The sequence below is a fragment of the Epilithonimonas lactis genome (assembly GCF_900110605.1).
In the GTDB taxonomy this organism is placed as follows: Bacteria; Bacteroidota; Bacteroidia; order Flavobacteriales; family Weeksellaceae; genus Epilithonimonas; species Epilithonimonas lactis.
This window is the reverse complement of record NZ_FOFI01000004.1, coordinates 57,672-173,014: the sequence shown is the minus strand read 5'-3', so window position 1 is coordinate 173,014 and position 115,343 is coordinate 57,672. Positions and strand designations below refer to the sequence as shown.

The following is a 115,343-nucleotide window of genomic DNA, read 5'->3' as shown; positions in this document are numbered from 1 at the left end:
AAGATGGAACGGTAAAGAAGATCCAACAAACGAAAACCATTGGCCGAAATCCCAGAAACTTTACCATCAGCCCAAACAACAAATTGGTACTGATCGCGAATCAGGACACCAACCGAATCAATATTTTTACCCGTGATCTAAAAACCGGATTGCTCACAGCAACTGGAAAATCTATTCCGGTTTGCAGTCCTGTGAATGTCATATTTTATGAAAAAGGCAAATAGCTTTCACATTAAAACAATATTCAAAACAAAAAACAGTTACTAATAGTTAATGCTTGATGAAATCGATGCTTGATAAAAAATTTATTCTCTCTTTTTTCCTAATATTTGTCACCAGTTTGCTTTTTTCGCAGACTGACAAAGAAAACGAAATCGAAAACGTCGTGATCCAAGGCGTAAAAAAATATAAGAACAAAAAGGAAAATCCTGCTTACGCCATTATGCGTGAGGTTTGGAAAAAGAAAAAATCCAACGGATTGCTTCTCCACAAAGATTACAAATACAAAACCTACGAAAAGATAGATTTCCGCCTGGATAATATCGACAGCGCTTTCACAAAGAAAAGAGCTTTCAAAGGAATGGACTCCATCATCTTCAAATACAATGATTCTTCAGAAATCGCTGGCAAAGCGGTTTTACCGGTTTTCATCACCGAAAGCATTTTCGAAACGTACGGAAAAAACGACCCGAAAAAAGAGCGTAAAGACCTTTTGGCGACACGACTTTCTGGATTGAAGAACAATCAGATTGTTTCCAAAACGATCCAGAATATGTACAAGGACATCAATATTTATGATAACACGATCAATTATCTGAATATTGGCTTTGTAAGTCCTGTTTCCACAGATGGTTTCGGCGTATTTGATTATAATATCACAGACACGATCGAGGTCAATACCGTGAGAAGTTACGAGATCAGATTCACGCCAAAAAACCCTGAGGCTCTTGCGCTGAAAGGCAGACTTTACATTTCGATGGACAAGTACAATGTGATGAAAGTGGAAATGGAAACCAACAAAAAAATTAACATCAATTTCGTTAAGAAAATTGCAACAGACCTTGAGTTTGACAATCCGGACGATTCCACATTCATCCCAACAAGAAATGAAACGACGATCAATCTTGTTACAAATGATAAAGACAAAGCGAAATCCATCATAGCCAGACGCGTCGCCAACTATTCTGACTACGAATTTGACAAAGGCATCACCGATGATTTTCTAAACAAAATCGTCATTCCCGAAGACGAAATGGTAGCAAAGGACGAAAACTACTGGCAGACCAACAGAACCGAAGCATTGACAGAAAGTGACCAGAACATCTATAAAATGTATGATGAACTTGCTGATAATCCAAAGTACAAAAAGATCGTGAAGATTGTCGAGATTGGTAATTCCGGATATTTTCACATCGGCAACGGCATTGACATCGGAAATATTTTCCAGTCCTTTGGTTACAATGATATCGAAGGTGTAAGACTGAGAGGCGGTTTCAGAACGTATCACGGTAAAAATGATATGTGGAGAATCCAAGGTTACACGGCTTACGGTTTCCGTGATCAAAAATGGAAATTCGGTGGTGAGGCCAAATATATGTTCAATAAGGAAAACCGATTTATGATCGGTGCGGGCTACAGAAAAGATGTTTTGCAACTTGGGGTTCAGTTGACGACGGATGAGGGAATTATGACCAGGTCATTCGCTTCTTCTTCGGTTCTGAACAGCGGCGAAACGACCTCTATGAGTTCCGTGAATCAGACCAATATTTTTACAAGCATCGAACCTTGGAAAAACTTTCAGGTGAGATTGGATGCAACCACTCAGAATATAAAATCGGCAGATTCTAATTTGTTTAACATCAATTATTATAGAGGCGGTGTTTTGAGAACAGACCTCAATGATACAAGATTCACCACAACATTGATTTTCAGACCCGGAATCAAATTCTCAACATATGGCGTTGATAGGTACGAAATGACAGCTTTGGCGACCAATCCATCATTAATTTTAAAATATACAAAAGGTATGGGTGGCGTTTTCAATTCTGATTATAATTACAACAAACTACAGTTCTATTATTATCAGCCGGTGATATTAGGAAACTGGGGACGCTTGTTTGCCAATGTAGAAGTTGGTAAAAACTTCGATGCTCTTCCACTCGCTTTGCAAAATGTAATGCCTGCCAACCAATCTTACGGTTTGGTGAGAGGTGTTTTTTCTTTGATGAATTATTACGAGTTCGTGGCAGATTCCTACGCCGTGATGTTTTTGGAACATCACTTCAATGGAAAAATCTTGTCTCAGATTCCATTGATTAAAAAACTAAAACTACGTGAAGTTGCCTTTTTCCGCTCAGGAATTGGAAGTTTGAAACCAGAAACTATTTCTATGAATGCAGGAAATCTGAACCTTAGCGCTCCAAACAAACCTTATTACGAATATGGTTTCGGAATTGAGAATATTGGTTGGGGGAATTTCAGATTGTTGAGATTGGATTTCAACTGGAGAGGAAATTATCTTAATCATAATACTTCTGCGACTTCCGAGGTTAGAAAATTTGGTGTTCAGTTTGGTTTTCAGGCGAATTTTTAATGACTTGGATTCTTTCAATTTTCCTAAAAAACAGGAAATATTTGACCAATGAAATTGATTATATTAGTTTCCATTTTAATTGCAAATATTTAGTAGAATAATCATCTTTAAGTACGTAAAAACCTCAATTTGATTAGAAAACATTGGTTCTAGTATAAATTACATAAATTTAATTTACATATTTCTTATAACTTTTGTATATTAGCATTACTGTGATGTTTGTAAAATATCTACGTAAATAAAATATTATATAACCAATTAAAATTAAGAACCATGTTTAAAAACTATGAACTTTCAAAAAATCCTTTAGATTTTGTTTATGCCGCAATTTGGCTTATCGCTTTCACTGGATTTGCAATCTATATAGCATCTGGAGAGATGTTCAAAGTACAACCAAACGGGAAAATTCATATTGTAGCAATTCTCATCGGTTGGATCGTAGAATATATCGGATTGATCGGTACTGCGGCTTTATTTTTTCTAGCTGGCCTCTATAAAACTTTCACAGTAGCTTTCGACAAAAAAGAAAACGCCAATTAATATTTTTTCATGTCTGTCAATTATTTGATTCTAGCCTTTTCTTCCATCTTTTTAGCTGGGACTATATTTTATTACAGAATATGTCAAAAAAGAGGAACAGAATTCCGGTATAAGCCCATTACACTTTTAGTGGTTTTTATTTTATTTTGTCTATCATTGTATGGGATCATTGTAGGGAAATCTTACAATGAGATTCTACCATTCATCCGTTAGATCAAATTGTTTTTTAACGAATTTGATTGATAGTAGAAGATCGTAATCTGCAAATCATAATTCCAATCCATTACTGGCATAACTTCTGGTAATGGATAGTTACTTAATAAATAAAAATGACAATTAAAAGACTATCCTTCCTGTTTATAGTTCTGATCTATAATACAGTTTTTTCACAGCGAGAATTTGTTTTCTTCGGTTCTTACAATTGGGACAAAGGTTCCGAAGCGGTTTATGTTTATGAGCTAGACACAGAAAGTGGAAAATTGACCAAAGTAGCTTCATCGTCGGATGTCATCAATCCAGGCTACATCACAGTTTCCAATGATGGAAAATATGTTTACGCCTCATCCGACGCCAAAATGCCAAGCGGAACAGTAAGTGCTTTCGCTTTTGATGCGGACAAAAAAACTTTAACATTCCTGAATCAACAAAAAACTGGTGGTGAAAATCCTGTTTATGTGAATGTTGATAAAAGTGGAAAATGGCTCATTAATGCGACCTACAACATTCCAACGATTTCAGTTTTTCCAATTCTTGACAATGGAAAAATCGATTCGATAGCGCAACATTTTACATTCACAGAAGGAAGCGGTGTCGACCCAAAAAGACAGGACAAAGCGCACACGCATTCTGCAGTTTTCTCGCCAGATTACAAGACTGTGCTCATTGCAGATTTGGGCGCTGACAAAATTTTACAATATCCATTTGATGCCACTCAGAAACAACCTTTGATAGACAGTCAGAGTACATTTATCAACACAAAACCTGGAAGCGGACCAAGACATATCACGTTCAGCAAAGACGGTAAATTGGCCTACTCGATTGAAGAATTGGCTGGAATGATTTCGGTTTACGATTTCTCGGAAAACAAACTGAAAGAAATCCAGAGAGTTGCGACGCACACAGACAAAATCAAAGAAGGTTTTGAAAGTTCCGATGTTCATATTTCGCCAGACGGAAAATTCCTTTACGCCAGCAACAGAGGCAAAGAAAATAATATTGCGATTTTTAAAATCAAGGAAGATGGAACTTTGGAATCTATCGGATATCAATCTGTGAAAGGAAAACATCCAAGAACTTTTGCGATAGATGAAACTGGGAAATTCATTATTGTGACGAATGTTAACTCTCAAAACGTAACGGTTTTCAAAAGAAATCTGGAAACCGGATTGTTGAAAAAAGTGGGGAAACCAGTTGCTATTAAAAACGTGACTTGTGTGAAGACGAAGATGTATTAATTGCTTCCATCAAAACTGTAAATATCTCCAGATTTATTTTTACATTCTCTGAAAAATTCTTTTGGCAAACCATTTTTCAGATTAATTTTAGATGCAACGTTTTTATCACAGTTCGAATCAAAATTTCTAAAAATCAAAATTCCATTGTGCAGCTCAGTTGGTAAATCAAGAGTAACAGACACATTATAGTTTCCTAGATATTGATTTTTTTCATTAAAGATTAATATTCTGTTCGTAGCTCTTTTTGACAATCCCCAGACCCAAACCGAGTTCATAAATTTGTAAATTTTCCTATCATGAGTTTTTACTTTGCCTAAATATTTTAAATGAGTTTCTGTTCCACCTTTCTCATTCCAATTTCCAAAAATAAATTCTTTACCAATGATATTTTTACGCAGTACTTTTAATCTAATGTTTTGGTCATTGATTTGTGTTTTCCATAATGCTGGAATTAAAATTAGTAGTAGAAGTAAGTTTCTCAATTTGATAAAGATTATAAGACTTTAGCACGAAATTTTTATGTCTTTAAAAATACTTATAAATTACCTTATCTTTGCAAAAAATCGGAATTGGACGTTAGAGCAAAAAAACACCTTGGTCAGCATTTTCTTACAGACCAGAATATCGCACGTGACATTGTAGATTCGCTTTCTTTAGAAGGTTACAAAAAAGTTTTGGAAGTGGGACCAGGAATGGGCGTTCTCACAAAATTCCTTCTTGAAAAGGACGTTGAAACCTACGTTGCCGAAATCGATAACGAGTCCATCGATTATCTTAAAAAACATTATCCAAAATTAGAAGAACAGCATTTCGTTGGCGACTTTTTGAAAACTGATATTCCAGCGGTTTTTGGTGGCGAAGAACTGGCAGTGATTGGGAATTTTCCATATAATATTTCATCTCAGATTTTATTTAAAATCATTGACAATTTCCAGTATGTTCCCGAAATGAGCGGAATGTTCCAGAAGGAAGTTGCCGAGCGAACTTCCGGCGTTCCAAGGACGAAAGATTACGGAATTTTGTCGGTTTTGGTTCAGGCTTATTATGATGTGGAATATCTTTTCACGGTTCACGAAAATGTGTTCAATCCGCCACCAAAAGTAAAATCGGGCGTTATCCGAATGAAGCGAAATCTAAAACCTGGATTGGAAGGAAATGAAGTTCTCTTCAAACAAATCGTGAAAGCTGGATTTGGACAAAGACGGAAGAAAATGAGCAATTCTTTGAAAGTTTTGGGAATTCCTGAAGCTATGAGTTCTCATCGTTTTCTTGATATTCGCGCAGAGGAATTGTCTGTAGCAGATTTTATTGATTTTACGAATGAATGGAAGTCGAGTTTGGGAGTTTGAGAGTTTTAGAGTTTTAGAGTTTTAGAGTTTTAGAGTTTTAGAGTTTTATCGGAAACTGTAATTCAGACACAATGTTGTCATTCCGTAGGAATCTCGACAGTTAGGTTTATATTCCTACGGAATGACAAACTTTATGGTTATTTATTTTTCTAGATAATTTTAATCTTTATTTTGAAAATTCCTACTTCCGACAAATCCCATAGCCCCGATTGCAACGGCATCCTTTTTTGTTTTTATGCAAATCCTAATTTGGATGACAAAACATTCTAAAAACAAAAAAGATATAGTGGAAAGCGGGATTAGCTCCAAATAATTACATTTAAAATCCTTATTTTTGTGCTATGGAAAAAGTGGTATTGGTAAATCCGAACGATGATGTTTTGGGGCAAATGGAAAAAATGCAGGCGCACGAAAATGGGCTTTTGCATCGTGCATTTTCTGTGTTTCTTTTCAATGACCAAGGCGAAATGCTTTTACAGAAACGCGCCAACCAAAAATACCACTCGCCAAACCAATGGACGAACGCTTGTTGCTCGCATCCTCGCCTGAACGAATCTTATCTGGACGGTGCCAAAAGACGCACGAAAGAGGAATTGGGAATCGATTGTGAGTTGACGGAAAAATTCCATTTTATCTACAAAGCGGATGTAGGCGAAGGACTTTGGGAACACGAGTTGGATCATGTTTTTACAGGAAATTTCTCGGGAGAATTTGCTTTGAATTTGGATGAAGTTTCTGAGATCCGCTATGTTTCTATCCAAGACCTTGAAAAGGAAATTACTGAGAATCCTGAGCATTTTACGGAGTGGTTCAAGATCATTTGGGCGGAATATCGCAACCAGTTGAATTAATCCCGAAAATATTACTTAACTTTATTATCAAATCTTAAAATTATGAAGGCTTTGGTAATTGGCGCAACTGGCGCAACGGGGAAAGATCTTGTGGATCAACTTTCGCATGACCCGGAATTTGAGCAGATCGATATTTTTGTTCGACGCCGTTCTGATTTTCATAATGAAAAAATTACCGCACACATCGTAGACTTTGACCGACCGGAAGAATGGAAACATCTCGTGAAAGGTGATGTGGCGTTTGCCTGTCTGGGAACGACTTTGAAGTCTGCAGGAAGCAAGGACAATCAGTGGAAAATCGATTACGACTATCAATATAATTTTGCGAAAGCGGCGAAGGAAAATCAAGTGGAGGATTTTGTTTTGGTGTCTTCTTATGGCGCAAGTCCTGATTCTAAAATTTTCTATTCGCGTATGAAAGGCGAACTTGAGGAAGCCATCAAGAATCTGAAATTCGAGAAAACGACCTTCTTCAAACCGGGAATGTTGGAACGCAAAAACTCTGACAGAAGTGGCGAGGTTTTCGGATTGAAAGCTTTGAAATTTGTCAACAAATTGGGACTTTTCAAAAGTCAACAGCCTTTGCCAACGTCGGTTCTGGCGAAAGCGATGATAAATGCTTCGAAGATCAAATCCAAGAGTTTTTCGGAAGTGAGTTTGCACAGTATTTTCAGTTTTGCTGAGAAATGCAAATAAAAAAAAACCAATCGTAATGATTGGTTTTGATTGTATTAATGCGTTCTTTCTTTCAAATACTTCTGCCATTCCCAAGTGGTTCTGAGCGATTCTTCCAAAGTGGTTTCGGATTTCCAGCCTAATTCTTTTTCGGCCTTGTCTGCATTGGCGTAAGCGATTGTGATATCACCTTCCCTTCTTGGACAGATCTGATACGGAATGGCTACATCATTTGCTAATTCGAAAGCTTTCACCACTTCTAAAACTGATGAGCCCTTTCCTGTTCCAAGATTATAAATATCAAGAACGGTTTCTTCTTGAGAATTCAATAATTTTTTGAGGGCGGCAACGTGCGCTTTTGCCAGATCCAAAACATAGATGTAATCACGAACCGCAGTTCCATCTTCTGTTGGATAATCGTCCCCCCAAATGCTCAATTTTTCTCTGATTCCAGCTGCCGTTTGAGTCACGTAAGGAACGAGATTATTTGGAATTCCAGAGGGTAATTCACCCAACAAAGCTGAGGGATGCGCACCAATTGGATTGAAATATCGTAATAAAGTAACTCTTTTCTGATAAGCTTTTGAGAAATCTTTTAGGATCTCCTCGCCCATTTGTTTGGTTTTTCCGTAGGAAGATTCTGGTTCTTTCAAAGGTGTATTTTCATCGATCGGCATTTCGTCCGCTTGACCATAAACGGTACAGGAAGAACTGAAAATGAAGTTCGAAATATTTCTTTTTCTGAACTCCTGAAGGATATTGATCAAAGAGAAAAGATTGTTCTCATAATAATCCAACGGCTTCTCCATGCTCTCTCCCACTGCTTTGAAGGCCGCAAAGTTGATACAACCTTCGATGTTATGCGCCTCAAAAACCTGAGTCAATAATTCTTTTCTGGTCAGATCGAACGGATAGAAAATTGGACGTTTGCCAGTGATTTCCTCGATATTATTAAGAATAAATTTTTCCGAATTTGAAAGATCATCCACAATGATGACTTCAAAATTATTGTTGATCAATTCTACAACTGTGTGTGAACCGATGTAGCCGAGGCCACCTGTTACAAGTATTGACATTAATTAAAATTTGTATTTTTTTTGTTTTTTTTATTTACTTAAGGAAAAACTCCAAAACAGAATCCGTAATATATTTCAATTGCTCCTCATCCAATTCTGTGTGCATTGGTAGAGAAATCACTTCATCCAACAATTTATCGGTATTGATGAAATCTGCCGGATCACTTTCCTGGAAGTAAGCTTTTTGTTTTCTAAGCGCCACAGGATAATAGATCATTGCAGGAATTTCTTTTTCGGTAAGATATTGCTGTAACTCGTTGCGTTTTCCATTGGTAATTCTCAATGTGTATTGATGAAAAACGTGTGTTGAATATTCCGCTCTTTTTGGAGTAAGGATATTTTCGTTTCCAGAAAAAGCTTCGTCATAATAATCCGCTGCTTTTCGTCTAGCCTCGTTGTAAGAATCAAGGTTTGGCAATTTCTTTCTTAAAACCGCCGCCTGAATACTGTCCAGTCTAGAATTGACACCGACTTCGTCATGGTAATATCGTTCGTACATGCCATGATTCACGATTCCTCTTAGTCTGTGCGCCAACTCATCATCATTGGTGAAAATTGCGCCGCCGTCGCCGTAGCATCCAAGATTTTTGGAAGGGAAAAATGACGTTGTTCCAATTGTTCCCATTGTTCCGGATTTCTTTTCGGTTCCGTCTGAGAAAATAAAATCTGCACCGATTGCCTGCGCATTATCTTCGATGACATATAGGTTGTGTTCTTTTGCGATTTTCAGGATTTCTTCCATGTTTCCACATTGTCCAAAAATATGAACTGGAATGATTGCTTTTGTTTTTGGCGTGATTGCTTTTTTGATCGCTTCCGTATCGATTGTGAACGTGTTGTAATCAACATCAACTAAAACTGATTTTAATTTTAATAGATGAATCACTTCTACAGTTGCAGCAAATGTAAAATCTGCTGTGATGACTTCATCACCCTCTTTTAGGTCCAAAGCCATCAATGCAATTTGAAGCGCGTCTGTCCCATTGGCACAAGGGATCACGTGTTTTACATCCAAATAACTTTCCAGATCGGCCTGGAAAGATTTGACTTCCGGACCATTTATAAAAGCCGCAGAATCCATTACATTGAGAACTGCATTGTCAACTTCACTTTTTATTTTATAATACTGGCTTTGTAGATCGACCATTTGGATTTTCTTCATAATCAAATATTTATTTTTAAAGGCATCTGAAACGACATTCAATATTGGTATTGATATTTATTGAAAACGATTTCAAATGCAAAAACATTATTTTGTAAATTTACATTTATTTATCAGTTTAAAAAATCCAAATTACCAAAACGTGAGAAAAATCTTTACAATTTTGTCGGTCAGTTTTTCTTTGATAGCAACGGCCCAAACCGAACTGGTTTTTATTTTCTTCAAAGATAAACCCAACAAGGCAGCCTTCTATTCTAACCCACTTTCGGAACTGACCCAGAAATCGCTCGACAGACGAACTAATCTTGGGATTTCGCTTGTGGACCAGGATGCGCCGATTGAACAAAGCTACATTGCTAATATTCAGAATCTTGGATTTGAGGTCACCGATTACTCCAAATGGTTGAATGGCGTGGCCGTGAATGCAACTTCCGCTCAGATCCAGACTTTATCACAACAAAGCTATGTGGATCACGTGGAAAGTTTTGTTAGAAATCCAAATGGTGGAAAAAGAAATGAGAAAATTGAAAAATTCAAAGAATTTGACCAAACAATTTCCAGTCGGGATATATTGACCACTTTCAATTATGGGCAGGGATTGGCACAGATCAATCAGGTCAATATCAGGGCGCTTCATGTAGCAGGATTTACCGGAACAGGCATGACGATCGCCGTAATCGATACTGGATTTCCGACTGTCAATACCGGAACGGCATTCAAGCGACTTAGGGATAATGGAAAGATCAAAGGCGGCTATAATTTCATCAGTAAAAACACAGACATCTACAACACTTCTCTGAACACGCATGGCTCCATTTGTCTTGGAACAATTGGCGGATATATTGACAATCAGTTTGTTGGTACTGCGCCAGATGCAGATTTTTATCTTTATGCCACAGAAGATGGTGGAAATGAGATTCCTGAAGAGCAACTCTATTGGATAGAAGCTGCCGAAGAAGCAGATAGAAAAGGTGTAGATGTGATCACAACGTCACTTGGATATTATCAATTTGATGACAGCCGATATGATTACACTTACGCTGATATGAACGGAACAACGTCTTTCATCGCACGAGGTGCACAGATCGCGACGGAAAAAGGGATTTTTGTGACCTTTGCAGCAGGAAACGAAGGCAACAATGATTGGCATTACATCATCACACCAGCAGATAATGAGAAAGTTTTCAGTATTGGTGCGGTAGATTCCCAAGGTGCTGCAGCTTCTTTTTCTTCATACGGTCCAAACGCATCTGGTGTTATAAAGCCTGACGCAAGTGCACGAGGATTAGCAACTGCTACCGTTTATGGTGACAATGTAACGCAAGCCAGTGGAACATCGCTTTCAAATCCGCTTGCCGCAGGTGGTGTTGCGTGTCTTTTGCAATCTTTACCAAGTACAACTTCCAGAGAGGAGATCAAAAACAGATTAAGACAGAATGCCTCTTTATATCCAAATACATCACCCCAAAGAGGTTATGGCATTCTAAATTTTTATAAAACATATGAAACGCTTTCATCAGGAGAAATTAAGAAAACTCAAGTAAAGATATATCCAAATCCAGTGAGAGATGTGATCAACATTTCTTTAGACAAATCAATACAATCGGTAGAGATCTTTGATTTTTTAGGAAGGCTTATCAGAACTGAGACCAAGAATAACATCAATGTTTCTCAGCTTTCAAAAGGCAATTATATTTTAAAAATCAAAACTGGCAATCAGGAAATCATAGAAAAATTCATCAAAGAATAATAACAAAGAGCTGTTTTTTAGCTCCTATTTTGAAATACTGTATAAAATTCTGCATGACAAGAATCAAAAAAAACCACTGAATGCTCAGTGGTTTTCTTTATTGAAATGATATGATTTTTATTGATAGAAACTAGTAATAAACTGATATTAAAAATTTTTTTTTTGAATAGTCGAATAATTAAAGGTGTTGACGATATAGCTCAATTTTCTTATTAATCGGAAACTTTATAAATAATATTAGATCCGGAAGAATTAGAAAGCAATCCCAAACCAAGATTCACCAAGCCACCTTTATTGTAAACGAATCTGATCTTATCACCAGCTTGGAGCTGATAGACGGAATCGATATTTTCAAAATAGTAGTTTCCGACCAGAGCGATACCTATAGCATTCAAATTTCTGGAATCTATCAAAACAGAATTACCAGTTGTAGGCGTTCGGAGAATACCAATTTGAGCATTGGTCGCTATTGAAAGAGATAGAGCTGTATTATTTTTGAAATGGTAGCTGATAAAGTATTTTCCGGCACTTGGCACAGTGTAATAGAAGTCGGCTGTAGTCGTGGTGTAATTCGTGGAGTTGATTTCCACATTTTCGAACTTAACAATATTCCAGGAATTATTAAATAAGCCGACGTCTAAGCTTAATAATGATAGGCCAGCACTTGAACTGGCTTTGGAAACCGTCCCATTATTGGAACTGCTGAATAAGGAAGGACTCACATTGGTCACTTCAAAACTACCTTCGTTTATCGCCAAGATCTTGTAGCCAGGCAAGGTAGGTGTCTCTGGAATCACACGAATTTTCACATTTCCGTTGACGTCCAGTGTAGCCTGCGGATTTGTTGTATTAATCCCTACTTGGGAAAAAAACAGAAGAGGAGAAAAAACACTAATTTTTAATAAAAAAACAATTGAATTTTTCATAAGTCCTTTTTTTATATGGTTAAAAATTTATCTATTCGTATTCAAGCAGCATAACTAAGTATTTTTGAAGATTATTTAAAATATCTATTATTATTTTTTAAAATTAAGAAAATTAATTCAATATCAATGCCAAATACTCAACATTTTTTCCAAAATTTATTATTTTGAAAATACAAAAAAAGCCCCTACTAAATGTAGAGGCCTATGGATATTGGAAAATCTGATGCAATCATTTATTTTCTATATTCCAAAATATCAGCAGGTTGGCAATCCAAAGCTTCGCAAATAGCTTCCAATGTAGAAAATCGCACAGCTTTCGCTTTTCCCGTTTTCAAAATGGAAAGATTAGATAGCGTAAGGTCTACTTTTTCGGATAGCTCGTTCAATGACATTTTTCGTTTGGCCATCATCACGTCCAGGTTTACGATTATCGGCATAGCTTAGATGGTTAGGTCGTTTTCGTTCTGTAACTCGATTCCTCTTTTGAAGATTTGAGCGATGACATAGATGATTCCGGCAAGAAAAATAAACTCTGAAGATGAGTTCACAAACTCCCCGATGTCTGGTAAAAACAATCCTTTCTTAAGCAATCTCTCGGCATAGTTTTGTGTAATGATACTCAAAATCCCAATCTCAAAAGCGGTGTAACTTATTCGCGCAATCAATTGGGAAACCACTTCTGTAAAGGGATTTTCGATATTTATTTTTTCAAATAACCGTGTTGTCAGAAAAAACAGGTAAGCCTGCAATCCGGAAACAAAAATCAAGAGTGACATTAGAGAAAGATATTCAGTAGGATTATTTTTGGCCAAATCAGAAAGATTGATGATCGAATAAGAATCCCTCAAACTATCTGGACTCATAAACAAACCGAAAATCAAATTAAATATCAAAGTGCCGGTCTTGATGCACAAACCGATGAATGCAATCCAAGCAAGGACATTCAGAATCGAAAGAATTGTTTTTGTTTTCATTTGTAATTATTTTAACAATACAAATATCAAAAAATATTTATTGATAAACAATAAATATTAATCATTTTTCATTAAATAAAATTTAAATCTAATCTATTGGTTTTGAAAAGTATTTAATTTCCGTAATTTTGAAATATGAACAATTCTCCACTTGCCGAAATCCTACGTCCAAAAACTTTGGATGATGTTTTGGGACAAGAACATCTCACTGGAAAATCCGGAACCATCAAAAGAATGATGGACAACGACACGCTTAATTCTCTCATTTTTTGGGGACCGCCGGGAACAGGGAAAACAACTCTGGCTGAAATCATATCAGAAAGTTCAGGACGAAAATTCTACAAATTATCAGCCGTTTCTGCAGGCGTGAAGGACGTTCGTGATATCATCGACGAAGCTAAAAAGCAAAACCTCTTTTCCGGAAGAAGTCCAATTCTATTCATTGATGAGATTCACAGATTCAACAAATCTCAACAGGATTCATTACTTCACGCAGTGGAAAAAGGTTGGATAACTTTGATTGGCGCAACTACGGAAAATCCAAGTTTCGAAGTGGTTTCCGCTTTACTTTCCAGAACTCAGGTTTACATTTTGAAAGCTTTGACGTTTGAAAAGTTAGAAGAACTCGCTGATATTGCGGTTTCAAAATATAATGAGCTTAACCAAACCAAATTCTTCCTCGAGGAAAAAGAAGCCTTCATCCAATATTCCGGAGGTGACGCAAGAAAGTTGATTAACTCAATAGAATTGGTTCTGAATCAATTCAAATCCGCCAAGAAAAATAAAATTTCCAACAAAGATGTACTTTCTGTTCTTCAGGAAAATATGGCCTTGTACGACAAAAATGGTGAACAACATTACGACATCATCTCAGCATTCATCAAATCGATGCGTGGCTCCGACCCAAACGGCGCCGTATATTGGCTCGCCAGAATGTTGGTTGGTGGCGAAGATATCAAATTCATTGCAAGAAGAATGATGATTTTGGCTGCAGAGGATATTGGCTTAGCAAATCCGAACGCATTAGTGATGGCAAACACTTGTTTTCAAGCCATCAATGTCATCGGAAATCCAGAAGCAAGAATTATTTTGAGCGAAACTGCCGTTTATCTCGCGGTTTCCCCGAAAAGCAATTCAACTTACAATGCTATCAATGAAGCAATGGCTTTTGTGAAGAAAACCGGAAACCTGCCAGTTCCACTTCACCTCAGAAATGCGCCGACCAAGCTGATGAAAAATCTGGATTATGGAAAAGATTATCAGTACGCACATTCCTACGAAGGCAATTTTGTGGATTTAGAATTTCTCCCAGGCGAAATTACTGGAACCACTTTCTACAATCCTGCCAACAACTCAACGGAGAAAAAAATCCGCGAACAGCTGAAGGATAAATGGAAAGACAAATATGACCTTTGAGTTAAATATTCCTAATTTTTACATTAAGCCGATTAATTCAAATTCCTTTTAATATCTTTGCGCAAGACAGAAAACTATGGAACATTTCGAAAGCTGGAAAGACCTACTCAACCCCGAATTTTACATTAAAATGGGAGGTTTTTGGCTTATTTTATTTATCATTTTCGCAGAGACAGGACTTTTTGTAGGTTTCTTTTTGCCGGGCGACAGTTTACTCTTTATATCAGGGATTTACGCCGTTAAAATCATCGACACCACTTTCGGAACTACAGGTTCAGATTTTCTGGACACAACGATTCTAGCGACCGCCGTTGCAGTTGCAGCCATCATCGGAAACGAGATTGGCTATTGGTTTGGTTACAAAAGTGGACCGTTGTTGTACGAGCGAAAAGACACTTTCCTATTCAAGAAAAAATACCTTTTCAAGGCACACGATTTCTTCGAAGACCACGGAACTGTGGCTGTTATCCTGGCGAGATTTTTACCAATCGTGAGAACATTTGCACCAATCGTTGCGGGAATTGTTAAAATGGACAAGAAGAAATTCTTCTACTACAACATCATCGGCGCGTTTGCGTGGTCATTCACAATGATTTTTGCAGGACATTATCTGGACAAATTATTTATGGACCAGTTCGGCATCGATTTGAAGAAAAAATTAGAAATCATCGTTTTGGTCATCGTTTTGGTCACAACTTTGCCTATCATTATCAAGTTCTTTTTCACTAAGGATAAAGAAAGACCAACGAAAATTGATTAATCAACATTGAAATATCAGCAAAACATATAAAACCGGAGTTACTTTCCGGTTTTTTGCATTTAAATATTTGGGCAGCTTTATCCGCCTTCCACTCCCAATCTTTTTTGCTCGACGATTTGACATTAAATAGAACGAGAGTACACGCAAAAAAGGATTTCCGTTCAAGTCGGGCTGCGGGTTTCGGTACAAAAGAACGTTTGACATTAAATTAAATCTTAAATAAAAATAAGAAATGAAAGTATTTGTAAACAAAAGAATTCCGGACAATGGGATTCAGATTTTGAAAGACGGAAATTTAGATATCATTTTCCCGGAAACAGAAAATCCAACCCACGAAGAATGGCTGGAAAGCTGCCAACAAGCAGACATCATCCTAAGTGTCGGCGGAAAGAACAAATATGACAAAGAATTCTTCGACGCCTGCCCTAATGTAAAAGCAATCGCCCTATTCTCCGTAGGCTTCGACCAAGTAGATATCGAAGAAGCAACTAAACGAAAAATCGCAGTTGGAAACACGCCAGACGTTTTGAGCCGCGCTACTTCCGACGTCGCATTTCTACTGATGCAAATGGTTTCCAGAAAAGTAAACTACAACACGGCAAAAGTAAAATCCGGCAACTGGAAAGAATTCGACCCACTTGAAGAACTCGGTCAGGAACTTTACGAAAAAACTTTAGGCGTTTTAGGACTTGGAAGAATAGGTTTTGAAATGGCTGAAAAATGTAAAGCCGCTTTCGGAATGAACATCACCTACCACAACAGAAGCCACAACGAAGAAGCTGAAAAAGAACTCGATGCAAAATATGTTTCTTTTGACGAATTGGTGGAAAACTCGGACATCATCAGCATTCACGCCAATTTCACACCAGAACAAGCTGACCTTTTTAACACATCAGTTTTCGAAAAAATGAAAGAGAATCTGATTTTTATAAACACCGCAAGAGGTGGTTTCCACAATGAAAAAGATTTGTTTGAAGCTTTGATTTCAGGAAAAATCTGGGGCGCAGGTCTTGATGTTACCAATCCGGAACCGATGCAGAAAGACAGTCCATTGTTAGGACTTCCAAACGTTTGTGTTCTGCCTCACATTGGTTCTGCAACTTTGGAAGCCAGAAGCGGAATGGCAAGATTGGCGGCAGAGAACGTAGTTGCATTTTCCAAAGGCGAAAAAATGCCGACTTGCGTGAATCTTGAAGTTTACGAAGATTAAATTTCATCAAAATAAATCTGTCAAAAGCAAAGCTTGGAATCATATTTGTCTATCTTCAATCAACCAAAAAATAAATATTATGACACCAGAAGATAACATCGAAAAAAATTTGGAAGATTTGGATTACAATCCAGGTGAGGACATTTTCAACAGAGAAGAGCATATTCCGATTGACGGCGACGGAAATCCAATCAGAAATCCAAGTCAGGTGAACGACGAAATGCCATTCGGACTAGACGTTCCGGGCGCTGAAGATGATGACAACTTCGACCAGGTTACCAATCAACTTCCGGACGAAGAAAACAATTATTACAGCACGAGCGACAATGAAGATGACCACGAAGAAGAAAACGACGACATCGTAGAATAAACAACAAAGCTTACCAAATCGGTAAGCTTTTATTTTTTAATTTAAGTCTCTAAATATTCTGGAAGGCTTTTTATTTTCGTCAATAGCTACCAGAGTAAAATCGCCTGAAACTGCTTTTTCACGCGTATCATTGTACATTTCTTCCACGAAAATCTCTACATTTACTTTCACGCTCGTGTTCCCGACGTATTTTATTCGACCAACAAGTTCAACAATTGTATCAGCTGGAATTGGTTTTTTGAAATCAATTCTGTCACAACTTACGGTCACAAAAGACTTTCTTGCAAATCTAGTTGCCGTCATAAAAGCCACTTCATCCATCATTTCCATTACTTTCCCGCCAAACATCGTGTTATGATGATTGGTTGTATTCGGGAAAACCACTTTGAAAACACGCGTTTCCGATTGCTGGATTTTATCTTCGTAATTCATTTCTTGATAGCTATATAATTGTGTACTGGAATCGTTTTCTGAAGGTGCAAATATAAGTTATAGAAATTGTTCTAAGAAATTTCATAAATTAGATTCTAATAAACCCTAATCCTAAAATTAATTAAATGAAGTTTAAAATTCACCTCCTCTGGAGGGGCGACTAAAATTCGAAGAATTTTTGACGGGGTGGTCACTCAAAAAACACAAACAAATGAATGAAGTCCTAACCCAAATCCACGGAGTTCCCATCCGCAGGAACTTCGTTGAACACCTACCCTACAATTCTCACCTCAAAAAGCTTTTACCCGGAAAAAGAAAAGCTGGAATCCTAAGTGAAGTTCTTTTCTGGAAGCAAGTTCGAGCAAGAACATTTCATAACATAGATTTTGACAGACAAAGAATTATTGGAAACTATATCGTCGATTTTTATGTTAAAACGCTCGGATTAATTATCGAAATCGATGGTTCAAGTCACGATGAGAAAGAAGTTTATGATGGAATCATACAAACTTATCTGGAATCTTTGAATTTGAAAATATTCAGAGTTACAGATTTTGATATAAAGAATAATTTGGCTTTGGTAATGAAAGAATTGGAAAATTACATCATCGAAAATTACGGATGTTAAATTCCCCTCCTCTGGAGGGGTGGATTCGACCAAAGGGAGAAGACGGGGTGGTTCAGCACAATTGACCACCCCCGAAATCTGAAATTTACAATTTCAAATTTCTCTCCTCCAGAGGAGGGGAATTTTTTCTTATTTCATTACAATATATTTTTCAAATTGAATATCTTTAAAACTTTGAAAATCGAAACTTCAATATGAGAAAAGTTTTTACAAAATATCTGTTTTTCGTATTCCTCTTTCCAATTTTATTATTAATTATACTTTATTCTTTTTCAACGGAAAGTGTAATTGGAACTTACGGTGTCAATAGAAGGATAAACTTTGGAGGCATTGATATTGATGGTATTTTGAAAAACCCTATTTACAACTCTTCTGTATTCATTTTTACATATCCAATATATCTATTAGGCTATTTTATTATTTTTATACTTCGAAGATTTACAGATTTCATTTATTCATTAACACATTTCACTATATTTATTGCAAACTACTTTTTGCTCAGTATCGATGCAGAAAGTAGAGTTCTAATTCTATTAACAATCATTGGTTTTGTATTTTTCATTTTAAATATCTTTAAAACGATAAAAAATCCATCAACTATCAACAAACAACCATCAACGATATAATGACTTTCCAACAGCAAATCCAACAAGGAATTCCCAACCAACTTCCTCAGCCAAAACCATACGAAACCCACATCAACCACGCTCCGAAACGTAAAGAAATCCTGTCAGACGAAGAAAGAAAACTCGCTCTGAAAAACGCTTTGCGCTATTTCGAACCTAAATTCCATGCAGAATTGTTATCGGAATTCAGGGAAGAACTGGAAAAATATGGCAGAATTTATATGTACCGCTTCCGTCCCGATTACGAGATGAAAGCAAGAGATATTGCCGAATATCCCGGAAAATCTGAGCAGGCAAAAGCGATTATGCTGATGATTCAGAACAATCTCGATTATGCCGTGGCGCAACATCCGCACGAACTCATTACTTATGGTGGAAATGGTGCGGTGTTCAGCAACTGGGCGCAGTATCTTCTGACAATGAAATATCTATCTGAGATGACAGACGGACAGACGTTGACAATGTATTCCGGTCATCCGATGGGATTGTTTCCTTCGCACAAAGATGCGCCGAGAGTGGTGGTGACCAACGGAATGATGATTCCAAATTACTCCAAGCCGGATGACTGGGAAAAATTCAATGCGCTGGGTGTTTCGCAGTACGGACAAATGACCGCCGGATCTTATATGTACATCGGTCCGCAGGGAATTGTGCACGGAACAACGATTACCGTTTTGAATGCTTTCAGAAAAATCAATAAAGAACCGAAAGGCGGACTATTCGTAACTTCAGGTTTGGGCGGAATGTCCGGCGCTCAGCCAAAAGCCGGAAATATTGCAGGGTGCATTACGGTGATTGCGGAAGTGAATCCCAAGATTACCAAAATCCGTCACGAACAGAAATGGGTGAATGAAATTCACGAAAATCTGGATGAACTGGTGGCGAGAGTTAGAAAAGCTCAGGAAAATCAGGAAACGGTTTCTCTGGCTTACCTTGGAAACATCGTTGATATTTGGGAGAAATTTGATAAAGAAAATTTAAGAATCGATATCGGTTCAGACCAGACTTCACTTCACAATCCGTGGGCGGGTGGTTATTATCCGGTTGGACAGACCTTTGAGGAATCGAATACGATGATGGCAGAAAACCCTGAACTGTTCAAAGAAAAAGTTCAGGAAACCTTGAGAAGACACGCTTCCGCCATCAACAGACATACTGCGAAAGGAACCTATTTTTTCGATTACGGAAATGCCTTTTTACTCGAAGCTTCCAGAGCCGGAGCTGATGTAATGTCAGAAAACCCTACGATTGGTAGAGAGTTCAAATACCCAAGCTACGTTCAGGATATTATGGGACCGATGTGTTTTGATTACGGTTTCGGGCCGTTCCGTTGGGTTTGCACCAGCGGAAAACCGGAAGATCTGCAGAAAACGGATGATATTGCGTGTGCGGTTTTAGAGGCTATGATTAAAACGTCGCCGGAAGAAATCCAGCAACAGATGAAAGACAATATCACGTGGATCAAAGGTGCTCAGGAAAACAATCTGGTCGTTGGTTCGCAGGCGAGAATTCTATACGCCGATGCAGAAGGCAGAATGAAAATCGCTGAAGCCTTCAACAAGGCCATTGCCAACGGAGAAATCGGAGCTGTGGTTTTGGGAAGAGACCATCACGATGTTTCGGGGACGGATTCGCCGTACAGAGAAACTTCCAATATTTATGACGGCTCAAGATTTACGGCAGATATGGCGATTCACAATGTGATTGGCGACAGTTTCCGTGGGGCAACCTGGGTGAGCATCCACAACGGTGGAGGCGTTGGCTGGGGAGAAGTGATCAACGGTGGTTTCGGGATGTTGCTCGATGGTAGCGATGATTCCGACAGAAGATTAAAATCAATGCTTTTCTGGGACGTCAACAACGGAATTTCGCGAAGAAGCTGGGCAAGAAATGAAGGTGCCGTTTTTGCGATTAAAAGAGCAATGGAAGCTGAACCGAATTTGAAGGTGACGTTGCCGAATTTTGTGGATGATAATTTATTTTAATCAAAAAGAATGCAGACCAAAAAACTCTTACTATTCTTTTTAGGAATAGCTTTATTAATACTAATAATAGGATTTGCAAGGAGTTCGCGAACAGCTTTCTTTTCTTTTGGCTTAGGACCTGGTGTGCAGGATTTCACTAAAGATTTAACAGGAGGTTACAATCTTTATAGGAATTCCGCGCACGAAGTTTTCATAGCTCCAAGTAATGGATGGAACAATGAAATTGCAATAATTCCCTCTAAAGTTATTAAAGTAAATACTTACCAAGAATTTATCATTGCAGAAAGACAAGGCTTGAAAAAGCGAAATCCGAATGATAGTTTGGATGGCTATGAAATTCCTGATGAAAAAGTGAAAGATTATTGGATTTTGAATACCGATAAAAACTATGTTTTAAAGAATTTAAAATTAAATGATTTCAAAAAGAAGATAGAATCACTAACAATTCCTAGAGAGATAAAACTAGTTGATATCTATGACTACTGAAGTGAATCTATAAAAATTTCAAACAACAATTAAAAAACCCCTTCAGTTTGAACCGAAAGAGTTTTGTTTAATAAGAACTGCTAATGCTCTATTTGAACTAATCACCGCAGCCCGGCCTGAATGGAGCTCATTTTTTGTGGCTGGATTAGCCTGGCAAAAATAGCGGGAATGGAGGACGGAAATAGCTGCCCAAATCATTCAAATATTAATAAGCAGCCGTAAAACGTTGTTTCACAAAATTGTTTTGCTCCAATTCGTCTACCAAGGCCACAGCCACATCTTCCACAGAAAGGATGCTTCTGCCGTCCGCGTCAAAAACTGGATTTTCCAAAGCCGTTCTGTATGTTCCTTTTCTCACGCCAGCTGTTCCTGGGTGCATTTCGATTGCTGGAGAGAAAAATGTCCAATCTAAAATTTCATTCTTTTTGATCTCGTTCAGATAATCTCTGGCTGCCGTTGCGCCTGGTTTGATGTCTGTAGGGAAATCCGGACCGTCCACCAATTGGTTTCCATCGATGAACAGACTTCCTGCGCCACCAACGGTAATGAATCTCTTCACGCCTGACTCCTCCACAGCTTTCTCGATGTTTTTGCTACCGTTTAGAAAGTCGTTGTAAAGATTTGGATTCGTCCAACCTGCGTTGAAGGTGTTGATCACCGCATCATTGCCTTCCAAAACTTTCGCCAATTCTTCCACATTGTTTACATCTGCGCTGATAGCACTCACGTTGTCCTTCTCCTCCACTTTCGAACTGTCTCTTGCGATGGCGTTTACCACGTAACCTCTGGTTGATAGTTCGTTTACGACTTGTTTTCCTACGAAGCCTGTTGCTCCGATCACTGCTACTTTTTTGCTCATAATTTTATATATTAATTATTAAATGAATTGTAATGTATTTTGTTACATTTTATATTAAATTTTTTTAATCGAATTGATCCATAAAATCCGATAACTTTTTGTTCTTCAAAAATTCGAAAACCAGATCATCGGTCTCAGAAAATAAGACATTCAGATTTTTATTGATGTCCTTCCCTACGCTGCAAAGCGGATTAGGATTTTGATTTTTCTTACCGAGAACTTCGGAATTTTTTATGGCTTGATAGATCTCTGCAACATTGACTTCTTCAGGATTTTTACTAATCCTTACGCCTCCGTCTTTCCCTTGTCGGCTTTCCACAAGACCAGATTTTTTCAGATTACCCAATTCTTTACGTATGACCACAGGATTCACGTTAATGCTTCCTGCCAACCAATCAGACGTCAGCCATTCCTGCGGATCTTTCGCGAGAAGGGTCATGATATGGATGGCGGTTGCAAATCTTGTGTTGTTCATAATGGTGCAAATTTATAAATAATATTAAATGTAACAAAAATAGTTACAGTTAAATTTTTCTTAACTATAATTATCATTTGATTTTTAATTCGTCTCAATTTCTACAATCTTTTTTCCCACTTCTCCAAAGTATTGATTCAAAATAGATTCATACACTTTATAACCATCATCCACATTGGTAAAGATCACAAGACCTTGTTTGGTTTTGGGTAAAATAAAAGCAATCGTGTTGACACCATTATCCGAACCACCATGAGACAAAGCGATATCGTTATTTCTCAGGTCATAGATCTCAAAACCGAGTCCGAAATATTTGTTCTTTTTGGTTTCAACCTGTTTGGTTTTCATCGCTTCAAAGACTTCTTTGGAAAGTAGATCATTGTTCATAATGGCAACTAAGAATTTACTATAATCCTCCACCGAAGTCACCAAATCATCTGCGGCACTTGCGGTTTTATTCTTTACAACATCATATGGTTTTCCTTCTTTATCATAACCGACCACAATTTTATCGGCCATCTTTTTTTCATTCCAAATGTAACTTGTGTCGCTCATTCCAATTGGTTGGAAAACATATTCTTTTGCCAATTCTTCCAGACTTTTATTAAACTTCTTTTCAACCGCTTTCCTTAAATATTCAAAACCTTCACCCGAATATTGATATTTCGTTCCAGGTTCAAATTCAAAATTGAGTTTGTTGTTCTTATTCATCCAACGCCAATTTGGTAAACCGGTTTGATGACTCAAAACCAATCTTGCAGTCAACTTTTTATTTCGAGGATCATTCGCGATATCTGGATCTGTAAAATACTTGTAAAGCGGTTCATCCAGACTCCATTTTCCGAGACTTATTAAGCGTAAAACCGTCATTGCGGTCACAGGTTTTGTTAATGACGCTACATTGAAAAGTGAATTGTAGGAAGCTGAAGTTTTATCATTTAATTTTCCGTAAACTTTTATTTGGGTTAATTTTCCATCTTCGATGACGCCTAAACCTAAAGTTGGAATGTGGTTGTCTTTGATTAATTTTTCGAGATCGTCTGCCAATTTTGTTTGACTTGGATTGCCGTGGTCGTAGCTGAGAACGTCACTCATCAACCAATTTCCGTTTTTTTTCGTCCAGACTGACGTGAATTTTGCTTGTCCGCCTAAAACATCATCTTTACCTTTTTCACGGATAAAAAACTGATGTTCTCCGGTTTGAATCGCGCCGTACAATTCGCCATTATTATACAAAGGAAAAACTTCCAGACTATTTTCTATCACTTTGCGAATCGGCTTTTGGTTTGGATTTCCGCAGATGTTTTGTTTCGTTCTTTCCATAAACAATTTCTTGTCTTGGAAACCGCCGTTATCGTGATAGAATTTCAGATTTTCGTCAATCGTTTTTTCCAGATAAGCGATGTCGCAATTATTAAAACCACGTTCGAAAAACAGGCTGTCTTGTTTCTTGAGTTCTAAAAATAATGGGGAATTTTTATCAATTTGAGCTTGTAGATTTCCCAGAGAAAAGAAGAGAATGAAAATGCTAAAGTAGAACCTTGTTGTCATTGAAATTATTTTTGACAAAGATTCAGAATTTGTAGAATTAAATTAAAAAAAACAACCCGACAAAAACCCGACAATCGCCGTTTATTCTTATATAATATTGAAATTCAGCTTATAGCGAAGACCTTGTCTCTTATCAATTTCATAAGTATTTCTTAGAATAATGAAAACGTTTGCGAGTGTTAAGCCGACCATCGTTATCATTACAGATGCAGAACCGAGTTTTAAGAAAGCAACAATTAAAAAAATGATTGGCGAAACAATGGCTAAAAATATTTGAAGCGATATGATTTCTTTGGCGACTTGGGATTTCTCTTTAGTAAAAATCATAATCAACAAAGGTGGTAGAAAATTAGCAATCGGAAACCAAGCAAAAGGAAGTGAAGAAAGGTTGATGATTTTTATCAAAGTTGAATTGACAATTTCAACTTCTTCTACCATTGAAATTTGTTTTTTAGTTTCAAATTCATTAATTAAAATAGGTTCTTCAATTTTAATTTCTTCAGTTTGAATAATTGGAATTAATAATTCTTTTTCAGAAATGTCAAGTGTTGAAGCCAAAGTTTTCAACGTATAACCTTTTGGTTCCGTTCCGGCTTCGATTCGTTGAATAGTTCGTACGGAAATCCCAGACTTTTCCGCCAATTCTTCCTGCGTGAGATTCCTTCCTTCCCGTATCTTCTTTAATTCTGACATCTATTAAAATAAACAAAAGCAAATTTAATATTTCATTTATTAATTATAAGAAAACCTCTCTAAAAATAGAAAGGTTTAAAGTTTTATTTGATGAAATCCTTATTTCTTAGAAATCGCTCTGGATATCACAATTTTCTGAATTTCAGATGTTCCTTCGTAGATCTGAGTGATCTTCGCATCACGCATCATTCTTTCCACATGATATTCTTTCACATAGCCGTAACCGCCGTGGATTTGAACGGCTTCTATCGTCGTGTCCATCGCTACTTGAGATGCGTACAATTTTGCCATAGCGCCACTTTCTGAGATGTCTTTGCCCTCGTCTTTTTCAGCTGCCGCTTTGTAGATCAACATTCTCGCTGCCATAATATTCACATGCATATCTGCCAGTTTGAAAGCAATTGCCTGATGATTGATAATCTCTGTACCGAAAGATCTTCTTTCCTTAGCATATTTAAGTGACAATTCGTAAGCGCCGGCAGCAATTCCCAAAGCCTGAGAAGCAATCCCGATTCTACCGCCATTAAGGACCGCCATTGCAAACGCAAATCCGAAACCGTCTTCACCAATTCTGTTTTCCTTAGGCACTTTCACATCTGTGAACATCAAAGAATGTGTGTCACTTCCTCTGATCCCTAATTTATCTTCTTTCTTCCCAACCTGGAAACCTTCCCAGCCTCTTTCTACGATGAAAGCGTTGATGCCTTTATGTTTTTTCTCTGGATCCGTTTGTGCGATCACAACATAATAAGTTGCGTTTCCGCCATTAGTGATCCAGTTTTTGGTTCCGTTCAACAAATAGTGATCACCTTTGTCTTCCGCGGTGGTTGACTGCGACGTTGCATCAGAACCTGCTTCTGGCTCGGATAATGCAAAGGCACCAATCACTTCACCACTTGCTAGCGGCACTAGATATTTCATTTTTTGTTCTTCGCTGGCAAATTTTTCGATTCCTGCACACACCAAAGAGTTGTTGACCGACATTACCACTGCAGCAGACGCATCAATCTTGGCAATCTCTTCCATTGCTAAAACGTAAGAAATGCTATCCAAACCAGCACCACCATATTTCGGGTCCACCATCATCCCCAAAAATCCCATCTCGCCCATCTTTTTCACGGCATCGTAAGGAAATTTCTGCTCGTTATCTCTTTCGATGACGCCTTGCAAAAGTTCTGCGTGAGCAAAATCCCTTGCGGCCTGTTGTATCATTTGTTGCTCTTCTGTAAGATTGAAATCCATAAGTCTTTTTATTATATTTTTCGTTCGTAAATATAAACTTTTTGGCAAAAAATCAAAGGAAAATGCGGGATTTTGTTATCTGAGAAAAAAAAATTATATTTACGATAATGTAAACTCAATTTTAATTTAATATTAACAACGATATTTTATGAACGTTAAAAGAATATTTGATTTTTCTGCGCTGGCGTTGGAAAAATTCCCCAAAGAAGACTGCCTGGTGACCAAGAAAAATGGCAATTGGATGAAAACTTCTACGATGGAATTCGTGAATCAAGGGAATAAAATATCCCGTGGACTTTTAAAATTGGGCATCAAACCTGGCGATAAAATTGGACTTATCACAGCAAACAACAGAACGGAATGGGCGATAATGGATCTTGGGATCTCTCAAATCGGTGTGGTCACGGTTCCAGTTTACCCAACGATCTCTGAAGAAGATTATATTTACATCTTCAACAATTCCGAGATCAAATATTGTTTTGTTTCTGACAAAGATCTCTATAAAAAACTGACGAATGCAAAAGCACAGATTCCTTCCCTAGTTGGTGTCTTTACATTTGATGATGTAGATGGTGCACCGAGCTGGAATGAGATTATGGACCTTGGCGAAAATGATCTTACACAAGATGAAGTTGATGATCTTGCGAAGGCCATCAATCCTGAGGATGTTGCAACTATTATTTACACTTCTGGAACTACAGGGAAACCAAAAGGTGTTCCTTTGACACATAATAACTTGGTTTCCAACGTCATTGCAAGTAATCCAAGAGTTCCAAAAGATAAAAGCCTGGACTATAAAGATTTGAAAGCTTTAAGCTTCCTTCCAATCTGTCACGTTTTCGAAAGGATGATCTTCTACATTTATATGAGCAACGGGATCTCACTTTATTTTGCTGAAAGCATCGAAAAGATCGGCGAAAATGTGAAGGAAGTGAAACCACAATATATGACAGTCGTTCCAAGATTGGTGGAAAAAGTTTACGATTCTATTTATAACAAAGGAACTGCTTCTGGTGGCATAAAATCAAAGATCTTTCTTTGGTCACTGGGCATTGCTGAAAAATACGAAATTGGCCAGCCAAAAACCTTTATGCACACTATTGCCGACAAATTGGTCTTCAAAAAGTGGAGAGAAGGTCTGGGTGGAAATTTAATCACTTTGGTTTCCGGATCTGCCGCATTGTCAAAAAGATTGAACGTGATGTTCCACGCTGCTGGAATCCCCATTTTGGAAGGTTATGGATTGACGGAAACTTCACCTGTGATCTCCGTTAATAGTTTTGGAAAAGTGAAAGCCGGATCCGTCGGAATCCATTTAGAAAATCTGAAAGTGAGAATCGAGTCAGACGGCGAAATCGTGGTAAAAGGACCTTCTGTGTTCGAAGGCTACTACCAAGATGAGGAAAAAACCAAAGAAGCTTTTACCAGTGATGGTTACTTCAAAACTGGTGACATCGGAATGTTGGACGAAGATAATTTCTTGTTCATCACAGATCGAAAAAAGGAAATGTTCAAAACGTCTGGTGGAAAATTCATAGCGCCTCAGGTGATAGAAAATTTGGCCAAAGCTTCGAAGTTCATCGAGCAGATCATGGTCGTTGGTGATGGTGAGAAAATGCCGTGTGCATTGGTACAACCCGACTTTGCTTATGCCAAAAACTGGGCAGATCTTCATAATGTGAAAGTGGCTGAATCTCACAAAGCAATTGCAGCAGATCCTGCAATCAAATCGAGAATAGAACAAGAAATTGAGAAAATAAATCAACATCTTGGCAAGTGGGAACAAATCAAGAAAATAGAATTGACACCTAAAATCTGGACCATAGACGACGGTCTTCTCACGCCGACGCTTAAGCTCAAAAGAAAAGCGATCAAGTCAGAATTCCAAGATCTCTACGACAGAATGTACAAATAATGGAAAGCTATCCTTTGGATAGCTTTTTTTATACAATAATTAACAGTCGTAATATTTGGAAATAATTATATTTGCTAAGAACGTAAGTTATAAAACTATGGAAGTAAAAAGGATTTTCGACATTCCTCACTATTCGAAAGCCAATTTCGAGAAAGATGATTTTGTCTGTGACAAAAGAAATGGGAAATGGGAAAAAGTGTCAACGGATCAATATATCGATATTACCAATCAGCTTTCCAGAGCTCTTCTGAAATATGGCTTGAAAAAAGGTGATAAAATAGCGCTCATTACTTCTACCAATCGTGTAGAATGGTGTTTTTTTGATCAGGCTGCATTACAAGTTGGATTGGTTACGGTTCCAATTTATCCATCAATATCAAGTGAGGATTGTGTGTACAATCTTGAAAATTCTGATTCCAAGGTTTGTATTGTTTCCGATGAAAAATTGTTCGAGAAAATCAATTCGATCAAGGACCAACTTCCTGATCTAAAAGAAATTTTCACTTTTGATGATGTTTCTGGCGCAAAAAATTGGAAAGAACTCTTTGACCTAGGAAAAGAAAATGACAATCAAAAAGAAGTTGATGATATCAAAGATTCGATTTCTGAGGATGAATTGGCTTCCATCATTTATACTTCCGGAACAACTGGAAGACCAAAAGGTGTGATGCTGACTCACAAAAATATCGTTTCCGATGTTCTAGGATGTGAAGACAGAGTGCCACATAAAGATTCGAAAAACAGAGCTTTGAGTTTTCTTCCGCTGTGTCACGTTTACGAACGAATGATTCTCTACCTGTTCACGACCAACGGAATTTCTATTTATTTTGCCGAAAGCAATGAGAAGTTGAGTGAAAATCTGAAAGAAGTGAAACCTCAATATTTGACAGTCGTTCCAAGAATGATCGAAAAGGTTTTTGATGCGATCAACAAGAGAGGAACAGAATCCGGCGGAATTAAAGCTAAAATATTCCTGTGGTCACTTAAGGTTGCAGAGAAATATAAATTGGGAAGTTCAAAATCCTTGTCACATATCATTGCGGACAAATTGGTCTTCAGCAAATGGAGAGAAGGTTTGGGTGGAAATCTGATCACATTGGTCTCTGGTTCTGCAGCATTATCCAAAAGACTGAACACGATGTTTCACGCCGCAGGAATTCCGATCCTGGAAGGTTATGGCTTGACGGAAACTTCGCCAGTGATTGCGGTCAACAGTTTTGGTCATACCAAGATCGGCTCCGTGGGAAGACCGATTGAAAACATCGAGGTGAAGATCCAGGAAGATGGTGAGATCACGGTGAAAGGTCCGACTGTCACGCAAGGTTACTACAAAGATGAGGAGAAAACCAAGGAAGCCTTTACGGACGACGGTTATTTTAAAACTGGTGATATCGGAATGTTGGATGAGGATAATTTCCTTTTCATCACAGACAGAAAGAAAGAAATGTTCAAAACATCGGGCGGAAAATATGTCGCGCCGCAAGTAATTGAAAATTTGGCAAAAGCTTCACAATTCATCGAGCAAATAATGGTGGTTGGTGATGGCGAAAAAATGCCGACCGCGCTTGTTCAACCGGATTTCGAATATGCAAAAAGTTGGGCTTCTAAGAATAAGATCAATATCGGAACTTCACCTGAAGAGATTGCAAATTCCAAAGAACTGAAAGATGAGATCCAAAAAGAACTTGAAAAAATAAATGCACATCTCGGCAAGTGGGAACAAGTCAAAAAAATCGAGTTGACGCCAGAAGTCTGGACCGAAAACAATGGTTTGCTCACTCCTACTTTGAAGTTGAAAAGAAAAGTGGTGAAAGAGCGTTTCAATGATCTGTATGAGAAACTTTATGATAGGTAATCACCACCGAATTGGAATGACACATTGCAGCCCGACTTGAGTGGAAATCCTTTTTTGCTGTGGGAAAAGCTTAGGCAAAAAGATTGGGAACGGAAGGCGGAAATAGCTGCCCAAATATTTAAATAAATGAACATAACCCGAACAGAATTAATAAAGATCTGCGACAGATTTCTGGAAGACAAGATCAGCAAAGAGGAGATGATCCATTTTGCAACTTCCGTGATGTTTGATGACGAGGACAAGTACGAATGTGATGACGAAATAGTCGAGGAAATCCTGGCTCAGTGGGACAACGTCCATACGCAGCATAAGATCAACAAACTTAGCATCCAGTTCCTGAGAAACACATTATCGGAACTTAATTGATAAAAAAAACGCTTCGAAGTTCGAAGCGTTTTTCTTTATTTTTTCTCTGCCAATTTACTCCAAAGATGAAGAATGTAAACGACAATGATTCCCAATATCCCAGCTGAGATAGAAAATATGAATTTCGTATTCTCATCGTCCATAAATCCTGCTTGCCAATCCAGCGCATAAAGACTAACTGCAATTGAGAAGATAAAAACGGCCAAGAATACTTTATAAAATGTTTTCATTCTGATGAAATTTTAAAAATGAATATAGTTCTGAAATAGCTGTGCAAAGTTAGCGGTAAATAATTTAATAGAGATCGCCAAGAGGATAATTCCGAAAACTTTTTGCAAAACCTGAAGTGATCCTTCTCCCAATTTTTTCTCTATCCAAGGTGCTAATCTCAAAACAGCATAGACCAAAATCGTGTTGAGCACAATCCCGCAGATAATGTTGATATCGTGATATTCTGCTCTCAATGACAATGTTGTGGTCAACGTTCCTGCGCCTGCGATCAAAGGAAAAGCGATAGGAACAATAGATGCAGCTTGCGGTTGGTTCGTTTTATGAATCTCTATCCCCAGGATCATTTCTATTGCGATGATGAAAATAACGAAAGCACCTGCAATTGCAAATGAATTGACATCTACACCAATGAATTTCAAAATATTATTCCCGATGAAAAGAAACGAGATCATCAGTAATCCGGCAACAATCGCTGCCTTCTCCGACTCTATCTTCCCGAATTTTTGACGAAGCGAAACGATAATTGGTACTGAACCCAAAATATCAATAACAGCGAACAAAACCATAAAAGCGGTCATCGTTTCCTTGATCGAAAATTCTTCTAAAAACTCCATAACTTAAATTTTAAAGATTTCGCAAAAATATGAAATATTTTTGAAAATTTGCTAAAGTTTTTTGTAGACTTCTTCTATTTCGTTCAAAAGCTCGGTTTGGTTGTCTTTGGTAGAATAAGGCGAATATTTTTCGATATTAATTTTGGTAATCAGTTGGTTATATTTTTCGACTGCACCTTGTCCAAAATTATTTTTTAAATAATCTTTAAAATCGGATGAATATCTGGTCTTGCAATATTGATCTGCATCTGTTCTCAGATCTTCAAAACCTTGGAAAAACTGTGAAGTTTCGCCGTCGTCGATGGTTCTTTGAAGATAATTGAAATGAGAATCTACATCGAATGAAACATTGTTTTTCAAGATCGCCTCGGTTTCCGCAATATTGACAATTGGTCGTGATGCGATTTTCTTCTTTTCAACGTCTAATTTCTTTTTGTCTTTGATCTTTTTATTAAAATAAAGGAACAGCATTGCACCACTTCCTACAATGAAAAGATTACCGAAGATCACCATCCAGCTGATCTCCTTATGTTCTTTCACCTTCAGTTTTTGAGTGCTCAAAACAGGCGAATCCACCTTTTCCAAAACATTGTTGGTGTACTCGTTTACCTTTTGCAAAGTTGTTTTGGCGTTGGCGATATCTTGTGCATTTACGGTGTTTAAGGCTAGAAACTTAGAACCCAACTCCACATATTTTTCTTCTTTTGGATCAAAGTAGGAAAAATCTTCCGTCGCAATTCTCAAGTCGCCTCTTTTCTTTGGGATGATGACGTATTGTGCTTCCACATTCCCTTCGATCCCATTCACTGTCGCAATCGAATTATTAATGATCTTCGGTTCAAAGACCTCATAATCTGGAGAAGGTAAAATCTTTGGAACAATGGCTGGCGAAAGATTTCCGTTGCCAGAAAGTTTCACAGAAATATTGAAGGCTTTGTTGATCTCAAAATTCTCTTTGCCTTTGTCGATCATTTCGATCTTCACATCGTATTTTCCAACAGCGTTATTGAAATTTTCAGGCGCACCTTCCGGCAATCTTTTTACATTAAGTTTGGCTTTATTGGAAACCAAAACATTTTTATGATTGGTAAACGGAACTTCCATCGGCGGAACTTCCATCACACCAGAAACTTTTGGGATGATGACAAACATTCCAACTATCTGCGCAGAATAATCATTCTCAGAATCCTCTATTGATTCATCGAAGTTGGCGATGGATCTTATGGCAAGGTTTCTCGCAGGTTCGAATTTCGCAGGCTCCAGATGGCGGAAGTTTGAAACATTTCTTGAAAACGCTTTCAGTACAACCACAGCTGGCTCATTTTTATAAACCTCCCTTTCTTCCAGCTGCATGTTGAGATACATGTTCTTTGCTGGATTGTTGGTCGCCAATGGTTTTTTCTCAGCCTCTTTTACAAAAATATCAATCGGCTCGGTCTTGTACATTTTTCCGTTGATCTTTACCAAAGCGGAACCAATTTTCACATTTCCTGTTTGTCTTGGATTTAATATAAATTGATAGACCATTTGGTTAATCCTAATCTTTTTCACGGGATCAATCAATGTGTTTTGTTCAGAAGAAATGGCATATTCGAATTTGGTCAGATCAGGAAGCTTGACTGGCGTTTCCTGGATCAGGTCCTCACCAAAGATCTCCAAGACTACCGTGAAGGTTATTGGCGCATTCACACGGGTTTCCTGCGTATTGACCTCAGAGTAAAGATTTACCTGAGCAAAGGAAAACGCCGATGCTAATAGGAATAATATGTATAAATTTTTCTTTATCATTTACCAATCTTTCTCCTTGCTTTGCGGCATAGAGTTAGATTTTTTGTTTAAAATTCGTCTGGCAGTTTCTTTCTCTCTGTTCTCGATGTCTTTCAGGATTTGTCTTTCTGCTTCTTTTGGAATATTATTTTCTTCTTTTTTCGGCTGGTTAGGTTTGCCTTGGTCCTTCCCTTTCTGGTCATCACCTTTGCCGTCTTGTTGATTCTTTTTTTGATTGCCTTTATCAGAATCATCTTTGTTCTTTTGGTCCTGATCGCCGCCTTTTCCTTTGTTCTGCTTTTGTTCTTGCTGATCCTTTTTCTCTTTGTCCTTCAGCATGGCGATCTCATAGTTTTTACGGATGGCTTCGTTATATGGATCCTGTTTCAGGGCTTGTTTGTAATAGTCGGCTGCTTTCTCTGGATTATTGGACTGGATGGAAACATTTCCCATGTTGTAGAGCGCTGCCGCTTTTTCGTACTTGCTCTTGGTGTATTTGGCCGCTTTCTCATATTCTGCGGTGGCTTCCTCATACTTTTTACTTTTATAGAGCGCGTTGCCAAGATTGTAATGAGCTGTATAATTGCTGTTCTTCTCTGCGATCGCTTCCAGATATTTGCTGGATGAAGCATCATATTCTTTCGCATCGAATTTCTTATTACCTTCGTAAACCAATGCGTTGTAACTCTTCTGCGCAAGAACGAATTGCGAAGAGATCACGACAAAAATCAGAGCTAGAGTAAACTTAAAATTCATTGATACAAAATTATCCGTTTTAATGTTAAAATCAACACCTTAAAAGTTAAAGTTGGGTTAAAAATGAAGCTTAAAAAAGCCTTTATTGAAGGTGGTTTTTAACAGATTAGTTTGCGATTTAACATAATAAAACCACTTAAAATTTTCTCAGTGGTTATTAATATCAAAATCTAACAGAGTATATCATGTTAAATTCAACTTTAATTTAATTATTATAATTATTTAAAATACAAATATTTAAACCTTTTTAAATAAAGTCAATTCTACCAATCTTTTTTCTTAAGGATCCAATAACTTCCAGCGATGAACAAAACTGACCAAATCAAACATGATACAACACTTGACCACGGATATTCAAACTTGAATTGCATTCCGAACATTTCTGCCATTTTGGTTCTGATCAACGGATTCGGAGTTAGCTTTGACATACTTTCCAAAGGTAGAAAATCTGTAAGATAAGTTTTGTTAATAGTCATTGATGCTTTATCATTTGGGTCGAAGTTTTTCATCATCGTGAACTTCTCGATTCCCGACAAGATACCTTCGCCAAACCACACCATGAAAAATCCAAGAAAGACAAAAATCGATTTCCTGAATAGAATTGATAAAAACATTAAAAATGAAAAGAAGGTGAATAGCTTCAAGAAATAGTTGAAAATAAAATAGATCTCTTTGAAGATCAAATCGCTCTCCTGAGTTGCCGAATAACTTTTACCTAAAATAAATCCGATAATGAAAACCAGCAAAGTTGAAAATCCGGTGAAAACCAAAATGGTCAGAAGCTTTGAGAATATGAATTCTTCCCTACTCAATCCATCGATGAGATTCTGCTTGAACATTCTGTTGCTAAATTCCTGACAAATCGAGAAAACAATGATACAGCCAAGGAAGATTTTCAATAATCCAACAATGTAAGTTGTGAAGTTCCAAACGCCTGGAAAGTTGTACATGCCTTGTTCCTTCAAATTGATCTTCATCCCAAGGATGTCAAAATCTACCAATCCGATAAACAGCAATCCAATCAAAACGATGAAATAGAGAAGTGCAAATATTTTGAACGGCCTGTAATTCAGATTTTTGAGATATTCTAATTTTAATAATCGTATCATGAGTTGGATTGTTTTACAAGTTCTAGGAATTGAGTTTCGAGACTTTCTTTTTTCTTTGTAAGATGCGAAAGGAAGACGCCTTTTTCGAATAGTTTCTTATTAAGTTCTGAAGCTGAGATATCTTCTGAAATCTGCGCAATGACGATTTGGTCTTTTTCTTTCACGCTGGAGAAAAGATTCAATCCATTCAATGCGGAAATCAATAAAGTTTTATCATCTGATCTCAACTCAAAGAAACCTTTGGTGTTGCTCATTGCATCGACCGAACCGGAATAGATCGCTGTTCCGTGCTTCAGAACGATCACGTGGCTACAGATCTTCTCGATCTCATCCAAAAGATGACTTGCCACAATGATCGTTGTCCCTGACTTCGCAATCGAATTAATGATATCTCTGATCTGGATGATGCCTTCTGGGTCCAAACCATTTGTTGGCTCATCTAGGATCAATACTTCTGGATTTGCCAATAGCGCCGATGCAATTGCCAAACGCTGCTTCATTCCCAAAGAATAAGTCGAAAAAGCATCTTTTTTTCTTGCTAAGAGATTAACGGTTTCCAAAACCTTGTCGATTCGACTATTTGGAGCACCTTTGATCGTTGCAACGATTTCAAGATTTTTCTCAGCGCTCAGATAAGGGTAGAAATTGGGCTGTTCTATGATCGCACCAATTCGTTTCAAAGTATCGGTATCGGTTCCATCTTTCCCAAACCATTTCCAGCTGCCAGAAGTTGGATTGATGGTCGAAAGCAACATCCCAAATGTGGTAGACTTACCGCTTCCATTGGGTCCCAAAAGACCATAGACATTCCCTTTCTCCACATCGAAGGAAATATTGTTGACCGCGATCTGCTTGAATCGCTTGGTCAGATTTTTAACTTCCAGAATTTTTTCCATAGAAATATTTATATAAAAGTCTTGATATTAGAACAATTGTTACTTTGATTTTGTATAGTTTTTGTTAAATTAAATGCAAACATCGAAAACATGCTTCAAAACATCACCGAGTTTTCCAAAAAACTAGACATTTCCGAAGAGAGCCTCAAACAGTTTATTCAGGATTTTGACCTCGAAATATCAGCCTGCCTCTCTCCGAATCTTAATATTACACAAAATTTCGAAACTTTTGCCACAGAAAATCAGGAATTTCTAAAAAAATATGACAATGATCTGCGAGAAGAAAAAAGCGTTGCGCAAATTGCCGATAAAATAGATCAGCCTGCAGAAAAAGTGGAGGAGATCATTAAGAATAAAGTTCCTAATATCTATGACAATGGCCTTTATAGATCTTCTGTCTCAACATTTGGGATCGATCATCAACTTGGTGGGAATTATCAGTTTATTTATAATTATTTTGGCGACAAGACCAAACTGACCCAGCGTGATTTTGTGGGCTATAGAGATCTGTTCTTCTACATTTATGATATGCTGGAACCATTCATCAATCCAGAACAATCGAAGAATTGGGGAATCCAAAAGGCAGCAGGAATCATCGTCTACGGCCCACCAGGAAGCGGCAAGATCTTTTGGGCAAAAAAAATTGCGGAAATGATTGACTTCGAGTTTTTTGAGATCCAGAAATCTCGGCTAAAATCAACAAATCCAAATGATGAGAACGCGACATTTGACAGCTATCTCTCTGGAATGTTAAAGAAAAACAAGATCATTCTTTTTCTTGAAAATTTTGATGAGATCATGACGCAAAGAACAGGAAATCAAATCATTGACAATGACAATGAGGCAGTTAAAGATTGCATCTTCCATAATATTGAAAAATTCGAAAAGGAAAATATACTGATGATCGGTTCTGCAAAAGAGCTTGCTGGCATAGAGCCTGAAATTATCGCGCCCGGAAGATTCGATGTTTTGATCCCGATATTTCCACCAAACTTACACGAGCGTTCGGAAATGTTGCTTTACAATATGACGAAGAACTTGAGCGATGACGCGACCTTATTAAAAATATTAAAAGTAAATAAAGCAGACCAGATTCCATTTTGGATAGAAACTGCTGAGAAAATGAAGGTCTTCTCCAACACTATGATTGTCGACTTCACCCAAGCTTTGAAGAAAAGAATTAGGAGCTCCTATCTGAAAAATAAGACGGAGAATATCACCATCAATCCAGGAATTCTGGAAGCTTCATTCAAAGAATCTGCATCCAAACTGACGAATGATTATCTCAACAATGTTCAGCAATTTGTCCTCGAAGCCACAAACAATTCTTATGACCGTTTTGCAAATCGGATCGAAGCGCTGAAAAAAGAACTTTTAACCTACAAGGCGAAAGAAAAAATAACCAGACCAATCGGATTCAATACTGATGAAGCATAAAAAAAGCCCGAACAATCGGGCTTTATCTTATTAATCCAAATTTTAACCTTTTATAAATTTGTATCTTCTATTTTCTTCGAAACAGCCATAGAAGTTACCAGATCATTCAGTAGCGAACTTGCTGCTGTAGGTGAATTAGGTAACAATACCAAATTCGAACGGTTGTTGGCTCCGATAGAATGCAAAGTGTCATAATGCTGAGTCACAACGATCAAGGCTGAAGCCTCGTGCGCGCTGATACCCGCAGCATTTAGCATTTTTACAGATTCTTCCAGACCTTTGGCTATCTCTCTTCTTTGATCCGCAATCCCTTGTCCTTGTAATTTTTTGGATTCTGCTTCTGCTTTTGCAACGGCTACAATTCTGATCCTTTGTGCTTCAGATTCATATTCGGCTGCGGTTTTTTCACGTTCTGCAGCGTTGATCCTGTTCATGGCGTGTTTTACCTGATCATCAGGATCGATGTCTGTGACCAAAGCTTTGATAATATCGTAACCATAACTTTGCATCGCTTCTTGCAATTCTGCCTTCACAGCGACAGCAATATCATCTTTTTTAAGGAAAACATCATCTAATTTTAGTTTTGGCACCTCTGCTCGCACCACATCAAAAACGTAGGACGTGATCTGGTCATGTGGACTTTCCAATCTGTAGTAAGCATCTGCAACTTGGTTTCTGATGACCTGGAACTGGACAGATATTTTCATTTTGACAAAAACATTATCCAAAGTTTTGGTGTCTATCAAAACATCCAATTGTTGTATTCTCAGATTCATTCTTTTTGAGATCTGATCGATGAATGGAATCTTCAGATGCAATCCCGCATGTCTTGCAGAATGGAATTTACCCAAACGCTCCACCAGCGCTGCCGTCTCTTGTTTCACGGTAAAGAATGAAGCAAAAAGCGTGATCAAACCAAAGAATACGATTATTCCTATATATATCATAATTTGTAAATTTTCCTAAAGATAGTATTTTTATACACGAGTACCAAGCGTAGGAGCGGATTAATGAATCGTTAAATATTAAAAGTATTAGTTCGATATTTCACATTTAAAATTCAATATTCATAACATTTTATTAAATTTGTTAGAATAATAAATCTAATATGAATAAAAAACTACTATTTGCCGTCGCAGGATTGCTCACGAATTCTCTTTTGCTAGCTCAGAATGTATCTGTTTTCAATGATGTTCCATTCTACAGCATGTATCATTATTTAGGTGAAGGACAGACCATGCCACCTGAGGCCTTTTCTCAAATTCCAGCTGGAGCCATCCGACTTCACGCCTATGAGCAGGACATCATTTCCAGAAAACTGACTGAAACCGAGATCGCATCTATTGGAAGCAGTGTCAACATGAATATCACGTTGAAAGCAGCTTGTGATAATTATGACAGAATTGCTGGAGTAAACCTGGTCCTTGTTCCAAAAGGAAGCACGACCTACACTTTCGATCAGGCTGACATCAAAAGGATTGAGATAGGCCGATTCATTACGCCTTTTATGAATAAAAATGCGGCAATCACAGAAGTACCTTACACTTATAAAGTTGATAACATTTCTAATATTCTGCATGATTCTGCCTTGTCCTCAACTTATGATTTTTGGATCGAGTTCCGTGCAGATGGTTACTCAGCAGCTGCCAACACTCAAGTTGCTGGCTGTGCGGACAGAACCGATGTCTTCCGCGGAAATCTGGAATTTGTCACTAGTGGAAGCGTAACTCCCACTCAAAACTTCCTTCTCCCTCTATCCTACCGCAAGGACCTGAATAACTACAATGCAACAGACGTTCCTGGACAAACGACTAGAATTGTGACATTTAATTTAGATCAACCTGTAGCGAATGCAAGTCTGCATCTGATCACGTCAAATCACGGATCTAACACTGGCGGAGAGGAATATGTTAAGAGAGAACATTATGTTTATATCGATGATCAATTGGTGAATCAATATATTCCTGGTGGGAAGAACTGTGAAGATTACAGAAAATACAATACTCAAAGCAATGGAATCTATGGAACTTCTGCCAAAACATTGAGAGGTTGGATATCATGGAATAACTGGTGTCCTGGCGATGTGATCCCAAATAGAAATATCAATCTGGGAAATCTTTCTGCAGGCACACACACCATTAAAATTGATGTTCCTACAGCAATCTTCACCGGACAGCAAGGCTATTTCCCAATTTCAATGTATATCCAAAATCAAAGCAATGGAGAAGTGATCTGTGCAACGCCTTACGACCTGAAAATCACCAACCAATTGGATACTACAGTGAGTACAGAATGGAAAGAATCTGGAAGTACCAATCAGTGGCAAACACTTTGGGGAAGAAGAAATGTTTTCACTGCAGCAGGACAAGAGGTTTACCGCGACATAGAGAATGAACCGAAGGACTCCAGAAGCGGTCTCAATGTGAACTGGATCTACGAAATCTACGCCAAATCCAAATGTACAAATGACCAAAGCAGTACTTGGTATGGACCACTCTACTCCAGCCAGATCAGATTAGCAACGGATGAGTCATCATCATCAAAACTATCCATCTATCCAAATCCTGCAAAAGATCTTGTAAACATCGATACAAGCTCAAAAGTATCCAAGGTGACCATCTTTAGCATCGATGGAAAACAATTACTGGAAGATTCTTCTACAAAGATCAATGTTTCAAAATTGCAAAGTGGTGTCTATCTAATGAAAATAGATTTTGCTGATGGAAAATCATCAACACAGAAAATTGTGAAGCAATAACCAAACACTTATCAATAAACTAAAAAGAGCAACATAGATATTATGTTGCTCTTTTGTTATGACTAGCTAATGTTTAAAATGGCTGCAGGACAGTCACCGTCATTGTGGATTGTGACATATCTTGATTCATGAATGTGGCATCTACAGGTGTTCCCACTCCTAGATTGACAAGACCATTACCAGAACCTAGATTTCGATTGCTGCAAGCCGCAGAGACCGTGTAAACGCCAGGGTCCAACTTGTCCAATGTGACGTTCAGGTTGAAGATCTTGTAAGAGCCACTAACACCTCGTACAACCTCAGACCTTACTGCTTTCAATTCTTCTGGTCCAGTTCCTTTTTTGACAAATATCCCACAAGCAAAACTCCCTGAGTAATTCCCACTGGGATTGTTCCTTGCAATCTGTGCATTGGTCTGAAAAGACAGTACAGCTTTCGCCTTTTTCGTAGTGTCTGTAATGCTGAAAGTGTCTGTATTGCCAGTTAATTTGACCCAATTTGCAGTTGTGGTATTGGTGGACGTTGTGAATCCCGAATTTAAAACATAAGGATTTGTAGATCCAGTTGCCGAAAACTTGACCCCGGTCCTATCAGTGGTTGTGTTGAGATAAGTGTAGGTCAAACTCCCTGCACCATCCGCAACTTTGATCGTCTTATATTCATCAGACAGTTGTGTGGTCCCGGTCACGCTCAAGATCTGACCTTCCGTGCCTGCTGAGCCTTTCACGACATCGGTTCCATTAAGTCGCAGTTCTTTTCTTACATTAAGTCCACCATTGACATCTAATGTCTTTTCTGGTGTCAAAGTCTTTATCCCAACTTGAGAATAACATAATGAACTGGCAACGACTAATATATAGGTATAAATTGTTTTCATAGGATCTAGAATATATCGGTAAAGTTTTGTGGAACTTCATAAACATCAACTTTCAGAGAAGCCTGTGTCATGAAATTATTTAAGTTGTTAACAGCGGTTGTAGATGGTACTCCAATTCCCAAAACAACATTATTGTCGGTTGTATATCTCGTACAAGCAACACGTACAGTATGTTGGCCTTTCGCAAGATTGGATGCTCCACCAATTTGGTTGTGGGTCAAAAATGTACTTTCAGCTGTTGTGGAAGTGAATAATGTATTGAGTCTCGCACTCTGCAACTTATTATCTATAAAAATTCCACAAGCATACATTTGATTAGACCCCAAAGTAGTGGTATTATTTTGTTGAACCACAGTTTCGAACTGTAAATAAACCTTGCTTTCCGAGCTATTGACGACAAACGGATTTGCAAGACCGGTGATCTCTTTGAAGCCTTTGTTATTGATCAGATTTGTAATATCCGCGCCCTTCACAAGATCGGTACTGATCGTAGCCGGAGAAGTGGCGGTGCCTAAAGAAACGCCTTGACCTGAATTGCTAGAAGCTGTATTGAAATCCCTAAAGGAATCATTGAATATCAAATAGTATTTGTACTGCTCATAATCGGGTACCTTCAAAGCTTTCCATGTGGGAGAAACGCCTGGACCTCGGGAAACCAGCACCTGACCAGTTTTACCAGGCGACAGGATATTATCATTATCCAAAAAAAGTTTTCCCTTCTTGTTAAAATCTCCATTGACATCTAAGGCAGCTTGAGGCTTTTCCGTCATCACTCCAACTTGACCGTGCAAAGTAGAAGCTATTAAAAATAATATTAAATTGATAGTTGTTTTCATGTTACGGTGCAAAAGTGATTAGTTGAGTAATATCGATCTTGAAAAAAGACTTCAGTGCAAAACTGTTGGAACTTGTATTAGCAACAGTCACAACACCAGACTGGTAAGTTGGAAGATTGGAACCGATGACAAAATAGTTGTTGACATTGGTCGTTTCAATTTTTCTGCACGCCACATCCATGGTGTAAACGCCTATGGGAACGTTTAGCTCATTGTAATTCAAGGTGAACATGTATTGGGTCGGCGTATTGGCGTACGCTGCAGTGATTTTGTCTGGTCTCAGTGCAACCAATTTGTTATCCTTGAAGATCCCGCATAAGAATTTTACATTGCCTCCTGCGGTAGACGACACGATTTCCACGCCGGTCTGCACTTGATAGACCAATTTGTTTTCGGCAAATTTCAATTCTAATTGTGTTGACAGATTGGGTATTTTTGTCCACTTGCTGTCGATCGCACTTCCGATGGAACTTGTATTGACACCGTCACCAGCTACGCCAGCGGAAAAGTTTGTGATGCCTACTTCGGATTCATTAAGATAAGTGTTCGTCAACTTATAAGTACCATCCTCTACGAATGGTGCTTTTACATACTTCCAGGTTGGCGGCAGGCCTTCGCCTTGAGAAACCAGGACCTGATTCGTTTCACCAGGATTACCTTTTGCCAGATCTGTTCCACCTACACTTAATTCGTTACGCAGCGCAACATCCCCATTGACATCTAATGTCGAATTGGGTTTATTTGTTCCGATACCTACTTGAGAAAAAAATTGTTGGGAATAAACGAGACAGCTTAATAGGAAAAAGCTCCCTATACATTTTTGCATATTGATCATTATTTGTGTTTGAGAGCAAAACTAAACAATGATTTTTTAAGTAAAAATTGCATTAATCCTAAACATAAACAAATTGATTTACAATTATTTAAATAATATAAGATTACGAACTGTGATTTTAAAACAATAAATAATTACATTGAAGAATTACATTAATAAACCATCAGAAAAAAAATTTTAAAATGGTGAGAAATTTAACATTCATGACATAATAGGTCGAAAATTTAACTTCTGACAAGAAATAGTTTATCTTTAGATAATTTTCAAAAACAAAGATTGTATGGTCAAAAATTTTGGTTTACTAATATCACTCACATTACTATTATCCTGCAAAACGCACGTCAACTCCAAACCCGAATTCTCCGACCTTGGCGAGAAAAACCAAATAGAAATAAAGAAAGTCCATAATTTCAGATTTTTAGGTGGATTGCAAAACTCACAATCCAAAGTACTGAAAGACAGCCTGATCTACAGAAGTGGAAACTTGCATCAATTGAAGTCAAAAAGCTTCGATGATCTTGAAAAATTAAACATCAAAAAAGTGATCGATCTAAGAACGAAACAAGAGATCAAAAAGGAAACCGATCATTTACCGAACAACATCATCTATAAAAATTATCCAGCCTTCGAAGATAAAAATGATGAGATGGCGAGTGCGAAAAAGCTAGCTCTGAAGGGAAAAATAAGCAAAGAAGATGCGGATAGAAGAATGCTGAGATTCTACACAGATTACATCACGGAAAATCCAGAGGTCATCAAACAAATTATCCATGAGATCCTGGATTCTGACCAACCTGTACTCTACCATTGTACCGCTGGCAAAGACCGAACGGGAATGATCACCGCATTGATCCTTAAGATCCTGAAGTTTGATGATAAGGTGATCTTTGAAGAATATCTTTTATCAAATGACCTTCGGGAAAATGTGATCAACAAAAGATTGGGTCTTGCCAATACGTTTCATTTCGTTTATCCAAAACTGGACATTGGTGTGGTGGAAAAAACAAGCTGGATAGAACGCCGATATCTCCAGACCGCTTTTGATGAGATCCACAAAAAATATGGTTCGATGGAAAATTACATCCATCAAGCTTTAGGAATCTCTGAAGAACAAAGGGAAATCTACATCCGTAAGTTTTTGAAATAAAAAAGCAATTCAAAATCTGAATTGCTTTTTTATATTATTGATTGTTTGGTTTATTTAATTAATGAGTTCCAAACTTAGTTATTTGAGAATCTAATCACCTTGATCTACAAATGCCAGTTCGTCTGGGTTCTTCACCGGATACTTTTCTGTAAAACAACCGAAACAATGGTCTGGTGAACCTAAAATACTGATCAAATTATCAACGCTTAGGAATTCTAAACTGTCAACATCCAGATATTTTCTGAGTTCTTCTTTATTCATATTGGCCGAGATCAGATCATCTTTTGTTGGTGTATCAATTCCGAGAAAACACGGCGCAATAATTGGCGGAGACACACTTCGGAAGTGGATTTCCTTCACACCTGCGTTTTTCAAGATTTTCACCAAACGTTTGGAAGTTGTTCCACGAACGATAGAATCATCGATGATCACAACTCTTTTTCCTTTGATCTCAGAAACAATTGGATTCAGTTTTAGGTTGACCAAATGTTCCCTCATTTCCTGTGAAGGGATAATGAACGAACGTCCAATATATCTGTTCTTGATCAAAACTGGACGGAATGGAATACCCGAAGCCTTGGAAAAACCAATCGCTGCAGGAACGCCAGAGTCTGGAACACCAATCACAATATCTGCATCCACAGGCGCTTGCTCCCAAATTTTCATTCCGGATTTTTCACGCACTTCATGAACGTTGATTCCTTCCAATGTAGAATCTGGTCTTGCAAAATAAATATACTCGAAAGCACAGATTTTATTGACACAATCGTCTTTCACGATGTAAGATTGCAGACCTTTCTCATTATCACTCGTATAAATGATCTCGCCTGGCAAAACATCACGCACGTATTGCGCTCCTACTCCATCCAAAGCACAACTCTCTGAAGCTACAACGAAGGTATTTTCATCAATCGCACCCAAAACCAAAGGCCTGATCCCATTGAAATCTCGGAAAGCGAAAAACTTGTTTCTTGTAATTCCAACTACGGAATAAGCACCTTCGATTTTTTCCATCGTCGCTTTGATGGCACCACGAAGTCCAAGGTCCAGATTTTTTTGAATTAATCTTAAGATAACCTCGGTGTCAGAAGTCGCACGGAAAACCACGCCTTCATCTTCTAATTCTTTCCTAAGTTGCTTGGCATTGGTCAAATTCCCATTGTGAGCGATGGAAAGGATGATCTGGTCATACTCATTCTTTGCAAAGAACGGTTGAAAATTATATTTCTTTTTATCTCCCGCAGTTGTATATCTGGTGTGACCGATAACGGTGCTTCCCATATACTGCTGAGGATCTTCTATCGATTTGAAAACGTCCAAAACCAGACCTTCATCTTTCACAGAATGGATCTTCCCGTTGTTCCCTACAGCTATCCCACAAGCTTCCTGGCCACGGTGCTGCAAAGCAAAAAGTCCGAACTGTGACAACGAAAAGGTGTCTTGATTCTCTGTAGAATGCAATCCAAAAACGCCACATTCCTCTTCCATTTTATCAAAAGGATAATGAGCTTCCTTTTCTTCTTTGGAAAGATGCTTGGTTTCTTCGAATTCCTGATAGCGGTTTTGGAAAGCATATTTCGGTAATGTGCTATATTCTTGAAATTCTAAATCCATTGATTTGGTTTTTGGATTATTTAGCTAAAGCGGTTTGTAGTCTGTCGTAGATCTCAACGTAAGCTTCTGTGATTTCACCCAGATCTCTTCTGAATCTATCTTTATCCAGCTTTTTCATCGTGTCCTTGTCCCAAAGTCTGCAAGTATCTGGAGAGATCTCATCTGCCAAAACAATTTTGCCATCTGAGGTTTTTCCCAACTCGATCTTGAAATCTACAAGGATCACATTGGCTTTGTCAAACAGGTCGATCAAAAGTTGGTTGATCTTATCTGTCAAAGCGTACATTTCGTTTAGTTCATCATAAGTGGCTGCACCAAGGAAAACTGCGTGATGATCGTTGATTAACGGATCTCCAAGGTCGTCTCTTTTGAAACAAAGATCAAAAATAGTGACTGGCGATTTAAGTCCTTCTTCCACGCCCAATCTCTGAGCCATACTTCCAGCAACATAGTTACGAACGACCATTTCCAAAGGAATGATGTCCACTTTTTTTACCAGCTGCTCTCTGTCATCCAGTTTTGCGATGAAGTGCGTTGGAATTCCCTTTTCTGCAAGATATCCGAAAATAAGTGTAGAAATTGCATTGTTCAATTCGCCTTTTCTATCGAACTGTCCACGCTTCTGTGCATTGAAGGCTGTAGCATCATCTTTGTAACGTACAACAACTTCGTCAGGCTTGTCTGTAGCAAAAACCTGTTTAGCCTTACCTTCGTAAAGCATTTCTTTCTTTTGACTCATAATGACTTTCATTTTTTCAAACAGAATTCGCTTTCACGACGATTTCCGTTCAAACTTTTTTACTGATTAGATTTACGCACAAATTTACGAATTTTTTACATAAAATTAATACCACAGGATAAGAAGGTCATCAAATAAAAAAAAGCCAATTTTTAAAGGCTTTTTAAATCATATTTTGAGAAAATCCAATTCTATCTTTTGATGAATTTTATAGATCTTCCGTCGATGTTCAAGATATAAGTATTTGGAAACAATGAGCTAACGTTGATCGATTTCTTATTAATAAATGGATCATTAATATTTTTTATTAATTTTCCAGACAGGTCATATATTTTAGCTGATTTAACTTTACCCACATCACCATTGATGTTGAGGACATCCGCCACTGGATTTGGATAAATACTGATCTCATTAATTTTATTTTTAACATCATTCACCACCAATGTTCCAAGATTCAAACAATAATCTGATGCGTAAGCGGTCCATTCCGCACTATCGAAAGTTGATGTTGGATTGATGACATTTGCATTTCTGTAAAGGGATTTGTTTGCGTTCGTATTGTCAACGCCTTTGCTTCCTACCGCGTCAATTGTAGTTGACTTATAAGATAATTCTACATAATTTGCTCCTGTGAAAGTAAGAGCTGGAGCGTTACTAACAAATTTTGCATTCGAAACATCAAAACAACTGAAGTTCGCATTTGGGTTGATGACCACAAAACTTTGGTTATCTTCTATCTTTCCTTCCAATTCCGTTGGTTCTCCAAAAAAATAATTGCTAATTTTCAATTGGATTCCCAACTTGTATTTTTCCAGATCAATAGCGTGACCAGTTCTGTTGGCAATCTCAAAAGCTTTGTTGTTGCCCGTTCCTTCGAGATATTTAACGATTTGAAGGTCTCTCGCAAAAACATCGGTTGCTAAAGTTGTAACATTCAAAGTATTGCTTTGCGGACTTTCCAGATAAGAATTATCGTAGGCTTTAACAGTGAAATTATAGCTCGTTCCTGGAGTCAAATGGTCAATCGAAACTGAATTGGTCTTTGAAGTCGCCACCAAAACATTATCCTGATATATTCTATAACCAATAACATCAGATTCTGAATTAGCTTGCCAAGTCAAGTTCACAAAATAAGCAGAATTTCTCGCTAATAAAAGTGAAGAAGGTGCTGCCGGCACCACATTATTCGAAGTTTGATTCCAGATAGTGCTTACCCATTCCGGATGATCAACAAATGGATTCCTATTTTTTTGAATATTGAAAACCGAATTATTCCTATCAATCTCTCTTTGCGAAACCGGATCTTGCTGATGCCAATCAAGAAGCATCGCGATGTACCAATTTTCGTAAGCTTTCTCTTCACTTCCGTCCAAAGGATTTTGGTCTTTTGTTGGGTCGTTCGCATTGGTGGTGAAATTGAAGTTTCCTAATTTCCCTTCATATCGAACGGCAAAATACAAAAGAGACCTTGCAACATCGCCTTTGAACTCATCAACGGGCTCATAAACTCTGCCTGTGTAAGTCGCATTAGGCGTTCCGTTTAAAGCTTGTTTTGATCCGTTGGTAAAATTGTAATATACCGTTGAACCTGCTTTTCCATAAGGATAATTGCTTCTCAACTGGTTGATCCTCGCGTCGGTCGGAATTACGAAAAACAAATCGGAATACATCGGATAGGCATTATTGAAGGAACTTTGCGGCATCATATGCTCACGATTCCATCCAAGTCCTTCTGCATTTGCACTTCCAATAATGTTGTTTAGTGTATAATGATACGCAGTTGTCCCAGTCGGATTATTTGAATAGATATCTAATAAATAAGTTGTGTTATCTGCACCATAATCATAATACTTATCAAGATCTGTCTGTCCATATAATGTTTTCAAATCATCATAATGATAATTGAATGTCTTCGTAGAGATAATATTGTGAAGCTTGGTCTTCAAAGCATAACCTGACAAATCTTCTGTCCCAGAGTAATATTCCGCCGGAGCCTGAGCAAGGCTAAAAATTGGGAATGCAGATAATATAAATAAGTACTTTTTCAACATAATTCAGATTTAAAAACGGTCATAAAAATATTAATTTTTTAGAAGATATCTTTTATTATTTTGAATTTGAGTATTAATAATGATTTACATTGAAGCACTAAACAAAAAAATCCCCTACGAAAGGGGATTTCTATGATTTACATAAACTTGTTTATTCTCCAGCAATAATATTATGAAGCGAAAGTTTCAAACTTTCCAACTGTTCTTTTTTGCTGTCTAATTTTTCGTAAGTGTCTTTCAATAGAGGATTATCACGCGTTGCAGTACCAAAGAATGACAAGTTGTTCTCAAGCTGCACAATCTCTGATTCCAGATCGGCAACCTGATTTTTGATCTTTCTCGCTTTGTCTGTCAACTGGCTTTCAGAAAGGTTTTCCTCTTTCAGATCGAACTCATTGATCTTGTTGAGTTTCAACTTCTCTCTAAGTGTTTTGTTGAATTCCGTATTGATGGACAATTTATCCTTCGGAACTTTACCAATCGCATTCCAAGCGTTTTTGATAGTCTCGATTTTCTCCACAGAACCTTCCTCGTCTGTCAAAGCTTTGAGGTCTTCAAGAAGTGCCTTTTTGCTTTTGTAATTTTCCTTCCAGTTATCGCCCGTTGCGTTATTTTTCTCTCTGTAATTTTTGAAGAATGTATTGCAGGCATCACGGAAATCGTCCCAAACTTTGTTCGCTTGGCTCCTTGGAACGTGACCGATGGTTTTCCAGTCTTCCTGCAGTTTTTTGAAAAGTGGCACCACAATATCCCAATCTTCAGAATTCATATTGTCCTGAGCGGTTTTTATCAGGCCTTGTTTTGCTTCAAGATTATGAATTTGTGAACCTTTCAGATTTTTATAGAAATCATTTTTTCCGGTGTTGAACTCTCTCAAAACCACTTTGAAATCTGTCCAGTTCTGATTGGAAACTTTCTTCGGAACTGGTCCCAATTTAAGGAACTCGGTACGAAGGTCTTCTACTCTCTTTATCGCTTGTTGCCAATAAGTATGGTTGATGGATTCTGGCTTTGCAAGTGTTTTTAGTTCCTCGATGATCTTGGTTTTCTTCTCGAGATTTTCCAATTGCTCAGATTCGATCACGGCGATCAACTCAGATTTTCTTTCGTGGATCTTGTTGGAAACTTCTTTGAACTCCTCCCAGGTTTTCTCACGGAATTCCTCTGCAACAGGTTCGGCTTCTTCTTTCCAAAGCTTGTGAAGATATTGCAATTCATTCAAGGCTTTTTGAACTACTTTTTCGTCAAGCAATTCTTTGGCTCTTGAGATGATGTGTTGTCTTTTTTCCAGATTGTGGGCAAATTCCTGATGAAGGAATTCTTTATTTAGATCCAACATCTCATTGAACATTTTCAGATGGTGGAAATAATTGTTGTTAAGGTTTTTAAACTCGGATTTGGTCACTTGTCCTGCATTTCCCCAAGCTTCTTTGATCTCTCTTATCGATTTGAAAAGATTGACGCCAGGTTCAGAATTTGTATAAAGATTTTTAAGTCTCTCTATAATGCCCAATCTTTCGTCCAGATTTTTTTGATGGTCGGCTTCCTGAGATTTATGGAATTTGTCCTGTTTTTCTCTGAAGATGTTGACCAAGGCAGATAGTTTTGAAGCTTGCGGATGATGGAATTCAAAATGCTCTTCTGCATTGCCTTGCTCCAAGAATTCGTGTTTTTTATCTTCAACCTCGTCTGCCACTTTATGATTCGCGTGATCTCTTAGGGCATTGAATTTTTTCGAGAAAGAATGCGCATCATCTTTATTGACGATACTTTCCATCTCGTCCAAAGTTTCCTTCAAAGAAAGATTGGAGTAATTTTCTTCTACAGTCTCGATTTCCTGATGTTCAGCTTCCGGTTCAGCCTCAATCTCCGTTTTTTCCTCTACAGTAACTTCTTCTATGGATTCGGGTTCAGCAGATTCTGGTTTTTCATTTTCGGAAACTACTTCTGGCGTCACTTCTTCTACTGATTGATTTTCAGCAGACTCGACTTCAGAATTTGGTTTTTCGATTTCAGGATTTTCGTTTTCAATACTCATAACAAAGCGAATTAATTGGCGATAACAACTTTTAAATGCACTAAATTAAATGTTTTTTGTAGAAAACACCAAATAACATTACTAATTTTCCAAAAAATATTAAATAATTCACAATGTCGTCAATTTGATTTTCCAAAAGTCAGTTTTACTTGACAAAGGCTTTCTAATGTTGTATCTTTGCCATTCGAACATATTTTAATACAATAAAATCCGTAAATTTTATGAAGACATCCGATTTTAATTTTGATCTGCCAGAAGAATTACTAGCCGAACACCCATCAGAAAACCGTGACGAAGCTAGATTGATGGTTCTTGACAGAAAGACAGAAACTATTACACACCGTCTTTTCAAAGACGTTATAGAATATTTTGATGAGAAAGATCTTTTCATTTTCAACAATACAAAGGTTTTCCCAGCAAGATTATTTGGGAACAAAGAAAAAACAGGAGCTAAGATCGAAGTTTTCTTATTAAGAGAATTGGACCGTGAAACACGCGTTTGGGATGTTTTGGTAGATCCAGCTAGAAAGATCAGAATCGGGAACAAATTGTTCTTTACAGAGGACGAATCTCTTGTAGCAGAAGTGATCGACAACACAACATCAAGAGGAAGAACACTTAGATTCTTATTTGATGGTTCTTACGAGGAATTCCGTGCAAAATTGACAGAACTCGGTGAAACGCCACTTCCAAAATATATCAAAAGAGATGTAGAACCAGAAGATGCTGACAGATATCAGACGATCTACGCAAAAATCGAAGGTGCTGTAGCGGCACCAACAGCTGGTCTTCACTTCTCAAAACATTTGATGAAAAGATTGGAGATCAAAGGAATCGATTTCGCTGAGATCACGCTTCACGTTGGTCTAGGAACTTTCAACCCGATTGAGGTTGAGGATCTTTCCAAACACAAAATGGAATCTGAAGAAGCCATCATCGATGAGAAAAATGCTGCCATTATCAACAAAGCTGTTGAAGAAGGACGCAGAGTTTGTGCCGTTGGGACAACTACAATGAGAGCTTTGGAAACGTCTGTTTCTTCTAACAAAAAGATCTCGGCTTACAGAGGTTGGACCAACAAGTTCATTTATCCGCCACACGATTTCGGTGTTGCCAATGCAATGATCACCAACTTCCACACACCAAAATCTACGTTGATCATGATGATCGCTGCTTTCTCCAACAAAGATTTCATCATGAGAGCTTATGAGGAAGCGATCAAAGAGAGATACAAATTCTATTCTTACGGAGACGCGATGCTGATCCTTTAAGAATCTTGATTTTAAATATAAATGCGCAGCTTTTTGGTTGCGCATTTTTTTATGTCTTATATTTTATTTAATTTCATCGTATGAAAGTATTTTCCTTCTTAGCCTTACTATCGATCACATTTTCTTGTTCTCAAACGCAGGAAAATTTTTCTACCATCGCCTCATTACCAAAAAAAATAAAAGAAGCATCTGCTGCAGAAATCTCAAAAGCGTCGCCCTTGATCTGGACCATTGAGGATAATCACAACCACAATATTCTTTTCGGGTTCAATGAAAAAGGTGAATTGGTAAAACAGATCACTATCACAAATGTTGAAAATAATGATTGGGAAGATCTCACCTCTGATGACGAAGGAAACATTTACATCGGCGATTTTGGAAATAATGATAACGACCGACAAAATCTTGCCATCTATAAAATCAATGCAGCAGACTTGAATAAGGACGAAGCAAAAGCACAGTTCATCGTTGAATTTTATTATCCTGAGCAGACGGAATTTCCACCAAAGAAAAAAGATAGGATCTTTGATGTAGAATCGTTCTTTATTTTTAAAAACAAATTCTATCTGTTCACAAAAAACAGAAGTTCAAAATTTGATGGAACGACCGTCCTTTACGAAGTTGAAAATAACCCACTTCAGAAACTACCAGCTAAGAAACTTGGAAGTTTTGTGACTTGCGACCAGTTCAATCATTGTGCGGTGACGAGCGCCGACATCAGTCCAGACAAGGATAAAGTTGCAATCTTGAGTTCCGATAAAGTTTGGATTTTCACCAATTGGAAAGGTGACAATTTCTTTTCCGGAGATGTCGAAAAAATTGAGCTGAATCACCACACCCAGAAGGAAGGCCTTTGTTTCAAAGATGAAAATACAATCCTGATGACAGATGAAGGTGATAAGAAAATTACGGGAAATCTCTATCAGTTGAAGCTGAAATAACAGTCCATTTAACTTGATTTTATAAATAGAAATGAGAAAAAAATTATTGGCATCGATATTTTTCATTTTAAATTTGAGTTTCATTTTTGCTCAAACTAAAGATGAAATTTATCAATTGATCAATGAAATTTCAGTTAAGAATTCGGTTGATATTATCAAAACCAATGAGGCAGAAAAAATAATTGCTTCCAACAAAAAATCGCTACCGATACTTGCTAACCTTTTCACTGATAACACTTTGACAAAAGTCAAATCCGATTGTTTAAAAAGAAATTTGACAAAAGGAGAACTTGCAATCATCATCGCTGACAAAATTGAAGGAATGCCATATTTTCAATTGACCAGCGTTCAGAATTGCACTTTAGAATTCTGCAAAAACAATCCCAATCTGATTGAATATTATTTTCCCTTCATTCAAAAAGATAATAAAAAATCATTTACCAAAAAATATATTGACTGGTTAAAAGTAACCGAACGCAAATCTAAAAAATAAAGAATTGATCTACATCTTAAAGGAATAAAGCAACATATCCGTAAGAACTTCCTGTCTTTTTCTGTAGTCATTTCTCAGTAAACCTTCCAATTCAAAACCACAGAATTCTGCCACTTTTTTGCTGGCAATATTGTCTGGTGCAATTTTCATAAAGATACGGATCATCTCTTTTTCATTGATACAGAAATCGCGGAAGGCTTTCAAAGCATCGTAAGCATATTTATGCCCAGAAAAATCACTGAAGATGAAATAGGCCAACTCTCCTTTTGGTACGCTCCAATCGATCTCTCGGACAGAAATATGACCAATCAATTCATCGGAATCTTTTAGAAAAATCCCAAAGTAAAAACCTTCATTATTCTGAAAACTCTGAATTTTCTTTTTGAAGTAAAACTCGGTTTCTTCGAGAGTTTTGGTAACACTTAAAGTTCTGGAAAAATAATCTTCGAGGTAAGCTCTATCATTCTGAAATTTAACATAAAACTCCTCGGCAAAATCAAACGAATATGGTTTTAGAATAAGACGTTCAGTTTCTATCATCACCTTAGTTTAAAAAGTTCCGCCAATTCCAATAACCAATCTTCCACCGTCGGACGATGTAAAATAGGAGACATTTGCAGAGATTGCATCCACGGCATTTAGCCAAAATCCACCACCGTATGAGTTGTGCCATTTGTTGGAATGCTCATTCGGCACCCAAACCCTTCCAACATCAAATCCACCAAAAAATCCATACGTCAAAGGTAGGATCGAGTTCTTGATTTTCCCCACTTCATATCTCAGATCAGAACTTTGATAGAAGGAATTTTTCCCATAAAAACGGTTGAAACGAAAGCCACGCAAATCTGTATTTCCACCTAAGGTTGACATTTGATAGAACTCATAATCGTTTCCTAGAAGCCATTTTGCCTTGGCATAAGATGACCAAACTAATTTCTGGTCTTGCGTCAAATAATGGAGAAAACCAAGTCCGGTTTCGAATGATGTAAACTGTCTGTCCGTATTTTGAAGATTGATATTGTAAACCGCTCTCACATCGAATTTCATTCCCAACTTTGGATTCGCTTTGTTGTCGTAATTTTCATAAATGAAAGAAACATCGGCACCTCCAAATTGTTTTGCATTGAAAACATCTTCGTTCACAACGCCAGGCAAAGAAATATAACGGTCGGCCGTTTTGGCAATCTCAAGGATCTCATATTTCAGCTTTGCGGAGAAAGTTGCTGCGTTTTTGTTCCAGTTAATGGAAGGAGAAAACGCAAATTCACGCGCTCTTACATTATTAAAACGCGTTCCAAACTCATTTTTTGGATTAATGGTCTCATTTCCGATTCCATAGAAATTTCGGATGTAATGCGAACTGGTCACTCTCGTGTCCAGACCATAGAACCAGCCGCCTGTCAGCGTAGGAAACAAGCCTTGGTAAGCGAACTCATAACCTTCAGTTCCGGTGAAATAATTCGCTAAGAAATGGTGTTTCTGGGAATATGGTTTTTTGATAAAATCATTCACCGTATAATCTGCATTGAAACCAATTGCCAAAGCATCATCCGGATTGAAATTGAAATTCATATACGTGGTAAAAACGTTGTACTTCGGATTTCGATAATTGTATTGGTTGATGTCGTAATCATCGGTCAACTTTACTCTTGCACTGCCTTTATTCTCAAAATCATTCTTCTTGCTTTTGTAGTCGTAGATCTTCACTTTTTTGGAATTTGAGACCGAATATTTGTCATTGTCCAAACCACCCAAAAGTTCAATCCTGATGCTTGTTTTGTTGTTGCCTTGCACTACAAATTCGTCATCATCATCCAACCCGTAAAGCAAAATCTCTTTGGTAACTTCGCCAGGATAGATCTTGGATGAAGCCAATTCCTCGCCGGATTTTTTCAATCTGAAGATCTTGATTTCCGTTTGATCGTTTGGCAATCTTGTGATGACAAATTTGTCTTTTTTATCGGTTCCTGTAAGAATCACCTTTTCCTGCAAGACCTTATAATATTGTGATGCGTATTTCTGAAGGTCACTTTTTCTGATCAATAATTTCTGGATGAGATCTTCCGAAACCTGGTCCTGAATTTCCTTCGGTAAATTTTCAAAAGCCTTGCGAATATCATTTTCAGTTAAATTATTTTGAATGAATTCCGCTTCTTTCAACCAATCTTTCTGAATTGAATTCTTAGCAAAAACCAGATCCAACGGATAAGGCTCACGGTTAAACCATTTCACGCTTTCTATCTCTTTGTCAAAGGTTTGCATATGTTTCAGTTCCGGAAATTCCATTAAGATTTCTGTGATGAAACCGTCATATTTTGCAAACGCTTGATCTCTGTCTTTCGGAATTGGGCTGTAGATCACGTTTCCATTTTCTTTTCTCGCTTCAAATTTCCATTGGTCGTGATGTCTGTCCCAATCGCCGATCAGCATATCGAACAAACGTGCTTTGATCCAAGCCTTTTCATCGATCTTATATTTCTCGTCTTTCACAAGATTCAGGATCACTTCATCTGTTCCAACAACTTTGTTCGGGTTCTCCTCCGTTTCCATCGGTCGGTCCTCCAGATAATACAATTCGTCTCCGAAAGTCTCATTGAAGTTCTTTAAGGTTTTCTGTTTCGGAATATAAAAAAGTTGCGGCGTTGTGTGACGGATTCCCAGTTTGTCCGACATTTCTCCGATGACCAAAGGTGTGTACGGATGTGAGGTCGTGTAGAAATCCAAAAGGAATTTGTCCGCATAACTTCCTGAAAAATCATCGATCACATATTGATTTTTAAAAGCCACTGACTGCAAAAATCGAACGCCACTTTTTTTCAAAGCTCGAATGACGTTTCGTTTCCGGCTTTGGTTTCCAGTCGCAAAGATTTGGTTTGATGACCACCTCCTGCTCTATCGGTTTTCACACCGCCAAAAAGTGTGTCCAAGGCAAGATTTCTAACATTGATCTTCTTGGAGTAATATTCTCTGTAATGCTTTCCCCAAAGGAATTCGTAAAATTTGCTTTTCTTCGTCATCGCAGAATCGTAAATTGATGATTCTGAGTATTCAGAGAAATTTTTAGGATAATCTTTGGGAATCTTTTCTTCTTTTCCTAGAACTGTTTTTCTAAACAATAATTCAGATCTTTTGGAATCGAGGTTGTAGAAACTCACTTCCGCATTCCCTGATTTTGAGATCTTCAGTTCGGCATAGCCATTTTTGCCGAAAGAAAAGTCATTGCGGCCAGTCGCTTTTGCAGCCTCAGTTTTGGAGCCTGCTCCGCTGATGATCTGGCGAATATCGTTTTGTTCGATGTATTGCAAATTGTGATCATGACCAGAAACCACCACCACATTTTTGCGTCCGCTAATCAAAGTTTTGATCCTGTCTGCCAAATTTTTGTAATTCTGATTGGAAATATCCTGATGCGTGATTCCGCCGGTTGCTCTAGTCAAATTGATGATTGAACCTAAAACTGGCAATGGAAATCTGTCCTCCAAAGGAAATATTTGTTTCTCCCAGGAATATTTGCCGCCGTGAGAACCGTGGGTGATCAATGGATGGTGTGTGGCAACCACAATAGTTTTATTTTGATTCTTGTTGAGTTGGTCTTCAAATTCAGTGTAGAAATCCTCTCTGGTTTTGAGGTCGCACTTTTCGTTTATGCCTGGATTCTTGCTCCAGTCTGCCAAAACCCATTCTGTATCGATGAGAATTAATGTCAGTTTTTTGTTGATCTTTCTCGTTTCAATTGGACAACCGTTGCGAGGTGAAAATGCAGATTTATCATTGAGTTTTTCTGTAACATACTCTTCTTCGCGTTTCAAACCTTTGATTCCGTTGTTGTACCAGTCGTGGTTTCCGGGAATAAAGATTGTTTTTCCTGCAAAATCATTGGCCAAGGAAATCTGATTGTCGAGTTTTTTCTCTGCTAAATTTCTATTCTGATCGTCTTTTTTTGGCATTCCAACTGGATAGATATTATCACCTAGGAAAATGAGTGTACTATTTTCGGAAGCTTTGGAAAGTGAATCTTTTAAGACATTCATATTTTGGAAAGCCTCGTCTTGATCTAGATTTCCCGCGTCGCCAACCAAATAGAAGGTATGGATGATGCTGTCTTTTATACTGGAATTGACATCAAAGGATCTCACATTTTTGCCATAATCTGCTTTCTGAACAGCGCAGGAAATGGCTGTGAGCGCGATTAGAATTAGAAGATAAATCTGATATATTTGTTTCATGTTTTTTTGATTGATGTGGAAATTAGACGCAAAGTTCGTGAAGTTTGTACTCATCTTCAAAATATGAGAGATCTTCCTTTTTTGCGAAGCGCAGCCCGGCCTGAGTGGAGCTCATTTTTTTTGCTGGTACAACCTATCTTGGAAATGAAAAGTGTGTGCAAAAAAATAGCGGGAACGGAGGACGGATTAAGCTGCCCTAAAATTATTCAATATAATCTTAATTAAATATCAAACTATAACAATATTTAACAAAATTAAAATTAGTAAGCTGTCAATACTTTCTTAAATTTGTTTTCAAATTGCTTTTATGGACATTTTGAAAATCTCGGAAGATCACGTTAAAAATTTATTCAAAGATAGATTATCTTCTGTTTATACTTATCATAATCTTGACCATACAATACAGGTTGTAGATAAGATCAAAATCCTGGCTCGAGAGGAACATGTAAATGCTGAAGATACGGAAGATCTGCTTTTGGCAGGTTGGTTCCACGATCTTGGCTACATAGACGACAGCGAAAATCACGAGGAAGAAAGCCGAAAAATGGCCGAGGAATTCTTGAGAGAACATCAATTGGACGAAGCCAGAATTGCAAAGATCGGCAAACTTATTTTGGCAACTGATAAGTTCTATAAACCTACTGATCATCTTGAAAATATCATCAAGGATGCGGACCTTTATCATTTGGCGTCTGATGACTATTTCAATGTTTGTGAAAACCTAAGACAGGAGATCAAAGAGGTGCATCATCAGAAGTTCAGTAAATTACAGTGGGCAGAACTGAACACGGCTTTTTTCGCCAAGCATCAATTTTACACCAAATTTGCGCAGGAAAACTGGCAACCCATCAAGCAGAAAAATACCGAGAAGATCTTTGATAAGATCAAAAATCTAAAAGAAGATAAAAAGGAAAAATCCAGTCAGGACAAGGACAAAGCGCTTCTGAATAGGAAGAAACTCGAAAAGCTGGAATCTCCCGAAAGAGGCATTGAAACGATGTTTCGTGTGACGCTGAATAATCACACCAAGCTGAGCCAAATTGCTGATAGCAAAGCGAATATCCTGCTTTCTGTCAACGCAATCATCATTTCTGTCGCATTGTCCACCTTGATCCCAAAATTGGACGGACCGAGTAATTCTCACCTGATCATCCCGACCTTCGTCATGATCATGTCGAGTGTGGCTTGTATTATTTTGGCTATCATGTCCACAAGACCGAAAGTGTCCAGCGGAACGTTTACCAGAAAGGAAATTGAGGAGAAAAAAGTAAACCTATTGTTCTTTGGAAACTTCTACAAAATGCCGATGGAAGAATATCTCTGGGCAATGAAGGAAATGATGGCCGACCGACAATACCTTTATGACACGATGATCAAAGATCTCTATTATCTGGGAATTGTATTGAACAGAAAATATAAATTATTGAGATTGACTTACACGGTTTTCACAATCGGGATCATTGCTTCTGTGATTGCTTTTGTGGTGGCTTTTCGGAATGTGACGATGTAAGTTTTAATAGATAATACTAATTAATAATATTTAGTTGCTATGAATCTATCATTATTTTACATTGGAGGAGGAATTCTACTAATCACATTTTTTATTACAGTCGCTAAGTCAATAGCTAAATCTTTCAAGAAAAAAAAATATTTGCAGTTAATTATATCCTTTTTCACACTTGGAATAGGAATTTATGGAATAACTATAATTGATTCCAACGATACTAATTTATTTTTTTATTTTTCAGTTTGTATATTATCAATCATAACATCTCTATTGCTCTTATTGACAAATTATGAAGGTCCAAAGAATTATTCATTTGAGCCAAAAGAAGATATACCTGATATTAAAAAATCGATTATTCTAATTTTAATTTCAATCTTATTATACATTTTAGGCATTTTACACTTAACTAATAAATTCATTGAAATTTTTCTATTAGCACTATTTTTTCTTTTTTATATAAAAGGAATATATGGGGTAATTTTAAATTTTAATAAAAAAAAATAAATTTATTGAAAAATTTATACGTTATTATTTTTAATACTTTCTATAAATTCATAATCAACTTCCTCCGCTTCATAATTCACGCCAACTCTCAAAGCTTTCAAACCGTTGATTCCCTGAAGGTCTTCAACTTCCAATTCTTCAATATTTGATTCCAGAATCTTCTGGTCTTGAAGGATTTTTATCAATTTGATATAGTCTTGTCTTTCTTTTTCCTGAGAAAAAATAATGCTGATCTTTCCAGGCTGCGTAATTCTTTCCGTTGAATTTTTAATCGTTGATTTGTCGATGCGTTTTTTGATCATTTCGTAGCGTGCATTGTAGCTTCCATCCACATCGAAACGTTTTTCATCCATTCGGAATCTGATGCTGATCGGCGTGCTGTAGACCAAAATCAGAGACGAAACATCCAAAGAAAATTCCAGGTTTTTTCGGAATTGGTGGTACTGCAACTCACTTTCGCAAAGGACGCGCAATTGCCATAATCTTAAATTTTTCAGAAATACAGGATCGTAGGTCAATGCAGGCGCAATAGATGATCCAATGTACATGTTGTGCTCTACGCCATCCGTTTTGAATCGCTCATAGTAGAACGGAAAACGAACCTGTTGCTCTTCCTGACGTTTGTCCAGAATATCCGCCAGATTTTTGTTGATGGAAGATAAACTCTCATCAAACTTTCTACGGAAATCATAGACCATATTGGTTCTCGGATCCAAATTTTTGAAGTAATCTGTTACCAATTGGTTGTAGTCGATATTTTGAAGTTTTATCGACTCAAACAAAGGATGGATCTCAGAAAGAATAAAGGATTGAACAATATTTTCCGTGTCGGCTTTGATATCTGTTTTGAGTAGTTCCTGATAATATTTTAGTTTATCCTGATAAACCTCCAGCTCGTTTTCTGAACCGAATTTTGATATTAATTCCGAGATTAAACCCAACTGGATCTCCAAATCTTGTTTGATGACCAAATTTCTGGAAACCGAAGAATTTCGAACATCGGTCTGTCCAAAAAGTGGCGTTAGATTTTGAAAACTGATATTTCGGTAAGGCAGGTCAAATTCTTCATTATAAAATCCGATATGACGTTCCGCCTCTTGTCGGAATTTCCAATAGACACTTGGATGGATGGATGTATATTCACGCTGAATAATGGCCTCGATTCTCGTTTCGATTCCAGTGTAAAGCCTGTCCATCGTATCTACCAGATATGGCATTACGATTTCCATTTTGTTCGCATTGATGCTGTTCAGTGCTTTCTTTTTTGAGACCAATTCCACAATTCCAAGGATCTTCTTGTCTTTAATGATCGGTGCAAAAATCGCACTTTTGATTCCGGCGTCATACAGTTGTCTCGCCATCTGGCTATCCGGATATTCCTGAAAACTTCTGTCTACATCGGAAACACTGAAGTATTTTTTCGATTCTACGAGCGTGTTGAAGTTTTTCTCACAAAGCATTTCATTCTTACAATCTCTCGGACCCGAGGTCAGGATAAAACTATCCATGATGCCATTGATCGGACTTCTCACGAATTTATTATCCTCGAGGTCTATCGCTGTGTAACCAACTTCTAGGTCGGCCACCTGAAATATCGAACGGAAAATGGTATTGAGTTCACTTTTCAGATTTTTATCATCCTCCAGATTGATCAGCTTGCTTTTGAGATTTGAGATCGCATTTTCTGTCGTGGCATCAAAGAAACTGATGATCGCAAAACCCTTGAGTTCCCAACTTTCGAGCGGGAATTTTTCTTTCCAAAGCTCATGATCTTCAAAATTGTCCAGTAGTTCCACAATTTCGTCGTCTGTCAATCTCTTGACATTTTCCAGTGGATTGATGTCTATGAAATCCACATTGTTCAAAAAACGGTAGTGGTTCACGATCCCTTCTTCATTGGGAATATCAAAAATAAATGGTTGCACAAAATTGAGATCTACTTTGTAATAATTGCGTAAGATGATACAGCAACTGATCACATAAAAACGGTGCGGATCCATATCCTTGATGATCATATCGAAGTCAGAACCAGCTTTATCAATGATATTTTGGAAACGCTCTGTGGGATTGAAAAAGAAATTATAAAAAGGAAAACCAATGGCCTTGATCTCGTTCTTTGTAAGCATCTGAGGAAAAAGATCTTTCAAAAGTTCCTTCATCAAGATCTCATTTTCCACAAAAAAATCGAGATTGGTAATGCCATCTCTCAACTCAGGAAATTCTTTTACTTTTTCGAGAATATTTTTATGAGAAATTGCGTAGTCTGCATTTTGAAACGCTTCCGATTCCATTTTCTGGATCAGTTTTTCAAAAGATAATTTTAGTTTGAAAGGGCTATCGTAAAAGGCTTGGAATTCCATGGGGTAAAAATCAATGCAAATGTAAGAATTATGAATATATTAATAAAGTCGATTCAAAATTAAAAATACTCTATTCTACTTAAACAATTAATCAGTTTAACATTGTAACAATTTGTCAGTGAATCAAATAACTTAAAAATAAAAATGGAAATTGCTGCATAATTCCGAATTATTACATTTATCTATTGCTACATTGTTATATTTTTAAATTGTTGTATTAAACGTATCTTTGCAAAAAATTTCAGAACATTGAAGGACATCAGAACACTTAACCTAGATCAGATCAAAGACTATTTCGGAACGATTGGCGAAAAACCTTTCCGTGCGAAACAAGTTTACGATTGGCTTTGGAGCAAGAACATGCATTCCTTCGATGAGATGACGAATCTTTCCAAAGATCTGCGTGAAAATCTGACGCGCGATTTTTTCATCAATCCTATTTCTGTCGATCTGCTACAGAAATCAACAGACGGAACTATTAAAAATGGCGTAAAACTTCATGATGGACTGATGGTGGAATCTGTTTTGATCCCAACAGAATCCAGAAGTACAGCCTGCGTGTCTTCACAGGTCGGGTGTTCTTTGAATTGTGAATTCTGTGCAACGGCGAAACTTAAGAGAATGCGAAATCTGGAAGTTGCAGAAATCGTAGATCAAGTCGCATTGATCGACCGCCAAAGCAAGGAATATTTTGACAGACCATTGACAAACATTGTGTTTATGGGAATGGGCGAACCGATGATGAATTACAAAAATGTTGTCGAGGCCATTCACAAGATCACGAAACCAGAAGGTCTGGGAATGTCGCCACGAAGAATCACCGTTTCCACATCCGGAATCCCGAAGATGATAAAAATGTTGGCTGATGAAGAGATTAAAGTAAAATTAGCGCTTTCTCTACATTCCGCAATTGAGCACAAAAGAAATGACATTATGCCATTTTCCGAGAAATTTCCTCTGACGGATATTATGGATGCGCTTCAATATTGGTATCAGAAAACGGGTTCACCAATCACTTTTGAATATTGCGTTTGGAAGGGCATCAACGATGGTGACGAAGATATCAAAGCCTTGATCAGATATTGTCGACAAGTTCCGAGCAAAGTCAACCTGATCCAATACAATCCGATTGGGGAAGGGAAATTTGACCACAGAAGTATTGCTGCGGAAGAAAAATACGTTCGTGAACTGGAAAAAGCAGGCATCACCATTATGGTCAGAAAAAGCCGTGGTGGCGATATTGACGCGGCTTGTGGACAATTGGCGAACAAATCTGCGGAGTAGTTTCCTTAACAAAATTTTAATCCATCAAATTTCCTCTTCAAAAAATCAATTCTTATTTTTACGAAATATGAAAAGGATTTTCTTATTCTTAATTGTTCTGCTGAGTTTTCAAATCTCCGCACAAAAAACGCAAAAACTAAAACTTAAAAAATACAAAAGCGCTATTCTGAGCGATTCGTTGAGAGAAAGCTCTGGACTGACGGAACTTGACGGTAGAATATTTTCTTTCAACGACAGCGGGAATACGAGTGAAATTTTTGAGATAAAGTCAGGAAGTTCGTATATCGAAAAAACGTTTCAAACTGGACTGAAAAACATTGACTGGGAAGCGATTACGAACAATGGCGAGAATTTTTATATCGGGGAATTTGGGAACAATCTTGGGACGAGGAAGGATTTGAAAGTTTACAAAGTGCCTTTCAAGAATGACTCCATAATTATTGATTCCATCAAGGTAATTCCGTTTTATTATCCCGAACAAGAAGATTTTGCGCCGAAGAATATCAACAATAATTTTGATGCGGAAGCGATGATTTTCCTGGATGGGAATATTCATATTTTCACGAAGGAATGGATCACGAATACAGTTTCTCATTACATCATCAACCCAAATCTATCTGAAAATCAACCAGCTCAGAAATTGGAAAGTTTTGACACTGGATTTGTGGTGACGGATGCGTCGTTTTATGATAACAAATTGTACGTTGTCGGTTACACGAAGAAAGCGAGGGTTTTTCTAATGATCTTCGAGAAGGATGAGAATGGAAATCTGTTCTTTAATAAGCCATTGAAAAAGTTTGCTTTGGGAAGAGCTTTCAACATTGGACAGATCGAGGGAATCACGGCGACGGAAAACGGAATCTATATTTCTGGCGAAAGATTCGATATAAAAATCAAAAAAGTGCCTCAAAGTCTTTATTTTATTCCTTTTAAAGATTTAGAATAATTATATTTGTAGAATAATAAATCGATGTTAGAAATTAGTGATTAGACATTGTACTAATACTTTCTTCTTCAGTTTTTATTACTAATTTTTGGGTCAATCGATAGACAAATCGTCAACATAGCCCCGATTGCAGTGGAAATCCTTTTTTGGCTAAGGCTGAGCGATGGAAAAAAAGATTGCAACGGAAAGCGGGTTGGAAAGGTGAAAAAAAATGCAATCGTCTTGCTCCAAAAAAATATAATCTCTAAAGGCAAAAAGTGGCGAATACTGTAGAACAAATCAAGGCTCCGATCTCTGAGGAAATGAAACTTTTCGAGCAGAAGTTTTACGAATCTATGAAAAGTAATGTTGCTCTATTGGACAAGGTCACGCGTTTCATCGTCACGACAAAAGGGAAACAGATGCGCCCGATGTTTGTGTTCCTCTGCGCAAAATTGGTAGGCGACGTGAACGAAAAAACGTTCCGTGGCGCAAGTATGATCGAGCTGATCCACACGGCGACATTGGTGCACGATGATGTTGTGGATGAGAGTTTCAAGCGTCGGAATTTCTTTTCCATCAATGCGCTTTGGAAGAATAAAATTGCGGTTTTGGTGGGCGATTATCTGCTTTCGAAATCGGTTTTGCTTTCTACGGACAACAAGGATTTTGATTTGCTTTCTGTCATTGCAAGAACCATCCGCGAGATGTCGGAAGGTGAATTGCTTCAATTGGAGAAAGCGCGAAAACTGGATATTACGGAGGATGTTTACTACGAGATCATTCGTCAGAAAACGGCGACTTTGATTGCGGCGTGTTGTGAAGTTGGTGTTCTCTCCAACAATGTGGACGAAGCGACTGCGAAAAAAATGCAGGAATTTGGGACCTACACGGGAATGGCTTTCCAGATCAAGGATGACCTTTTTGATTATCAGACCAGCAACATCATTGGAAAACCGGTTGGGATCGATATCAAGGAACAGAAGATGACCTTACCGTTGATCTACACTTTGAAGAACGCAAGTCCTGAGAATTACAAAAAATATTTCGCAACCATAAAGCGTTATAACAACGATTCCAAAAAAGTACGTGAGCTTGTGGAATTCGTAAAATCTTCTGGCGGAATGGATTACGCCATCCAAACGATGAAAGATTATCAGCAAAAAGCATTGGCAATCTTAGCAGAATTTCCTGATAATGAAGCGAAAGAATCGTTGAAGTTGATGTTGGACTACGTGATCAGCAGAAAGTTGTAAAGCAAGTCGTTAATTCATTACGAGTCAGTTATCAAAATTAATTTTTGACGTTATTTTTTAAGATTGAAATCATTATTTTTGATGGTGTTTTCATTATATTTGTCTAAGTTTTTACCCTTTTATGAACTCTCCCGATCACATCCTTCCTGAGCAGTTACTTAGTATACTTTTCAAATCACCCAATGCAACCGCTGTTTATACTGGCGAAGATATCAAGATCATCAGTGCCAACGAAGCGATGCTGAACTTTTGGGGGAAAGATAGAAAGGTGGTAGGCAAAAACTTTACTGAGGCACTACCCGAACTTTCCGGCCAACCATTTTTTGATATTTTGCAGCAAGTTTGGTGCTCTGGAGAGACTTATCTTGCAAAAGACCATCCAGCGGTAATAGAGATCGATGGCGTTTTTAACCACTACTATTTCGATTTCGAATACAAAGCCATTTTGGGTGAGAATGGAAAAACAGCTTACATCCTTCATACCGCTTTCGAAGTGTCTGATAGAATGGCAGCCAAAATGCTCATCAATGAAAAATCAATTGCTGAAGAAAAACTGACAAGGGATTTTGGAGAACTGAATGAGGAATATAAAATCACCAATGAAGAGCTACTATCCATCAATTCGAAACTGGAAAATGCGAACAAGGAATTGGTGAAATTTAAAAATAAGCTAGAGGAACTCAATCATACTTTGGTGGAGAGCGAGAACCGCTTCAGATCATTGGTAGAAAATGCTCCTGTAGCAATGGCCTCGCTGAAAGGAAATAATTTTGAAATCGATATTGCGAACGACGCAATTCTGGAAATCTGGGGAAAAGACAGAAAGGTCATAGGAATTCCGCTAGGCACTGCCCTACCCGAGATCAAAGATCAGAACTTCCTGAATATTCTTACAGATGTTTATAAATCTGGAAAACCTTACTACGGAAAAGAACACAAGACCATACTTTTAGTCAATAATATCCCTACTGAGCGCTATCTCAATTTTGTTTACAAACCAATCAGCAATGCGGATGGGAAGAGCAAAGGAATCCTGATAGTGGCCACAGATGTGACCGACCAGGTGACCTCCAGAGATACTGTGAATGAAATCAATACCAGACTGCAGATCGCGCTGGATGCCAGCAGCCTGGGATCAACAGAAGTTGAAATAGCAACTGGGACCATGCAAAGTACCGACCAGTTCAAACGCAACTTCGGATTTTTACCAGCAGAGGAATTTAAATACTCTGACCTTTTCGAAGCCATGTTACCAGAACATCGTGACCGAGTGAAAGGCCTTGTACAAGAGGCAATGAGAACCAACGGCATCTACAAGACAGAATATCCCATCATGTGGAGAGACGGCTCTGTACACTGGATCGAAGCCCACGGTCGACCGAGATATGATGAGAACGGAAAAGCTGACCGAATGGTGGGAATGACAGCCGACATCACTGAAAAGAAACTGTTCGAACAACGAAAAGATGACTTCCTGAGCATCGCAAGCCATGAGCTGAAAACGCCGCTTACCATCATCAAAGCTTCTATCCAATTGTTGGACAGATTGAAAAACGACAGCTTCACAGAAACGCATATCAAACTCATCAACCAATCATCAAAAAGCGTTGAGGCCATGGTTGCATTGATAGACGACCTTCTGAATATGAGCAGGATGAATGAAGATCAACTGACATTGGAAAAGAAAAAATTCAATCTTTACGATATGCTTTCCAAGAGCTGTGACCACATACGCATGGAAGGCAAATATGACATCCTGGTACAGGGAGACAAAGATCTGGATATCTATGCCGATGAGAACAGGATCGATCAGGTTGTGATCAATTTTGTGAACAACGCCGTGAAATACGCTTCACAATCCAAAGAGATCAAGATCAACATAGAAGCTTCTGAAGATGAAGTGAGGGTTTCCGTAAAGGATCAAGGTAATGGTATCAATGCCAATATCTTACCACACTTGTTCGACCGCTATTACCGTGCGGATCATTCTGGTAAATCCTATTCTGGACTTGGGTTGGGACTTTACATTTGTTCCGAGATCATCAAGAAGCATAACGGAAAAATAGGCGCAGAAAGTACCATGGGAGAAGGAAGCACGTTTTGGTTCACACTTCCCGCAAATCGACTTAACATCGATGCATCTGTCAGTAGCTACAATTAAGATAGTCTAAATCAGTAATTTATTTTTTTGGTTTGATGAGATACAATCCGGCATTCTTTATGATCGGCTCCACGACCTCTGTGCTATCATTCATGTAACCACCGACGTTCAGATCATACAGTAAAAAGGCAATCTTGGACCTCGTTCTGAACTTTTTAGGTAATTCGTAAATGGAAAGGTCGTTTTGAACCTTCTCGTCTCCACTTCTTTTGAGCGCTTTTTCGGTGAAATACAAATTTTCATTGTTGTATGTCAATTCAAAGAAGCCTTTGAGCATGAAGGATGGTGACACCCATTTTGGCAGACTGAAAACATTTCCGCTGGAGTAATAGTCTTCTTTTTTATAAGAAAGTAATTTAAACTCATTATCCGTTTGATAATCCTCTTTTCTCTCTTTTAAGATCTGCGTGAAGTACGTATCGAGATATTTGTCGCTTATGGCTTCCCATCCCAATTTGCTGATGGAGAAGATGCCGTTTTTTGCGTCCTTCAAAACAGTCAATCGCTTGTCTCCCAACTTAGCCGGAAAACCGAGATAATCAATCTGTCCAATCGTATCATTCTCAATATCATTGCTGCCCTGATGTGAAAAACGAAAATCATCTCTCTGAGAAAACATCAAAATCCACTGATCTTTGATCTTGAAATACATTGGAAAACAATCGTCCTCACGACCGACATTTCTATTATTATCATAGATCACCAATTCTGCATTCCGATAATGACTTTCAAAGATGGATTTGAAATCTTTATCATTGAGCTCATGATCTGAGTTAATGATCTCCGAAAATTTTTTATAAATTAATTTTTTACCTGAGTAATCATAGATGCCATTTTTCGCAAAGACGAACGGAACAAAATTTGAAAAATCAAATACAGAAGTGTACTTTTCGTGGCTAAGATCATTAGAAATGATCACATTTCCGAATGCATCATATTTCGTAAGACCTTGCCCATTTGCCAAATAAAATTCGTTTTTCAAATGATCATACAAGATGGGAAAACTACCTTTGGCAGGCACGATCTCATAATTTTTGGACTGAGGTTTTTCTACTAATGTTTTGAAATGTTGATAAGAAGACGGACGGAAAACATCTGCCGTAGTTAGATTTATCGTTGTGCACCTGTCGACAAACAATAGGATAATAATCGCAGAAACAGAAAGGATGATCGTGGCTTTTTTCATCTGTTACTACTTATGCCACCAATTTTTTTCTTCAATTGATCCTTCTCATACATCTTCTTCAAACCGTTTGCATTGACTATCACAAAAGCTGTGATGCAAAGATACATTGCGAAATAGACCATCAACATTTTGAGTCCTGCAACGTCCATGAACATGAGTAAGATCTGCGAAGCAAAACCGAAGAGCCAGCCAACCATCATAATCACGACGACAGAAAAACCAAATATTCCCAATTCCTGTGCAGGTGAGTAGACTCCGGCTTTCTTGAAAATCCAAAGCGGAATCAGGAGAAGCATCAAAGCAAAAGGATGAAACGCCGCAAATGCTACCAAATAGCCCGGCTTAGCTTCCACAGCGTGAAGAATGTCTATGATATTAAAAGGCAACTCCATCGTATTTTTTTTCTTGTTCAGAGATCTGCAAAATTTGTTTCTTTTCGTAAAGTAATATTTTTGCTAAGATGAAATTCGGAAATTCCTGGATCCCAATATTGTACATGGTCACACTTTCATTATAGAACTCTCTGCGGTCTGCAATCGCATCTTCAATCTGAGAAACGCGACCCTGAAGTAATTGGAAATTCTGGCTCGTCTTGATGTCGGGATAATTTTCTGCCACAGCAAATATCGATTTCAACTGAGTCTGCATATGGTTGGACAATTCAATCTTTTCCTCATTGGAAGTTGCATTGAGGAAGTTGGTTCTCAGTTCGGTCAGTTTCGTCAACATGGATTCCTCAAACCTCATGGATTCCTTTACCACTTTGATGAGATTCGGGATTTCGTCTGCTCTTTGTTTCAAAAGAACATCAATGTTCCCAAAGGATTTATCGACATTATTCCTCAGCATGATCAATCTGTTGTAGGTCGAAACCACCACATTTAAAAGTCCTAGAACGACCAATCCTAAAATGACGTAAGCAAAAATCTGTAACATAGTTTTATTTTCTTTTGGTTAAAATTTTATTCCGTGGGTTGCGTCACTTCCAAACTGTCTGCTTCGTAATAATTTTCCGCTGGTTCTGCAACTTTGTTTTCGTAGCTGTCATAGACATTATCATAAAAATCATCAATAGACTTCACTGGTTTAGAATTCTGAAAAGGCAGGTCCAAGTTGATCTTTCCAAATTCTATCGTATTATTTCTCAAATTGACAGGCGTCAGGAAAATAAGCGCGATCAGAATGACCCAAAAATAGACGAAATACCCTGCAGACTGCAGAATAGGACGCATCGTATTGTAGCTTTCCACGCTGCTGACTGGAGAGATCCCGAAGACATCTTTGATCTCCTCTTTCATAAAGACAGGTTCATTATTTTCCTTCAAACCAGCCTTTCCGATGAGTAAGACCTCCATATTTTCTGTAAGAAGATATTGCGTGTATCGCTTCATCGAAGATTGATAACGTTCGTCGATCTCAAAATCAATGAACTCGATCTCCTCAGACTTTACTATCATCTGTCCGCTGGCATCCTGGATATAGAAAGGTTTGCAAACAGTTTCCGAAGATTCCAAAGTGTAGGAATCATCGCCATCTTTGTCCGTGGTCACGCGTTCTACCGTGTGCAGAAATCCAATGCACTTTTTGCTTCCAATGCGTGAGATCATTGGTTCTATAGTTTTCACTTTACCAGAAATCTCTGCCAATCCCATTGCTACGGAACGGATATTTGCAGTTGGCAAAGTACGCTGGAACTTGTAAAAGCGTTTTTTATTATTTGATTTTAATGACGTTAGAAATGGTAAAATGATGAAGACGATGATGATAAAATATGGCACACCTAATGACAAGACCAAGCCAAAGAATATCAATCCGGACAATGTCAAAAGAATCTTTTTCCATACTGGAAGTGCTGGTATTCCACTTCTAATTCTGATAGCATCTTCCTCCTTGGAGCTTTGGATGCCACTTCTGATCGAAGAGACTATCATCCCAATAATTCCGAGAACGAAGACCGACAGAAAAAGAACAATTGCGACCAAGGCTGCCAACCTACTGTCATAAAGCGAGCAAAGCCAAATTGATAAAGGATTGAGGACAAAGAATAACCATTTTGGCTTTAAGTTAATCTCGTAAAGTCCCATGAGGATGACGGTGTGGAAAATGGCGACGAAAACACTCATGACCATCAGCATGATCAAAAGTCCTTTATCAACTTCCAGGGTATTGTAGAATTGGGCAAATTCATCCATAGGCAACTAATCGATTTTCAAACTTTGTCTTGACCAAAATACTAAAATTAAAGACATAAAATGAACTTTTCTTTCATAAATGTCGTACAAACATTTTCAATATTCTAAGATTTTATCAAAATCTCAAATAATAATTTAATTTCACAGTTAAAGTATGATTGATGTTAAACTTAAAGATTCTTATGAAATATTGAATTGTTTTTAATCAATACAGCTAATAAACATTAAGCAAACCGCCATCCAGAGGAATACTCGTCCCAGTAAGATAAGATGCGTAATCCGATGCCAAAAACGCCACCAAATGTCCATATTCTTCTGGTTTGCCAAGACGTTTCATTGGGATTTTATTCTCTTTAGCTTTTAGGATCTCAGCTTTAGAAATATTGTTTTGCTCAGATTCTACAGCAATTAATTTTTGAATCCTTTCGGTATCAAAATTCCCTGTTAGAATGTTATTAATCGTTACTTGATGCTGAGCCACTTCATTGGACAAGGATTTTGACCAGGCTAAAACAGCAGAACGGGTAGCGTTGGAAAGCACTAAGTTCGGAATTGGTTCTTTCACAGAAAGTGACGAAACATTGATAATCCGTCCCCATTTGTTCTCAATCATCCTCGGCAAGGCCAAAGCTGTGGTTTCGAAAACGGTTTTGAAAAGAAGGTCAAAAGCAGTTTGGAAATCTTCCACATTTTGATCAAGCGCAGTGCCAGCTTCCGGACCGTTGGTATTGTTGACCAAAATATCAACGGTATTGTTTTTAAAATAATCAGCAATAATTATTTTAAAACTTTCAAAATCAGAAAAATCGCCAACGAGATATTGGTGCTTTTGATTTTCATTGATGACCGGAAGTGCGGCCAATGAGTTTTTAAGTTTTTCTTCATTCCTAGACATCAACGTTACGTTGGCGCCACATTTTGCCAGTTCAGTCGCAATTCCCGCTCCGATTCCCGAAGTTGCTGCGCCTACCAAGGCGTTTTTATGAGTAAGGTCAATATTCATTAAATATATATTTTGATTTGGAGATAGACGGATTCGAAATAAATTTACAAAAGACAATTAAAACTTGTTAAAAAATTAAATATCTAATTGCCTTTAAACTAGTGCGAATTACTTATCATGATTTGCATTTACAATCATTCGCAAAGGTTGGTCTTTGGTAAAGTAGGCATTCATCCAATTAAAGAATGTCGTGATCTTATTTCTAAGATTGATCAACGAAAATAAGTGCACGAAAACCCAAATCAACCACGCAAAAAATCCATTGAAATGTTTGAAAGGTCCAGAGGTAAGGTCTGCCACCGCCCTATTTCTACTGATGATCGCCATCGAACCCTTGTCATTGTAAACGAAAGATTTTTGTGTAATTCCTTTTGCTTTTGCATTCAGATTTTTTGAAAGTAAAGTCGCCTGCTGAATGGCAACTTGGGCCAGTTGCGGATGACCGTCAGGAAACGCTGGGTCCGCGGTCATCAGACTTGTGTCGCCCAGTGCATAAATATTTTCTGTACCCTGAACTTTGTTGTAAGCATCCACAATCAATCGTTTTCCTTTACCATAGGTGGATTCTGGGATTCCTTTGAAAACTAGCGCTGTAACGCCGGCTGTCCACAGCAGGTTTTTTGTTTCAATTTGAGTTCCATCGGCAATGTAGACCACATCATCCACATAATCTTTAACCAGTTGTCCCAGTTTTATGTTGATTCCCATTTTTTGCAAAGATTGTGTTGCGTACTCCTGAGAAGCCTTGCTCATCGGTGCTAAAACTGTTGGCAGACCATCAATCAAATGAATATCGAATGCAACATTATTCAGCTCGGGATAATCTTTGAGGAGGATATTTTGTTTGAGTTCACTCAGCATTCCCGCAATCTCTACGCCTGTAGGACCTCCACCTGCAACAACAAAAGTTGTAAGTCTTTTTCTTTCTTGCAGGTCGTTTGTTCTGGATGCTTCCTCCAGCCTATCCAACACTGTATTTTTCAGATGGATGGCATCGTCGATGGTTTTCATCGGCAAAGCATTTTTTCGGATATTTTCGTTTCCAAAATAATTACTTACCGTTCCAGTGGCGATAATCAATTTCGAATAGGTCAATTCGCCATTATTCAAAATGATTTTATTTTCTTCTGGTTTGATTTCCAAAAGCTCTCCCATTCTGAACAAAAAATTAGGATGATTCCTAAAGAATTTCCTAAAAGGATAACTGATGTTCGAAACATCCAAAAACCCTGTGGCAACTTGATAGAGCAAGGGCGGAAAGAAGTTGTAATTATTTTTATCAATCAAAATAATATTGGATTGATAGCCAGATTTTAGAAGTTTTTCGGCGATTTCTATTCCGGCAAAGCCGCCGCCTATGATGATGGTATTTTCTGTATAAGGTTTCATATTAAATGATTAAGGTGTAGAAACAAATTTGCTTTTGCTATGCAAAAATGCAACCGTTACTTACTCAAATTGATATGATTTTAGACACTTTCTAATCGTCCAAATACAATTGATTTTCTATGAGGTAAAATCCTTTGAAGTAATCTGGGATTTGGGGATTTTATCATAGAAATTTTTCATTCGATTCAGTCCATCAGCTAAATTTGATTTTGTACAGCCGATATTGATCCTCAAAAATCCTTCGCCTGCTTTGCCGTACATTGTTCCTGAATTGACCCACAGTTTCTCGTCTTCCAATAAAATTTTTGACAAATCATCAGAAGTTTTATTCAATGACTTACAGTCTAACCAGACCAGATAGGTTCCTTCTAAAGGAAGAACTTTGATTTCCGGAAGATTTTCTTTGATGAATTCTAAGAGATACTGATAATTTTCACCGAGATAAATTTTCAATTCGTCTAACCAATTATTTCCGTTTTGGTAAGCAGCAATCAATGCGGTGGCAGCAAGAGGATTTGGGTAACTCGTCTCCTGAATTTCAAAAGTTTTATGAATCTTATTTAAAATTTCGACGTTTTGAGAAATGACATAAGAAATCGGCAAACCCGCTAGATTAAATGTCTTACAGGGCGAACCGCAAGTCACAGATTCCAAGTCGTAATTTTCAGCGACGGATGCGAAAGGAATATGTTGGTGACCTTGATAAACCAAGTCAGCATGGATTTCGTCTGACACCACCATCACTTTATGTTTAGCGCAAATTTCCGCTATCTTTTCCAGTTCATTTCTATTCCAGACTCTGCCTACAGGATTATGTGGATTACACAGTAGCAGAACTTTTGCCTTCGAATCGGATGCTTTGAATTCCAAATCGTCGAAATCAATTTTGTAAGTTCCGTTATTGTATAGAAGATTATTTTCGACCACACCAAATTCACAGTTTTCGAAGAAATTATAAAAATGGTTATAGACAGGCGGCTGAATAATGATATTTTCATCACGCTTCACATATGTCCTCAAAATCGCGGAAAGTGTGGGAATCATTCCCGGACCAGGAAGAATCCAATCTTTTTTGATACTAAACTGATGAATCTCTTTCCACCAATGGATAATGGCGTCGAAAAAATTGGCTGGCACAAGACCGTAACCAAAAACACCTTGAGACACTTTTTCCACAATTGCTTCTGTAATTTCCGGTGCAGTTTTGAAGTCCATATCTGCGACCCACATTGGTAAAACGTCGTCCTTTGCCAAATCCCACTTTACCGAATCGGTTCCGCGTCTGCTGACGATTTCATCAAAATTGTATTTTTCAGTCATTTAAATTCTATTTTGAATCCAGGTATTTTTTAAGGTCAGAAATGCTTTTTACTTTCAATTCCTCTGCCTGTTTTTTCCGCATCATCAGGGCATAAGAATTATTAAAACCAAGCGGTTCCAACCATTGAATTCCATACTGTTTTCTGAATTCTGAATCTACAAATTTATACGTTTTATCGGCACTTTGCGAAACGTTTTGGATGGATTTTGGTGATGGTTTTAATAAAACTAAAAGTCCCGTTCCTGTATATTCAGGGTAAAAATCGATGGCATCGTTCATCAGAGCATCGAAACAGATTTTCGTTCCGCCCAATCCGGTTTTGGTTTCCACTTTATAATTAGTGTAACCTTCAATCAGCATTTTATACATTTCTGTGAGAATGTACTGCTCGCCGAAAATCTTTGAACCAATTCGAACTGTTCCCGAATTTCCGTTTCTGGAAGGTCTGTACAGTTTATTTTTCATTAAAAAATCCTTGGCAATTTTTTCAGGCGTTTGGTTAAGATAATCCGAACGGTAATTCAAATCGGTCATTATTGAATCGTTGAATTTTCCTGCAACTAAGTTCAGAGTTTTTTCCAGTTCAGGAAATTTATCCAATGTTTTCGTCTTGATAATCGGTGCCGCAAAATACGGTGGAAAAATCTTTTTATCGTCTTCCAAAACATACAAATCGAACGCTTTGATTCTTCCGTCTGTGGAATATCCACTAATTAAATCCAATTCATTTTCGAAAGCAGCTTTGTACATCACTGCATCATTCACAACCTTAGGATTGACATTCAAACCATACACAGAACGCAAACCTAAATCTCCGTCCTGTCTTCCCATAAATTCTGGTGTAAAGCCTGCTTTTAACTTATTTTTATCTGAGATGGAATTCATTAAATATACAACTCCAAATACCAATAAAACTGCAGGAATGATGTATTTTAATTTCTTTAAAAACTGATAGCCGGATTTCTGCAAAACAGCAATCGTCTGGTCGAGCAAAATCGCCAATAATGCTGCAGGAATGGCACCTGCCAATATCATATTGCTGTTGTTTAAAGAAATTCCGCCGAAGATAAATTCACCCAAACCACCGGCCGCAACAAATGAAGCCAAGGTCGCCACACCAACATTAATAACTGCAGCGGTGCGAATTCCAGCAATAATTACAGGCATTGCCAATGGAAGTTCAACTTTGAAAAGCATTTGCTTCCGGTTCATTCCCATAGCTTTTGCCGCTTCGATGACTGTTGGATTAACTCCTGTAATTCCGGTGAAAGTATTTCTGATAATCGGTAAAAGTGCATAAATCAGCAAAGCAACGATGGCCGGAGTTGCCCCAATTCCAAAAGCGGGAATCATAAAACCTAATAAAGCGATACTTGGAATCGTCTGTAAAATCCCGGCAAAACCAAGAACAGGATTTGATAATTTTCTTTTTCGGGCAATCAAAATTCCCAGTGGTAAACCGACAATGATTGCTAAAACTAATGACAAAAACGTCAATCCCAAATGTTGTACAACCTGAGTCAGTAATTTTTCGTGCTGCTCGATGACGAACTGCCAAAGACTTTGCTGTGTCATACAATTTGTAATTTTCGGTAGTCGTTGAATGCTTTAATCAAAATTTCGTAAGCATCTGTGTTTTTATGGTCAGAACTTAATTTCTGTAAAGCATTCCAAACACTCGTCTCTTCTGTAAACTGAAATTCACCGATGATGATTTCTGAATCGATAAAAGATTTGACATTATTCAAACTTGCGACTTTGTACTCCAATAAAAGTCTGTTTTCGGCAAAAAAATCCTTTACAAAATCATTTTTGGGACGATACAATATTTCTTGTGGAGTTCCGGTCTGAATAATTTTTCCCTTATCCATTAAACAAATTCTTTGTCCCAGTTCAAAAGCTTCCTGAACGTCGTGCGTGACAAGAATAATGGTTTTATTTTTAAGTTCTTCCAGCGATTTGAATTCCGAATGAATATCAGCCTTTGTAATATTATCTAAAGCTCCGAAAGGTTCGTCCATCAACAGAATTGGTGAATTGGCAATCAGAGCACGGGCAATTCCCACTCTCTGCTGTTGGCCACCACTTAATTCATTCGGAAGACGGGAAAGTACATCTTCAGGGAGATGAAGTTTGTGCAGGAGTTCTTCGGTTGTGTTTTGAATTTTTTGCGTGTCCCATTTTAATAATTCCGGAACAACGGCGATGTTTTGCTTAATCGTATAATGCGGAAACAATCCGGAATGCTGCATCACAAAACCGATTCCCATTCTCAGCTCTTCCACTTTCCGGTCACGGATATTTTTTCCGTCAATCAAAATATTTCCCGAATCTGCTTCTATCAGACGGTTAATCATTTTCAAAGTGGTCGTTTTTCCACAACCACTCGTTCCCAGAAGCACCAATATCTCTTTATCATTGGCCTGAAAAGAAATATTATCCACTGCTGGTTTTCCGTTGAAAATTTTTGAAACCGATTCTACTGTAATCATAAGCAGTTATTGAGCTAGCCTGATTCCGGTAAACTGCCACTTTAAGCCAGTCTGAAAGAAATTGCGGTATGTATTTCTGCTGTGTCCGCTTGGCGTTGCATCTGAAGCGCCACGCAAAACCATTTGATTGACCATAAATTTACCATTATACTCTCCTACTGCGCCGGCTTCTTTTTTAAATCCTGGATAAGGCAAATAGGCAGAGTTCGTCCACTCCCAACGGCTTCCCCACTCAAAATGATTGGAGGCAACTTCCCACTCAGCTTCGGTTGGTAGGCGCATTCCTTTCCAGGAGGCGAAGGCTGAAGCTTCGTAAAAGTTGATGTGACAAACGGCATCATTTAAATCTAATTCCTGAAGTCCATTTAAAGTGTAATTCATCCATTGACCGTCAATCAAGTGCCAGTACAGAGGAGATTTTGCTTCATTCTGTTTCACCCAATCCCATCCTTCGGCGTGCCAATGTCTGAAATCTTTATAGCATCCTGCTTCCATAAATTCTAAATATTCTCGGTTGGAAACTAAGCGGTCAGCAATTTCAAAATTATTAAGATACACTTTATGTCTTCCCAGTTCATTATCAAAACTGAAACCTTCTCCCTGAAAACCGATTTCATAAACACCTTCATCAAAGTGAATCATTTCGATATTGTCAGAGTGTTCTTTCTTCGAAATATCCTTATTTTTGTAAGCAGGAAAAAGTGGATTGTGGCCTAAAATATATTTAATATCTGTTAACAACAATTCCTGATGCTGTTGCTCGTGATTAAGACCAAGTTCGAGTAAAGGTTTGATTTCTTCTGTTAAATATTCGCTTTGGAGGAATGCATCCATTTGCTCATCAACATATTTTCTGTACTGATAAATGTCAGAAACGGAAGGACGACTCAGATTTCCTCTGTCGGTACGGATAACTCTTGCGCCAATCGTTTCATAATAGCTGTTGAAAACAAAATTATACTGAGCATCAAAAACCTGATAACCGGGAAAATTGGGTTCCAAAATGAAAGTCTCGAAAAACCAGGTCGTGTGACCCAAATGCCATTTCGGTGGACTTACATCGACGATTGGCTGAACCACGTAATCCTCAATTTCCAGAGGCTCGCAGATTTTTGTAGAATGCTGACGAATTTCCGAATATTTCTCTGCCCAATCAGTTTTAGAATTTGATTTTGTAAGAACGGAATTTTGTTTCATAGGAGTTTATTTTAAAATTAAAGAACTTGCCAAATGGAATCTACAAACCAATTTTTGGAATCGGTAATCTCATCAATGATATGAAATTTGGAATCCCGTGCGAGTTTGCTGATGTCATCCTGAGAAAATTTTTGCGAGATTTCCATATCAATCAATTCATTTTCTTCGAAGCGAAAAATCTGGTTTCCGATGTGAACATTTTGTTCCGTCAAACTTACAAGATAACTTTTGCAAGCGCCTGAAATCGGGTCGTAGGTTTGGTAATGCTGAAAATTCAGAACATCGAAATCCGCTTCCAGTTCGCGGTTCATTCTGATGAGAAGATTAAGATTGAACGATGACGTGATTCCTGCTTCATCATTGTAGGCATCGAGAATGGTTTGTGGATTTTTCTTCAAATCGAAACCAATCAGGAGAATGTCGCCACGATTGAGTTTTCTTCTAAGTTCTCTACAAAAATGATAGGATTCTCCCATATCCATATTTCCGATATTGCCACCAAGAAATAAGACCACTTTTCGTCTTTGTGAGATGGTCATCGCCTTGTCGAGCATATCAAAATAATCGCCTTCCAAAGTGATGACATCCAACTCGGGCAAATCTCTGCTGAATTTTTCATTTAGTTCATCCAGAATATGTCCAGAGATATCGATTGGCATATAAGTAAAGTCGATATTTTTTTTGGTCAAATGTTCTAGCAGATAACTGGATTTCATCGCATCACCAGCTCCCAATTCTATCAAGTCGAAAGGCTCATCATCTATCAAAATACTTTTTGCTAGCAACTCAGTTTTATTTTTAAAAATATCTAGCTCGCAATTGGTGAGATAGTAGTCGGACATATTCATAATCTGTTGAAAAAGCCTGTCGCCTGCCTCGTCGTAAAAATATTTTGAATGTAATTTTTTTGGACTGCTGCTCAAGCCTTCCAGAACGTCCGCTAGAAAAGTTTCCTTGGAGTCGTTTTGCGTCTGAAACTCTGTTTCCACCTGTGAATTCATAAATATCGTTTTTTGGTTTTTAGAGAACTACAACTATCTTGCCGCCGGCAGAATTGACTTCTATAAAAGTATTCTGCATCGATGTTTTGAGTACGCAGCTGAATGTTATTCATGAATGAAAATCCTCAAAAAATTCATCGCTTGTTCAGTGTTATTTAACTTGCGCGGTAGCTAATCGTCTCAGCATGCCTTTGAAAATAATACCGTGAAAAGGCAAAACAGAAAACCAGTACAATCGTCCCCACACGCCTTTCGGTCGGAAAACGGCCTTTTGCCACAACTTTCCTCTATACAATTTGAACATCAGCCACGCTTCTCCAGGTAGTTTCATCTCAGCAAAAAGAATCAGTTTTCCCTCTTCCCGATTCGCATAGATGACGCGCCAAAAGTCCAAGGCATCGCCTTCATGAAGTTGTGATGGATGCGTTCTTCCCCTTCTCAGGCCAGGTCCGCCAACCAAGACATCCAGAAAACCTCGCACTTTCCAAAGACTCTGTCCGTACCAGCCGTTTTTTCCGCCGAGACTGAAAACTCTGTCCAGGCACTTTTCCCTGTCGTCATATTTTAAACTCCTTGTATCTTTGAAGCAACCAAAATGGGGAACCTCAATGAATTCCTTCAGCGAAGAATCATTTCTGCTGCTGATGAAACTGTCTTTCCAGCTAGAGCGGATCTCGTTGGCCTGTATCTTCGCTAAGGTTCTTTGCAACGCCTCTTCGTACGAAAATGGGTGTACGCCTGTTATTTTTTTGATCTCGGAGAGACTTTCCTTATTACAGACGACCTCTATCTTCATGCTTCCTACAAGGGAGCTGGCCAAACTGTATGTTGTAGATGTGATAAAATATAGCCAATACGAAGATAACTTGGGCGTCATGATCGGTAACGTGATTATCGTTCTTTTCAGACCGCGGACTTTGGCAAAGCCTAGTAATATCTCTTTGTAGGTCAGGACGTCATCGCATCCGATATCAAAATTTTTATTGTAAGCTTCTTTTTTGAACAGGGTAAAATTCAGGAAATCAAGGACGTTCGCAATCCCAATTGGTTGACATTTTGTATCGAGCCATCTTGGCGTGATCATGATTGGTAATTTCTCCACAAGATCACGGATAATCTCAAAGGAGGCACTTCCAGAACCGATGATGATCCCTGCTCTCAGAACTGTGGTGGGAACGGAGCATTTCTGCAAGATCTTTTCCACCTGGAATCTGGAGTTGAGATGTTTGGATAATTCCTTTTGATTCACAAGTCCGGATAAATAAATGATGTGTTCACAATCGGACCTTTCCATTGCAGAGACAAAATTCTCAGCACAGATCCTTTCGGCTTCTTCATAATCCGCGCTTGTACTCATAGAATGCATGAGATAATAGGCGCCTGAGATGTCATCTGGAATATTTTTCAAAGTTTCCTCCTTCAGAAAGTCAACCTCTATGACCTCTATCATTTCATCTTTGATGCCAGATGGTTTTGAGAATCTGCTGACATCGCGGCTACAGCAAATGACCTTATAGCCTTGCTCCGTGATCACACTGATCATTCTCTTGCCGATGTAACCTGTTGCTCCTGTGAGTAGAATCTTTTTCATTGTTAATAATTTGAACACATCACGTTATACAATTTATATACCTTTTAAAAATCATTAGTAAAATAATATACCATTTTTCAATAAATTAAATTTAAAACTTAAAACATCATCACCAGATCTCAAATAGATTTCTAATCCAACTTCAGAATCGATTTGTAGAATGATTGGCGCTGATCATGAATTGAAAAAAACTAAAATGATATCTTTACCTGAAAATTAAACTATGCAAACCGATTTTTTCATCGATCTCTTACAGCAGGTCAAAGAATTTGAAAGTTCCGATTCATACAAACCCAATGCGGATCTGGAAGATTTTCGCGTTTGGATGAATGATAAAAAATATAAAGATGAAAGCCCTACAAAGCTATTCAGAAACGAGAATCATCAGGTTTCATATACAGAAAACGAAATCTGCAAACAAGTGCTTTTGCTTGCACGATATTCCAAATTATTGATCAGAAAAGGTTTGGCAGATTTCCCCGAATTGGCAAATGAAGAATTCACGTATCTCTACAGATTAAAAGACGAACCTTTTCTTAACAAGATCCAACTCATCGAAAGAAATGGCCACGAGAAACAAACCGGAACCCAAATTATCAAAAGACTTTTGGAAGCAGGATTTTTGGAAGAGAAAAATGATGAAGATGACAAACGAAGCAAACGCGTCAACCTCACAAAGAAAGGTGAAGAGATCTTTCATGGATCTGTTTCAAAAGTTGACCAAACCTCAAAAATATTATCTGGAAAACTGAGTGATGATGAAAAAAATGAGCTTCTAAAACTGTTGAAAAAGCTTAATGAATTTCATGCCCACATCTACTCGGAATATAAAAATTCTGACATTGATAAGATAAATGATATTCTTGATTAACAGCCACGACGAAGGCAAATTTAATTCTTAACCGGCAACCGGATTTTGAAAATGCTTCCAACGTGCAACTCAGATCTGACCTGTAAAATACCTTTATGAATTTCGATTATTCTTTTGACAATGGACAGTCCTATGCCATTTCCCTTATTGTAATTTTTGTTGTTTCCTCGGTAAAACAGGTCAAAGATATTCGATTGATCATCTTCTGAAATGCCTATTCCGTGGTCTATAAAACGAATTTCCAAAGCATTTTTTTGAACCTCGATCTCGACATTACAAAACTGATCTGGAGAATATTTACAAGCATTTTCCATCAGATTAAAAAAGGCGATTTGAAGTAAATATGGATTTCCGTGAAAATCATAATTGCTTTCGTCCTTGTCCGCAAGTTCATCCATGTAATTGATTCCAACCCTGTATTGATGGTTCTTTTGTAGTAATGCCACCTTCGCATCTGCCAAGATCTCATCCAACCTTACATCCGTAAAACTGATCTGCGAGACGTCATAACTTGCGCGTGCAAAATCTAAAAGTGCCGATGACAATTGTGACGCGTGATTGGCGTCCTGCAAAGCATTATCGATGGAAAGTTTGTAATCGTCCAACGTGGTATTCAGTTCCTTGGCCAGTTCAAGTTCTGCAATTAAAGTTGAAAGTGGCGTTCGGAATTCATGGGAAATGGTTGTGACAAACTGTTTGTGATTATTAAATGATTTTTCTAAACGGTTGAAGGTCGAATTGAAAGTTTCTGCCAATTCATAGATCTCATCTTTTGCTTTCGGAACAATCAATCTTTTGTTCAGATTATGCTCAGAGATATCGCGGATCTGGAGAATAATGTCTTTTAAAGGCTTCAAAGTGTAATATGAAAACAGAAAACCAATAATAAAAATGATGAGGATCGAAATGAAATAGATAACGATAATATCCTTTTTAAATTCCTTAATATGAGCAATTCCGGTAACGTCGACTGCGCTGCCGATGATGTAAAAGTCCTTTTCATCAGACCTGTATTTGAAAGCCATATATTGGCGTTCTCTTCTGTGCCAGGTGATCTGATTTTTATTAGACCTGATCAACTGATCCAAATAATGTTGATTTTTGGAAGAAGGTTTGATGTCTGTAAAAAGCAGTTCTTTTTTGCTGTTGTAAACACTGATGTCCGCTTCGTTCAGCATTTTTTTGTTGCGCTCGTGGAGTTCTTTAATCTTGGAATTGTTGATCTTTGCATCGAAGATAAATTCTGAGCGCCAAATGATCTTGTAGCCCAATCGGTCATTGAACTCGTCTTCCCTATTCTTCTCGGAAACAAAATACAAGACGTAAGCAAAAACAAAAAGGATCCCGGCAGTCAGCAATGCATAGCTGAGCGCAGTTCTGGTAGCGATTCTCATATCTGATCAGTAAAAATAAAACCAACGCCAGGTTTTGTGTGAATCAATTTTGCATCAAAATCCTTATCGATCTTCTTTCTGAGATATGCGATGTAAACATCGATATAGTTGGTTCCAGTATCGAAGTGATTTCCCCAGACATTCTCTGCGATCTCGTCGCGGGTGAGGATCCTTTCGGCGTTGCTCATTAGAAAAACCAAAAGCTTAAACTCCTTTGGCGTGAGATTGATCTCTTTCTCATCTCGGAAAACGCGGTTGGTATTTTTATCAACTTTTAGATCTTGATATTCGATGTGATCCGAGAGTTCACTTTTCTGTGATGAATTAGATTTTCTCAACAAGATCGCTTTGATCCTGGCGTAGAGTTCTCTGATCTCGAATGGCTTCACCATGTAATCATCTGCGCCGGCATCAAAACCTTCAATCTTTTCATCGATCGTTCCGAGTGCGGTCAGCATAATGATGGGAAGTTCCGGATTTTTTTTCTTGATCAATTTACTCAATTCGATTCCGTTCATTTTGGGAAGCATAATATCTGTGATCACAAGCTCGAACACTATTTTATCGACCATTACCAAAGCATCTTCTGCATCTTCCGAAATATAAATCTGATAACCCTGACTTTCCAAACCTCTTTTCAAAAGTGCGGAAACACGGGCGTTATCTTCAATAATTAAAACTTTCATAACAAAATCGTTATAGGACAAACTTCAAAATCTCTAATATTATTTAGCTCATTATCATCGTCCTTTAAATTCTCTGCAAAGGTATCTCATATTTTTATTCTTAATGAATTTCTAAAAATTTTCTAATGGTTTTCTAACGACGATCCGAGATTTCCGAAAGTAATTTTGCCCCCGTTGAAATCAACAAAAGAGGACAATCCATATTATGAACAAAAAATCTTTTAAAGCCGGGCTGGCCCTACTTACCATATTGGGAATGTCAGCTAAAATGGAGGCTCAGAAAAAAAATGACTTTAATAATCCAGGACTCACCCATTATCTGAACGACGAACATACGCGCTATGTTTCCTTCAGTGGCTATGCGGAATTATGGGCGAGATACACGCAACTGAATCCAGGAAGTCTCATCAACGACCAGGCAAAATCTGACGTTTCCGATCTGTCTCTTAGAAGAGTGAGAGTGAAAATGACCTACAAACCAACAGAAAAACTAATGTTCGTTTTACAGGCCGGAACCACCAACGTAAATATGAATGCGAAAGCCAGCAATTACATAGACCTTCTGGATGCTTATGCGGAATATGCTTTTAATGATAAAATTGCGGTCGGCGCCGGACGTTCCACTTGGAGAGGATTATCAAGATTTACGACTGGACCTTTGAATACTTTGCTGTACGATTTGCCTGCTTACGCCACTTCAAACGCTGGCGCAACAGATTACACCGTGAGAGAATTAAGTGTTTATGCGAAAGGTCAATTAGGAAGATTCGATTACCGATTGGTGGTCGCCGATCCTTACACAATGGCGACCGCGGAACCAAAAGTGAATGTTGCGACCTTCAGTAAAAACTCGCCAGGAAAAGATTTCTCAGGTTATTTCCGATATGCTTTTTTGGATAAAGAAAACATCACAACACCTTTCAATTCCGGAACTTATGGAGGCAAAAAGAATGTCCTGAGTTTGGGAGCTGGTTTCGATTACATTCATAATGCAACTTGGCACAAGGACTTTGATAACAATGTTCAGAGTGATGATATGCAGAATTACGCGGTCGATTTGTTCTATGATGCGCCAATAAACAAAGACAAAGGAACCTCGATAAGTGCTTATGGAATGGCGATGTACAATGATTATGGACCAAACTATGTTCGTTACGTTGGAACCAATAATCCCGCAACTTCCGTGAATGCTACACAAGCGAGTCTCAATGGTGCCGGAAATGCAATGCCTGTAATTGGAACTGGAAATACCTATTACGTACAAGTTGGCGGCACACTTCCCTACTTTAATAAAGATAAAAAGAACCTGCAACTTCAGCCAGCGGTTGGGATGCAATTATCAAACTTGAAAGGCCTTCAGGACAACGCAATCGTGTATGACGCAGGAATCTCATTACTAATGAACGGAATGTCTTCCCGATTGACCTTCGATGCACAGAACCGGCCAATTTTCGCAGGAGATGCCTTAAACAAAGGTGTTGTTTCTGACAGACAATGGCAGTTTGTCCTCAAATACCGAATTGATTTTAATTAAAAAAATAAATAAAATGGAAAGAAGAAAATTCTTGTTCCGGTCTGTACAGGCTTCTGCCCTGCTGCTTTTATCAGGAACGATGTTCGCATCAGTTTTACCAAATATCAATCCCATAAAACCAAAAAAAGTGTACGCTCACAATTTGTTCTTTTGGCTCAGAAAAGACCTTTCTACTGCAGAAGTAAAAGACTTCGAAAACTTCTTCGAAGGTCTGAAAAAACTTCCTTATCAAAAAAATCTTCAATACGGAAAACCGGCAGGCTCCAGCCCAAGAACAGTTCTAGACAGCACCTACAGTTACAATTGTGCAATGCAATTTGAGACTTTGGAAGAACTGGAAGCTTACGGTAAACTTCCTGAACATCTGGCTTTAGTTCAAAAATACAAACCGTTTTTTGAAAAAATGTTGGTTTATGATACTGTTTACAATTAATAAAGAATTATATTTAAAATGAAAAAATTCATCAAAGGAATATGCCTCGCATTGGCATTAAGCTCATTCGTAATGAAAGCACAGGACAAAGAAAACAAAAACCTCAGCATCAAGGTCAATAAGGAAGAATCGAAAGAATATATTCCTGCGGTGAGGCTCATCAACAATCCCGATGGTTCTTGTACTTTCGAGAAAGGGAGAATTCCTACTTTGAAACATCTGAACACCACTACTTTCTGGATGAGCAACAAGACGGAAGATTGGGAAAAGAATGCGCATCCTGCTCCGAGAAGGCAATATGTAATCACATTGAAGGGAAATATCAGATTCAAGGTGACAGATGGTTCCACCTTCATCATCAAACCAGGAACTGTCCTATTAGCAGAAGATTTGAAGGGAAAAGGCCACAGTTGGGATATGGTGAGAAGCAAGGCTTGGGAACGACTTTACATTCCGATTGCGGAGAATGCTGATGATTTTTTTGTTGCAGATAACGACCACGATTGATCTTAAATAAATTGAATATTTAAATTTTTACAATAGAAACAACGCCACTATGATCCAGTGGCGTTGTTTGATTTTAAATTGAGATCCAACTACAAAGCAATACTGGTTTTGGTGGATTGTCTGACTGTAATTTTCACCTCATCGAATGTTGGAGCAGAAAGTTTGGGTCTGAAATTTTTAGAAAAACCAAATCCCTCGGTTGGATAGCCGACTAGATTCCGGTCGCATTTTCCATTGTTGTTGACATCCTGATACACGGCAACAGCATATTCTCCAACAGGAATATTTTTGAAAGTATAGCTCACTTTATTTCCCGTGACTTTGATTTTACCATTGGCGAAAGCTGCATTTTCCTTCAAGAAACCGACTTTCTTATTGTAAAGACCGAGATACAATGAGCCTTTGTCTGGCACGAGATCAGAAACCTCCACCGTAAAATGGTGTTGTGCGAAAAACGTGGTATTGACTGTGATTATAAGCATCACCACGATTATTTTTTGTAACATAAATTCTATTTTTTTTGGTTAATGATAAGTTGGTTCAAGTTTTTTCTTTTCGATTTTATTAAAGAAATATTCTATTTCGTCTACATTTCCAGTTCTGTAAGCCTTGTAAGGTTCGGACTGTGCAAGCAACCAACGTTTGATTGGAGTACGGAAAAGGATGGTCATCTTCTTCTGCAAAGGATGAACCGCTTTTTTGACCAGCTCGAAATGATCTTCTAAATTTTGCCGGCGAAAATGGATGATCGATTCCAACTCATCACCGTCTGACATGATACCGCAATGAAAATTCTTCTCTGCAAACGCTTTTTCTGGAAAATCCGCGTCGCCAAGTCCAAATGCATCAAACATCCTCATCAAAAAAGAACGGTAAGAGATAACACACGCTTCACCTCCACCAAGATTGAAAATGCGATTTCGAAGTTGACCTTCAAAAGCGATTGCATTGGCAAAGGCACGTCCCGTATCTTGTGGTGTACAGATTTCCATCGGCGTATCAAGTGGCATGTGGAACATCAGTTTAGAGATCTTGTGATTTCCCATGATTGCGGCCAATCGGAATATCGTCCAAGACAATTTTGAGTCCTGAATAGCTTTTTCACACAAGATCTTGGTCTCACCATATTGGTCACCAGGACTTGGTTTCAAAGCATCATGGACAGAAATCTTAGGATTTTTGACACGGTCACCATACACAGAAATACTGGAGCTGAACAGCAAATGACATTTGGGTGAATTTTTCTCCAAGGCGTGAATAAAATTTTCCGTTCCTTGAACATTCACGCGATAGGCCAATTCGGGATTTATGTCTGCAAGTGGCGGAATGATTGCTGCCAAATGAATCGCTACATCCTTGTTTTGACTTACCTTTTCCAGATCCGTAGCAATGCTGACATCACCATAAACAATTTCAACGCGCTCACGCAAAGGCGCTAATTTTTTAACAGACTTTGAAGTCTTGACATCGAAAACTGTAATTTCATAAGTGGGATCTTTCATCAGATGCTTCAAAGTTTCGAAACCCACTGTTCCGGATGCACCTGTGAGAAGGATTCTTTTTTTAGTTTTAACTATCGTCTTTTCCATTTTAAATATTTTAATTGATTGGTTTATTACGTTTAGAAGCATTAGAATAATCTTTACATTTGTAGAACACATTGTTCGTTATCTAACATAATGCTTCATTCAAATCACATCGTAAAGCTATTCACAGTGAATTGAATTAATGAATCAAACCGACAAGATCTGTTCGATACGCATCGAAAGTGGTTGATTTTGTAGCGTAACTAAAAAAAATTAAGATGGAATTAAGAAAAGACCGAAGGGTGCAATACACCAAAAAACTGTTGCGAGAGGCTCTATTTGATCTGTTGAAGGACAAAGAATTAAGTCAGATCTCCATCACAGAACTTTGCAAAACAGCCGATGTGAATCGAAATTCATTCTATCGGCATTACAACATTCCAATGGATATCTTGCTGGAGCTGGAGGAGGAAGTCTTTGAGAAATTAAGCGCTGTTTTACGACAAAGCTACAAAATGGATGAAGTGATACTGCTCAGCTGCAAATTATTGGAAAATGACAAAGAGATGAGCAAAATCGTTTTCACAAAAGGTGACGGAAGTGGCATCCTGTCTCGCATCCTGACAAGCGTTCGAAATCATTTCCCGGTGGAAGACCAGATCGAGTTGACACCAGAAACAAAACCATTTGTAGAAATGGCCTATGAATTTGGTGAAAAAGGAAGCATTGCCGTGATCAAAAATTGGGTCGAAAGTGACTTTGTTCTGCCAGCAGAAAGTGTCGCACAAATGATCAGTTATCTGGTCAACAAATTGAACAAATTATAAGTTAATTATATATAAAAAGATTACAAATCTTCTCTTCGAATTATCTGATCCTATTACTTATTCATCTCACTGATGCTGAAGGCAAAATAATTATATGGAAGATCAGAATGGACGCCATCTTTTGAACGAATGGTTCCGAAGTTTCGATCATATTTCCACTGACTCCAATCAAAATTGCCAGGATCGGATATTTGAAGAGCGATGTAAAGTCCTTTCGCAATTTTCAGATGTGATGGCGTTTTCCCGAAGTAAAGTCCCATCTTAGGAGCCGTGATCTCTCTATTCCTATTGCGACTTGCGATCAATTTTGTAATTCCTGTGGCATATTCGGTCAAGACGGGAAGAATTGGATTGATGGAATTGATCAGTGTGATCCCATTTTTCACCACGCCATTCTCCAGCGCTTCCAGCAGTTTGTCATCATTATCATTCGAAACATTCACCATCTCGACATCAAATTGCAACAGCTGATTTCCCGTCGTAAGTCCTACGAAAATTGGATATCCCGAAATCGGAGCGCGCTGTCCTTCTTCTATCGCAAAAGTCTGATTGAAGCTAAAAGCCTGTTCTGAACTTTCGTTGACATAATTTTTTGCACTGAATTTGAAAAGCACCCGATGTTTTCCCTTGCCTGGATAATCGTAGGCTCTCAAATAATCCAAACTAATTGTGACCTGACTGTTTTTCAGGGATTCGTCAGCACTGATGCTGCGTGCTTCATATATCGACAGGTTTTGGTCAGAGGAATCATTTTCGGGAACAAAACCAAAGGCGTACGAAGAATGTTCCCAAGCTTTGGGCTCGCGGTTCCAGGGCCATTGTACAGAATCGAGGTTGGAATTCTCGTTGTTCTTTATAATATCATTTGCTACCTCATCCAGATTCATTGACTGGTAAAGTGTTACAGCTTCCAAAGCGTTTAATTCTGAAAAATTTTTCATAGGTTTTTCTTTTGCAATTAGTTGATTATAATATTTGTCGGTCGATATCAGGAAAAGGACAGATAGGAATCTTTCACCCATTTTTCATCATTTGCAATTTGCGACCATCCATCTTCCTGCTGATAGATGAAAACCTCGGTTCCTTTGGTCAGGGAACTGATCTTCTCAAAATTGGTTCCTGGTCCTGATCGGACGTTCAAAGTGTTCGAATTCACTACCGATTTCTTCACGTCTTTGGTATTGGCAGCCGAAACCCAATGTTGCGAAGACGATGATATTTTGTACCATTTATCTTTCTCTTCATAGACTCTCAAAACAGCACCAAATACAACTGTACCGCGCTCTTTCACAATTTCATTGGATGAAGCTGGACCTGACCTGACATTAAGAATATTAGATGTCACACTCACATATTTGATCATCTTTTCATTGCCAATTGTTACAGATAGATCTTTTAAACGTGAAGATATAAGTGGAATGAAATATATTTCACAATCTTCGACTTTATTACCACCAAAAAAATGAGTTCCCGGACAAGACTTATTATTGCCGGAACCATTATTTCTTACACCTGTTGCCAAGTTGAACCAATGGTGGTAAACGATCCTATTAGTATCCGCAACCAAACTGAATTTTCTACAAAGATGCGCGGTCACTTCTATGATCGAATCCTTTTGTTCAACGGTCATCACATCTGCTCCTGAATCAAAATTTCCAATATTTTCGATACAGAAAGCATTGGCATTGTTCCCGTAGATACAGGCTGGTGAAGTTTCAAAATTTCGACCTGTCACGATCGAGCCATCGGGAAAGATGGAAATATGTTGCCCAATGTCCACCCATCCATTCAGATTGACGTGGGTATTTTTCATGCCTTTCTGCAATTCGAAGTGGTTATTTCCTTTGAAATGAATATAAGATGGAATGTACGTATGGTGTTGCTGTATTGATAGAATTGTACGAGCGATCTTCAATTTGGATATATAATTACCAAATTCTTCGCGTGTCATCATTGTAAAGCCATACTTTGTTTCCATGTTCTATTTTAAAAGTTTATATTTAAAAAGTTCTTCGATAATGATGTTGATAATTTTGTTGCTGAGCGTCGTGGCGATAAAACGATTTCCCACCGACCTCATAAACGTGTAACCAAGGAATTTCCAGACTCTCACTTTAAAGTCCTTGATGAAAACAAGTTCGTTTCGCTTTTTGATGATAGGAATCGTCGCATTATCTTCTTTTTTTCGCAGATGGTCATAAGTGATATCCACAATTGACTTGAGCCTTTTATTAAGGATTTTTTCCAGCGGCACGAGATCCTTTTGATAATCAATGGATGGAAATGTGAGACCTTTGGTATTTGACTCATTGATGTAAGGATAAAAACGCGTATTGCGGTCCATGATTTGTTTTGATTCAATCCTAAAATCCGGGATAATGGGAATCATTGTTTTGTTGGTCTTATTATCACTGAAAGCATATTTTTCTTTCAAAGGCTCCGACCATTCTGATATTGATGGATGCAGTTCCGCTTCCAAATGAAAATAATAGCGCAGGAAACTCTGACAATTCTTGCGGCCAAGCATGTAGTCGTGCACGCGGAAATCTTTGTTGATAAATCCCGCAAATCCTGACAACGCGCCGCAAGCGATGGTGTTGGGAAGAAGTTCCTTTTTCTCGTTGTAACGCGTTGGCCAGATCATATTCTTGTCGGTACTGTCATCAAACATATCGGTGATGTCATTTTCCTTGAAAGAAGCCTGTTGGCGCAAAGTGGACACAAGTTTTGGAATGGTTTTGAAAAGGTCATCATCCGCCTCCTTCTTTTCCAAACCTTTGGGTAAAATATAGCTTGGAAACGGATCGACCATGATCATTTTATAATTCTTATTGAATTCCTTTCCGATGACCCTGAGTGCTTCTGCGATCGGTTCATTGTTCGTAAGGCCGCCATCTACCGCGGTAAAGTTGTAGAAATCGTCAATCCTGGGAACAAATTTGAATTCATTGCCAAATATCCTTTTGAGGTTTCCGATAATGTAATCTTTGGGTATCTTCTCAAAAGAAACGCTTTTTAATCCCAAAGGGAACGCACCGCTCGCCCTGGCACATTTTAGAAAGAATCTGATGGAATCCTCGTCGTTCAGGTCAAGGTTTAATTTTGAGGTATCACTGTCTTGTTTATTGTTTTGGAAGTAGGCAAATCCTTTGTGGTAAGACATCGTATGGGCCACCTTATTGTTGTCCGAATCATAATAGAGATCTATCGGAATTCCCTTGAGATTGCTTAAAGTCAATAGGACATCAAGATTCGGATTGATGAAATCTGGCAGCACATTGATCTCTATCGACTGTGATTTTAACACAATCTTATCAATCAGCTGATCCATAAATTGGACATTCAAAAGAGACTCCAGCTTGCCATTTTCCAGGTCGCCAGCAGAAAGTAGATATTGGGAGATATCCTCGCTGTCATTCAATCCGAAATTGACCCAAGTATCAAAAAGAATATTATCTCTTGCCTCTGCCGAATATGGATCTGTAACTTCCTTCAAAGCACCTTTTGCAAGACCAATGAGCGATACGGCTGCAGCAATACTTCCCGCAGAAGCACCGGTAAAAATATCAATCACCACATTGGGTTTCGGTACATTCACAGGATCTTCCTTATGTTTTTCTTCCCACAAAAGCAAGGTGCTGAAGAGATAATCCAGCACGCCAGCAGTGTAAGCGCCAGCCGTTACTGCACCAGCCAGCACAAGACCGATGTGGATCTTTTCACCCTTTATTTCTATCGAAAGGTTTTCCATTGCGTTTAAAAATTGAAAAGTTTTCTTTCAAGCATTATTCACTGACTTAAAGTTAATATATTTATTTCATAACCAATCTATCTTAAAAATTATTGTAATGTTAATTTAATCTGATTATTTTTCCATTAATTTTAATCATTCTGATATAGACTTGGAGAAAGCAAAAATTTAGATAATTAATATTTAGTAAAGTTAGTATTTTTTGTATCAAATTTATTTATATTTGTTGATACAATTTATACCAATGTCAAAATTATCAGATAACATCAGAGATCTAAGAGTAAAACAAGAAATTTCGCAGCAAAAAATTGCCGATGCCTTGCTAATCACAAGAGGCCGATATGCAAAATATGAGGATGGCACTTCCGAACCACCGATCGAGATATTGCTAAGACTTTCGAGATATTTTGGGCTCAGCATCGACCTTCTCGTATCGGTAGACATCAGGAAATATCCAACGGAAGAAATGCTCAATCTTCCTAACAATCGAACTTTGATTCCTATCAGTGTGGACAATCTTGGCAACAATCAGATAGAGATCATTCCTCAGAAAGCTTCCATGGGCTACCTGAATGGCTATGCAGATCCAGAATACATCGAAAGTTTGCAGACGATTTCTTTGCCTTTTCTTCGCAATGGGAAATTTCGGGCGTTCCCGGCCCAAGGAGATTCTATGCCGCCGTACAAAGATGGAACCTACATTGTTGGAAAATATATTGAAGACCTTTCCGAATTGAAGACGGACAAAACCTACATCTTCATCACCACCAATGATGGAGTCACTTACAAACGATTTCAGTTCCATGAGGCTAATGGGATCTGTGTCAAATCTGACAACAGTTTTTATGAACCTTACAAGATCCCGTTAGCGGAGATCAAGGAGATCTGGGAATTTGCCTGTAGCATTTCCACTCAGGAGTACGAGCCGGAAGAATTCTCGCAACACAACATCCAAAACCTCTTTATAGATATTAAAAAAGATATCAAAAATATCAATGCTATCATTTCGGATAAAAATTAAAGTTTTGCTTTTTGGCTAGTAAATTCAGACAATATCTTCATAATTTAATATCTTTACAAAAGTGATAATAGAGTATCGCAAATAAAAAGCATTGAGAAATTATGCAATCAGTAATCATCATTCCAAAAAATGAAATTCTAAAACGATATGTTCAGTACTTCTTGTTCTTCAAAAAAGATGACAGATACTCTTTAAATTATACCACTTTCCCGAACAGCAATTTATGCCTTGCAATTTATAAGGCAAATGATATTTCGTACGACAACAAAAACAATCTTTGTAAGATCACAGCTGGAAGTAGTTTCAAAAGTCGAATTTATGGCTTTCACAAAATGCCTTTCTATGTTGATATTGATTCCGTATTGGATCAGATCTGCATTATTTTTCAACCTTCGGCTTTGAGGGCTTTCACCAACGAATCATATGAAAATCTGATGACCTCGGAATTCGTTTTTGAGGAATTATTTTCTTCCGATCAACAGGTTTTGGAAAGAATATTTGAGACCGATGAATTTTCAAAGAGGGCTGAGAAATTAGAGTGTTTACTTCTGGAAAATTTGCAGAACGACATTCCGGAAAAGCTAAAGGAAGCGATGATGCTCATCAATCAAAAAAATATTTTTAGCATTGATTCACTTTCCAAAAACCTTAAAATAAGTGAGGCTACCCTATTCCGATTATTCAAAAATAATCTGGGACAAAATCCGAAGTCCTATCTCAAGACATTGCGATTCAGAAATGTTTTGAATGATATCATTAAACCTCAAAGATCACTGACCAATTTGGCCTATCAAAATCAATATTATGACCAGGCTCATTTTATCAATGACTTTAAAACGCTTGCCGGATTTTCACCAAAACAGTTGGTAGGTAAGATCTCCGTCAATCAAAAAGATCTGACGTGGATCTATAACAATGATCAAAAGTGAATGATTTTTACAATTTTTGAAATTCGGAAATGGTTTTCTTTGTGGGAAAATTATATTAAATGAAAATCCAGATATTTTTACTCTTTGTCCTTTCATCATTCTTCGGTTTCATCAATGCGCAAACCAACTGCAATTGTAATGACGCACTTCAAAATATTATACTCAAAATCGAAAGTGAGTATCCAGGCTTCGCTGTCAAAACCAAAGATAAATTGCTATATAACAGCTTTAAAGAGAATACGACGAAATCTGCCATTGAAAATAAAAATCCGTCAGAATGTCTAGCTATATTGAAAAGCTACACAGACTTTTTCAAGGATAGACACATTTGGGTGCTTCCGAACGAAAATGGATCCCAGCAAAGCATCAATACAAAAACGCTTAAGAATCCGACCCCAAAACAAGCAAACATCAATCTCAAGAAATTTAAAAATCGCGCTAGTAAAATCACCAACGAAATAGAGGGAATTTGGAAAGATGAAAATTACGAGATTGGCATCGAAAAACTGAATGAAAGAGAATATGTAGGCTTTATCATCAATGCAGATTCAAATTTCTGGAAGACCAAAGAGGTTAAGTTTAGATTGTTCACAGATGGAACTTATGAATATTATATGCAGGATCGTTCTTTACAAAAAGGAAAATACACGATCCATGATGGTGGACTCTTGTACTTTGATACGATCAGGTCGGCTTTCACCAGACAAACACCTGCGGCAAGCTTAACACAATCCGAAATTGAAGATAAGATCAATGAAATGAATGGTTTTTTCATCAAACGATTGACGCCAAGAACCACGATTGTAAAAATGCAGTATTTCAGCTACATGTTTGTTGAGAACATCGAAAAAATGATTGAAAAGAATAAAGCACTTTTAGAAAGTTCTGATTTTTTGATCATTGATGTAAGGGACAATGGTGGAGGAACTGACAATGGTTATCAAAAGATATTACCTTACATCGTGACAGGTCCCAGCAGAAGTGTCGGCGTAGAATATCTTGCCTCTCCTACTTTAATTAGTACGACTGAAAAATATTTGCAAGGTCTGAAAAAAGATGCTGAAAAGAACAAAGCCCAAATAGAAGACCTTGAAAACAGGATCAGACAACTGAAAGCCAATCCGGGAAAATATGTGAATTACGATGAAAAGAAGGTACGCATAGAATCAATGGTTCCATCTGTCAAGAGTCCTTCCCAAATCGTTGTTTTAGCGAATGACCATACAGCCAGCGCCGCAGAGAATTTCCTCCTTTTGGCAAAGCAAAGCAAGAAAACAAAAATCATTGGAATCCCGTCCTCAGGCGTTCTTGATTATGCGAATGCCATGTTTTTCGAATATGGTTGTGATAATTACAAATTGCTTATGCCAACATACAATTCTTTTCGACTACCAGATTATCCTATTGATAATATAGGCGTACAGCCGGATATCTACCTCGATGAAAGTGTAAAGGATTGGACACAATTTGCAGTTGACTATCTTGAAGGCCAATAGATTGATCATTATGACAAAATGTGTTAATACCACTTGAATATTATCTTTCAATTTTCTTTATCTTAATAATTACTTCGAGCATAAGAGTGGTTCAAGGTTTGATAATTGTTCAGATTAAAAATTACAGAATGGAAAAAAGGCCGCATTTCAAAGCTACGATCACCTATTTTGCAACAGAAGATGGAGGCATCATCACACCCGTGTCTTCGTGTTTCAGAGCCATCATCAGATTTCCATATGATAACAAAGAACTGATAGCCAACCAGACATTCTTAGAATTTGAACTCGTTTTTCCTGGAGATACGATAAACGCCGATGTTTTTTTGTTAGAGGCCGATGAAACCTTAGAAAAAATATACATCGGATTGGATTTCGAGCTACTTATCAATTCAAATACGATTGCCAGTGGCGTGATCACGGCTATTTATCTCTAATTTATTCAGTTATTATTCTAATGTTTAATACGATGCTTATTAACATTAATCAAGACAAAAATCTACTATGCAGACTCAACCAACAATAGCGCTTCTATCGCCAGGAGACATGGGCACGCAGATATCAAAGTCCTTGATCAAAAACGAATTCAAAGTGATCACTGCTGGAGACGGCAGATCTCAAAAAACGCTTGATAATATTAGGAATACAGGCATTAAAAACACAGGTTCTTTGGAGAATACGGTTGACAAGGCAGATATCATCCTTTCGCTCACCAGTCCAGAGGCAAGTTTGGAAATGGCAGAAAAGATTTCTTTTTGTCTTCAGAATTCTAATAAAAAAACCTTGTACGTTGACCTCAATTCCAACACGCCAGATGTGGCTTTGGCAATAGAAAAACTTTTTGCTTCGATTGATATCACTTTCATCAATGGCGCAGTAATGGGTGCTTCAAAAGATATTCCAGAGACGGCCGTTTTCGTGTTAAGTGGAATCCATAGAAAGCGATTCAGTGATCTTTTTGGTCATATTTTCAAAATAAAAGATGCTGGAGAAAAGACAGAGGCTGCATCGGCATACAAGCTACTTTTCTCGATGGTCAACAAAGGAATGAATGCGCTATTTTTTGAAACGATGACCGCTGCTTGTCATTTCGGCATTCTGGATGAGCTGAATGACAGTCTTCAGGACTTCCTTCCGGGAACCTATCAGGATCTAATGAAGACCACACCGACCTATCCACAACATCTTTTCCGAAGAATCGACGAGATGAAAGGCCTCAGCCAGATGCTGGAAAATGAATCACTTCCCAGTGTGATAGGCTCTGGCATTGCCAAAACTTTCGAGACCGTTTATCAATCAAAAATCTTCGAAGGTGAAGAGCCAAAAAATGTCATCGAAACATTTCAGAATTTTAAAAAATTAAAATGAAATAGATTTCGACATTGAGTTTTTTTCAAAATTAAAAAGGCTGAAAAAATTTAAGGCACTTGGTTTGTTAAGCCAAACTTATGAGCGATCAAAAACCGAGTTATCTTAATTTCAGGTCTGAAGATTATTTCTGGAAACCCGATATTGATTATCGTGCGCATCCTGAAATGTACAAGGTTGGAAAGGGCGAACAGGGCGTTTTGATCTGTAAACCTTACAAAGGAGAAATTGGAAAATACTGGCGTTTCAAAAATGCAGAAATTGCGAAAGAAAGTTCGGAGAAGATTTATTCTCTATTTGAAGACTATCTCGCAAAGGACGAATTTGTGGGCGCAGACATGGCGAGAAAATATCTTCAGATGGGTTTTACGAGAGCCAGAAGGTATTATAATTACAAAGGTGGTAAAAAGTACGATGCAGAAAATAATCATGAATTATTACAACGTGGCACTGGTAATCCTGAGAAAGCAAAAGCTGCAGATATCTTTTATAAAAAATGGAAACTGGCAGAAGAAAATGAGACCTACTCCCAGCTAAAAATCGATTGGAAAAAGAAGTTTGGATAGATACTATTCTAAGAAGATCCACTTCAAACTTTTGTACGTCGTTTAATATTAATAATAAAAATTATGTTGAAAAAAGGAGATATGGTCAAATGGAAATTTCGCTATGGCGAAACCCAAGGCATCATTACAAAGATCCATATGAAAGATTTTGTTTTCATGGATCGGCAACGAAGAGCCTCTGAAGAAAATCCCCAATATGAGGTCATGAGTGAGAAAACTGGAAAATCAGCCGTTCACAAATCGGCAGCTTTAAAAAAAATTTAGACGAAAATATTAGCAATTAATATCTTCTGTGCATTGTTCGATTTCCTTCATATTTGTTTCAGAATAAATATTGATTTATCTTTACTCACTATTTGCGGTGCTATGATTGAGAATACCTTTGGCAAGAACATTGTGCCTGAAAATGATGCGAAACGCCTTGATGCACTGCATCGTTACAGGATTACAGATACACCATCAGAAGAGTGTTTCGACGGTATCGCCAGACTGGCAACACAGATCTTCAATGTTCCGATTTCACTATTGTCGTTGGTTGATGCGGAATCTGTTTTCTTCAAAGCCAACATTGGAATGGGAAAAGCGAAAGAAGCCAATCGTGGGAAAAGTCTTTGCGCTCTCGCCGTTCTAGACAAGGAAGTCACCGTTTTCGAGGACGCTTTGAAGGAACCTTGCCTGATGGCCAATCCCAATGTCATCGGTGATTTCGGACTGCGATTTTACGCCGGAGCTCCATTGGTCACCCATGATGGATTCCTGATCGGCACTTTATGCATTATCGACCAAAAACCACGAGAATTCACCAAAGCCGACAGATCGATCCTTGAAGGTCTTGCTAAAGTGGCAATGGACCAGATAGAATTGAGAAGATCCGCGCTGGATACCATCGATGAATTGAAAAATTCCAATACCCAATTGACCAAAACGCGACAAGACTTAGAAGCTGCTGTTCAAAATCTGGCAGAGTTCAATGTGGAAATGGAAGCGACGAATGAACAGCTTAATTTGGCCAATGAAGAACTGAACATTTCCTACGACCTTACAAATACATTAAATAAAGACCTTCAAAACAGCGAATTGCGACTTCAGTCCTTTATCAGCAAAGCACCTGTAGCTTTTGGGATTTTGTCTGGCAAAGAATTGGTCATAGAGGTCGCGAATGACATGATCCTCAATATTTGGGGAAAATCCAAGGACGTGATCGGAAAACCTATTACGCAAGCATTGCCTGAATTGAAAGAGCAACCGTATTTTTCTTTGCTGGAGCAGGTTTACATCTCAGGGAAAACCTATCTGGGAGACACAGCTCTCGTAAAGTTGGAATCTGATGGCATTCTAGATGACCACTATTACGACTTCATCTACGAACCGCTGAAAAATGAAAACGAAGAAACAGTTGCCATCATTGTAATTGCCAATGAGGTGACAGAGCGTATCAACAAAAGATTGGCGTTGGAAGACCTCAATCAGCAACTTCAGATTGCACTTCGCGCAGGTGAGTTGGGTACTTACAATCTTGACCTTGTGACCGGCGAGATCACCAGCTCGTCCCAATGCAAAGCGAATTATGGGCTTACCAATGAGCATCCATTTGGTTTTGATGAATTAATGACGATCATCCTTCCAGAATACAGGGATGATTTGAAAGAAAAAATAAATCAGTCCATAGAAAATCGCTCATCCTTCACTGCAGAGTATCTTGTGAGATGGCCAGATGAGTCCTTGCATTGGATAAGTGCCTCTGGCCAACCGAGTTTTAATGACGAAGGCACTGCTACCAATATGATCGGCGTCACCGTGGATATTACCAAACGTAAAAATTACGAGACCCAGAAAGATGATTTTCTTGGCATCGCCAGCCACGAGCTGAAAACACCTATTACCAGCCTCAAAGCAACACTACAACTACTTCAGCGATTGCGTGACCAACCAACGCACGAGATGATCCCAAGATTGATAGACCAATCGGCCAACAGCCTGGAAAAACTTAATAAACTGGTAGATGACCTACTGAATATCCATCGTGTGACCGGCGGACACCTCGACCTTTCTAAGGAATGGTTCACTGTTTCTGAAATGCTTACAAGTTGCTGCGACCACGTCCGAATCGATGGCAAACATGACCTCGTCATCAAAGGTGACCTCAATGCAAAGATGTATGCAGATGAGCATAGGATTGACCAAGTGGTCGTTAATTTCGTGAATAATGCAGTCAAATATGCGCCACATTCCAAGACCATAGATCTGATCGTAGAACAATTGAAAGACTGCGTAAAAATAACAGTAAAAGATTATGGAGAAGGCATCGATGCTGCAACGCAACCCTACATTTTCGACCGCTATTACAGAGCTAGTCATAAAGGAAAAGGTTATTCTGGTTTAGGTTTGGGATTGTACATCTCAGCTGAGATCATCAAAAAACATGGTGGCGAGATTGGTGTAGATAGCGAGCTAGGCGAAGGAAGCAGATTCTGGTTTACCATTCCAAATTAAGTAGTAAAATTAAGTTTAACAGATTTAATGATATTATAAATTTAATAATACGCTTTAAGGGCATAATTTTGGTTGATCCTATTCAACCAAACAAATGTGAAAAATCTACCTTTCACAAAATAATATCACATTAAAAAAGAGAATATTGGAACCAAATATTAACAGCCAAACGATAAATAATAATTTAAGCAATAATATTTATCTACAAGCGCTTAATTCAGCAAGATCTGGTATTATCATCACAGACAATCAACAGCCGGACAATCCGATCATCTACTGTAATACAGCATTTGAAAACATTACTGGCTATTCTCACAACGAGATCATTGGACACAACTGTCGTTTTTTGCAATCTCAAGACCGTTCTCAGCCAGCAAGGCAGATCATCAAAGATGCTGTAAAGAATGGTGAAGAATGTGTACTGGAAATCAGAAACTATAAAAAGAATGGCTCTTTATTCTGGAATGAATTGACCATTTCCCCTGTAAAAGATATCGACGGAACAGTGACGCATTTCATTGGTGTTCAGAATGATATCACAGACCGCAAAAGACACGAGAACGAAATGCGCGAGGAGAAAGCTTCTGTGGAAAAGAAAATCGTTGAACGCACCAAGGAACTTCATGACAATGAGGCATTTCTCTCAAGTATTATTCAAACAGTGAGAGAAAGCCTATTGGTTTTAGATGCTGACTACAAAGTCTTGAGTGCCAACACACACTTTCTAAATTCCTTCAAAGTAACCACTGAAGATACCATTGGAAAAATACTTTTTGAATTGGGAAATCACCAATGGGATATCGAAGCTTTGAAAGTCCTTTTGACCAAAATATTACCGACCAATAATCCTGTCATTGATTTTGAAGTGGAACACGATTTCCCTTACATCGGCAAAAAGATCATGTTGGTGAATGCCTATCGTGTCGAGTTTGAAGGACAATATAAAGACCGCATCCTCATTGCGATCGAGGACATTACAGACAAAAAAGAGGTAGACCGCCGCAAAGACGACTTTCTATCCATCGCAAGCCATGAGCTGAAAACACCGTTGACGACCATCAAAGGATTTATCCAACTTCTGGAGAGAATGGTTCCGAAGGATTCCTCAGAGAAATTTGTATCAACTCTCGGAAAAGTTTCTATTTATGTAGATCGCCTCAACAATCTGATATCCGAACTTTTGGACACTTCAAAAATACAATCTGGCAATATTGAGATCCATAAAGATCCCTTTGATATTGATAAATTGGTGCATGATACGGTAGAAAATCTTGCATTAGCGACACCAGAATACAAGATCAGTATCAACAGCGATACAAAGGCAATCATCCTTGGCGATGAGCTGCAGATATCTCAAGTCATTACCAATCTCGTTTCGAATGCCATCAAATATTCTCCCGGAACTGACAAGGTCGATGTCTACTGCAATAGGGTCGGAAATTTCGTCAAAGTATCAATAACTGATTACGGGATGGGAATCAGCCAGCAAGACCAGACCAAGATCTTCGAGAGATTCTTCCGAGCGAGAGATATTCAGAAAAAATTCCCTGGGATGGGAATAGGCCTTTACATTTGTCATGAGATCATTGCCAATCACAACGGAACACTTTGGGTAGAAAGTGAGATCGGCGCAGGTTCAACATTCAATTTCACATTACCGATTATGCAAAGCTAAAAATGGAAAATAAAAAAATAATGATCTGCGATGATGATGCAGGAATACTGGAAGTATTGGAAATGATGCTCGATATAGAAGGCTACACGGTTTTTACCGAAAGCAACAGTACCAATCTTATGAAAGGCATTAACGAAAACAAACCCGACCTTTTGTTGATGGACCTTTGGATGCCAGTCTTGTCAGGTGACCAATTGCTGAGAACCATCAGAAGCACAAAAGAACTTGAGGATCTTCCCGTGATCATTCTTTCGGCAAGTGTGGACGGAAATGAGATCGCAGACAATGCTGGCGCAAATGGATTTATTGCAAAGCCTTTTGACATGGATGCCGTGTCGATACAGATCCAGAACATTCTACAAAATACTTAGTGATTTTCATTAATGAAATCCGCGATTCATTATTCCATCATAATAAGATTTATTCGATAACGGCAGTTTTGACCTGCACCGTGTGCGCAGAAAAGTAGCCTAGCGCGCCATTGCTGATATTGCTTGGTGGATTTGTAGGTGTCACGCCGCCGCCCGATCCACCACCAGACAGCTGAAGTAATGCTGAATAGAAAGTATAGACCTTATCATCGATACATTGCATCTCTACTGTGATCGTATCTCCTACTTTCACTTTTATATTATCATCTTCATCATCATTCGGAAGTAATAATGGGCGTTGGTTGGGCAATCCATTATTGACATTATCAGAAAATTCTGCGAAGTTCTTGGTAGAATGGTCATTGACGTAATAGCTGAAAAGATATCGGTTTCCCAAAGTCTGAGGATCTGTGAAAATTGGCAAAAGCGTGTAGCTCAACTCTCCGGCAACCAGAAAAGAATCTTGTGCTAAACCTTCAAAAGTAACAGTTTCCGGCATTGTACTTTCTGAAATGTATTCTTTTCCTTCCGCCAGTATCTTCAAAGTATAGGTTCGTCCCGATTGTCCCTGGAATGTGTAAGTTTGATAAAATCCATTTCCTATATATTCCAACACTTCTGTTTGACCCAGATCATCGCTCAAAGTTACTTGCGCGTCCTCTATTGGTGGATATTGATTGGCCTGGGTAAAAGCCACCGACTTTGTGATCCTCACGTAATATGGACCGGCTTGATCTGTGATATTTCCTTCGATAACGATCTTTCCGCTTTGATCTTCCAGATCTAGATCGATTTCCTTTTCACAAGAAACGATCAGAAAAAAGGTTAATAGGATCAATAATATGTTTTTCATAATTAGAATTTGAAATTATAAGTGATGTTGGGAACCCAACGGAAAAGTGAGGTCTGCATGGCTCGCGTTGTTCCTGGTCGATCCGGATTATCTTCAAAATTGATGATATAGGCATTTTCCCTTCCATAAATATTATAGATCCCAAATGACCAGGAACCTTTGAAGCGTTTTTTGGAAGTTGGCTCGTAGGTCGCGCTCACGTCCATTCTGTGGTAAGCGGGCATTCTGTCAGCATTTCGGTTGCTGTATTGGAAAATGGTCTGTCCATTCAGTTCATATTTTCCAGTTGGGAAAGTGACCGCATTTCCTGTGCTGTAGAGGAACAGTCCCGAGAAAGACCATTTTGGATTCAGCTCGTAGGTAGCAACCACGGAAAGGTCGTGGGTTTTGTCCACTCGGGCATTGTACCAATCGTTGTCATTGATGCCGTTTATTTTTCTTTCTGCTTTTGATAAGGTGTAAGAGATCCAGCCTGTCAGTTTTCCGCTTTTCTTTTTGGCAATCAGTTCTAGTCCGTACGCTCTACCCTTTCCGAACAGAAGTTCACTTTCTACATCGGCAGCAGTGTCAAAGGTAATTTGCGCTCCATTTTTATAATCGATTTGATTCTGCATTGATTTGTAGTAGATCTCTGCATTCAGTTCGTAATTATTGTTGTTAAAATTCCTGCTGTAGCCTGCGCTGATCTGGTCAGATATCTCAGGCTTCACAGTGTAGCTGCTGCCAATCCATTGGTCTGTGGGATTACCACTTCCGCTGGTGCTGAGCAAATGTAGATTCTGTGTATTTCTAGAGTAGCCACCTTTCACGCTGCTCACTTCATTGATCCTATAATTGGCGGTGATCCTCGGTTCGAGATTGACATACGTCTTCCCGAATTTTCCTTTTTCTAAAAATTCTGAGCCGATGATCATTCCGTTTTCGTAAGTGTTGTAGGTATCGCCACCCAAAACACTGAACATTGAAAGTCGCAAACCATAGTTGATTGTCAACTTTTCTGTTGCTTTGAAATCAACATTGATGTACAATGCATTTTCCCAAGAGTATCTCGGGTTTCGTGGAAAACTGCTGATGCTGGTTCCAGATGCACTGCTTGGCGAGATCGTGTGATAGATCGATTGCAAACCAAATCGCACAGAATGTTTGTTGCCTGCAAACCAAGTGAAATCCTGTTTCAGGTTCCAGTCCTCAATTTGAGAATCGAGTCCGAAAGTATTGTCATTACTGGTGAGACTGACATTGTAGTTATAATTGCTATAAATGAAAGATGTATTGGAAAACAACTTGCTATTGATGATGCTGTTCCAGCGAAGTGTCGCTGTTGTGTTTCCCCAATCGGTCGCAAACGTATCACCTAGACCCAGAACATCTCTACCAAAATAACCTGATAAGTACAACCGGTTGTTGTCATTGATCTGATAATTGGCCTTTAAATTCAGATCATAAAAATAAAGTTTGCTGTCTCTGAAATCATCGGTGGTCTTCAGAAAAATATCGGCATAAGTTCTCCTGCCAGAAACGATGAAAGACGACCGCTCTTTTTGGATCGGACCTTCAACGCTCAATCGACTGCTGATCAAGCCTATTCCGCCAGCCACGTTGTAGTCTTTGTTATTCCCATCTTTCATTTTGACATCCAAAACAGAAGACAATCGACCTCCGTATTGCGCTGGACTATTTCCTTTGATAATGCTCGCATCTTTGAGCGCATCACTATTGAACGTGCTAAAAAAACCAAGCAAGTGAGAAGCATTGTAAACCGGCGCCTCGTCCAGAAGGATCAAATTCTGATCCGTAGCGCCACCTCTTACGCTGAAACCACTACTTCCTTCACCATTGCTTTTAATGCCTGGCAAAAGCTGGATCGTTTTCATCACATCTTTTTCGCCAAACAGAACAGGAAGTTTTTCAATTTGTTTAATGCTCAACGTTTCTGTTCCCATTTGTGCAGATGAGAGATTCTTATCTTTCTTCACCGCTGAGATCACGACCTCATCGATATTGGTGGTCGTCTCCTTTTCTTCCTGACTCAACTGAATATTGACCTTGATATCTTCTTCAACATTAATGATCTGTTGGAAATCTCTGAAACCTGGATTGGAGATCATCAATGTATAAGAACCTTTCGGAAGCGAAAGCGAGTAAAATCCGTACTCGTTGGCATTAATGGAAATGGATGGATCTTCTGCCACTTTCACAGCCACACCGATGAGCAATTCGCCGTTTCTCTGATCTTTGATGGTACCGCTGACCGAAAAATTCTGTTGGGCAAAAACAACGGTGCTAAAACAAATCGCCGCAATGGAAGCTGCAATTTTAAAGGAGGATATCTGCATTGAGGTGTATTACGCAGTAAAGATAAAGTTTTCGAACCTGAAATCTAAAGTGACAATAAAATTTAAAAGAAAATTAAAACCAATAAGACCAATAAAAATGGTAAAGATATGGAGCATTAATATTAAAAATCTTTATTTACGATATTATCTTAGGTCAAGGTAGAAAGAATCTAACTCAACTACATTTGTTAAAGAATTAAGACAACAAAATATTACAACAAATTAATCACACTAAAAAATTAAATTATGAGCACACTAAAATTAAAAGACGGAACAGAGATCTTCTACAAAGATCAAGGCGAAGGACCAACTTTGATGTTTCACCACGGATGGCCTTTATCATCAGACGATTGGGATTCACAGGTAATTTTCTTCCTGCAAAGAGGTTACAGAGTCGTGACACACGACAGAAGAGGTCATGGTCGTTCCAGCCAAGATATCTACAATCACACCATTGAACAATACGCTTCTGACGCAGCGGAATTGGTAGAATTTCTAGACCTAAAAGATGTTGTCCACATCGGTCATTCCACAGGCGGTGGCGAAGTGATCCGTTATGTAAATAAATATGCTAACGGAAGAGCGAAAAAAGCGGGTTTAATCAGCGCAGTTCCGCCAATTATGGTAGCAAGTGATGAAAATCCTGATGGAGTTCCAATGTCGGTTTTTGATGGTATCAGAGAGCAGACTTTGAACAACAGACAACAGTTTTATATAGATTTGACAATACCTTTCTACGGCTACAACAGAGAAGGTGCAGATGTGAAAGAAGGCGTACAAAGAAACTGGTGGAGACAGGGAATTATGGGTGGAATCGTGGCACATTATGACGGGATCAGAGCGTTTTCTGAGACTGATTTTACAGAAGATTTGAAAAATGTTGATATTCCGGTTTTGGTACTTCACGGTGAAGATGACCAGATTGTGCCTTATCAAAATGCGGCGTTGAAATCAATTAAATTGTTGAAAAACGGAACCATAAAAACATATCCAGGTTTCCCTCACGGAATGCCGACTACGGAAGCAGCGACAATCAACAAAGATCTTTTGGATTTTATTGAAGCTTAGTTCTATTAAATCTTATCAACTTACATTAATCTAAAAACCCTTATGAATGATCTGCATAGGGGTTTTCAGTATGATGTAATGAAGGTTTCAAAATATTTACAGTACTGTAAATTGCCAATCTGTTGCCTAATCCACCAAGATCAATTATTATTGTTCTCAGATTATAAAATTACAGAATTTCTAAATCAACAAAATGATCAACCTTTACAGAAAAACAGCTTTGATAGAAGGTGTTTCTTATCTGATCCTGCTCTTCATCGCCATGCCAATGAAATACTTTTTCGACATTCCGGAGGCTGTGAAATATTTTGGTTGGATCCACGGCATCTTATTCCTCGTATTTTTTGTCTTTCTGATATTGGCGTGGATCAAATATCGCTGGAGCATTTTTCGTATTGCGCTTTATCTAATTGCCTCGGTCCTTCCCTTCGTTCCTTTTATTCTGGACAAGAAGTTAGAAAAAGAATATCCACAGTAAAACATTACATCATCCCATTTTTTTGTCTAATGTTTTGATGAGACGTTTTTGTGATGAGTTACAATCCATTTGCTTTGTCGAATTGGTCTAAGGCAAGACTTAAAAGATGCTCTTTCTCGTAGACTTTCTCGTACAGAGATTTTTTCTGTTTCGCTAATTCAATAAGTTGATCTTGAGCCAACTTCAGATCTATATCGTTTGATTGACCGATGATTTCCTGCTGCTCTATTTCCTTTCGTTCAAAGAAGTGAAGGTCTTTCAAAGCTCGATAATAATCTATTGCTGAAATTTGAAGTGTTTCCCCTTCTGGAATGCCATCAGTAGAAAGCAATTCAATACTGTCGATAAGCTTGTCAAATTCAGTGGCCTGCTGATCAATAGCCGCCGAGGCACCTTTGAAATCACCTTTTGCCAAAAAGTTCATTTTTTTGTTTCCAGTTCCATCTTTTCCAAGAATGATGCGAAATGCTACGCGTTCCTTTTGGATAATGCTTTCCCTAAATTCAGCGGTCTTAGGAGACTTACAGGAATTCAGGACTACAAATAAAAATGCCAGTAGAAAAATTCTCAACTTCATAGCGATATTGTTTTATGATTGTCAAAATTAAATTATGGAAATCATTCGACATGGAATATTAAATAAGGATTTATTGTCTTCAATATATAGCTAAACTTTTTTTTATCAAAGAAGTAGGCAAACGATTTTTACCTTTCAAAATAAATAGAGACGCATAACTATTACACGTCTCTATTTTAAATTTATAAAATAATTTCGGAAATTGAAAAATTAACCACTTCCTCATCAGCTTATTTTTTGATCACCTTAAAAGCTTTCGGAGAATCTTCGATGGTCAACATGTAAACGCCACTAGGCAAATTCGCAATATTAATGCTACCATTACTGAAGCGGCCTTGTTTTACAATTCCTCCTGCTGCGTTGAAGATCACAAATGCAGAATCACGCCCAATGTTGTTTTTTGAAACAAGGTTCATAACATCTTTTACAGGATTCGGATAAATTTGAAGATCAGCATTGTTTTGATCCTTTATTGTGATCACCGTATTAAGCGTTGTTTCTTCTGAATTTTCTGTATAAGGCAGATCCGCCATATATCTTTCTGTATCCTTTACACATCTTACGCCCATCGCAGCTTGCGGATAAAATCCGGTTCCTGATGCCAATTTTCCTCCAAATCCAGATGTACTGCTGATATTGAGCCCGATTGCATATCCCGTGTAGAAATCAGCAGGCGAACTCGTCCAAAGTCCGGTCTGATATCTGTAATTGTCGGCATTTGGATAGTCGCTTCTGGCATTTTTCCAGTCGTTCCCACCCAGAATTCCACGTATTCCTGTCGTTGGAATATTACCAATATCATATTTCGATCCAGGAAAACTGAAAACCCATCCGGACCTACTGGTAGGCGCTGTAGTCTCTGTTGTGATGGAAAGTGTGTAGCCTGGATATTGTCTCGCATTTACAGCATTGTTCACAGAGCTTCCCGTGAGATCTGCAATTGTGCTTTGAACGATACCGTAATTAGCAAAAGTCCCGGAAGTATTGTAACCATTATAGAACCAAGGTGATGAGCCTTTTGCATACGAACCATTGTTGCCCGCAGCAAAAAGGTTGGCATTCGCAGTATCTGGCACTCTCCAACCTCCCGGGCAAGGGTCATAAACTGATTTTTCTGTGGCATGTCCCCATCTGTCTTGCGCCAGTCCATTTTCATCGGATATCCAATCTTTTACCTGTTGTGATTTGATGAAAAGAGTTCCGGCATCTTCCATTCCTAGCTCATTGCCAGTTTTGGATCTGAATAGGAATTGCATTGGATTCTCAGTGCTATATTTTATGACTTTTCTAATCTTTTCGTTCTTAGGATCTGAATTAGCGATTCCTGCAGCTGACCTGTAAACGTTCCACTCTCTTGAATATCCGGTATTATCTGTGGAAGAAAAGAGTGCGTCAGTAACAGGATTTGACACACCTAAAATAACATTGTTATTAGCATCTATACCAATCTGTCTATAAACATTATAAGTCGCAGCCACTTGCACACTATTCGCGTGAGCAGAGATGTATTGGGTTCCACCAGGATTGTGGAATGTTGGCAAAGGATCTTTCCTTCCCCATTGATAATGAAGACCTCCAGACTGTTGGATTTGAGTTTTGGACTTCAATTCTGTCGCAAGATCTGGTCTCAACAATTCAGATGGCAACTCATGCAAAGCGCCGAGATTCCTATCCATAAAAGTAGTTGTAAGAGGTGTTCCTCCTTTTGCAGGATGTACAATCTGCTCGTTCGTAGTTGGGATGATTCCGCCATTCTCAATAGATTCGGTGGTATAGGTAATTTGATTTTCCTCAGACAGCGGATTTGTAACCGGCGCCCAAATGTGCCAGCTCCACAAAACCTTATCAGGATTTGTCACTCCCCAAACACCGCTATTACCCTTATGGAAGGCTACTACAGCATTCCCTTTTTTCTTCGCAGCGATTGTCACCTTCATTTGCTGATTTGGATAGGTCCCAACAATTTGAATTTTTTTGATCAAACTTTGGTTATCGGTCCATACCACACTTCCCGTTTCGACATTTCCCGAAGGAAGTTGATTATTTTCAGAAAGGTAGAGTTTGTGCATAGCATAAGCTTTTTTAAGACTGATGACCAACTCTCTGTCTTGTGACAGATTATCATTTTCATCACCTGTCATGACCACAAAACTATTAGACTCCTTTGTCCATGCTTTATAATCTGTTGCGTCAACATCTGTGGACAAAACATATTCCGTGTTGTAAAATTCAGGTAATTGTGCCATGTTTGGGTCTTTCATACATCTTACCGCTCCCAAACCATTTGTTTTGAAGGTTTGATTGACGTAGATCCCGTTCCAACCGGTGGTGGAAACGTCTGCTCTTGTAGGATCATTGCGGATAATGGTACCTCTCGCACCACCGATGCCGTAAGTGGCATTAAGCAAAATGCCATCAGAGGCTTGATCTTGATAAACAACTTGTGCAGGATTTCCACCATTTGCAGCATAAAAGATATAATTTCCCGTGGTTGGCATCAATCCTATTTTTCTATTATCAGTTCTATTGAAGTCTATTCCTCTGCCAGGATAAACTTTCACACCGATCAGCGCCGCATTGATGGAATTAGGCAAAACCTGACTGTAAGCGACATTCGTGTCATCATTGAATCCACTGTTTTTTCTTCCTAATGGATTGAGGTTGTTATTGACAGTAGTTCTTCCATAGTGAGAAGGAACTCGCCACCCATTTGGGCAAGGATCATATTCAGATTTTATCTCATACGACTTACTATCCACCGCTAATGAAATGATATTACTCGATGCATTGCTATGAAGACCTTTTCTGTTGTCAGACCATAGATCCCAAGTTTCTATTAGATCCGCATTGGAATTGTTGCTTTTATATTGCTGGTTGGAAAACCAAGTTCCATCGTTTGTACCATGCGTAATGATGTCAATCGGATTATTGATGGAATATCTGATATTTCCATTAATGTTATTCGTACCAGTATCATTTCCTCTTTGTTTTACAGATATTGGAGCGGACTGCAAAGTTGCATAGGCATGTCTTCTGCTTCCGACATCGCCAGTCACTTCATAGAATGAGCCGTCTTTGTATTCCAATGGCGGTACTGGATCTTTCCTTCCCCATTGGTACATCATGCCTCCAGACTTGTGCCAGTCGTGACCAAGAAAGCTGGCGTTGGTTGCGCCAAGATTCCGATCCATATATTTTGGCGTGAAAGTCTGGTTCTGAATATCAGTTTCAAAACCTTGTCCATAAAGTGCGCCGTCCTCAGGATTGTCCGTCACCCAAACATGCCAGGTCCAATAGATCACGCCATCGACCTCGAATGCGATGCTGGCATTACCTTCACCTTTGGTTTTATCAATTATAATTTTAATTTTGGCGCTCTCACCTGCTCCCTCAATAGAAGTGGAACTGATCAAGCCATTCACATCTTCCCAAAACACCGTGGCAGCCTGCTGACCATTTTGATCGATCGGCGTATAGGAACCAGCGTCGTTCTGCATATATCTCCCTTTTTGCCACATTTGATAGGCTTTTGCAATAGGAATGTAAAGTCCGTCAGTTTTCGTACCATCTGGCAAAAGACCATCAACATAAAAGATATAGCTATTGGGAGCATGCGTATGATCTTCGACCAACTGTTGATAATTATTTTTATCACTGGGGGTCATCATCTCTTCTGTTCTCAAAGTTAAGTTAGCATCATTTATGTTCGATGAGGAATCATTGGATGCTACTTTTGAGACCGTGTTTTGTCCATATAATAACACAGTACAGAAAAACAAGGATAAACTATATATCTTAAGCATTTTACTTTATTTAACAAACATATTACAATTAACATGCTAATATATCAACAATAAAACATTATCTATAATAATATTAATAAAATTTTACATTAACTCTTTTGTAAGCATTAAAAAGACTTTTCCATATCTTTGTCACATCTATGATTACCAGAGAAAATTTGTCCGATAAAGAGTTCAGTCAGGAGATGATCATCCAGGCACTTGTCGCATCTCCTGCACCAACAGCGATATATTCCGGGGAAGATGTGATCATCCGTTTTGCTAACGAAGGCATGCTGGCCCTCTGGGGCAAAGATGAATCCGTGATTGGAAAACCATTGCTGGAGGCAATTCCCGAATTGGAAGGACAGCCCTTTCTAGAATTGTTGCAGGAAGTTTGGCGTTCTGGCAAAACTTATTCTGTGTATGAAGCACCTGCAAAATTGATTAAGGACGGCGTGGAAACGCTGGACTATTTCGATTATGAATATAAGGCACTTGTCGACTCTAATAATAAAACATGGTGCATACTCAACACGGCACTTGAGGTGACATCTCGCCGAGAATTCCTGCAACAGATCAAGGAGAAAGAATTAAAGGAAAACGCGCTCAACGAGGAGATGGCCGCAACGCTTGAAGAACTGACATCGACCAACGAAGAACTCAACAGGTCGATGCAGCAACTTGACCAAAGCAGGGAATATATCCGAACGATCATAGAGCAAGCACCAGTTGGAATTGGGATGTTAAAAGGTCCGGACCATATCATCGAGATTGCCAATCCAGCCATTCTTACAATTTGGGGTCGTAATGAATCCGAAGTTATCGGTCGTCCACATGAAAATGCAAGACCAGAGTTGAAAGGCCAACCGGTCAATAAATGGCTGAAAGAAGTCTACCAAAGCGGAAAAGCTAAGATAAATACAGAATTCACGGTCAACTTACGCCACAATGATGGATTGAGAGAAGCCATCGTGAATTCCATATATCAACCAATTTTTGCGGAAAATGGTGAGATCTCGGGTGTTCTTGTCATCATCGAGGAGATCACCGAACAAGTTCTGGCGCGCCGAAAGAATGAAAATGACCAGCAGATGTTGGCCCTAGCCATAGACGCGGGTGAGCTTGCAACTTTCTATTATCAACCCGCAACCAACTTGTTTTCCGGGAATAATCTATTGAAAAGTTGGTTCGGATTGTCGTCGGAAGAAAATCTAGACTTGTCCGTTGCATTGGCGGCCATCTTACCAGAGGATCAGGACCGCGTCACTATAGCTATCACCAATTCGCTTTCCAAAGATTCCGATGGTCACTATTCCATCGAATATAGGATCCAGAATAAAATAGACAAAAAGATCCGTCTACTACAGGCCAGCGGAAGGGTTTTCTATGATAAAGAAGGCAATCCAATAAGCCTCAATGGTACGCTGCGGGATATCACAAGACAGAAAAAGGAGGAGGAACGAAAGGATGATTTCATGGGAATGGTCAGCCACGAGCTCAAAACACCACTGACGTCGCTGAAGGCATATATCCAGATCTTGCAACGTTTGGAAACCAGCGGGCAAGACTCCAAACAGCAAAACATATTGGAAAAATGTTTGAAGCAGGCGGATTACATGAATAGCATGATCAACGGTTTTCTGAATGTATCAAGACTTGACTCTGGACAATTGCACATCGAAAAAAGAGCTTTTGACTTTCAGACGCTATTCTCAGAGATCGAGGACGAAGTACTTTCAGCCAACGATACGCGTCATTTTATCTTTAAAGCAGCTGGACAAACTCAGATTCACGCGGATCGCGAAAAGATATCGCAAGTCCTTCATAATCTCATCGGAAATGCAATCAAATATTCGCCACCTGGGACCATGATCACAGTAGAATATCTTAAAGTTGATGAAAGCACTTTGAAGATCAATGTTCATGACCAAGGAATAGGCATATCCGAAAATGACCAACATCGCATCTTCGACCGTTATTACAGGGTGAAGGATATGAAAAGTAGGTCTATCTCCGGATTTGGCATTGGACTTTATCTTTCTAAAGAAATTATTGAACTTCATAACGGTACCATCCAGGTGAATAGTTCCAAAGAAGAAGGAACCACGTTCTCAGTGATCATTCCGATTGATTAACTAAATAGAATAATAATCAAAGGCGGAAAATAAAATATTTCATTATAAATTTATCGATCAAAGAAAGAACCTTTTCCAGTCAAAAATTCAATGGTGGAATCACTGCGGTTGGTACCGATCAATTTGTCGTTTTTAATTTTAAATGATTTAAAATCTTCTAAGCCATCAATCAATATCTGATTGCCATTGATTTGATAAGTATAGTTTTTTTCATTAATAATGCGAAGGCTAGAGGCCACTCGTAGATTCGTTACTGTCACATGGTCATGATCAAACTTTAATTGCAAGAGCATATAAACATAGTATGCGCCATTGCTGGTCAATGCGCACGACTGGCTCAACTGCCCAACATAGGTTTTACCTTCTACTCTATTTTTCGGAGAATTTTGGATTTCTTTTTTTGGTAAATTTTTAAGACTTGTTTGGACAGCATCTACCTTTTGTACGGTTGTGGCCGTATCGCTCACTTTTTTAATGACTTTTTGTTTTCCAGCTTCGCCGCATGAAAAAACAAACAGAACAGAGATAATAAGCTGTACTTTTATTCTTAATAGAGAATTGTTCATAAGCAATATTAATTTTAGTTTAAATTACTATTCATCAGCCACTTATTCCAAACACCATTAGTTAGATTATAAAAGATTCAAATCATCTTTCGTACCATTTCAACTATCACTCGCTGTTACAACAAAATGATAGATTGTAATATTTTTTAATCAGATTTTAAAGTTACTATTAATTTTTTGCTAGCCTAATAGGTTCAAGCATTATAAAATCGACCGAAAAGCATAATGTTTTCACAAATAGGATTCTGGACGTAGCGCAGGCATCAATCTTGTAAAATATTCAGTACACTAAATCATTATCATTATGAACAACGACAAAACAATTTCAGTACTCAATGACCTGCTGAATATCACAAATGACAGAATTGCAGGATTTGCCAAAGTTGCAGACAAAGTATGGGATAACTATTCCGAACTAAGACCAGCCTACGACGATATGGTTGCCGAAAGTTGGGATATGAAGCAAGACCTGATTGATCTCATCACAGCCAAAGGTGGTGATCCTGACAACACGACGAGTGTTTCAGGCGCGTTCCACAGAGCTTGGATCGACGTGAAGAATACCTTCACAAAAGACAAAGATGAATCAACATTGGAGAATGTGGTGTTCGGAGAAAAGGCAGCAATAGACGCTTACGACAATGCGTTGGAAAGTGGCGATTTATGCCCAGAAAGTACGACGCTGGTTTTGGATCAGCTTCATCATCTGAAAGCTTCATATGCAAAATTTGAAACTTTGGAAAGCATCAGCTAGGCATTTTAATTAGCATTAAAATCAAGAAAGGAGATAAAATAATCAATTATTCTATCTCCTTTTTTTGTATTTAAGTTTGCTGTGATGTTACCATCTAAAACTTATGGAATGCTTTTTTGATTCCCTCGATTCTCAAATTTCTTTTTCAAAAACAAGACAACCTTTCGGAATGCATGGAAGATTAGCAAACCCAATAGCCAGCCGCAAAAAATACCAACCAACAAACCAGCAAACAAAGCAACTTCTACGGTCCACCAATCATTCGCCGAGTTGAGCACCCAAAAGAAAATGACAGAGATCACCGACGTTCCCAAAGAGCATAATAGGATGAAAAATGTTTTAAAACCTTTGCTGGCCGATCTCTGTTGAAATCCTACGAGAACAGAAGCAGAGATCAATCCGCCGCTGATCAGGAAAAACAAAATTGTGGAGACGATGATCACAACCGCGACCCCAATAATTAAAGCAAAAAATGCAAATGCAGCGCCCATTAAAAGTACTGTGGTCATCAACTCATCTTCATCGTGGTTGAAATCGATAGCGCAGAAAGAAAGAGCAGAAAGTCCATTTAAAATCTTTAAAATATACTGTAAGATAAAAAGCTGTGTCATATCTAAAAATTGAAAAATATTATTATTCATCATTTGCTTGGATTTTAAGGCAGAAGACTTTTTAATTCTTCTCATTCAAATATATTTAAAATAACAGTACCTTTTCATTTGTCGTTCGTCATTCGTGTTTTTTTTTTTGGTTTTAAACAATCAGGGAATTTTCTAAATGACTTTTTAAGACATTAAAACAAAATAAGTTGCATAAAATCACTTTAAAGAGAATTAGTGGTTCTTTAATTGCTAAGTCTAAGTATGAGAAAAATTATTTTGGTAGAAGACGATCAGGCCATTAGAGAGTTTTTGGTGATCTTCTTAGAATCGGAAAATTATGCGGTCAGTTCATTTTCGACGGTCAATGGATTTTTAAATCGCAACCAGAATGATATTCCCGACCTATATCTATTCGATGTCATGCTGCCGGATGGCTCTGGCATCAATCTTTGTAGAGACATCAAAAGTAGTACGCCCAATCTTGGGATTCCCGTGATCATCATGAGTGCCCATGCTCATC

At 38.2% G+C, this 115,343-nt stretch carries 105 protein-coding genes (2 of these 105 cut by a window edge); 50 read left to right on the top strand and 55 right to left on the bottom strand.

The features are described 5' to 3' along the window. From BMW39_RS14640 to BMW39_RS14620, 4 genes are all read left to right on the top strand, one after another. A protein-coding gene (locus tag BMW39_RS14640; protein ID WP_034974558.1) for a lactonase family protein crosses the window boundary here: on the top strand, nucleotides 1-224 show its 3' portion. Its footprint begins 889 nt before the window's first position; the window shows 224 of its 1,113 coding nt (coding positions 890-1,113); its start codon lies off the left edge, out of view; the stop codon is at nucleotides 222-224. Between the two features lie 65 nt (nucleotides 225-289). After that, nucleotides 290-2,593 carry a DUF5686 family protein gene (locus tag BMW39_RS14635; RefSeq protein WP_034974865.1) on the top strand — a complete coding sequence of 768 codons (2,304 nt, stop codon included), beginning with the start codon at nucleotides 290-292 and terminating at the stop codon, nucleotides 2,591-2,593. A 273-nt stretch (nucleotides 2,594-2,866) separates the two neighbouring features. After that, nucleotides 2,867-3,133, top strand: a complete 267-nt coding sequence (locus BMW39_RS14630; RefSeq protein ID WP_034974557.1) for a hypothetical protein — start codon at nucleotides 2,867-2,869, stop codon at nucleotides 3,131-3,133. A gap of 329 nt (nucleotides 3,134-3,462) precedes the next feature. Beyond that, nucleotides 3,463-4,587: a lactonase family protein gene (locus tag BMW39_RS14620; RefSeq protein ID WP_034974556.1), complete on the top strand. Its 1,125-nt coding sequence runs from the start codon at nucleotides 3,463-3,465 to the stop codon at nucleotides 4,585-4,587. Here BMW39_RS14620 and BMW39_RS14615 read toward each other — a convergent pair. Continuing rightward, complete coding sequence (locus BMW39_RS14615) at nucleotides 4,584-5,069, bottom strand: hypothetical protein (RefSeq protein WP_034974555.1); 486 nt, start codon at nucleotides 5,067-5,069, stop codon at nucleotides 4,584-4,586. The genes BMW39_RS14620 and BMW39_RS14615 overlap by 4 nt on opposite strands. Nucleotides 5,070-5,156: 87 nt before the next feature. Between BMW39_RS14615 and rsmA the strand changes: the two genes are divergently transcribed. The 3 genes from rsmA (at nucleotide 5,157) to BMW39_RS14600 (ending at nucleotide 7,483) form a co-directional block, all read left to right on the top strand. Continuing rightward, nucleotides 5,157-5,936, top strand: coding sequence for a 16S rRNA (adenine(1518)-N(6)/adenine(1519)-N(6))-dimethyltransferase RsmA (gene rsmA / locus BMW39_RS14610; protein WP_034974554.1), 780 nt, complete (start codon nucleotides 5,157-5,159; stop codon nucleotides 5,934-5,936). 341 nt (nucleotides 5,937-6,277) lie between these two features. After that, nucleotides 6,278-6,787 carry an isopentenyl-diphosphate Delta-isomerase gene (gene idi, locus BMW39_RS14605; protein ID WP_034974553.1) on the top strand — a complete coding sequence of 170 codons (510 nt, stop codon included), beginning with the start codon at nucleotides 6,278-6,280 and terminating at the stop codon, nucleotides 6,785-6,787. A gap of 42 nt (nucleotides 6,788-6,829) precedes the next feature. Further along, on the top strand, nucleotides 6,830-7,483 hold the full coding sequence (locus BMW39_RS14600) for an NAD(P)H-binding protein (protein WP_034974551.1): 654 nt from the start codon (nucleotides 6,830-6,832) through the stop codon (nucleotides 7,481-7,483). A 35-nt stretch (nucleotides 7,484-7,518) separates the two neighbouring features. On the opposite strand, the gene galE is transcribed toward BMW39_RS14600, so the two are convergent. Both galE and BMW39_RS14590 read right to left on the bottom strand, forming a co-directional pair. After that, on the bottom strand, nucleotides 7,519-8,538 hold the full coding sequence (gene galE / locus BMW39_RS14595; RefSeq protein WP_034974549.1) for a UDP-glucose 4-epimerase GalE: 1,020 nt from the start codon (nucleotides 8,536-8,538) through the stop codon (nucleotides 7,519-7,521). Between the two features lie 34 nt (nucleotides 8,539-8,572). Beyond that, nucleotides 8,573-9,700, bottom strand: a complete 1,128-nt coding sequence (locus tag BMW39_RS14590) for a DegT/DnrJ/EryC1/StrS family aminotransferase (protein ID WP_034974864.1) — start codon at nucleotides 9,698-9,700, stop codon at nucleotides 8,573-8,575. A 142-nt stretch (nucleotides 9,701-9,842) separates the two neighbouring features. Between BMW39_RS14590 and BMW39_RS14585 the strand changes: the two genes are divergently transcribed. Further along, entirely contained in the window at nucleotides 9,843-11,450 is a 1,608-nt protein-coding gene (locus BMW39_RS14585) for a S8/S53 family peptidase (RefSeq protein ID WP_034974863.1), read from the top strand. A 212-nt stretch (nucleotides 11,451-11,662) separates the two neighbouring features. Here BMW39_RS14585 and BMW39_RS14580 read toward each other — a convergent pair whose 3' ends face one another. From BMW39_RS14580 to BMW39_RS14570, 3 genes are all read right to left on the bottom strand, one after another. Continuing rightward, nucleotides 11,663-12,376, bottom strand: coding sequence for a hypothetical protein (locus BMW39_RS14580; RefSeq protein ID WP_034974547.1), 714 nt, complete (start codon nucleotides 12,374-12,376; stop codon nucleotides 11,663-11,665). A 233-nt stretch (nucleotides 12,377-12,609) separates the two neighbouring features. After that, nucleotides 12,610-12,813 (bottom strand): helix-turn-helix domain-containing protein, encoded by a 204-nt coding sequence (locus tag BMW39_RS14575; RefSeq protein ID WP_034974545.1) that lies wholly within the window; start codon nucleotides 12,811-12,813, stop codon nucleotides 12,610-12,612. A gap of 3 nt (nucleotides 12,814-12,816) precedes the next feature. Then, nucleotides 12,817-13,350 carry a DUF2975 domain-containing protein gene (locus BMW39_RS14570; protein WP_034974543.1) on the bottom strand — a complete coding sequence of 178 codons (534 nt, stop codon included), beginning with the start codon at nucleotides 13,348-13,350 and terminating at the stop codon, nucleotides 12,817-12,819. Nucleotides 13,351-13,485: 135 nt separating this feature from the next. Here BMW39_RS14570 and BMW39_RS14565 point away from each other — a divergent pair, with 135 nt between their 5' ends. From BMW39_RS14565 to BMW39_RS14550, 4 genes are all read left to right on the top strand, one after another. Further along, the gene (locus tag BMW39_RS14565; protein WP_034974541.1) at nucleotides 13,486-14,766 is read left to right on the top strand and encodes a replication-associated recombination protein A; all 1,281 of its coding nucleotides are present in this window, start codon (nucleotides 13,486-13,488) and stop codon (nucleotides 14,764-14,766) included. A 76-nt stretch (nucleotides 14,767-14,842) separates the two neighbouring features. Next, nucleotides 14,843-15,526, top strand: a complete 684-nt coding sequence (locus BMW39_RS14560) for a DedA family protein (RefSeq protein ID WP_034974539.1) — start codon at nucleotides 14,843-14,845, stop codon at nucleotides 15,524-15,526. A gap of 232 nt (nucleotides 15,527-15,758) precedes the next feature. Further along, on the top strand, nucleotides 15,759-16,736 hold the full coding sequence (locus tag BMW39_RS14555) for a 2-hydroxyacid dehydrogenase (protein WP_034974537.1): 978 nt from the start codon (nucleotides 15,759-15,761) through the stop codon (nucleotides 16,734-16,736). Nucleotides 16,737-16,815: 79 nt separating this feature from the next. After that, nucleotides 16,816-17,106, top strand: a complete 291-nt coding sequence (locus tag BMW39_RS14550; protein ID WP_034974862.1) for a hypothetical protein — start codon at nucleotides 16,816-16,818, stop codon at nucleotides 17,104-17,106. A 36-nt stretch (nucleotides 17,107-17,142) separates the two neighbouring features. Here BMW39_RS14550 and BMW39_RS14545 read toward each other — a convergent pair whose 3' ends face one another. Continuing rightward, a complete protein-coding gene (locus BMW39_RS14545; RefSeq protein WP_034974535.1) occupies nucleotides 17,143-17,538 on the bottom strand; it encodes an acyl-CoA thioesterase in 396 nt (131 codons plus the stop codon). Nucleotides 17,539-17,749: 211 nt separating this feature from the next. Here BMW39_RS14545 and BMW39_RS14540 point away from each other — a divergent pair, with 211 nt between their 5' ends. The 3 genes from BMW39_RS14540 (at nucleotide 17,750) to BMW39_RS14525 (ending at nucleotide 21,263) form a co-directional block, all read left to right on the top strand. After that, complete coding sequence (locus tag BMW39_RS14540) at nucleotides 17,750-18,166, top strand: endonuclease domain-containing protein (RefSeq protein WP_051879879.1); 417 nt, start codon at nucleotides 17,750-17,752, stop codon at nucleotides 18,164-18,166. 625 nt (nucleotides 18,167-18,791) lie between these two features. Continuing rightward, on the top strand, nucleotides 18,792-20,777 hold the full coding sequence (locus tag BMW39_RS14530; protein WP_034974531.1) for a urocanate hydratase: 1,986 nt from the start codon (nucleotides 18,792-18,794) through the stop codon (nucleotides 20,775-20,777). Nucleotides 20,778-20,786: 9 nt separating this feature from the next. Beyond that, complete coding sequence (locus BMW39_RS14525; RefSeq protein WP_034974529.1) at nucleotides 20,787-21,263, top strand: DUF3997 domain-containing protein; 477 nt, start codon at nucleotides 20,787-20,789, stop codon at nucleotides 21,261-21,263. Between the two features lie 205 nt (nucleotides 21,264-21,468). On the opposite strand, the gene BMW39_RS14520 is transcribed toward BMW39_RS14525, so the two are convergent. From BMW39_RS14520 to BMW39_RS14500, 5 genes are all read right to left on the bottom strand, one after another. Continuing rightward, the gene (locus BMW39_RS14520; protein WP_034974527.1) at nucleotides 21,469-22,122 is read right to left on the bottom strand and encodes an NAD(P)-dependent oxidoreductase; all 654 of its coding nucleotides are present in this window, start codon (nucleotides 22,120-22,122) and stop codon (nucleotides 21,469-21,471) included. Between the two features lie 64 nt (nucleotides 22,123-22,186). Further along, nucleotides 22,187-22,597: an Rrf2 family transcriptional regulator gene (locus BMW39_RS14515; protein WP_034974525.1), complete on the bottom strand. Its 411-nt coding sequence runs from the start codon at nucleotides 22,595-22,597 to the stop codon at nucleotides 22,187-22,189. Between the two features lie 84 nt (nucleotides 22,598-22,681). Continuing rightward, entirely contained in the window at nucleotides 22,682-24,148 is a 1,467-nt protein-coding gene (locus tag BMW39_RS14510; RefSeq protein WP_034974523.1) for a serine hydrolase, read from the bottom strand. Between the two features lie 87 nt (nucleotides 24,149-24,235). Beyond that, nucleotides 24,236-24,841 (bottom strand): helix-turn-helix domain-containing protein, encoded by a 606-nt coding sequence (locus BMW39_RS14505; protein WP_034974521.1) that lies wholly within the window; start codon nucleotides 24,839-24,841, stop codon nucleotides 24,236-24,238. Between the two features lie 99 nt (nucleotides 24,842-24,940). Then, nucleotides 24,941-26,083, bottom strand: coding sequence for an acyl-CoA dehydrogenase family protein (locus BMW39_RS14500; protein ID WP_034974520.1), 1,143 nt, complete (start codon nucleotides 26,081-26,083; stop codon nucleotides 24,941-24,943). A 148-nt stretch (nucleotides 26,084-26,231) separates the two neighbouring features. On the opposite strand from BMW39_RS14500, the gene BMW39_RS14495 reads away from it, so the two are divergent. From BMW39_RS14495 to BMW39_RS14485, 3 genes are all read left to right on the top strand, one after another. After that, nucleotides 26,232-27,998 (top strand): AMP-dependent synthetase/ligase, encoded by a 1,767-nt coding sequence (locus BMW39_RS14495; protein ID WP_034974518.1) that lies wholly within the window; start codon nucleotides 26,232-26,234, stop codon nucleotides 27,996-27,998. A 97-nt stretch (nucleotides 27,999-28,095) separates the two neighbouring features. Further along, nucleotides 28,096-29,853, top strand: a complete 1,758-nt coding sequence (locus BMW39_RS14490; RefSeq protein ID WP_034974516.1) for an AMP-dependent synthetase/ligase — start codon at nucleotides 28,096-28,098, stop codon at nucleotides 29,851-29,853. A 126-nt stretch (nucleotides 29,854-29,979) separates the two neighbouring features. Continuing rightward, the gene (locus BMW39_RS14485; RefSeq protein WP_034974514.1) at nucleotides 29,980-30,219 is read left to right on the top strand and encodes a hypothetical protein; all 240 of its coding nucleotides are present in this window, start codon (nucleotides 29,980-29,982) and stop codon (nucleotides 30,217-30,219) included. Nucleotides 30,220-30,254: 35 nt separating this feature from the next. Here BMW39_RS14485 and BMW39_RS14480 read toward each other — a convergent pair whose 3' ends face one another. The 6 genes from BMW39_RS14480 to BMW39_RS14455 all read right to left on the bottom strand — a co-directional run bounded on the left by BMW39_RS14480 (nucleotide 30,255) and on the right by BMW39_RS14455 (nucleotide 35,592). Beyond that, nucleotides 30,255-30,449, bottom strand: coding sequence for a hypothetical protein (locus BMW39_RS14480; RefSeq protein WP_034974512.1), 195 nt, complete (start codon nucleotides 30,447-30,449; stop codon nucleotides 30,255-30,257). 12 nt (nucleotides 30,450-30,461) lie between these two features. Then, nucleotides 30,462-31,064 carry a MarC family protein gene (locus BMW39_RS14475; protein ID WP_034974511.1) on the bottom strand — a complete coding sequence of 201 codons (603 nt, stop codon included), beginning with the start codon at nucleotides 31,062-31,064 and terminating at the stop codon, nucleotides 30,462-30,464. Nucleotides 31,065-31,115: 51 nt separating this feature from the next. Further along, nucleotides 31,116-32,852: a BatD family protein gene (locus BMW39_RS14470; RefSeq protein ID WP_034974509.1), complete on the bottom strand. Its 1,737-nt coding sequence runs from the start codon at nucleotides 32,850-32,852 to the stop codon at nucleotides 31,116-31,118. Further along, complete coding sequence (locus BMW39_RS14465) at nucleotides 32,853-33,587, bottom strand: tetratricopeptide repeat protein (protein ID WP_034974507.1); 735 nt, start codon at nucleotides 33,585-33,587, stop codon at nucleotides 32,853-32,855. Nucleotides 33,588-33,850: 263 nt separating this feature from the next. After that, the gene (locus BMW39_RS14460; RefSeq protein WP_034974506.1) at nucleotides 33,851-34,696 is read right to left on the bottom strand and encodes an ABC transporter permease; all 846 of its coding nucleotides are present in this window, start codon (nucleotides 34,694-34,696) and stop codon (nucleotides 33,851-33,853) included. Further along, entirely contained in the window at nucleotides 34,693-35,592 is a 900-nt protein-coding gene (locus tag BMW39_RS14455) for an ABC transporter ATP-binding protein (protein WP_034974504.1), read from the bottom strand. Before BMW39_RS14455 ends, BMW39_RS14460 begins: the two co-directional genes overlap by 4 nt. Nucleotides 35,593-35,682: 90 nt before the next feature. On the opposite strand from BMW39_RS14455, the gene BMW39_RS14450 reads away from it, so the two are divergent. Next, nucleotides 35,683-37,029 (top strand): AAA family ATPase, encoded by a 1,347-nt coding sequence (locus tag BMW39_RS14450; RefSeq protein WP_034974501.1) that lies wholly within the window; start codon nucleotides 35,683-35,685, stop codon nucleotides 37,027-37,029. A 50-nt stretch (nucleotides 37,030-37,079) separates the two neighbouring features. Here the strand turns inward: BMW39_RS14450 and BMW39_RS14445 are convergent, their stop codons facing one another. Then, nucleotides 37,080-37,976, bottom strand: coding sequence for an SPFH domain-containing protein (locus BMW39_RS14445; RefSeq protein ID WP_034974500.1), 897 nt, complete (start codon nucleotides 37,974-37,976; stop codon nucleotides 37,080-37,082). A gap of 161 nt (nucleotides 37,977-38,137) precedes the next feature. Between BMW39_RS14445 and BMW39_RS14440 the strand changes: the two genes are divergently transcribed. Beyond that, nucleotides 38,138-39,787, top strand: a complete 1,650-nt coding sequence (locus BMW39_RS14440; protein ID WP_051879878.1) for a peptide-N-glycosidase F-related protein — start codon at nucleotides 38,138-38,140, stop codon at nucleotides 39,785-39,787. A 73-nt stretch (nucleotides 39,788-39,860) separates the two neighbouring features. On the opposite strand, the gene BMW39_RS14435 is transcribed toward BMW39_RS14440, so the two are convergent. Genes BMW39_RS14435 through BMW39_RS14425 form a run of 3 tightly spaced genes read right to left on the bottom strand, consistent with a single transcriptional unit; the run spans nucleotide 39,861 to nucleotide 42,326 of the window. Next, a complete protein-coding gene (locus BMW39_RS14435) occupies nucleotides 39,861-40,664 on the bottom strand; it encodes a hypothetical protein (RefSeq protein ID WP_034974498.1) in 804 nt (267 codons plus the stop codon). Nucleotides 40,665-40,669: 5 nt separating this feature from the next. Continuing rightward, nucleotides 40,670-41,500 (bottom strand): hypothetical protein, encoded by an 831-nt coding sequence (locus BMW39_RS14430; protein ID WP_034974496.1) that lies wholly within the window; start codon nucleotides 41,498-41,500, stop codon nucleotides 40,670-40,672. 1 nt (nucleotide 41,501) lies between these two features. Further along, nucleotides 41,502-42,326 carry a hypothetical protein gene (locus BMW39_RS14425; RefSeq protein ID WP_034974857.1) on the bottom strand — a complete coding sequence of 275 codons (825 nt, stop codon included), beginning with the start codon at nucleotides 42,324-42,326 and terminating at the stop codon, nucleotides 41,502-41,504. Between the two features lie 289 nt (nucleotides 42,327-42,615). Between BMW39_RS14425 and BMW39_RS14420 the strand changes: the two genes are divergently transcribed. Beyond that, on the top strand, nucleotides 42,616-43,482 hold the full coding sequence (locus BMW39_RS14420) for a tyrosine-protein phosphatase (RefSeq protein ID WP_034974494.1): 867 nt from the start codon (nucleotides 42,616-42,618) through the stop codon (nucleotides 43,480-43,482). Nucleotides 43,483-43,572: 90 nt separating this feature from the next. Here BMW39_RS14420 and purF read toward each other — a convergent pair whose 3' ends face one another. The 4 genes from purF to BMW39_RS14400 all read right to left on the bottom strand — a co-directional run bounded on the left by purF (nucleotide 43,573) and on the right by BMW39_RS14400 (nucleotide 49,924). Further along, nucleotides 43,573-45,096: an amidophosphoribosyltransferase gene (purF, locus tag BMW39_RS14415; protein ID WP_034974492.1), complete on the bottom strand. Its 1,524-nt coding sequence runs from the start codon at nucleotides 45,094-45,096 to the stop codon at nucleotides 43,573-43,575. Nucleotides 45,097-45,112: 16 nt separating this feature from the next. Beyond that, entirely contained in the window at nucleotides 45,113-45,835 is a 723-nt protein-coding gene (gene purC, locus BMW39_RS14410) for a phosphoribosylaminoimidazolesuccinocarboxamide synthase (RefSeq protein ID WP_034974855.1), read from the bottom strand. A 191-nt stretch (nucleotides 45,836-46,026) separates the two neighbouring features. Further along, nucleotides 46,027-47,886, bottom strand: a complete 1,860-nt coding sequence (locus BMW39_RS14405; RefSeq protein ID WP_051879876.1) for an endonuclease — start codon at nucleotides 47,884-47,886, stop codon at nucleotides 46,027-46,029. A gap of 151 nt (nucleotides 47,887-48,037) precedes the next feature. Continuing rightward, the gene (locus BMW39_RS14400) at nucleotides 48,038-49,924 is read right to left on the bottom strand and encodes a DUF349 domain-containing protein (protein ID WP_083391934.1); all 1,887 of its coding nucleotides are present in this window, start codon (nucleotides 49,922-49,924) and stop codon (nucleotides 48,038-48,040) included. Between the two features lie 221 nt (nucleotides 49,925-50,145). Between BMW39_RS14400 and queA the strand changes: the two genes are divergently transcribed. The 3 genes from queA (at nucleotide 50,146) to BMW39_RS14385 (ending at nucleotide 52,629) form a co-directional block, all read left to right on the top strand. Next, nucleotides 50,146-51,195, top strand: coding sequence for a tRNA preQ1(34) S-adenosylmethionine ribosyltransferase-isomerase QueA (gene queA, locus BMW39_RS14395; RefSeq protein WP_034974490.1), 1,050 nt, complete (start codon nucleotides 50,146-50,148; stop codon nucleotides 51,193-51,195). Between the two features lie 80 nt (nucleotides 51,196-51,275). Then, on the top strand, nucleotides 51,276-52,136 hold the full coding sequence (locus tag BMW39_RS14390) for an OadG family protein (RefSeq protein WP_034974488.1): 861 nt from the start codon (nucleotides 51,276-51,278) through the stop codon (nucleotides 52,134-52,136). A gap of 31 nt (nucleotides 52,137-52,167) precedes the next feature. Then, nucleotides 52,168-52,629: a hypothetical protein gene (locus tag BMW39_RS14385; RefSeq protein WP_034974486.1), complete on the top strand. Its 462-nt coding sequence runs from the start codon at nucleotides 52,168-52,170 to the stop codon at nucleotides 52,627-52,629. Between the two features lie 9 nt (nucleotides 52,630-52,638). On the opposite strand, the gene BMW39_RS14380 is transcribed toward BMW39_RS14385, so the two are convergent. Genes BMW39_RS14380 through BMW39_RS19175 form a run of 3 tightly spaced genes read right to left on the bottom strand, consistent with a single transcriptional unit; the run spans nucleotide 52,639 to nucleotide 56,855 of the window. Further along, nucleotides 52,639-53,169: a GNAT family N-acetyltransferase gene (locus BMW39_RS14380; protein WP_034974484.1), complete on the bottom strand. Its 531-nt coding sequence runs from the start codon at nucleotides 53,167-53,169 to the stop codon at nucleotides 52,639-52,641. Nucleotides 53,170-53,178: 9 nt separating this feature from the next. Then, entirely contained in the window at nucleotides 53,179-55,449 is a 2,271-nt protein-coding gene (locus BMW39_RS19180) for a ShlB/FhaC/HecB family hemolysin secretion/activation protein (protein WP_086045764.1), read from the bottom strand. Beyond that, a complete protein-coding gene (locus BMW39_RS19175; RefSeq protein WP_165569338.1) occupies nucleotides 55,446-56,855 on the bottom strand; it encodes a metallophosphoesterase in 1,410 nt (469 codons plus the stop codon). The genes BMW39_RS19180 and BMW39_RS19175 overlap by 4 nt, the downstream gene beginning before the upstream one ends. A 307-nt stretch (nucleotides 56,856-57,162) precedes the next feature. Between BMW39_RS19175 and BMW39_RS14370 the strand changes: the two genes are divergently transcribed. Both BMW39_RS14370 and BMW39_RS14365 read left to right on the top strand, forming a co-directional pair. After that, on the top strand, nucleotides 57,163-58,365 hold the full coding sequence (locus BMW39_RS14370) for a Pycsar system effector family protein (protein WP_034974481.1): 1,203 nt from the start codon (nucleotides 57,163-57,165) through the stop codon (nucleotides 58,363-58,365). 39 nt (nucleotides 58,366-58,404) lie between these two features. Further along, a complete protein-coding gene (locus tag BMW39_RS14365; RefSeq protein ID WP_034974479.1) occupies nucleotides 58,405-58,866 on the top strand; it encodes a hypothetical protein in 462 nt (153 codons plus the stop codon). A 14-nt stretch (nucleotides 58,867-58,880) separates the two neighbouring features. On the opposite strand, the gene BMW39_RS14360 is transcribed toward BMW39_RS14365, so the two are convergent. Further along, nucleotides 58,881-61,226 carry a hypothetical protein gene (locus BMW39_RS14360; RefSeq protein ID WP_034974477.1) on the bottom strand — a complete coding sequence of 782 codons (2,346 nt, stop codon included), beginning with the start codon at nucleotides 61,224-61,226 and terminating at the stop codon, nucleotides 58,881-58,883. A gap of 249 nt (nucleotides 61,227-61,475) precedes the next feature. On the opposite strand from BMW39_RS14360, the gene rlmN reads away from it, so the two are divergent. The 4 genes from rlmN to BMW39_RS14340 all read left to right on the top strand — a co-directional run bounded on the left by rlmN (nucleotide 61,476) and on the right by BMW39_RS14340 (nucleotide 66,852). Beyond that, nucleotides 61,476-62,510, top strand: coding sequence for a 23S rRNA (adenine(2503)-C(2))-methyltransferase RlmN (rlmN, locus tag BMW39_RS14355; RefSeq protein ID WP_034974475.1), 1,035 nt, complete (start codon nucleotides 61,476-61,478; stop codon nucleotides 62,508-62,510). Nucleotides 62,511-62,577: 67 nt separating this feature from the next. Beyond that, a complete protein-coding gene (locus tag BMW39_RS14350) occupies nucleotides 62,578-63,456 on the top strand; it encodes a hypothetical protein (protein WP_034974473.1) in 879 nt (292 codons plus the stop codon). 257 nt (nucleotides 63,457-63,713) lie between these two features. Beyond that, a complete protein-coding gene (locus tag BMW39_RS14345; RefSeq protein ID WP_034974471.1) occupies nucleotides 63,714-64,691 on the top strand; it encodes a polyprenyl synthetase family protein in 978 nt (325 codons plus the stop codon). Between the two features lie 121 nt (nucleotides 64,692-64,812). Next, entirely contained in the window at nucleotides 64,813-66,852 is a 2,040-nt protein-coding gene (locus BMW39_RS14340) for a PAS domain-containing sensor histidine kinase (protein WP_051879875.1), read from the top strand. 19 nt (nucleotides 66,853-66,871) lie between these two features. On the opposite strand, the gene BMW39_RS14335 is transcribed toward BMW39_RS14340, so the two are convergent. From BMW39_RS14335 to BMW39_RS14280, 12 genes are all read right to left on the bottom strand, one after another. After that, nucleotides 66,872-68,038: a hypothetical protein gene (locus tag BMW39_RS14335; protein WP_034974469.1), complete on the bottom strand. Its 1,167-nt coding sequence runs from the start codon at nucleotides 68,036-68,038 to the stop codon at nucleotides 66,872-66,874. Next, the gene (locus BMW39_RS14330; RefSeq protein ID WP_034974468.1) at nucleotides 68,035-68,430 is read right to left on the bottom strand and encodes a hypothetical protein; all 396 of its coding nucleotides are present in this window, start codon (nucleotides 68,428-68,430) and stop codon (nucleotides 68,035-68,037) included. Before BMW39_RS14330 ends, BMW39_RS14335 begins: the two co-directional genes overlap by 4 nt. Then, nucleotides 68,414-68,974, bottom strand: coding sequence for a LemA family protein (locus BMW39_RS14325; RefSeq protein ID WP_034974466.1), 561 nt, complete (start codon nucleotides 68,972-68,974; stop codon nucleotides 68,414-68,416). Before BMW39_RS14325 ends, BMW39_RS14330 begins: the two co-directional genes overlap by 17 nt. A 26-nt stretch (nucleotides 68,975-69,000) precedes the next feature. Beyond that, nucleotides 69,001-70,230, bottom strand: coding sequence for an EI24 domain-containing protein (locus BMW39_RS14320; protein ID WP_034974463.1), 1,230 nt, complete (start codon nucleotides 70,228-70,230; stop codon nucleotides 69,001-69,003). Nucleotides 70,231-70,444: 214 nt separating this feature from the next. Beyond that, nucleotides 70,445-71,233: an SDR family oxidoreductase gene (locus tag BMW39_RS14315; RefSeq protein ID WP_034974461.1), complete on the bottom strand. Its 789-nt coding sequence runs from the start codon at nucleotides 71,231-71,233 to the stop codon at nucleotides 70,445-70,447. 108 nt (nucleotides 71,234-71,341) lie between these two features. Further along, a complete protein-coding gene (locus BMW39_RS14310) occupies nucleotides 71,342-72,622 on the bottom strand; it encodes an NAD(P)/FAD-dependent oxidoreductase (RefSeq protein WP_034974458.1) in 1,281 nt (426 codons plus the stop codon). A 117-nt stretch (nucleotides 72,623-72,739) separates the two neighbouring features. Then, nucleotides 72,740-73,942 carry a MalY/PatB family protein gene (locus BMW39_RS14305; RefSeq protein ID WP_034974454.1) on the bottom strand — a complete coding sequence of 401 codons (1,203 nt, stop codon included), beginning with the start codon at nucleotides 73,940-73,942 and terminating at the stop codon, nucleotides 72,740-72,742. A gap of 7 nt (nucleotides 73,943-73,949) precedes the next feature. Then, nucleotides 73,950-75,518, bottom strand: a complete 1,569-nt coding sequence (locus BMW39_RS14300; RefSeq protein WP_034974452.1) for an ABC transporter permease/substrate-binding protein — start codon at nucleotides 75,516-75,518, stop codon at nucleotides 73,950-73,952. Next, nucleotides 75,515-76,435: an ABC transporter ATP-binding protein gene (locus BMW39_RS14295; protein WP_034974450.1), complete on the bottom strand. Its 921-nt coding sequence runs from the start codon at nucleotides 76,433-76,435 to the stop codon at nucleotides 75,515-75,517. The genes BMW39_RS14300 and BMW39_RS14295 overlap by 4 nt, the downstream gene beginning before the upstream one ends. A gap of 6 nt (nucleotides 76,436-76,441) precedes the next feature. Continuing rightward, the gene (gene egtB, locus BMW39_RS14290; RefSeq protein ID WP_051879874.1) at nucleotides 76,442-77,632 is read right to left on the bottom strand and encodes an ergothioneine biosynthesis protein EgtB; all 1,191 of its coding nucleotides are present in this window, start codon (nucleotides 77,630-77,632) and stop codon (nucleotides 76,442-76,444) included. Nucleotides 77,633-77,649: 17 nt separating this feature from the next. After that, the gene (locus tag BMW39_RS14285) at nucleotides 77,650-78,633 is read right to left on the bottom strand and encodes an L-histidine N(alpha)-methyltransferase (RefSeq protein ID WP_034974448.1); all 984 of its coding nucleotides are present in this window, start codon (nucleotides 78,631-78,633) and stop codon (nucleotides 77,650-77,652) included. 151 nt (nucleotides 78,634-78,784) lie between these two features. Then, complete coding sequence (locus BMW39_RS14280; protein WP_034974447.1) at nucleotides 78,785-80,224, bottom strand: SDR family oxidoreductase; 1,440 nt, start codon at nucleotides 80,222-80,224, stop codon at nucleotides 78,785-78,787. Nucleotides 80,225-80,447: 223 nt separating this feature from the next. Between BMW39_RS14280 and BMW39_RS14275 the strand changes: the two genes are divergently transcribed. Continuing rightward, nucleotides 80,448-81,095, top strand: coding sequence for a MarR family winged helix-turn-helix transcriptional regulator (locus tag BMW39_RS14275; protein ID WP_034974445.1), 648 nt, complete (start codon nucleotides 80,448-80,450; stop codon nucleotides 81,093-81,095). 20 nt (nucleotides 81,096-81,115) lie between these two features. On the opposite strand, the gene BMW39_RS14270 is transcribed toward BMW39_RS14275, so the two are convergent. Continuing rightward, nucleotides 81,116-82,489 (bottom strand): HAMP domain-containing sensor histidine kinase, encoded by a 1,374-nt coding sequence (locus BMW39_RS14270; protein WP_034974443.1) that lies wholly within the window; start codon nucleotides 82,487-82,489, stop codon nucleotides 81,116-81,118. Further along, entirely contained in the window at nucleotides 82,486-83,175 is a 690-nt protein-coding gene (locus BMW39_RS14265; RefSeq protein WP_034974441.1) for a response regulator transcription factor, read from the bottom strand. Before BMW39_RS14265 ends, BMW39_RS14270 begins: the two co-directional genes overlap by 4 nt. 205 nt (nucleotides 83,176-83,380) lie before the next feature. On the opposite strand from BMW39_RS14265, the gene BMW39_RS14260 reads away from it, so the two are divergent. From BMW39_RS14260 to BMW39_RS14250, 3 genes are read left to right on the top strand one after another with little or no spacing between them, the layout of a single operon-like run. Further along, entirely contained in the window at nucleotides 83,381-84,709 is a 1,329-nt protein-coding gene (locus BMW39_RS14260; protein ID WP_131474290.1) for a hypothetical protein, read from the top strand. Nucleotides 84,710-84,722: 13 nt separating this feature from the next. Next, nucleotides 84,723-85,142 (top strand): Dabb family protein, encoded by a 420-nt coding sequence (locus BMW39_RS14255; protein WP_074719356.1) that lies wholly within the window; start codon nucleotides 84,723-84,725, stop codon nucleotides 85,140-85,142. 18 nt (nucleotides 85,143-85,160) lie between these two features. Then, complete coding sequence (locus BMW39_RS14250; RefSeq protein ID WP_034974437.1) at nucleotides 85,161-85,649, top strand: cupin domain-containing protein; 489 nt, start codon at nucleotides 85,161-85,163, stop codon at nucleotides 85,647-85,649. An 89-nt stretch (nucleotides 85,650-85,738) separates the two neighbouring features. Here BMW39_RS14250 and BMW39_RS14245 read toward each other — a convergent pair whose 3' ends face one another. Beyond that, a complete protein-coding gene (locus tag BMW39_RS14245; protein ID WP_034974435.1) occupies nucleotides 85,739-86,155 on the bottom strand; it encodes a DUF2141 domain-containing protein in 417 nt (138 codons plus the stop codon). Nucleotides 86,156-86,173: 18 nt separating this feature from the next. Further along, nucleotides 86,174-87,238 (bottom strand): NAD-dependent epimerase/dehydratase family protein, encoded by a 1,065-nt coding sequence (locus BMW39_RS14240; RefSeq protein ID WP_034974432.1) that lies wholly within the window; start codon nucleotides 87,236-87,238, stop codon nucleotides 86,174-86,176. Between the two features lie 215 nt (nucleotides 87,239-87,453). On the opposite strand from BMW39_RS14240, the gene BMW39_RS14235 reads away from it, so the two are divergent. Then, complete coding sequence (locus BMW39_RS14235; RefSeq protein ID WP_034974430.1) at nucleotides 87,454-88,002, top strand: TetR/AcrR family transcriptional regulator; 549 nt, start codon at nucleotides 87,454-87,456, stop codon at nucleotides 88,000-88,002. Between the two features lie 53 nt (nucleotides 88,003-88,055). On the opposite strand, the gene BMW39_RS14230 is transcribed toward BMW39_RS14235, so the two are convergent. Genes BMW39_RS14230 through BMW39_RS14220 form a run of 3 tightly spaced genes read right to left on the bottom strand, consistent with a single transcriptional unit; the run spans nucleotide 88,056 to nucleotide 91,753 of the window. Next, the gene (locus BMW39_RS14230; RefSeq protein WP_131474288.1) at nucleotides 88,056-88,943 is read right to left on the bottom strand and encodes a hypothetical protein; all 888 of its coding nucleotides are present in this window, start codon (nucleotides 88,941-88,943) and stop codon (nucleotides 88,056-88,058) included. A gap of 47 nt (nucleotides 88,944-88,990) precedes the next feature. After that, a complete protein-coding gene (locus tag BMW39_RS14225) occupies nucleotides 88,991-89,980 on the bottom strand; it encodes an SH3 domain-containing protein (RefSeq protein WP_034974426.1) in 990 nt (329 codons plus the stop codon). A gap of 3 nt (nucleotides 89,981-89,983) precedes the next feature. Beyond that, nucleotides 89,984-91,753, bottom strand: coding sequence for a patatin-like phospholipase family protein (locus tag BMW39_RS14220; RefSeq protein ID WP_034974423.1), 1,770 nt, complete (start codon nucleotides 91,751-91,753; stop codon nucleotides 89,984-89,986). A 244-nt stretch (nucleotides 91,754-91,997) separates the two neighbouring features. Here BMW39_RS14220 and BMW39_RS14215 point away from each other — a divergent pair, with 244 nt between their 5' ends. The 10 genes from BMW39_RS14215 to BMW39_RS14170 all read left to right on the top strand — a co-directional run bounded on the left by BMW39_RS14215 (nucleotide 91,998) and on the right by BMW39_RS14170 (nucleotide 101,669). Then, nucleotides 91,998-92,774, top strand: coding sequence for an XRE family transcriptional regulator (locus BMW39_RS14215; protein WP_034974421.1), 777 nt, complete (start codon nucleotides 91,998-92,000; stop codon nucleotides 92,772-92,774). A gap of 101 nt (nucleotides 92,775-92,875) precedes the next feature. After that, nucleotides 92,876-93,703 carry a helix-turn-helix transcriptional regulator gene (locus BMW39_RS14210; RefSeq protein WP_051879872.1) on the top strand — a complete coding sequence of 276 codons (828 nt, stop codon included), beginning with the start codon at nucleotides 92,876-92,878 and terminating at the stop codon, nucleotides 93,701-93,703. A gap of 59 nt (nucleotides 93,704-93,762) precedes the next feature. Further along, nucleotides 93,763-95,199: a S41 family peptidase gene (locus BMW39_RS19095; protein WP_051879871.1), complete on the top strand. Its 1,437-nt coding sequence runs from the start codon at nucleotides 93,763-93,765 to the stop codon at nucleotides 95,197-95,199. Between the two features lie 128 nt (nucleotides 95,200-95,327). After that, nucleotides 95,328-95,633, top strand: a complete 306-nt coding sequence (locus BMW39_RS14200; protein WP_131474286.1) for a hypothetical protein — start codon at nucleotides 95,328-95,330, stop codon at nucleotides 95,631-95,633. Nucleotides 95,634-95,700: 67 nt separating this feature from the next. Then, nucleotides 95,701-96,564: an NAD(P)-dependent oxidoreductase gene (locus tag BMW39_RS14195; RefSeq protein ID WP_034974419.1), complete on the top strand. Its 864-nt coding sequence runs from the start codon at nucleotides 95,701-95,703 to the stop codon at nucleotides 96,562-96,564. Between the two features lie 80 nt (nucleotides 96,565-96,644). Further along, nucleotides 96,645-97,130 carry a DUF4385 domain-containing protein gene (locus BMW39_RS14190; protein ID WP_034974418.1) on the top strand — a complete coding sequence of 162 codons (486 nt, stop codon included), beginning with the start codon at nucleotides 96,645-96,647 and terminating at the stop codon, nucleotides 97,128-97,130. A gap of 63 nt (nucleotides 97,131-97,193) precedes the next feature. Continuing rightward, nucleotides 97,194-97,394, top strand: coding sequence for a hypervirulence associated TUDOR domain-containing protein (locus tag BMW39_RS14185; RefSeq protein ID WP_034974412.1), 201 nt, complete (start codon nucleotides 97,194-97,196; stop codon nucleotides 97,392-97,394). 102 nt (nucleotides 97,395-97,496) lie between these two features. After that, the gene (locus BMW39_RS14180; protein WP_074719355.1) at nucleotides 97,497-99,623 is read left to right on the top strand and encodes a GAF domain-containing sensor histidine kinase; all 2,127 of its coding nucleotides are present in this window, start codon (nucleotides 97,497-97,499) and stop codon (nucleotides 99,621-99,623) included. Between the two features lie 145 nt (nucleotides 99,624-99,768). Beyond that, a complete protein-coding gene (locus BMW39_RS14175; RefSeq protein WP_221406032.1) occupies nucleotides 99,769-101,298 on the top strand; it encodes a PAS domain-containing sensor histidine kinase in 1,530 nt (509 codons plus the stop codon). Nucleotides 101,299-101,300: 2 nt separating this feature from the next. Further along, complete coding sequence (locus BMW39_RS14170) at nucleotides 101,301-101,669, top strand: response regulator (RefSeq protein ID WP_034974408.1); 369 nt, start codon at nucleotides 101,301-101,303, stop codon at nucleotides 101,667-101,669. A 49-nt stretch (nucleotides 101,670-101,718) separates the two neighbouring features. Here the strand turns inward: BMW39_RS14170 and BMW39_RS14165 are convergent, their stop codons facing one another. Both BMW39_RS14165 and BMW39_RS14160 read right to left on the bottom strand, forming a co-directional pair. After that, nucleotides 101,719-102,522: a DUF4249 domain-containing protein gene (locus BMW39_RS14165; protein WP_034974406.1), complete on the bottom strand. Its 804-nt coding sequence runs from the start codon at nucleotides 102,520-102,522 to the stop codon at nucleotides 101,719-101,721. 2 nt (nucleotides 102,523-102,524) lie between these two features. Further along, on the bottom strand, nucleotides 102,525-104,858 hold the full coding sequence (locus BMW39_RS14160; protein ID WP_034974404.1) for a TonB-dependent receptor: 2,334 nt from the start codon (nucleotides 104,856-104,858) through the stop codon (nucleotides 102,525-102,527). 246 nt (nucleotides 104,859-105,104) lie between these two features. Here BMW39_RS14160 and BMW39_RS14155 point away from each other — a divergent pair, with 246 nt between their 5' ends. Next, a complete protein-coding gene (locus BMW39_RS14155) occupies nucleotides 105,105-105,926 on the top strand; it encodes an alpha/beta fold hydrolase (RefSeq protein ID WP_034974402.1) in 822 nt (273 codons plus the stop codon). 193 nt (nucleotides 105,927-106,119) lie between these two features. Further along, complete coding sequence (locus tag BMW39_RS14150; RefSeq protein WP_034974400.1) at nucleotides 106,120-106,404, top strand: DUF3817 domain-containing protein; 285 nt, start codon at nucleotides 106,120-106,122, stop codon at nucleotides 106,402-106,404. Between the two features lie 58 nt (nucleotides 106,405-106,462). Here BMW39_RS14150 and BMW39_RS14145 read toward each other — a convergent pair whose 3' ends face one another. Beyond that, the gene (locus BMW39_RS14145) at nucleotides 106,463-106,981 is read right to left on the bottom strand and encodes a hypothetical protein (protein WP_034974389.1); all 519 of its coding nucleotides are present in this window, start codon (nucleotides 106,979-106,981) and stop codon (nucleotides 106,463-106,465) included. A 230-nt stretch (nucleotides 106,982-107,211) separates the two neighbouring features. Then, on the bottom strand, nucleotides 107,212-110,784 hold the full coding sequence (locus BMW39_RS14140) for a T9SS type A sorting domain-containing protein (RefSeq protein WP_086045762.1): 3,573 nt from the start codon (nucleotides 110,782-110,784) through the stop codon (nucleotides 107,212-107,214). Nucleotides 110,785-110,924: 140 nt separating this feature from the next. On the opposite strand from BMW39_RS14140, the gene BMW39_RS14135 reads away from it, so the two are divergent. Then, nucleotides 110,925-112,901, top strand: coding sequence for a PAS domain-containing sensor histidine kinase (locus tag BMW39_RS14135; protein WP_051879870.1), 1,977 nt, complete (start codon nucleotides 110,925-110,927; stop codon nucleotides 112,899-112,901). Nucleotides 112,902-112,951: 50 nt separating this feature from the next. Here the strand turns inward: BMW39_RS14135 and BMW39_RS14130 are convergent, their stop codons facing one another. Continuing rightward, nucleotides 112,952-113,467 carry a hypothetical protein gene (locus tag BMW39_RS14130; protein ID WP_034974387.1) on the bottom strand — a complete coding sequence of 172 codons (516 nt, stop codon included), beginning with the start codon at nucleotides 113,465-113,467 and terminating at the stop codon, nucleotides 112,952-112,954. A 304-nt stretch (nucleotides 113,468-113,771) separates the two neighbouring features. On the opposite strand from BMW39_RS14130, the gene BMW39_RS14125 reads away from it, so the two are divergent. Next, entirely contained in the window at nucleotides 113,772-114,221 is a 450-nt protein-coding gene (locus BMW39_RS14125; protein ID WP_034974386.1) for a ferritin-like domain-containing protein, read from the top strand. 101 nt (nucleotides 114,222-114,322) lie between these two features. Here BMW39_RS14125 and BMW39_RS14120 read toward each other — a convergent pair whose 3' ends face one another. After that, nucleotides 114,323-114,907 (bottom strand): hypothetical protein, encoded by a 585-nt coding sequence (locus BMW39_RS14120; RefSeq protein ID WP_034974385.1) that lies wholly within the window; start codon nucleotides 114,905-114,907, stop codon nucleotides 114,323-114,325. A 177-nt stretch (nucleotides 114,908-115,084) separates the two neighbouring features. Between BMW39_RS14120 and BMW39_RS14115 the strand changes: the two genes are divergently transcribed. Beyond that, nucleotides 115,085-115,343, top strand: partial view of a response regulator transcription factor gene (locus tag BMW39_RS14115; RefSeq protein WP_034974384.1) — the 5' portion only. It continues 101 nt past the right edge of the window; the window shows 259 of its 360 coding nt (coding positions 1-259); its start codon is at nucleotides 115,085-115,087; the stop codon falls past the right edge of the window.

Coding starts and splice junctions, on each gene's coding strand:
- BMW39_RS14635 (WP_034974865.1), top strand. CDS start 290: ATGCTTGATAAAAAATTTATTCTCTCTTTTTTCCTAATATTTGTCACC.
- BMW39_RS14630 (WP_034974557.1), top strand. CDS start 2,867: ATGTTTAAAAACTATGAACTTTCAAAAAATCCTTTAGATTTTGTTTAT.
- BMW39_RS14620 (WP_034974556.1), top strand. CDS start 3,463: ATGACAATTAAAAGACTATCCTTCCTGTTTATAGTTCTGATCTATAAT.
- idi (WP_034974553.1), top strand. CDS start 6,278: ATGGAAAAAGTGGTATTGGTAAATCCGAACGATGATGTTTTGGGGCAA.
- BMW39_RS14600 (WP_034974551.1), top strand. CDS start 6,830: ATGAAGGCTTTGGTAATTGGCGCAACTGGCGCAACGGGGAAAGATCTT.
- galE (WP_034974549.1), bottom strand. CDS start 8,538: ATGTCAATACTTGTAACAGGTGGCCTCGGCTACATCGGTTCACACACA.
- BMW39_RS14590 (WP_034974864.1), bottom strand. CDS start 9,700: ATGAAGAAAATCCAAATGGTCGATCTACAAAGCCAGTATTATAAAATA.
- BMW39_RS14580 (WP_034974547.1), bottom strand. CDS start 12,376: ATGAAAAATTCAATTGTTTTTTTATTAAAAATTAGTGTTTTTTCTCCT.
- BMW39_RS14575 (WP_034974545.1), bottom strand. CDS start 12,813: ATGCCGATAATCGTAAACCTGGACGTGATGATGGCCAAACGAAAAATG.
- BMW39_RS14570 (WP_034974543.1), bottom strand. CDS start 13,350: ATGAAAACAAAAACAATTCTTTCGATTCTGAATGTCCTTGCTTGGATT.
- BMW39_RS14565 (WP_034974541.1), top strand. CDS start 13,486: ATGAACAATTCTCCACTTGCCGAAATCCTACGTCCAAAAACTTTGGAT.
- BMW39_RS14560 (WP_034974539.1), top strand. CDS start 14,843: ATGGAACATTTCGAAAGCTGGAAAGACCTACTCAACCCCGAATTTTAC.
- BMW39_RS14555 (WP_034974537.1), top strand. CDS start 15,759: ATGAAAGTATTTGTAAACAAAAGAATTCCGGACAATGGGATTCAGATT.
- BMW39_RS14550 (WP_034974862.1), top strand. CDS start 16,816: ATGACACCAGAAGATAACATCGAAAAAAATTTGGAAGATTTGGATTAC.
- BMW39_RS14545 (WP_034974535.1), bottom strand. CDS start 17,538: ATGAATTACGAAGATAAAATCCAGCAATCGGAAACGCGTGTTTTCAAA.
- BMW39_RS14540 (WP_051879879.1), top strand. CDS start 17,750: ATGAATGAAGTCCTAACCCAAATCCACGGAGTTCCCATCCGCAGGAAC.
- BMW39_RS14530 (WP_034974531.1), top strand. CDS start 18,792: ATGACTTTCCAACAGCAAATCCAACAAGGAATTCCCAACCAACTTCCT.
- BMW39_RS14525 (WP_034974529.1), top strand. CDS start 20,787: ATGCAGACCAAAAAACTCTTACTATTCTTTTTAGGAATAGCTTTATTA.
- BMW39_RS14520 (WP_034974527.1), bottom strand. CDS start 22,122: ATGAGCAAAAAAGTAGCAGTGATCGGAGCAACAGGCTTCGTAGGAAAA.
- BMW39_RS14515 (WP_034974525.1), bottom strand. CDS start 22,597: ATGAACAACACAAGATTTGCAACCGCCATCCATATCATGACCCTTCTC.
- BMW39_RS14510 (WP_034974523.1), bottom strand. CDS start 24,148: ATGACAACAAGGTTCTACTTTAGCATTTTCATTCTCTTCTTTTCTCTG.
- BMW39_RS14505 (WP_034974521.1), bottom strand. CDS start 24,841: ATGTCAGAATTAAAGAAGATACGGGAAGGAAGGAATCTCACGCAGGAA.
- BMW39_RS14500 (WP_034974520.1), bottom strand. CDS start 26,083: ATGGATTTCAATCTTACAGAAGAGCAACAAATGATACAACAGGCCGCA.
- BMW39_RS14495 (WP_034974518.1), top strand. CDS start 26,232: ATGAACGTTAAAAGAATATTTGATTTTTCTGCGCTGGCGTTGGAAAAA.
- BMW39_RS14490 (WP_034974516.1), top strand. CDS start 28,096: ATGGAAGTAAAAAGGATTTTCGACATTCCTCACTATTCGAAAGCCAAT.
- BMW39_RS14485 (WP_034974514.1), top strand. CDS start 29,980: ATGAACATAACCCGAACAGAATTAATAAAGATCTGCGACAGATTTCTG.
- BMW39_RS14480 (WP_034974512.1), bottom strand. CDS start 30,449: ATGAAAACATTTTATAAAGTATTCTTGGCCGTTTTTATCTTCTCAATT.
- BMW39_RS14475 (WP_034974511.1), bottom strand. CDS start 31,064: ATGGAGTTTTTAGAAGAATTTTCGATCAAGGAAACGATGACCGCTTTT.
- BMW39_RS14470 (WP_034974509.1), bottom strand. CDS start 32,852: ATGATAAAGAAAAATTTATACATATTATTCCTATTAGCATCGGCGTTT.
- BMW39_RS14465 (WP_034974507.1), bottom strand. CDS start 33,587: ATGAATTTTAAGTTTACTCTAGCTCTGATTTTTGTCGTGATCTCTTCG.
- BMW39_RS14460 (WP_034974506.1), bottom strand. CDS start 34,696: ATGATACGATTATTAAAATTAGAATATCTCAAAAATCTGAATTACAGG.
- BMW39_RS14455 (WP_034974504.1), bottom strand. CDS start 35,592: ATGGAAAAAATTCTGGAAGTTAAAAATCTGACCAAGCGATTCAAGCAG.
- BMW39_RS14450 (WP_034974501.1), top strand. CDS start 35,683: ATGCTTCAAAACATCACCGAGTTTTCCAAAAAACTAGACATTTCCGAA.
- BMW39_RS14445 (WP_034974500.1), bottom strand. CDS start 37,976: ATGATATATATAGGAATAATCGTATTCTTTGGTTTGATCACGCTTTTT.
- BMW39_RS14440 (WP_051879878.1), top strand. CDS start 38,138: ATGAATAAAAAACTACTATTTGCCGTCGCAGGATTGCTCACGAATTCT.
- BMW39_RS14435 (WP_034974498.1), bottom strand. CDS start 40,664: ATGAAAACAATTTATACCTATATATTAGTCGTTGCCAGTTCATTATGT.
- BMW39_RS14430 (WP_034974496.1), bottom strand. CDS start 41,500: ATGAAAACAACTATCAATTTAATATTATTTTTAATAGCTTCTACTTTG.
- BMW39_RS14425 (WP_034974857.1), bottom strand. CDS start 42,326: ATGCAAAAATGTATAGGGAGCTTTTTCCTATTAAGCTGTCTCGTTTAT.
- BMW39_RS14420 (WP_034974494.1), top strand. CDS start 42,616: ATGGTCAAAAATTTTGGTTTACTAATATCACTCACATTACTATTATCC.
- purF (WP_034974492.1), bottom strand. CDS start 45,096: ATGGATTTAGAATTTCAAGAATATAGCACATTACCGAAATATGCTTTC.
- purC (WP_034974855.1), bottom strand. CDS start 45,835: ATGAGTCAAAAGAAAGAAATGCTTTACGAAGGTAAGGCTAAACAGGTT.
- BMW39_RS14405 (WP_051879876.1), bottom strand. CDS start 47,886: ATGTTGAAAAAGTACTTATTTATATTATCTGCATTCCCAATTTTTAGC.
- BMW39_RS14400 (WP_083391934.1), bottom strand. CDS start 49,924: ATGAGTATTGAAAACGAAAATCCTGAAATCGAAAAACCAAATTCTGAA.
- queA (WP_034974490.1), top strand. CDS start 50,146: ATGAAGACATCCGATTTTAATTTTGATCTGCCAGAAGAATTACTAGCC.
- BMW39_RS14390 (WP_034974488.1), top strand. CDS start 51,276: ATGAAAGTATTTTCCTTCTTAGCCTTACTATCGATCACATTTTCTTGT.
- BMW39_RS14385 (WP_034974486.1), top strand. CDS start 52,168: ATGAGAAAAAAATTATTGGCATCGATATTTTTCATTTTAAATTTGAGT.
- BMW39_RS14380 (WP_034974484.1), bottom strand. CDS start 53,169: ATGATAGAAACTGAACGTCTTATTCTAAAACCATATTCGTTTGATTTT.
- BMW39_RS19175 (WP_165569338.1), bottom strand. CDS start 56,855: ATGAAACAAATATATCAGATTTATCTTCTAATTCTAATCGCGCTCACA.
- BMW39_RS14370 (WP_034974481.1), top strand. CDS start 57,163: ATGGACATTTTGAAAATCTCGGAAGATCACGTTAAAAATTTATTCAAA.
- BMW39_RS14365 (WP_034974479.1), top strand. CDS start 58,405: ATGAATCTATCATTATTTTACATTGGAGGAGGAATTCTACTAATCACA.
- BMW39_RS14360 (WP_034974477.1), bottom strand. CDS start 61,226: ATGGAATTCCAAGCCTTTTACGATAGCCCTTTCAAACTAAAATTATCT.
- BMW39_RS14350 (WP_034974473.1), top strand. CDS start 62,578: ATGAAAAGGATTTTCTTATTCTTAATTGTTCTGCTGAGTTTTCAAATC.
- BMW39_RS14340 (WP_051879875.1), top strand. CDS start 64,813: ATGAACTCTCCCGATCACATCCTTCCTGAGCAGTTACTTAGTATACTT.
- BMW39_RS14335 (WP_034974469.1), bottom strand. CDS start 68,038: ATGAAAAAAGCCACGATCATCCTTTCTGTTTCTGCGATTATTATCCTA.
- BMW39_RS14330 (WP_034974468.1), bottom strand. CDS start 68,430: ATGGAGTTGCCTTTTAATATCATAGACATTCTTCACGCTGTGGAAGCT.
- BMW39_RS14325 (WP_034974466.1), bottom strand. CDS start 68,974: ATGTTACAGATTTTTGCTTACGTCATTTTAGGATTGGTCGTTCTAGGA.
- BMW39_RS14320 (WP_034974463.1), bottom strand. CDS start 70,230: ATGGATGAATTTGCCCAATTCTACAATACCCTGGAAGTTGATAAAGGA.
- BMW39_RS14315 (WP_034974461.1), bottom strand. CDS start 71,233: ATGAATATTGACCTTACTCATAAAAACGCCTTGGTAGGCGCAGCAACT.
- BMW39_RS14310 (WP_034974458.1), bottom strand. CDS start 72,622: ATGAAACCTTATACAGAAAATACCATCATCATAGGCGGCGGCTTTGCC.
- BMW39_RS14305 (WP_034974454.1), bottom strand. CDS start 73,942: ATGACTGAAAAATACAATTTTGATGAAATCGTCAGCAGACGCGGAACC.
- BMW39_RS14300 (WP_034974452.1), bottom strand. CDS start 75,518: ATGACACAGCAAAGTCTTTGGCAGTTCGTCATCGAGCAGCACGAAAAA.
- BMW39_RS14295 (WP_034974450.1), bottom strand. CDS start 76,435: ATGATTACAGTAGAATCGGTTTCAAAAATTTTCAACGGAAAACCAGCA.
- egtB (WP_051879874.1), bottom strand. CDS start 77,632: ATGAAACAAAATTCCGTTCTTACAAAATCAAATTCTAAAACTGATTGG.
- BMW39_RS14285 (WP_034974448.1), bottom strand. CDS start 78,633: ATGAATTCACAGGTGGAAACAGAGTTTCAGACGCAAAACGACTCCAAG.
- BMW39_RS14280 (WP_034974447.1), bottom strand. CDS start 80,224: ATGAAAAAGATTCTACTCACAGGAGCAACAGGTTACATCGGCAAGAGA.
- BMW39_RS14275 (WP_034974445.1), top strand. CDS start 80,448: ATGCAAACCGATTTTTTCATCGATCTCTTACAGCAGGTCAAAGAATTT.
- BMW39_RS14270 (WP_034974443.1), bottom strand. CDS start 82,489: ATGAGAATCGCTACCAGAACTGCGCTCAGCTATGCATTGCTGACTGCC.
- BMW39_RS14265 (WP_034974441.1), bottom strand. CDS start 83,175: ATGAAAGTTTTAATTATTGAAGATAACGCCCGTGTTTCCGCACTTTTG.
- BMW39_RS14260 (WP_131474290.1), top strand. CDS start 83,381: ATGAACAAAAAATCTTTTAAAGCCGGGCTGGCCCTACTTACCATATTG.
- BMW39_RS14255 (WP_074719356.1), top strand. CDS start 84,723: ATGGAAAGAAGAAAATTCTTGTTCCGGTCTGTACAGGCTTCTGCCCTG.
- BMW39_RS14250 (WP_034974437.1), top strand. CDS start 85,161: ATGAAAAAATTCATCAAAGGAATATGCCTCGCATTGGCATTAAGCTCA.
- BMW39_RS14245 (WP_034974435.1), bottom strand. CDS start 86,155: ATGTTACAAAAAATAATCGTGGTGATGCTTATAATCACAGTCAATACC.
- BMW39_RS14240 (WP_034974432.1), bottom strand. CDS start 87,238: ATGGAAAAGACGATAGTTAAAACTAAAAAAAGAATCCTTCTCACAGGT.
- BMW39_RS14235 (WP_034974430.1), top strand. CDS start 87,454: ATGGAATTAAGAAAAGACCGAAGGGTGCAATACACCAAAAAACTGTTG.
- BMW39_RS14230 (WP_131474288.1), bottom strand. CDS start 88,943: ATGAAAAATTTTTCAGAATTAAACGCTTTGGAAGCTGTAACACTTTAC.
- BMW39_RS14225 (WP_034974426.1), bottom strand. CDS start 89,980: ATGGAAACAAAGTATGGCTTTACAATGATGACACGCGAAGAATTTGGT.
- BMW39_RS14220 (WP_034974423.1), bottom strand. CDS start 91,753: ATGGAAAACCTTTCGATAGAAATAAAGGGTGAAAAGATCCACATCGGT.
- BMW39_RS14215 (WP_034974421.1), top strand. CDS start 91,998: ATGTCAAAATTATCAGATAACATCAGAGATCTAAGAGTAAAACAAGAA.
- BMW39_RS14210 (WP_051879872.1), top strand. CDS start 92,876: ATGCAATCAGTAATCATCATTCCAAAAAATGAAATTCTAAAACGATAT.
- BMW39_RS19095 (WP_051879871.1), top strand. CDS start 93,763: ATGAAAATCCAGATATTTTTACTCTTTGTCCTTTCATCATTCTTCGGT.
- BMW39_RS14200 (WP_131474286.1), top strand. CDS start 95,328: ATGGAAAAAAGGCCGCATTTCAAAGCTACGATCACCTATTTTGCAACA.
- BMW39_RS14195 (WP_034974419.1), top strand. CDS start 95,701: ATGCAGACTCAACCAACAATAGCGCTTCTATCGCCAGGAGACATGGGC.
- BMW39_RS14190 (WP_034974418.1), top strand. CDS start 96,645: ATGAGCGATCAAAAACCGAGTTATCTTAATTTCAGGTCTGAAGATTAT.
- BMW39_RS14185 (WP_034974412.1), top strand. CDS start 97,194: ATGTTGAAAAAAGGAGATATGGTCAAATGGAAATTTCGCTATGGCGAA.
- BMW39_RS14180 (WP_074719355.1), top strand. CDS start 97,497: ATGATTGAGAATACCTTTGGCAAGAACATTGTGCCTGAAAATGATGCG.
- BMW39_RS14170 (WP_034974408.1), top strand. CDS start 101,301: ATGGAAAATAAAAAAATAATGATCTGCGATGATGATGCAGGAATACTG.
- BMW39_RS14165 (WP_034974406.1), bottom strand. CDS start 102,522: ATGAAAAACATATTATTGATCCTATTAACCTTTTTTCTGATCGTTTCT.
- BMW39_RS14160 (WP_034974404.1), bottom strand. CDS start 104,858: ATGCAGATATCCTCCTTTAAAATTGCAGCTTCCATTGCGGCGATTTGT.
- BMW39_RS14155 (WP_034974402.1), top strand. CDS start 105,105: ATGAGCACACTAAAATTAAAAGACGGAACAGAGATCTTCTACAAAGAT.
- BMW39_RS14150 (WP_034974400.1), top strand. CDS start 106,120: ATGATCAACCTTTACAGAAAAACAGCTTTGATAGAAGGTGTTTCTTAT.
- BMW39_RS14145 (WP_034974389.1), bottom strand. CDS start 106,981: ATGAAGTTGAGAATTTTTCTACTGGCATTTTTATTTGTAGTCCTGAAT.
- BMW39_RS14140 (WP_086045762.1), bottom strand. CDS start 110,784: ATGCTTAAGATATATAGTTTATCCTTGTTTTTCTGTACTGTGTTATTA.
- BMW39_RS14135 (WP_051879870.1), top strand. CDS start 110,925: ATGATTACCAGAGAAAATTTGTCCGATAAAGAGTTCAGTCAGGAGATG.
- BMW39_RS14130 (WP_034974387.1), bottom strand. CDS start 113,467: ATGAACAATTCTCTATTAAGAATAAAAGTACAGCTTATTATCTCTGTT.
- BMW39_RS14125 (WP_034974386.1), top strand. CDS start 113,772: ATGAACAACGACAAAACAATTTCAGTACTCAATGACCTGCTGAATATC.
- BMW39_RS14120 (WP_034974385.1), bottom strand. CDS start 114,907: ATGAGAAGAATTAAAAAGTCTTCTGCCTTAAAATCCAAGCAAATGATG.